Here is a 112471-nt window from a genome sequence, read left to right as displayed (position 1 = left end):
CGTACTTCGCCCTGGGGCACTGTCAGGCGCGGGGCATTGTCGCGGTCGACCACGGCCAGGGGTTGGGCGATGGTCTTGAGGCCGTCCTGCACGATGCCGATATTTTCGAAAATACCGTTGACCACCCACATGATCCAGCCGGACATGTTGACGATGCGAATCACCAGGCCGGTCGCCAAGGCGATGGCGCCTACGGAAATCAGCGACTGCGTCCACAGCCACAAGGCGAGGCCGGTGGTGGTGACGATCAGCAGGCCGTTGAGGACGGTGATGACCGCATCCATGCTGGTCAGTACGCGGGCCGCCAGCTGGGTTTTTTCGGTTTGCTCAATGATCGCTTCCTTGGCGTATTCCTGCTCATTCTGCGTATGGGCGAACAGCTTCAAGGTGGTGATGTTGGTGTAGCCGTCGACGATGCGCCCCATGAGTTTGGAACGTGCTTCGGAAGAAATGACCGAACGCTCCTTGACCCGCGGCACGAAGTAACGCAATGCCAGGCAGTAACAGATGATCCAGGTGATCAACGGAATCATCAGTCGCCAATCGGCCTCGGCAAACAGCACCAGGGAGGTGATGGCGTAGATCGATACATGCCAGATCGCCTCCGCCGTTGCCACCGCAGAGTCACGCAAGGAGTTGCCGGTTTGCATGATGCGCTGGGCAATGCGCCCGGCGAAATCGTTCTGGAAGAAATTCAGGCTCTGCTTGAGCACGTAGCTGTGGTTCTGCCAGCGAATCAGGCTGGTCATGCCGGGGTTGATGGTCTGGTGCACCAGCAAGTCATGCAGGCCATTGAAAATCGGGCGCAGCAGCAAGGCGACCACGGCCATCCAGATCAGCTCGGTGCTGTGGATCTGGAAGAAGTCAGCGGGCGGTGTGCCCTGGGCCAGGTCGATGATACGGCTCAGGTAGCTGAACAGCGCGACTTCGATCAGCGCACCGACCAGGCCCACCACCAGCAGTGCGGCAAAACAGGGCCACACCTGGCGCAGGTAGTAGAGGTAGAAGGGCAGGACTTTGTCGGGAGGGGCGGCGCTGGGTGCGTCGCGGAAAATATCGATCAGTTGTTCAAAACGACGATAGAGCATTAGGGTTGACGCCCGCCTGGCGGGCTCTCCTTTCAAATGCGCGCGCAGCCTTGTGGGCCGCGCGCGGAGTTTCCTGCAGACCTCAGTCGATGCGCTTGGCCGACTTGATCAGGACAGGATCGATTGGCACGTTCTGCATGCCTTGTTTGGTGGTGGTCTGGGAGTTGACGATGATGTCGACCACATCCATGCCTTTGACCACTTTGGCGAACACGGCATAACCGGCATCGCGACCCGGGTCGAGGAAGGCGTTGTCAGCCACGTTGATGAAGAACTGGCTGGTGGCCGAGTTCGGGTCATTAGTGCGTGCCATGGACAGCGTGCCACGTACGTTATGCAGGCCGTTGCTGGCTTCGTTCTTGATCGGCGCTTCGGTCGGCTTTTGCGACATCTGCTGGGTGAACCCGCCACCCTGGACCATGAAGCCCGGGATCACGCGGTGGAAAATCGTGTTGGTGTAGAAGCCTTTGTCGACATAGGCCAGGAAGTTCTTGGTACTGATCGGCGCCTTGACCGGGTCCAGTTCGATTTCAATGTCGCCGTTGGTGGTGGAGATCAATACGTGTGGCGCCTTGGCAGGCTCGGCGGCCATCAGGTTGGCAGCGAACAGAACGGAACCGGCAAAGAAGGCGATTTTTTTCAGCATGGGTCAGTGATCCTGGGTAGTGGTTTCGACTGTCTTTAGAAAATCGAGCAGGGTGGTATTAAAGACTTCGGGTTGGTCCAAGGGCGTGGCATGGCGGGAATCTTCAATCACCACCAGTCGCGCATCGGGCAGCAGTTTTACATAGTTTTCTTTCTGGGCCACGGGGGTGTAGTCGTGGTCGGCGCTGATGACCAGGGTTGGACAGGTAATCCTTGAAAGTCGTTCCTGTACGCCCCAGCCCACAATCGCATCGAAGCTGGCGAGATAAGCACGTTTGTCGTTTTTTGCCCAGCGTTCGGCCATCTTGCGGCGCAGGTCGGCCTGATCCGGCTTGGGGAAGAGGCGGTCACCGAGTGCCTTGCCGATGGTGTTCAGGCTGAGCACACGGGCGAGCGTCCAGCGCTTGGCCCACCACCAATACTCCTGGGCACTGCGTACCTTGACCTGCGGCACGCTGTTGACGATGCACAGGCTCTTGACCCGGCCAGGTTCGTCAACCGCCAGTTGGAAGGCGATCATGCCGCCCATGGACAGGCCCACCACATGGGCAGGCGGCAGGTCCAGGTGTTCGATCAGCGCAATCAGGTCGTAGGTGAACCCTTCGATGCTGTAGCGCTCCCTGGGTTTGTCGGAGCGCCCATGGCCGCGCACATCCACCACGATCAGGCGGTAGTGGCGAGCCAGTACCGGCACCTGCAGCTCCCAATCCTGGCTGCTGGAGCCCAGGCCGTGGATCAGGATCAGCGGCGTGCCGTGGCCATATTCCTCGTAGTGCAGGCTGCAGCCTTCATGGTCGAACCAGGCCATGCATGAACTCCGTTTCAGGCTTGCTGGGGGGCGGCGAAAGGCGCGTCCAGGGGGGCGGTGTCAAAGGTGCGCAGCAGCTCCACGAGGATCTGCGTTGCCGGCCCCAAGGGTTTGTCCTTGTTTGAATACAGGTAGAACGTGGGGTGGCGGCTGCCGCCCTGTTCCAAGGGTAGCTGCTTGAGCACACCTTCGGCGAGTTCACGCTCGATCATGTGCCGTGGCAGCCAGGCAAAGCCCAGGCCGCTGCCGACAAAGGCGGCGGCGGTGGCGAGACTGCCGACGGTCCAGCGTTGCTCAGCGCCGAGCCAGCCCACATCCCGGGGTTGCTGGCGGCCGGAGTCGCGGATCACCACCTGCATCTGGCTTTCCAGGTCCTGGAAGCTCAGCTCGCGGTTCATGCGGTGCAAGGCGTGCTCGGGGTGGGCCACGGCGACGAACTCCACGTCGCTCATTTCGGTGCCCAGGTAGCCGGGGATGCTGAAGCCGCAAATCGCCAGGTCGGCCACGCCTTCCATCAACAGCTCTTCGACGCCGGACAGCACTTCTTCACGCAAACGCACCCGGCAACCACGGCTCTGCGGCATGAACGCGGTGAGTGCGCGCACCAGGCGCGCGTTGGGGTAGGCCGCATCGACGACCAACCGCACTTCGGCTTCCCAGCCCTGTTCCATATGGTGGGCGAGGTCTTCCAGCTGGCTGGCGTTTTTCACCAGTTGCCGGGAGCGGCGCAGCAGCACTTCACCGGCGTCGGTGAGTACCGCCTTGCGCCCGTCGATGCGCAGCAGCGGCACACCGAGTTGGTCTTGCATACGGGCCACGGTGTAGCTCACCGAGGACTGCGAACGGTGCAGCGCTTCCGCTGCCTGGGCGAAGCCGCCGTGGTCGACGACGGCTTGCAGCGTGCGCCATTGATCGAGGGTAACGCGGGGCGCTTTCAAGATGTGTTCCTCTTGTCCTAAGCTGGCGGTCCCTATTGGAGACTGCCGAATGAGAAAATTCTGTTGTGTGTTGCTGACGCTGCTGCCGATGAGCGCGTTTGCCTACCCCATCGACGTGACGAAAAAGATCGACGGTGTGAGCATCGATTACACCGCCTCCGACGTGGACGGCGATATCAGCTCGATCCAGCTGAATAACTACGGCGCCCAGGACGCCGTGTGTTCGGTAACGTTCACCAACGGCCCGGAATCTCCACGTCGCCGCACGGTTTCGGTGCCGGCGGGAAAAAGCACCAACACCACGGTCAAGTTCAACCGCGCCATTATCAAGATGCGTATCGCGTTGGCCTGCACGCCAAAATAAAGCGGCAGCGGAGCATGTCCACAGGAATACTCCGCTTATAAACAAATTTATAGATGGGTTATAGCAGTTTTTTGCGCTTTTTTATCGAATTGGCTCTGTCTAATCTCCACTCCATCGACTTACAGCAATTACAGATGGAGCCTACGAAGCCATGTCCAATGTCCTGATCATCGAAAGCAGCGCCCGCCAGCAGGATTCGATCTCCCGTCAGCTGACCCAGCAGTTCATCAGCCAATGGCGGACCGCCCACCCGACGGACCGGATCACTGTGCGTGACGTGGCGCTCAACCCGGTTCCGCACCTGGACGCCAACCTGCTCGGCGGCTGGATGAAACCGGCGGATCAGCGCAACGGTAACGAACAGGCCTCCCTTGACCGCTCCAACGAATTGACCGACGAACTGCTGGCCGCCGACGTGCTGGTGATGGCTGCGCCGATGTACAACTTCGCCATCCCCAGCACCCTCAAGGCCTGGTTGGATCACGTGCTGCGGGCGGGTGTGACCTTCAAGTACACCCCCACCGGACCGCAAGGTTTGTTGACCGGCAAGCGTGCCATTGTGTTGACCGCTCGCGGCGGTATTCACACCGGCGCCACTTCCGATCACCAGGAACCCTACCTGCGCCAGGTCATGGCTTTTATCGGCATCCACGACGTCACGTTCATTCACGCCGAAGGGGTGAACCTGAGTGGCGACTTTCAGGAAAAGGGCATCAACCACGCCAAGGCGCTGTTGGCCCAGGTCGCTTGATCCTTTAATCGTCAGATAATCGCACGGTGTTTATCTAGTGCCACGCAAACCCTTCAAGTACGCGTAACGAACCTCCCTTTGCACTTGTTGCTCCTGAGTGCTCCTGCCCGACTGCCGCTTTAGCGAGGTCGGGTTTTTTTTGCCTCGAGTTTCTTCAATCGCCGAAAACCTTTAATGTCCCGCCCATTCGATGCGAGGCGCACATGGGCTATCTACTGGTTGTCACCCTGATTCAGGCATTTTCCTTCAGCTTGATCGGCGAATACCTCGCCGGTCACGTCGACAGCTACTTCGCGGTGCTGGTGCGTGTAGTGCTGGCCGGGTTGGTATTTATCCCGCTGACCCGCTGGCGCTCGGTCGAACCTGCCTTTATGCGCGGCCTGCTGGTGATCGGCGCGCTGCAGTTTGGCGTGACCTATGTGTGCCTGTACCTGAGCTTTCGTGTGCTCACGGTGCCGGAGGTGCTGCTGTTCACCATCCTCACGCCGTTGCACGTGACCCTGATCGAAGACGCACTCAACCGGCGCTTCAACCCGTGGGCACTGGTTGCTGCTCTGGTGGCAGTAGCGGGGGCGGCGGTGATTCGTTTCGACCAGATCACCCCGCACTTCCTGATGGGGTTCTTGCTGCTGCAACTGGCTAACTTCACCTACGCCGCGGGGCAAGTGATGTACAAGCACCTGGTGGCACGCTACCCGAGCAACCTGCCGCACTACCGGCGCTTCGGTTACTTCTACCTCGGCGCGTTACTGGTGGTGCTGCCAGCATTCCTGTTGTTCGGCAAGGCCGATTTCCTGCCGCAAGCGCCGCTGCAATGGGGTGTCTTGCTGTTCCTCGGGCTGGTCAGCACTGCCCTGGGCATTTACTGGTGGAACAAGGGCGCCTGCCTGGTGCATGGCGGAACCCTGGCGGTGATGAACAACCTGCATGTGCCGGTAGGATTGTTGCTGAACCTGCTGATCTGGAACCAGCATGAGCCGCTGGGCCGCCTGGCCTTGGGTGGTTTGGTGATTCTGGGGGCGGTGTGGATAAGTCGATTGGGCGTAAAGCCCGCGCCTGGCGTACAGTCGGCGACGTAATGGGCCAAGGGCATGCGTGAGCGGCAATGAAAGTCTGCTATCGAAAAGAACGGTGTGGGGGCGGCAGAGTGGACAAGATTGATGAACTGATCATTGCAGCCTTGAAGGATGACTCCCGAGTCAGCCTGGCGCAATTGGCGCGGCAAGTTCACAAGTCTCGAACCGCCGTGGAGTCGCGCGTTCAAAAGCTGATTGAAAAAGGCATCATCCTGGGTTTCACCATCAACGTCGCGGAGGGCGATGAGACCCTGCAAGCGGCGTTCTTGATGCTGACGCTCAATGGCAGCAATTGCCATCTGGTGTTTCCGAAGATCCAGCAGTTCAGCCAGGTGGTGCATGCCTATTCACTGTTTGGCGACGTGGACATGATGCTCGACGTTCGGTACAGGAGCTTTGAAGAACTGATGGTCTTCAAGGACAGCCTGCTGAAGATCGAGCATGTGAAAGAAGTCGTGGTCAACCCTGTGCTGAAGGCCTGGCGTTAGGCGCCGGCCACCACTTCATGTCCTGGCTTCAGGCGCATGGGTATCCACACAACTTTCAGATACTGATAAATCTCTCTGTGACGAGCGGGCTTGTCCCGCGTTGGGCTGCGCAGCAGCCCCAGTAAAGAAGAATTCGGTGTATCAGACACGCTGTAGAGGCTGGTTTTGGGGCTGCTTCGCAGCCCAACGCGGGACAAGCCCGCTCGCCACAATAGCCCTATCTGCTGGACCTATGCTTCAGGCGTGATCGCGAACGGTTTCAAGAAAATGATGGCTCAGGTTCGGCATTTTCTGACGCAGGGTGTCCACGAGTTCTTCGATGACCGCCTGGTTGAATTGGAACGATGTGTCGTCATGCCCCAGGATCACCACCAACAACCTCGACGAGTCTTTCGTCAGCCGGAAGTCATGGGCATCGGCATCCACCTTGCCGATGCTCGCCAACGGCACATCACCGCAGGTATAGACGATATCGCCAACGGGAATCGTGATGGCCTTCTTGGCGAACAGTGGGCGTAGCACCCTCGGCTTATCCGAGCGCATCACGTAGATGTCGTCCTTCTGATGATAGGTGTGCACGCCAATGCTGACCCCATGCCGGATCGCGACCGCGTTATAGGCGTCGACGATGTTGTTGATGGGATACACGCCTTTGGCGATGAAGCGTCGCAGCAGCTTTTCGTTGGCACTGACGGTATTTTCGTAGCCGAGTTTTTTGAGCTGCCTGGCAAACCCTTCGTACACGACGTTCGAGTCCAGCTCGTTAAGGCGCGAGGCTACGTGGTTCAGGTTACTTTGCAGTACCCCGACGAAGCTCTGGTCATCCGAGACGGTGATGTCTTCGATAACGGCGGCGCACGCATTATTGATGCCCAGCTCACAGGCTGACTTTCTGATGATCAAACGACTTTTCATAACCTTAGCCCCACAGTGTTTTTCGCAGGTTGGCGGTACTGACGTCCAGTTGCTGCGCCGAAGGACTTTGCAGCCAGAACAGCCCCGGACAGGTGGCGAAGTCGATCGTGACCGGCGTGGTATCGCCGGCGCTGATGAAATAACGGTGCCCGCAATAGGCCTCGTCTGCCTGGGCGCTTTGTATGGCCTGGGGTGAGGGAAGATCGAAGGCATGGCGTTCATCGGAGCAGAAGAAACCGATCCGGCCATGGCTGATCTGGCTGACCGCATCGGCCTGGGGGCGTGGGTGGCCGAGGTAGCTGTCGATCGACAGTGACAGCAAGTCGGGGTGATACACCTGCTGGAACAGCAGGGGCGCGATGCCCCCGTGCAAGCGACCGCCGGCCTCGATCATCACCGGCCCGGCCTCAGACCAGATGATTTCCATGTGAATCGGCCCGACCCGCACGCCCAGGGCCGCTGCCGCCTGGCGGGCGTAATCGGTCAGCGGTTGCAGTTCTGCAGCCCGAGGGTCGAGGGTGTCGAGGCTTTCGTAGACAAACATGCTGCCGTTCTTCTGGATCTTGGTGTACTTGCAGACGCTGGCAACGATGTAGGTGCCGTCAAAGGCGACCATATCCACCACGTACTCCGGTCCCGCGATGAACGACTGCACGATAAAACCGAGGTTGACTTCGCCCAGGTCGTTTTTCTGCTGCCAGGCCGCGTTTTTCAAGGCGGTCTCCACTTCGCGCTTGCCCCGGGCAAACACCACCCCTTCGGTGGCGGCCGAGTTCAGCGGCTTGACCACATAGGTGGCCGCCTCGTCGAGTTTGGCCAGCACTTCACCGATGCGGCTCGGTGAGCTCAGCAGGTGCGAATCGATGTGAGCCAGCTGGTATTTTTTCAGCGCCTGCTGCATGGAGAACTTGTTGCGCCGCAGGTCGCTGGTGATACGGCTGTTGCCTGGGATGTCGAGCAGCTCCGTCAGGTAGTCCGTGAGGTAGATCGCGGTTTCGCAACCGGCGATCACGGCGCTCGGTGACAAGGTTTCCAGGGTGATCAACAGGCTCTCTTCCCAGGCATACACCTCATGGAAGTTTTCTGTGATCAGGTCGTTGGTGAAGTGTTCAGGCAAGGCGCGTGTGGAGATCACGGCGATGCACCGTATGCCCTGCGCATTGAGCAAGGGAGCGTAGAGTTTGCCCGTGGAGAACGGGTCAACGATCAGTACGGTTTTCACGTCGTGCATTCCTTATTCCGTGGTGGCGGTGGGCGCGGCGGCCGGGGTCAGGTTCCACGCCAGTACGGCGGTGGCCAACAGGCCGGCGGAGACGACCATCAACAGGCGGGCGCCTTCGAGTCCGAGAAATCCGGAGGTGGTGAAGAACGTCAGGATCATAGGTGCCGAGCCACTGACCAGCAGGTAGTAGAGCGAACTTTTGGCCGCGATCACGTCAGCTACCCGGGCGTTGGGCGCCGACTCGATCAGGGTTTTACGCAACTGGATCCGCAGGCTGTTGATGCAAAAACCCAGCAGGAAGGCCGCGGCCATCATCACGTAGAGGTTCTGGAAGTAGACGATTGCCACGTCCGCCAGTATCACCAGCGCGATGGCCCCGTAGCTGTTGAGCTTGATGCGCGGCAACACGGCGGCGCTGAAAGCGCCCAGGCCTGCCAGGCCACTGGCGACGCCAAACAGGGTGGCATTCCACTCATTGAGCTTTTGAAAAACGATGGGCACCAGGCTGTTGAACGCGCCGATATGGAAACCGATCATGCTCAACACGATGATCAGGATGTAGAGGTTGCGCGGCAGGTCCAGCGGACGCGCAGTGGAGGGCCCTGTGGCCTGTTCGGCGGCGTGCTCGTTGGGGTTGTCGGCCACCAGGAGGATGGCCGCGAGCGAGAGAATCGCCGCCAGGCTGATGATCTGCAGCGTCTGGTTGACCGAAAACACATCCACGATCAACCCGCCCAGGAGCGCACCGCCGAAGGCACCGATCTGTATGGAGGTTTGCATCAACCGCGCGCAGGTATCGCTGTCGGTGAGGCCGGCCAGCACCAGCTTGGTATTTTTCGATTCCAGGGTGCTGATGGTGAAGTAGTCGGTGACGCCCACCACGAACGCGATGGCCAGGAAGCCGATCGGTAGCAGGGCAGCCTCGGTAAACGACAGCCCCAGTACCGCGGCGAAGGCCGCCAGGCGAATGTACAGCAGCCGTTTCAGGCTGAGTTCAATGGTAAAGAACCGGCCGATGTACTGCTCGCATAAATACGGCACTACAGTCGCCACGCACAAGGTGGCGCCGACCAGGAATGTTGAGCCGGTGGTCTCCAGGCCGAACCAGACCATCGCGATGACAATCGCCATGTCGAGGCCGGTGAAGAGGGTCACGATTGAATAGAACGCGGTCAGTGTCGATTTAGTATTCATGGGCTTCATCAGTCGTAACGGGAGATTTTAAGCAGCGGCACACAGCGCTCGGTGTCGCCGACGACGGTGCTTATCTGGTTTCTGACGCGCACAGTGGGCAGCGCCTTCTTTTCCAGGTTGCAGACCTTGTAGGCGTTGTCGTGCCAGGGACAGATCACACTTTGGCCGTCGCCTGTCACTTCGCCCATATGCAGCGGGCCGCCACGATGGGGGCACGCGGTGGGCAGCAATTGCGTCGAATACGCATGACGCTTGAGAAAGTAGGTTCTTTCCTCCACGGCCACATAGTTGGCGTGGTTGAGATTCAGGCTGATGGCTTTCATTGGGTTGCCCACTCAGATGGCGGTGACGGTGTACGTGCAGGACGGGCTGGTGATGCGGGTGCCATGCAGCATTCCCTTGGGAATCACCACGCCTTCGCCGGCCTTGAGGCGCACCGTCAGTTCGGGGCTGGCGACAAACTCCAGCTCGCCTGATTCGACCCAGAACAGTTCGTCATTCGGGTGGGTATGCAGCACCGACAACTCGTGTTCAGGCTCGGTAATCCTCAGGTCCACGGGTTTGTGGCCCTGGAGCGCCGCTGCCTGTGCCCGATGCTCATCGAACGCGTCATGCCATTTGATATGGGCATACAACTCTTCGTCGGCGATGTCCTGAAGCAGCCTGAACTCTTCAAAGCCGCGAATAAGGTCGGGGATGATCTTGGTGCCGAACTGCTTGATCATGGGAATGATCAGGCGCTGGAGGGCCATTCTTCCGTGGTGCACATCGATGTGGGCATGCTCATCGAAATAGTCCGTGGAGACGCTGCCGTTGAAGATGGTCTTGATCGCGCGTGACTGGTGCTTGGTCGTCAGGGCCAATGTGGCTTCGGTGTAGTACATGGCGCCGATATAGCGGAACAGCTCGCCATGGTTGGCCGATACGTAGTGGAAGTAGTTGGTCAGCGACAGCGACGCCGGGGTATAGAACTGCCAGTAATGGTGCACGTGATGGGACATGCCCATGTCCTGGAGCATGTCTTCAAAAATAGTGCTGTGTTTCTTTTTGTCGACGCCGTAGCCGTACTCGTCGATCAGGATCTTGAACAATTCGCTGGTGTACACGCCGCTGTTACCCAGCACGTTGCGGGCCATGGCCGACGCTTCACTGAGGAAGTCTCCTGCGCATTGCGTCATGAAAAACCTGGCGGCACGTTCGGGGTGGCGGCTGGTGGTCAGCACTTCATGGAGTTTGGATTCGGACTGGGCGACGTCATCCAATACTTTATCGGTGTGGGCGATAAAAGAGTCCAGGCACCAAGGGCCGTTGATATGCACTTCTTCCTTGAGCCAGTTGTACAGGTAGTGTTCCAGCAACGGGCGGATCTTTTTGCCACTGGCCGCATGCTGCGGATCATAGAAGCGCTTGAACGCCTTGAAGTCCAGTTCCAATGGCGGCTTGGGCAAGAAGACCAGGTCTTGCTCGTAGATATTCAATAACAACCGTTGCGCCAATAGATGCTGACTGTTTGAAAGCTGGTCGCTGGTCAAGCAGGTGGTGATGATTGAATCGGTTACGTCCTGCGGCCGCGAAGGTCGCTGGTAGGGGCTTTGGGTATAAAAGTCGCAGGGTTGAGCAAAGGCGCCAGCACCACAATATTGGGTCAATGCTTCGGCATTCGAGCTTAATACAAAGTCTGCTGCATTATCGGAAAGCTGAGTTGTCCATAACATGAGGTTGGCCTTCTGCTGGCGTTGTTTGATGGCCAGATGCTAAGGCGTTGGTTTTTTTTAAAACAGATTAGAAATAGTGCGCGCAAGTAGTGAAATTCACTAAAGGTATAGGAAGAATTTTCTTTATGGGGTAAGTCGGTTGAATAATCGGCAGCAGCGGCTACACATAGTTGCCAGCTTTTATTGTGGGGGGGGCGTCAGCGGTGGCTCAAGTTGCACGTGAACTTGCCGCCTTATCAGTGGTGTATTGGATCAATACCGTTCCAACGCTTCTAGCACCTTCCGGCGAGGCGCTTGCCAGCCCCTCGCCGGTATTGTTGTCAGTACTCCGGGGTTTCCGCGGTTCGGGTATTGTGTGCCAGCGCCAGTATCCCGGTGCGCAGATCGGTGCCGCTGGGTTGCTGGTACAGGTTCAGTCCGAACTCCGGCAATACGGCCAGCAGGTAGTCGAAGATATCCCCCTGGATCCGCTCGTAATCGGCCCACACGGTGGTGCGCGTGAAGCAGTAGATCTCGAGCGGCACGCCCTCGGCGGTGGTTTGCATCTGGCGCACCATGCAGGTCATGTTCGGCTGGATGTCCGGATGGCTTTTGAGGTAGGCCAGGGCATACGCGCGGAAGGTGCCGAGGTTGGTCATGCGCCGGCGGTTGGCCGACAGTTGCGCGCTGTGGCCCTGGGCTTCGTTCCAGGCCTTGAGTTCGGCCTGCTTGCGCCCGATGTAGTCGGTGAGCAGGTGCACTTGGGTCATGCGCACTTCTTCATCGTCACGCAGGAAGCGCACGCCGCTGGCATCGATAAACAGGCTGCGCTTGATGCGTCGCCCACCGGAGGCCTGCATGCCGCGCCAGTTCTTGAACGACTCGGACATCAGGCGCCAGGTCGGGATGGAGACGATGGTCTTGTCGAAGTTCTGCACCTTGACCGTGTGCAGGGTGATGTCCACCACATCGCCGTCAGCGCCGACCTGGGGCATTTCGATCCAGTCGCCGACGCGCAGCATGTCGTTGCTGGTGAGCTGCACGCTGGCGACGAACGACAGCAGGGTGTCCTTGTAGACTAACAGGATCACTGCCGACATGGCGCCCAGGCCTGACAGCAGCAACAGTGGTGAACGGTCAATCAATGTGGCGACGATGATGATCGCGCCAAACACGAACAGCACCATTTTCGCCAACTGCACATAACCTTTGATCGAGCGGGTACGCGCGTGTTCGGTGCGGGCGTAGATGTCCAGCAGGGCGTTGAGCAGCGCGCTCAGGGCCAGCACCAGGAACAAGATGGTCAATGCCAGGGCCACGTTGCCGATAAACAGGATCGCGGTCTTGCTCAGGGCGGGCACCAGGTACAGGCCGAACTGGATCACCAGCGAGGGCGTCATCTGCGCCAGGCGATGGAAGACTTTGTTGTGCCGCAGGTCGTTGAGCCAGTGCAGCGCCGGTTGCCGGCCGAGCAATTTGACGGCGTGGAGGATCAGGTAACGGGCCACGCGCCCGAGCAGCAGGGCCACCACCAGCAACACCAGGAAACCGAGGCTGGCATGCAGCAGCGGGTGTTCGTCGAGGGTGCCCCAAAGGTCTTGGACGTTGAGCCAGAGCTGTTTGATATCCATGGATGAAACCGATTCTTCTGTAAGACAAGACGGCGCGATTAGAGCATTTAAGTGCAACAAAGTTGATGCCGTGGACAAATACTCTGACAAAAAAGCAACTGATTAGCGCCGTTCGCGTAAAGACACTCGGTTTGGACGCCCGAAACCGGTACCCTATGCAGCTGATTTTTTGTATTTCTTCGAGGTAGCACCCGTGTTTTCCCAATTCGCCCTGCACGAACGCCTGCTCAAAGCCGTGGCCGAGCTGAAATTTGTCGAGCCTACGCCTGTGCAAGCAGCGGCCATCCCGCTCGCGCTCGAAGGGCGTGACCTGCGGGTGACGGCTCAAACCGGGAGTGGCAAGACCGCCGCTTTCGTCCTGCCGATTCTCAATCGCCTGATCGGCCCGGCCAAAGTCCGCGTCAGCATCAAGACCCTGATCCTGCTGCCAACCCGCGAGCTGGCCCAGCAGACCTTGAAGGAAGTCGAGCGCTTTTCGCAGTTCACCTTCATCAAGTCCGGCCTGATCACCGGTGGCGAAGACTTCAAGGTCCAGGCCGCCATGCTGCGCAAGGTGCCGGACATTCTGATCGGTACGCCGGGTCGCATGATCGAGCAACTCAACGCTGGCAACCTTGACCTCAAGGAAGTCGAAGTGCTGGTACTCGACGAAGCCGACCGCATGCTCGACATGGGCTTTGCCGACGACGTGCAGCGCCTGGTGGCTGAATGCGTGAATCGCCAGCAGACCATGCTGTTCTCCGCTACCACCGGCGGTTCGACCCTGCGTGACATGGTCGCCAAGGTCCTGAACAATCCTGAGCACCTGCAGGTCAACAACGTCAGCGACCTGAACGCCACCACGCGCCAGCAGATCGTCACCGCTGACCACAACGTGCACAAGGAACAGATCCTCAACTGGCTGCTGGCCAACGAGACCTATCAGAAGGCCATCGTGTTCACCAACACCCGCGCTGCCGCAGACCGCATATACGGTCGTCTGGTGGCCCAGGACTACAAGGCGTTCGTGCTGCACGGCGAGAAAGACCAGAAGGACCGTAAACTGGCCATCGACCGCCTCAAGGCCGGCGGCGTGAAGATCCTGGTCGCCACCGACGTTGCCGCGCGCGGCCTGGACGTGGACGGCCTGGACATGGTCATCAACTTCGACATGCCACGCAGCGGCGACGAGTACGTGCACCGTATCGGCCGTACCGGGCGTGCCGGCAACGATGGCCTGGCGATTTCGCTGATCTGCCACGGCGACTGGAACCTGATGTCGAGCATCGAGCGCTACCTCAAGCAGTCGTTCGAGCGCCGCACCATCAAGGAGGTCAAAGGCACCTACACCGGGCCGAAAAAGGTCAAGGCGTCGGGCAAGGCGGTTGGCGTGAAGAAGAAAAAGACCGACGCCAAGGGCGACAAGAAAAAGGCCGGTGCCAAGTCGCCGACCAAGCGCAAGATCGCCAACCGGCCGAAGACCGACAACCTCTCGCTCGTCAGCAAGGACGGCATGGCGCCGCTCAAGCGTCGCAAGCCAGAAGCACCCGCTGCCGAGTAAGGCTTGAGGATGTGAAAAAACCGGACGTTGTCCGGTTTTTTTATAACCTCAGTTTTTCGCTTTGGCGGCTGCTTCTTTCAATTCCTTGAGCCGGGCGTCGATCAACTGGCACTTGTCGGGGAACTCTGCGCTTTCAGTATCCAGGTCCATCTTCTGCAGCTCGTCGTTCATCTCCTTGGCCTTGGTCGGGTTCTGCTCAGTGAGTTTGGCCACTTCCTGGGCCAGTTGCTCGCGCTTGGCGGTGGCCTCTTCCGGGGTGCAGGCCCAGGCGGGCAGGGCGGTGAGCAGCGTGGCGGCGATGGCCAGGTTTTTCAGGGTTTTCATGATCGGACCTCCTTGGCGGTGATGCTCAGTTGAGGTGGCGAACGTCTGGAAAGTTCAGAGAAATGACGTCCGTCGGTTGGTCTGAACGGCCACAGGCGCGCAGGGTCACTCCTACAGGCAGGCTACTTTCCTTAGGCCTGCAGGAGGAATCAGGATGACGACTTACAATTGGGATTTGATCGAACGTCTGCTGCACGAAGTGCAGAACGGCGAAGGCAGTTTTGCCCCGCGTAAATACGCCGAGCAGGAAGCGGCCGAGAAGGCCACGGCGGGCGAATCCACGGGCAATCTGGATGCGTTGAAAAAGACGGCTGCCGATTACGAGGCGCTGTTGTTCAAGCGTGGGTTTATCGAGTCGCGGCCTGAGGAAGAAGGCGGCAATGGTGAGAATTTCATTCTGACCGCACTGGGTGCGCAGCTATTGGCGCTGATCGACAGCTCCATCCCGGGCAATGATCACCCGCGTCAGGTGCTGGATGAGCAGGCGGATGCGTTGGACCCGGTGACCTTTGCAGAAGTGGCCTCCAAAGCGCAGATCGCCTGACCTCTCCATGCCCCGGCACCCTGGCGGTGCCGGGCACGCCGAAACTGTCAGATCGGTAATCTGCCGCTAAGGTTGCTGACAGCCGGCGAACCCTAATCTGCTGCCATTCAACTGACGGACTTGAATCGGCATGCACTCTACTACCTCCAGACGAACCTTCGTCAAAGGCTTGATCGCCGGCGGCCTGCTGGGCGGGCTCGGGCTATGGCGCACGCCGGTATGGGCGCTGACAAGTGCGGGCGAGCCTACGGTGCTGGCGGGCACCGAATTCGATCTGTTTATCGACCAGACGCCGGTCAATTTCACTGGTCAACAGCGTACCGCGTTGACCATCAATGGCAGCCTGCCCGGCCCCATGCTGCGCTGGCGCGAAGGCGACACCGTGACCCTGCGCGTGAAAAACCGTCTCGGCGAGCCGACGTCGATCCACTGGCACGGCATCTTGTTGCCGTCGACCATGGACGGCGTGCCCGGTCTGAGTTTCAAGGGTATCGAGCCGGGTGGCGTGTTCGTCTATCAGTTCAAGGTCAGACAGCATGGCACTTACTGGTACCACAGCCATTCCGGGTTCCAGGAGCAGCAGGGGGTGTACGGCCCGTTGGTCATCGATCCATTGGAGCCCGAGCCCTTCAGCTGCCAGCGTGACTACGTGGTGATGCTCTCGGACTGGACCGACGAAGACCCCGTCGCCCTGATGAAGACCCTCAAGAAGCAGTCCGATTACTACAACCTGCATAAGCCCACCGTGGGCGATTTCGTACGGGATGTGGGCAAGCAGGGGTGGCCGGCCACCGTCTCTGACCGGCTGATGTGGGCGCAGATGAAGATGAACCCTACCGACCTCGCGGACGTCAGCGGCGAGACCTACACTTACCTGCTCAACGGGCAGCCGCCCGGACTCAACTGGACCGGGGTATTTGAGGCCGGGGAGAAAATTCGCCTGCGCTTTATCAACGGTTCGGCGATGACCTATTTCGATGTACGCATCCCGGGGCTGAAGATGACCGTCATCGCCGCCGATGGCCAGCCGGTCAAGCCGGTCAGCGTCGATGAGTTCCGCATTGCCGTCGCCGAAACCTTCGATGTGCTGGTGGAGCCCACGGCAGCGGCCTACACGCTGTTTGCCCAGTCTATGGATCGCACAGGCTATGCCCGTGGCACGCTTGCCCGCCAGGCGGGGGCGACGGCACCCGTACCGGCGCTTGAGCCGCGCCCCTGGATCAGCATGGACGACATGGGCATGGGTGGGATGGATCACGGCGCCATGGCGGACATGCCGGATATGGCGGGCATGGATCACAGCGCGATGGGCGCGATGTCGATGCAGAGTCACCCGGCCAGCGAGCAGAACAACCCTTTGGTGGACATGCAGGCGATGCGCCCGGTGCCCAAGCTCGACGATCCCGGTATCGGCCTGCGCAACAACGGTCGGCGGGTGCTGAGCTACGCCGACCTGCACAGTACCTTTGAGGACCCCGATGGCCGCGATCCCGCGCGCACCCTTGAATTGCACCTCACCGGGCATATGGAGAAGTTCGCCTGGTCATTCAATGGCGTGAAGTTCTCCGATGCCGAGCCCTTGCAACTGACCTATGGCGAGCGCGTCCGGCTGGTGCTGGTCAACGACACGATGATGAGCCACCCGATTCACCTGCACGGCCTGTGGAGCGACCTTGAGGATGAAAACGGCCAGTTCCAGGTCCGCAAGCACACCATCGACATGCCGCCAGGCTCGCGCCGCAGTTACCGCGTGACCGCCGATGCCCTGGGCCGTTGGGCCTATCACTGCCACCTGCTGTACCACATGGAAATGGGCATGTTCCGTGAAGTGCGCGTGCATGAATGAGGAAGTGAGCATGAGCCGTCGGGTTTTATCTGTGTGTATCGCGTTGGCCTCATTGGCGTTCGGCTCGCTGGCGCAGGCCGACGAGTTTCAGGGCATGAGCCCGGCGGTTCCGGCGCTGACCGAAAGCCGTACGCCGATCCCGCGGCTGACCGACGCGGATCGCGCCGCCGTATACAACGCGCCGGGCGGGCATGTGGTGCATGACAGCGGCATCAACTCGATGCTGCTGATCAACCAGTTGGAATGGCAAGGCGGCGGTGATGGTCGTGCGCTGAACTGGGACATCGAGGGCTGGGTCGGTGGTGACATCGACCGCCTGTGGCTGCGCAGCGAAGGCGAGCGCAGCGCCGGTCGTACCGACAGCGCCGAAGCCCAGGCCTTGTGGGGGCACGCCATCAGTCCCTGGTGGGATCTGGTTGGCGGTGTACGCCAGGACTTCAAGCCCGCAGACAGCCAGACCTGGGCGGCGTTCGGCGTACAGGGCATGGCGCTCTACAACGTCGAGGCCGAGGCGACGCTGTTTGTTGGCGAGTCGGGCCACACAGCGGCACGCCTGGAAGGTGACTACGACATTCTGCTGAGCAATCGCCTGATCCTTCAGCCGACGGCCGAACTCAATTTTTATGCGCAGAACGATCCGCAGCGCCGGGTGGGCGCAGGCCTGTCGGAAAGCGAGCTGGGCCTGCGGTTGCGCTACGAGGTGCGCCGGGAGTTTGCGCCCTACGTGGGTGTGAGTTGGAACCGCAGCTATGGCCGGACGGCGCAATACGCTCGCGACGAAGACGACGACATCAGCCAACTGCGCTGGGTGGTCGGTGTGCGCCTTTGGTTTTAACCGGTTTCTTATTCCTATAACTCGCCGCCTTGAGCGGCCTGGAGCCTTGCATGTCGATGTTGAAAACTGCGTTAACAGGTGGTGCGCTGTGGGTCGGAGTAATGATCAACCTGCCGGCCTCGGCCCATCCGAAACTGCTGCAATCCCTCCCACCCGCCGGGGCACAAGGTGCCGCGCCGGCAGTTATTGAACTGCGCTTTTCGGAGAACCTGCTGACGCAGTTTTCCGGGGCCAAGCTGACCATGACCGATATGCCCGGCATGCCCAATTCGCCGATGCCCATCAAGGCCAGTGTCGCGGCGAGCACCGACCCCAAGGTGATGCTGATCAAGCCGGCTTCTGCACTGACTACCGGCACCTACCGAGTCGATTGGCGCGCAGTGTCATCCGACACTCACCCGATTACCGGTAACGTGGTGTTCAGTGTCCAGCCATGAGCGAACTGACCCAAGTCACACTGCGCTTTGCGCTCTATCTTGACCTGATGGTGTTGTTTGGCCTGGGGCTCTTTGGTCTGTATGGGGTCAAAGCGCCGGAGCGCGTGCTGCTGAATTTAAGGGGCCTGCTGCGGCTGACGGCTGGCCTTGGAATAGTGCTGTCGATGGCGTCGCTGTTGACGCTGACCCAGGCCATGAGTGGCGCAACGGATTGGCAGACGCTGTGGCCGCATCTGCACATGATGCTCTGGCAGACCGACCTGGGGTTGACGTGGTGGCTACGGATGGGCGCGCTGGTCGTGGCTGCGCTTGGCACCCGCCTGCCACTGGCCACGTTGGCGGGTGGCGCCGCGTTGGTGACGCTGGCGTGGACCGGGCACGGCGTGATGCATGAAGGCACGCTGGGGGTGTGGCACCTCCTCAGCGACGGCGCGCATCTGTTGGTGGCGGGAGGTTGGGTCGGGGCGTTGGCGGCGTTCGGGTTGTTGTTGAGGCGTGCGTCTTTGCACGATCCTTATCACGTTAGGGTGCTGGCAAGGGCGCTGGCGGGGTTCGAGCATGTGGGCGCGGGATTTGTCGCGGTGCTGATCGGCACCGGTGTGGCGAATTATCTGTTGGTGGTCGGACCGAATCTGGACGGTCTTACCAGCGGTGTCTACGCGATCCTGTTGTGCCTGAAACTGGGACTGTTTGGCTTGATGCTGGGGCTGGCGGCGCTCAATCGTTTCCACCTGACGCCGCTTCTGCAACGGTCCGTGGCGACAGGTGATTATGTCGTTGCCATTGCTGCGCTACGGCGCAGCATGGTGCTGGAGATGGGGAGCGGGGCGCTGATCCTCGCGCTTGTGGCCTGGTTGGGCACCCTGGCGCCCAATTAGGGCTGCGCGCTTTTCAGGCATTTGAGCGCCTGGAAGTCACTGCGTACCTTGTCGATTTTCTGCGTTAATTTCAGGCGCTGCTGTACGGTACTTTCGGCCATCAAGTCGACGATCAGACTGCGCGCAGCGGCTTCGGTCTGTGCATAAGCGGCGCGGTACTCCGGTGTCCACAGGCTTTCGCGGTCTACCAGCAATTGCTGCATCTTCTGCGGGAAGTCGGTGTCGTGGCGCTGCTGCACGGCGTCGATGAATTGTGCCTGCCAGTGGGCACGGTTGCCGATCCACTGCTCGTTCTGCTCGCCCAGGCTGATGGACCAGGCCATCACACGGTTCTTCTGGCTATCGCTCAGCGGCCCCATCCACGCATTCAGGCGCTTGTTCATGCGCTCGGCGCGGTCCTGGATCTGCTTGGCCAGCGGCGGCTTGAGATAGTCGTCCTGGCGTTTGCGCAGGTCCTTGGCCAGGGCATCGTTCATGTCGTTGACCTGTTGGTCATCCAGCCCTTGTAACAATTCGATCGCCGACGGTGTGATTTCCCGCGCCACTTCGGCAATTGCCTGCTTGGCCTCAACCGTGCGGGTTTGCAGCGCTGCATCGGTGACCTGGTTGCTCTCGACCATTGCTTGCAGTCGGTCGAGCCAGTCGAGGTAACCCGGCAATTGCGTGGTGCAGTGCCAGGCCAGGTGTTCCTTGAGCTTGTCGTTGAACCAGCTCTTCTGCCCGGCGTTCATGTCCAGGTAGTCGTTGAGGGTCCAGGGGATGATCACGTCCAGGTTGCGATAGGCCAGGCCCACGCGGTTGCAGCCGGCTAGCACCAGGCTCAGGGTCAGGAATACCACCAGCAGTTTGAGCCGATGCAGCATGGGCGTGTCCTTGCGCAGAGGGAGTTAATGCATGTGAACCCGCGGCGCACGCGACAGTTCAGCCCATCAATAAAACGATCGCACCGCCTTCAAGGTCAACAGGCCATCGCATTGCGAATTGTGTCCGGAATAGGCCGAGCAATCGCCGCCGCTGAGGCTGGAATCGCTGTAGATCAGGTCCAGGTCGATGCCCTTCCAGGCGCGGGAGAACTGTATCGACCAGTCGCTGAAGCTGCTGATGGATCCCCCCTCCACTGAGGTAGGGGTGCCCAGTTGATGGGTGGTGTATTTCATACTGACGCCGATGCCGAAGGGCTGGGTGCCGCTGAGGTCGGCGAACAGGGTGCTGTCCTGGCGGTCCGGGTCGTTGCTGAAGGAAGCGCCGAAGCGATTGCCCAGCAGGTTGAGGCCGCCGTAGAGCTCCTGGCTGTCGAGGGGGCTGAGCTTGGGGTAGCTGTAGTGGATCAGGCCGACTTCGTAGCCCAGGGTCTGGTCGAAAGGGTGCTTGAACCCCATATACGAATCGACTTCGAGAGTGCTGGCCGACGACAGGCCCATGTTCGGAGAAAACTGGCCAAAGTACAGGCCGCTGTCATGACTCAAGTCCAGCCCGCCATGAAATGAGTCACTGCCCGGCGAGGTCGGCTTGACCAGGCCCTGGGCCATGCTGCGGCTGGGGGTGGTGCCCAATTTCAGGTCGAAGTCGCCCAGTTCACGCTGGAAAATCTGCGCTTCGGCGAGAGGGCTGGCCGCCAGGATACTGGCCACGAAAATGCAGCGTTTAAGCATGCTTCACTCCATGAAAAGCGAGGAGCAGTAACGAAGAAATAGGGCAGATGCCCGTGCTAGACGTGTGCAAGCATACCGGCGAATGCCAGGAGGTGAGGCCCGTTCGTCGATTTGCACGTTCTGAAGGTGACGCGAGAGGGTATTTCGGGCTCTAGTCCTAGCGCCTTGAAGGCAAGACGCTTAGGGACCAGATGTGCTGCGCGGTATTACTTTTTACCCAGGCTGATCTGCTTGGACGGGCCGAAAGTCTGGCCGCTCACGCCCTTGGCAATTTGCTGGATTTCGCCACCGGACTTGAGGAATGCAGCAATCTGGCTGTTGATCGATTCGCTGGTTTCAACGGCGGGAGCTGGCTTTGCTTTGCTGTTGGATGCTTTTACACGCATGGCGGCCACTAACCTGTAGAAAATTAACTTGGCCAGGCATCGTACAGGAAATACTTGACAATTGCTTGGTAAATATCCCCCGGGAATAAAAGCAGCAGCTGGAAACAGCCAAAGTTTATCTTTGAAATTAGCCCCTAACTTCCTGTTTTAACTCGAAACCACGGGCTGGGTCGGCACGGGTGGCGTGGCAAAATTCAGCCGAATGATCGGACGAGCGGGGCGGTGCCACTGGAACGCCAGGTAAACCCGCGATTTTTCAGGCGCGCGCGCGTGGCAGGCGCAACTCGGGTAGAATGCCGCCCACGCAATGAGGGTATTGGAAATGGCTTTAGTCGGGCGCTACAACAGCTTGCAAGTGGTTAAACACACTAACTTTGGTTTGTACCTCGATGGTGCGCAAGATGGCGAAATCCTCTTGCCTAATCGGTATATCCCCAAGGATATTCCCAGTGAAGATGAAGACTGGCTTAACGTTTTCATTTATCTGGACAGCGATGACAAACTTATCGCCACTACCGAAAAACCGAAAGTTCAAGTTGGCGAATTTGCCAGTTTGAAAGTCGTGGAAGTCAACAGCATTGGCGTGTTCCTCGACTGGGGTTTGCCAAAGGATCTGTTGCTCCCGTACTCGGAAGAAAAACGTCAGATGACCGCCGGTGAATACTGCGTGGTGCATGTCTATCTCGACAAACACACCAAGCGTATTACCGCCACCGCGCGCCTTGACCGCTACCTGGACAAGACGCCGGCCAACTACGTCGTGGGCCAGGAAGTCGACCTGCTGGTCGCCGAAGCCACCGACATGGGCTTCAAGGCGATCATCAACAACAAGCACTGGGGCCTGATCCACAAGAACGAAGTGTTCAAGTTCCTGCGCCCTGGCAAGGAAGAGAAAGGCTTTATTAAAGAGATCCGCGCCGATGGCAACATCAGCCTGAGCCTGCAACCGGTTGGCCAGGAAGCGGCCTCCAGCCTCAACTCGAAGATCCTCGCCAAGTTGCGTGAAAACAACGGGAGCCTGCCGGTCAGCGACAAGAGTGACCCGGCGGTGATCAGCAACTTATTTGGCGTGAGCAAGGGCAACTTCAAGAAGGCCATTGGTGCGCTCTACAAGCAGGGCCAGATCGTGATTCACGCGGATCGCATTGAACTAAGCTGAGTGCGCTTTGCTCTCCTGTAGGAGCGAGCTTGCTCGCGAAAAAGGTACATCCGACACCGTGATGCGCCTGGAATATTTTCGCGAGCAAGCTCGCTCCTACAGAGGCTGCATCAATGCCCAAGAAGTCTGTCTTCGCCTACCTCGGCACCTTGCTTGCCTTCCTGATCCTCGACGGCCTCTGGCTCGGTGTCCTCATGGGCCCGACCTACAAATCCCTGCTGGGTCCGCTGATGCTGGATCAGCCTCGCCTGTTGCCCGCCGTGCTGTTCTATCTCTTGTATGTCCTCGGTTGCGTGGTGTTCGTGGTCTTGCCCAGCGCCAGCTGGCAACGCGCGGCCCGACTGGGTGCGTTGCTGGGCCTGGTGGCCTACGGCACCTACGACCTGAGCAACTGGGCCACGCTGCAAGGCTGGTCTGGCGGGTTGGCGATGATGGACATGGCCTGGGGCACCTTCCTCACAGCGGCGTGCTGTACGGTCGGGTACTTGTGTGCACATCGGGTGCACCGATGATTGTGTACAGGATTGATCTGCACCGTTGCTGAGCGCAATCCTCGTTACTCACCTTCGTATACCCCTTTGGAACGCCGTTGCAGAGGGATTGTGTTCTATTGGCACGTATTCTGCTGACTATCTCGTATACAAACCAGGCCGCCTCCCGTATGCACCCCGTGACGGAAGCGCAGGCCGGTATTACGAGGAGCCCAGCGATGATCGAACAATTGCCCAAAGGCTATAGCCCACGCCTGTACAACCAGGACCTGGGCCCACTGCCGCAGAAGTGGACCTGGTACAACATCTTTGCCTTCTGGATGAGTGACGTGCACAGCGTGGGTGGCTATGTGTTCGCCGCCAGTCTGTTCGCCCTGGGGCTGGCCAGTTGGCAGGTGTTGATTGCCTTGCTGGCAGGCATTTGCATCGTGCAATTGATTGCCAACCTGGTGGCCAAGCCCAGCCAGCAGGCCGCCGTACCCTATCCAGTGATCTGCCGGTTGGCGTTTGGTGTGTTCGGCGCGAATATTCCCGCGGTGATTCGCGGCCTGATTGCGGTGGCTTGGTACGGAATTCAGACCTACCTGGCGTCGAGTGCCTTGATCATTGTGGTACTGCGCTTTTTCCCACAGATGGCGGTGTATGCAGAGCCGCATTTTGCTGGCCTGTCTTACCTGGGTTGGTTTGGTTTCCTCAGTTTATGGGTGTTGCAGGCGGCCGTGTTCTGGGCCGGCATGGAGTCCATTCGCCGCTTTATCGATTGGGCGGGGCCGGTGGTCTACGCGGTGATGTTTGCCCTGGCCGGCTGGATCGTGTGGAAGGCAGGGTGGGCGAATATCAGTTTTACCCTGTCGGAAAAATCCCTGTCGGGTTGGCAGGCGGTCGGTCAGGTGATCGTGGCGACGGCGCTGGTTGTGTCGTACTTTTCCGGGCCAACCCTGAATTTCGGTGATTTCAGCCGTTACTGCCGCAGTATGCAGGATGTGCGGCGCGGTAACTTCTGGGGCCTGCCGGTGAACTTCCTGGCGTTTTCCCTGGTGACCGTGGTCATCGTCTCGGGCACTTTGCCGGTGTTTGGTGAAATGCTCCATGACCCGATCGCGACCGTCTCGCGTATTGATAACAGCATGGCGGTGCTGCTCGGCGCTTTTGCCTTTGTCACGGCCACCATTGGCATCAACATTGTCGCCAACTTCGTTTCCCCGGCGTTCGACTTCGCCAACGTCGCACCGAGCAAGATCAGCTGGCGCGCCGGCGGCATGATCGCCGCCGTGGCTTCGATCTTCATCACCCCGTGGAACCTGTTCAATAACCCGCTGATGATCCACTACACCTTGGATATTCTCGCGGCCTTTATCGGCCCGTTGTTCGGGATTTTGCTGGTGGACTTCTACCTGATCAAAAAGCAGAAGATCGACGTGGACGCGCTGTTCGATGACAGCCCGAGCGGGCGCTACTACTTCGATGGCGGTGTGAACTGGACGGCGGTCAAGGCATTGGTGCCCGCGACACTGGTGGGTGTCGCGATCACCTTCACGCCGGCGTTGCAGGGCATGGCTAACTTTGCCTGGTTTACCGGTTGCTTCCTGGGTGGGCTGTTTTTCCTGGTGTTGGCGCGGCGAGAGCAGGTTCGCGCGCCGGCACCGTTGGTTGCGGGCTGACCAACACCCCTCCGGCCACTAACAGGCCTGCACCGGCGATCACCAGCGCGGGTTGCAGGCCACCGCTCAGGTGGCTGCTCACCGACGCCAGCAACGGTCCACTCAATTGGCCGATGGCAAAGCTGGCGGTCAGCAGCCCGGTGTTGCGCTGATAGCCGTGGGGCGCAATCTCCCGCAGGCGCGCCATCACCAACTGCATGCAGGCCAGGAAGGGCGCGCCGCACAGCAACACCCCCAGCGCCAGCCCCCAACCGTTACCCAGCAGGCAGGCGAATACGCCGGCCGCTTGCAGCCACAACGTAGTCATCAGCCAGCGACGGGTGGTGTCCGGGTCCTTGGGACGCAGGCTTGCGACCACCACGCCAATCGCCGCGGCCAAACCAAAGCAGGGCCAGAACAGATCGGCCTGCCAGGCGCCCTTGAATTGCGCGCTGGCCATTTGTGACAGGAACGTCGCCGGAATGATGTAGCCCAGGCCGAACAACACATAGATCCAGCACAGGTGGGTAGTGCTGCCGTTGCTGGCCGTGTCGGCGTGGCTTGCAACAGGCGCAGTAACGGCGGACGGCTGGGGCAGGAAGGGCAAGATTGCCAGTAGCATCACCAGCGCCACCCCACCATAGATCAGCCACAACGTTGCAGAGCTTTGCCCCAACAGGTTTGAGCCCAACGCGAGTAATCCGGTCAGCACAATCCCCAGCCCCGGCCCGGCAAACACCAGGGCACCCAGGCGTGCACGCCCGGCGGCAATCGCCAGCGGCTGGCTCATGCTGGTGATCATCACCAGTGCCCAGGCACTCGCAACGCCGGTTCCGAAACGCAGCAGCAAGTGTGGCCAGAAACCATGCGCCCAGTACGACGCCAGGGTCAGCAGCACACACAACCATAGCCCGCCATACAGGCGACCCCGCACATGGTGATGGCTGCGCGCAAAAATCGAATCCACCGCACCCACGAAGTAGCCCAGGTAATTGGCCGCCGCGATCAGTCCGGCGCCGGTCAGGTCGATCTGTCCCTCACTGAGCAAGTGGGGCATTTGCGGGGTAAGGGCGAAGCGGCCGATGCCCATGGCCATCATCAGGGCGATAAAGCTGGCGAGTAAGCGGATCAGGGGTGACATGGTCAGGTGTCCTGCAGGTAAGCGAATGCCGTCAGGCTAAAGCGGATTGACTTTCTGTAAAAATGAATAATAGTGAGCAACTTGTTCAGTTTTGGAGAAAGGTGTGGAATTCAGTCAACTGCGGATTTTCCAGGCCGTCGCGGAAGAGGGCTCCATAACCCGCGCTGCCGAGCGCCTGCATCGAGTACCGTCGAACTTGTCGACCCGGCTCAAGCAGATGGAAGAACAGCTGGGCGTGGAGTTATTTGTGCGCGAACGCCAGCGCTTGCAGCTTTCCCCGGCAGGCAAGGTGTTGCTGGACTACAGCACCCGTCTGCTGGCGCTGCACGATGAAGCCCATGGCGCCGTGCAAGGCGGGCAACCGGCCGGCGATTTTGTACTGGGCAGCATGTACAGCACGGCGGCGGTGCATTTACCGAAGTTGTTGGCGCGGTATCACAAGGCGTACCCGATGGTTAACTTGCAGGTGCAATCGGCGCCCAGCGGTGAATTGCTCGAAGGGTTGATTACCGGGCGCCTGGATGCTGCTTTTGTGGACGGGCCCATCACTATCGCCTCGTTGGACGGTGTAGCCCTGTGCGAAGAACGCCTGGTGCTCATTTGCGAAGCCGACCATCCGCCGGTGCGCGGGCCACAGGACGTTGCGGGCCGTTCGGTGTTCACTTTCCGCCGCAGCTGCGCCTATCGCACGCGCCTGGAAACCTGGTTTTCCCACGAGCACGTCGCCATGGGGCGAGCGATTGAGATCGAGTCTTATCAAGGCATGCTTGCCTGTGTCATCGCCGGTTCTGGCGTGGCGCTGATGGCCGAATCCATGCTCGACAGCTTGCCGGGTAAGGACAGCGTGTCCGTTCATCCGCTGACAGGGCATTTTGCCACTGCGACCACCTGGCTGATGTGGCGAAAGGGTATGCTCGGCGCTAACCTCAATGCATGGATCGACCTGCAGCAAGAGGGCAGGGCCGAGGTCCTGCAAGACGCACGTGCGATTGCTTGAACGATCCGTCAGGATTTGGACCAATTCAGTAATAGTTCGTTGTGGTTTCGTTCAAGCAATACGTAGGACTTAGGGCTACTATCAGTGTAGGAAAAGGCGACAGAACTTGCGCCTACCAGCATTACCCTCAAAGGGGGCAAACCATGAAAGAGAAAATTCAAAACTGGCTCCACGACCTCGGCGTTGCGCTGGGCCTGATCGAGCCACCGCTGCAACCGGTGCCCATTCGTACCGATGACGAGCAGCGTCGTCCTCGCCGCAGATAATCTCCGGTCGAAGCAGGATTAAAGGTGGGAGCGGGCTTGCTCGCGAATGCGGTGTGTCAGTTAACGGAATGATTGACTGATCCAGCGCTTTCGCGGGAGAGCCCGCTCTCACAGTTTGTTTTGCACCAGTCCTATCTCCCGCCGCCCGAGTCACCCCTCGCGATAACCCCCTCACTCCACAACACTCACTCGCCCCAGGTGATCTGAACAATCGTTCCGATGGAAGCGTCTGCTTCCAGGAGATGTCTGTTGTTCCTCTGTGACACAGGGAGTAGTCCGAATCTATGCAGGTCCGTCAGGCTTTTGACTTTCAAGTGTCGGAATCAGGCTACTTGTTCATCAGAAACGGCTGGCTTATTCAATTCAAACGATGAGCGTAGGTTGAGTTCCTCAAGGGCATTTTAATAACGCCCACCCTTCATTGAATGGCTCTCTGCGAGGCATTAGTCAGTCAGAATTGCTGGAGACACAGCTATGAGGCTCTCTTCCATTCCGCCAGTCGCCGCGTCACTCATCGCCATAACCGGAAATATCCTGCATCTCGCACCGGTGTCGAGAGCCTGGAAGGCTCACGCACCCAGCAACGTAGTGTTCTTTCCCCCGACATTGACCAAACACGATCTGCTCATACAGATCGGTCTCCTGAGCCCATCGGCGATCATTGTCGGGGACCAGGCGGTCGATGCCGACGTCATCGCCCAATGGCGCATATCCCACCCGTTTGGCGAGCTCCATTTGATCCGCAGAGGTACGAGCCTGGATAAGGTGCGAATGGACCTTTGCGGTTCCAACGACATCCGCGTGGTCAATACGCCGGGGGTCAACGCGCCGCATGTTGCCGCCTATATGGCGCGCTGGCTGACACTCGCTGATGGCTCCCTGCCCCGTGACATCTGTGTACTGGGATACGGCAACGTGGGCAGAGAGCTGGTCAAGGTGTTGCTTGATCGGGATCCTGAGGTTCGGATCAAGGTATTGGATCGACAGGGTCAGAGGCCGGACACTCTCGGCAAAGCCTGTTCCGACAGTCGAGTGTCCTTTGGTCTGGACTGGCACGAGGTGCTGGTGGGGGCTCGTGCTGTCGCTATCTGTTTATCCCTGAATGATGAGTCCACCCATCGCATTGATCAGGCCCTCATTCAGTGCCTGCACACGCAAGCTCGCCTGGTCTGCGTCGCCAAGCCGGATGTCTTCAGCGACGACGCGTTGCGGGCCCTGGCAACGGCTGAAGGTATCCAGCTTGTATTAGACTACGGGCCTGGGACACTGGATGCATTTCGGGGGCGCGCGCAGGCACTCGGCTGCAGTGTCTCCAAGTGGCGTAAACCGGCGACCCTTACAACCCAGGCGGCAATGACTGAAGCCTGCCATGGCGACCTTGACTATGCCGTCTCAATTCAACTGAGTCTGACCGCCTTGCGCTGCCTGGTCAGGCGCAAACTTGCCCACTCATTGACGATCCCCGCGCAACAGGCAGATGCCGGCGCGCCGCGCGTATCGATCATCGGTCGAGGTATCAACGGCCTGCTCCAAGCCGTGATGTTGCGCCTGGCCAACTATCAGGTCTCGGTCTACGGAGGACATCAGCAGAGCGATGGAGCCGGTCTGTCAGCCGCCGAGACGACTGCAAAGCCGCTGAGTAACGATTATCTAACGCCTGGAAATCAGTACTTGGCCGTAGAGTGCAATCGCGCAGGCATTGAGCTGTTTGAAAAGTTTCTGGCTGACAATCCATCGATTGACGCATCGGGCGACGACCTGGGGTTTGCGCACTTGATGGATGAGATAGTCACGCTTTTGCAGCGTTCTGGGGTTCAGTTCATGCCCCAGTATCTGAGCCCAACCCAAATTGCTGATATGAGCAGAGAGCACTTCGTCGTCACGCCCATGGGAGCAGAGGAAACGGATGGACTGTCGATAGTCTATTGCTCCGCCTACAACCGCATTGCCGCCGGAGGCACATATTCCGGGGGGACGACGCAGGGATCGGTGTGGGCTTCTTTGGTCCAGGAGATCATCCAGGCAAAGGCGTCTGCAGGTTCGGCACGGTATTAATGAAAAAACGGGTGCGACATCCGACGTCGCACCCGCTGAAAAAACCGCTCTAAATCTTCTTACACCGTCCGAGCCACCTGCGCCTGTGGCCGGCGCGACAACACACTCACCAGCACAAAACTCACCAGCGCCACCGCCAGGCTGTAGTAAATCGGCGTGTTCGCATCCAACCCATCCTTGAACATGAACACCAGCGCCGTCACGAAGCCCAGGGTCATGGACGTGATTGCTCCCGACGTGGTCGCCCGCTTCCAGAATATCGCGCCGATCAGCGGGATCAGCATGCCACCCACCAGCAGGTTGTAGGCCAGGGTCAGGGCGCTGATCACGTCATTGACCACCAGTGCGATGCCCAGCACGACAATGCCGGTCAACATCGTGAACAGACGGTTGATTGCCAGGCTCGATTGTTTACCGCCGCGCAAACGTGGCAGCAGGTCTTCAGTCAATACGGTGGAGGCGGCGAGCAAGCCGGCGCTGGCGGTGGACATCATCGCCGCCAATGCCGCAGCGATCACCAGGCCACGAATCCCGTCTGGCAACGACACTTTGACGATGGCTGCGAACGCGTTGTTGACGTTATCCAGGTCCGGAATCAGTACATGGGCCGCCATGCCGATCAGTGCACAGGCCAGGCCGTAGAGGATGCAGTAGAAACCGGCGAAAGTGCCTGCGTACTTGGCGACCTTTTCGTCACGGGCGGTGAACACCCGCTGCCAGATATCCTGGCCGATCAGGATGCCGAAGAAGTAGATCATGAAGTAGGTAATGATCGTGTCCCAGCCGATCGCGGTGAAGCTGAAGCTCGATGCCGGCAGCTTGGCCACCAGCTCATCCCAGCCGCCGACGCGGTACAGGCAGATCGGCAGCAGGATAAACATCAGGCCGACGGTCTTGATCACGAACTGCACGATGTCGGTGAGGGTCAACGACCACATGCCGCCGATGGTCGAGTAGACCACCACCACACCACCGCCCAGCAACACCGAAATCCAGAACGGCAGGCCGAACAGCACTTGCAGCACGGTGCCGATGGCCAGGATCGAGGTCACGCCGATCATCAGCGCGTAGGCCAGCATGATCACCGCACTCGCTTGGCGGGCCATGGGGTTGTAGCGCTTTTCCAGCACCTGGGTGACGGTGAAGATTTTCAGCTTGAGCAGCGGCTTTGCCAGGAACAGGTTCAGCGCGATGATCCCCATGCCCAGCGCGGCACACAGCCAGAAGCCGGAGATGCCATGCACGTAACCCAGGCGCACAGTACCGACGGTGGATGCACCGCCCAGTACCGTGGCGGCCATAGTGCCCATGTACAGCGACGGGCCCAGATTGCGACCGGCCACCAGGTAGTCTTCGTGGGTCTTGGCGCGGCGCATGCCGTAATAGCCGAGCACGAGCATGCCGGCGGCGTAGATGAGTACGACGAATAAATCCAAAGCCATGACGGCGGGTCTCCGATTATTGTTTTAGGTAACAGGCGAACTTGTTGTGGGAGCGGAGCTTGCTCCCGCAGGGCTGCGAAGCGGACTATTGGGGCCATACACCGAAGCCGGCTCTGGAAACACACGCAGCAACGTCAGGTAAACCACTGACGCCAACCCCAGCGTCACCGGCAGGCTGATATCGATGCCGTTCGCCAGGTTGCCCAGCGGCCCGACAAACTGACCCGGCAAGTTGACAAAGCACAGGCCCACCAGCGCGCTCGGGATCCAGGCCCCCACCCCGCGCCAGTTCCAGCCATGGCTGAACCAGTAGCGGCCGCCGGTTTCACCACGGGTGAAGACCTGCAGGTCATCCGGGCAGTAGAAGCCGCGACGTACGATCAGGCCGATGATCATCATCACCATCCACGGCGTGGTGCAGGTGATGATCAGCACGGCGAAGGTCGATACGCTCTGCACCAGGTTGGCGGCGAAACGTCCGATAAAGATGAAGGCAATCGACATCACCCCGATCAGCAGCGTGGCCTTGACCCGCGACAGCACGCGCGGGAACACGCTGGACATGTCCAAGCCGGTGCCATACAGCGAGGTGGTGCCGGTGGACATGCCGCCAATCACTGCGATCAGGCACACCGGCAGGAAGAACCAGGTGGGTGCCACCGCCAGCAAGCCGCCGACGTAGTTGTTGGCCGCGATGTAGTCCGGCGCCTTGATCGCCACGATGGTCGCGGTGGCCAGGCCGAACAGGAACGGGATCAAGGTGGCGATTTGTGCCAGGACCACCGCCAGCATGATGCGCATTTTCGGCGTCTCACGTGGGATATAGCGTGACCAGTCACCTAGGAACGCCCCGAAGGAAATCGGGTTGCTCATGGCCACCAGCGCCGCGCCGATAAAGGCCGCCCAGAAGCCGGTCTGGCCCAGGGCTACGGTGCCGGCGAAGTGGCTGTCGAAGGTCGGCGCGAACGCGAAGATGCCCAACAGAAACAGCAGGCTTGCCGCCCAGACCGCAATGCGGTTGACCCACAGCATGAAGCGAAAGCCGTAGATGCATACCGTCAGGACAAGCATGGCGAATACGCCGTAGGCCAGGCCCAGGGTCAGGTCGGTTTCCGGCAGGCCGATCAGCCGTTTCGCACCGCCGACCAGCGCATCGCCTGAACTCCACACCGACAGTGAGAAGAAGGCAATCGCCGTCAGCAGTGACAGAAACGAACCGACAATCCGCCCGTGCACGCCGAAGTGCGCACCGGAAGACACGGCATTGTTGGTGCCATTGATCGGCCCGAACAGGCCCATCGGCGCCAGGATCAGCGCACCCACCAGCACGCCCAGCACAATCGCCCAGACCCCGGCCTGGAACGACAGGCCGAACAACACCGGAAAGGAACCGAGCACGGCGGTGGCAAAGGTATTGGCGCCGCCGAAGATCAGGCGGAACAGATCCTTGGGGGTGGCCGTACGTTCGTTGTCCGGGATCTGTTCGACCCCGTTGGTTTCTATTTTGCGAATACTATTTTCGTTGTTTTTATTATTCATGATCAGCTCCGATCACAGTGGCTAAGGGGGCGGCAGCCCTTCCGGCATAGCGGACAAATGTTCGTGACAGGCCAGCCACAGGCCTTCTTGTTGTTCTGTGCGAGATCCTTGCCGTTTGAAGACAATGGTCTCGCGTTCCTGGCTAAAGAATTGCTCCCCATTCATGCGCAGCTCGGTGGCCACGTCATGAATAAATATCGCCACGTCACCCTGCAGGCTGACCACGGCGTTGCTCGAGGTGCAGGACAGCACCTCGAACCCTTCATCCCGACGCCAGCTGTCCCACAACGCCTGGTAGGCATCGCGACTGAGCAGCGGCTGGGGGAGGGTGTAGAACACAAAGCTGGCATCGGCCGTGAACGCGCCGAAGTAGGCGGCGCGGTCGTTGCGCGCAAACGCCGACACCAGGTCGGCGGCGGCTTTCAATACCTGCGGCACGCTCATCAACGGTGCGCCACGCCGGGCAGTACGCAAAGCATTTCGTACAGCAGGTTGGCGCCCAGCAGCGAGGTGTTGCCGGTGGTGTCGTAGGGCGGCGAAACTTCTACCAGATCGCAACCAACCAGGTCGAGGCCCTGGCAGCCACGGATGATTTCGATCGCCTGGATGGTGGTCAGCCCGCCGATCTCCGGCGTGCCGGTGCCGGGCGCCCAGGCCGGGTCGATGCCGTCGATATCGAAGCTCAGGTACACCGGGCCGCCGCCGACTTTTTCCCGCACCTCGGCCATCAGTGGCGCGAGGGAGTGGTGCCAGCATTCTTCGGCCTGCACTACACGGAAGCCCTGTTTGCGGCTCCAGTTAAAGTCCTCGGCGGTGTAGCCCTGGGCGCGCAGGCCGATCTGCACCACGCGGTCGCAATCAAGCAGGCCTTCCTCCACGGCGCGGCGGAAGGTGGTGCCGTGGGCGATTTTCTCGCCGAACATATGGTCGTTGACGTCGGCGTGGGCATCGATGTGCACCAGCCCGACCTTGCCGTGTTTCTTGTGGATCGCCCGCAGGATCGGCAAGGTAATGGTGTGGTCACCGCCCAATGTCATCGGGATCACATTGTGCTCGAGAATCTCATCGTAGGCCTCTTCGATGATGCGCACGGCGTCCAGCAGGTTGAAGGTGTTGATCGCAACGTCGCCAATATCCGCTACTGACAGCGAGTCGAACGGCGCGGCGCCGGTGGCCATGTTGTAAGGGCGGATCATCACCGACTCGGCGCGGATTTCACGCGGCCCGAAGCGGGTGCCGGCACGCAGCGAGGTGCCGATGTCCAGGGGCACGCCGATAAAGGCCGCATCCAGGCCCTTGGCCGATTGCAGGTGGGGAAGACGCATCATGGTGGCGATGCCGGCGAAGCGCGGCATTTCGTTGCCGCCCAGTGGTTGGTGGAAAATCTTGTCCACGGGATTGCCTCATCGTTGTTGTGTTTATCAGGGGCCGATTCTGCGAAATGCGCAGGAAGGGAAGAATCGGCAGGGGCAAATACTTAGTTCAGATTTTTCTAAACTAAAGCGCGCAGGTAGACTGCTGAGATCTATACCCGGAGCCAACCATGGCCAACGCCTTGCCCGACCTGAAACTCCTGCGCATCTTCGTCAGCGTCGTGCGCCACCAGGGCTTTGCCAACGCCCAGCACGAACTCAACCTGTCCACGTCGGCCATCAGCACCTATATGAGCCAGTTGGAAAGCGCGTTGGGCCTGGTGCTGTGCCATCGCGGGCGGGGTGGGTTCAGCCTGACCAGCAAGGGCGAGCTGTTTCATCAGGAAACCCTGCGCCTGCTGGGCGAACTGGAAGGCTTCGAGCAATACGCCGCTGCGCTCAAGGGTGAGTTGCGCGGCACGCTCAAGCTCGGCGTGCTCGACTCCACCGTAAGCGACAACGCCTTGCCGTTCGCCGAGGTTATCGGCGCCTACAGCCTGGAGCACCCGGCGGTGCACCTGAATTTATCGGTGATGAGCCCTTACGAACTGCAACTCGGTGTGCAGGACAACCGCCTGGACCTGGCCATCGGCGCCTTTTCCAATCGCATGAGCGGGCTGATCTACATGCCGCTGTACCGCGAGCAACACTGGTTGTATTGCAGCACCCGCCATCCGTTGTTCAACGAGCGTCGCATCCCTGAACAAGTGATCACCCAGCAACGCATGGTCGGGCGCGGTTACTGGAGCCAGGCCGAACTGGCGCGCCACGGCTTCAAGCACAGCGCCGCTACCGTGGAAAGTATGGAGGCACAGTTGATCCTGGTGCTCTCCGGTGCCTACATCGGCTACCTGCCCGAACACTACGCCCAGGCCTGGGCCGACAAGGGCGACCTGCGCGTATTGCTGCCCGCCACCTTCGGCTACCAGGCGCCGTTCTCGATGATCATGCGCCGGGGCCGTAGTCGCGAGCCGTTGATCCAGACCTTCCGCGATTTACTCAAAGCCCAGCTCAATCAGGCCTGAACAACCATGTCCCGACCCCAATGCTCCCGCTGCCTCAGGCCTGTTGCCCATTGCCTGTGCGCGCTGATTCCCAGCCTCGACAGCCGCACCCGCGTGCTTGTTTTGCAGCACCCGAGCGAGGTCAACCATGCGCTCAACACCGCGCGGCTGGCGGCGCTGGGGTTGAACAATGCGCAGTTGATCGTGGGTGAGCTCTTTGATGACCTGCCGACCCTGCTGAACCCGCCCGGCTATCAGGCGCGGCTGTTGTTTCCGGCTGACGATGCACAGCCGTTGCAAGCCTATGCACCCGGCGATCAGCCGCTGTTGCTGGTGGTGCCCGACGGCACCTGGCGCAAGGCGCGCAAACTGCTGCACCTCAATCCGTTGTTGGCGGCGCTGCCTCGAGTGACGCTGGTCGAGGGCGCCGTGTCTCGCTACCGATTACGCAAGGCGCCCGGGCCAGGGGCGTTGTCGACGGTGGAGGCGATTGTGCAGGCGTTGCAGGTGCTGGAGGCGCCGGTGTCGTTTGAACCGTTGCTCAAGCCGTTTGATGCATTGATCGAAGGGCAGATTGCGGCGATGGGGGAGGAGGTCTTTCAGAAAAATCATGGCGATGGGCATTTGGGCTAGGCGGGGTATCGACGCGCGGCCATCGGAAGCAAGCCCCCTCCCACATTCGACCGAGTTCCGCATGAGGATGCGGTCGAATGTGGGAGGGGGCTTGCTCCCGATGGGGCCCTCAAGCTCACCCTCTTTTTCCGCTTATTCCTTTAAGCCATAAGCACCGCACTTTGCGTGATATGGCCCGCCGACCTTTCCCGGTATGATGTTTGCCCCCGCAGTCTGGATTGCGAATACGCCATGACCTTGCAGTACCCTACAATCGCCGATTGCGTCGGCAACACGCCCCTGGTCCGCTTGCAACGCATGGCGGGTGAAACCAGCAATACCCTGTTGCTCAAGCTCGAAGGGAACAACCCGGCCGGCTCGGTAAAAGACCGCCCGGCGCTGTCGATGATCACCCGCGCCGAGCTGCGTGGGCAGATCAAGCCCGGTGACACCCTGATCGAAGCCACCTCCGGTAACACCGGGATCGCCCTGGCCATGGCCGCCGCGATCAAGGGTTACAAGATGGTGCTGATCATGCCCGACAACGGCAGCGCCGAGCGCAAGGCGGCGATGACCGCTTATGGCGCCGAGTTGGTGCTGGTCACCCAGGAAGAAGGCATGGAAGGCGCCCGCGACCTCGCTGAGCGCATGGCCGCCGAAGGCCGTGGCCAGGTGCTGGACCAGTTCGCCAATGGGGACAACCCCGAAGCGCACTACACCACCACCGGTCCGGAAATCTGGCGCCAGACCCAGGGCACCATCACCCATTTCGTCAGCTCCATGGGCACCACCGGCACCATCATGGGCAACTCGCGCTACCTCAAGGAGCAGAACCCGGCGATCCAGATCGTCGGCCTGCAACCGATGGAAGGTGCGGCCATCCCAGGCATTCGTCGCTGGCCCGAAGAGTATTTGCCGAAGATCTACAACGCGACGCGCGTGGACCGCATCATCGACATGGCCCAGCGTGAAGCCGAAGACACCACCCGCCGCCTGGCGCGTGAAGAAGGCATCTTCTGCGGCGTGTCGTCCGGCGGTGCCGTGGCGGGTATGTTGCGCTTGTCCAAGGAAGTGGAAAACGCGGTGATCGTCGCGATCATCTGTGACCGAGGCGACCGTTACCTGTCGACCGGCATTTTCGACGAACCCAACTGATGGCCAAGCACGAGAGAGGCCTGCGCTTCCAACCGACGGGCGGCAGCCGAGCCCCACAGATTCCCGTGGGCAAGAAGCAACGCCTGACCATCGAGCGCCTGGCCAACGACGGCCGCGGCATCGTGTTCTTTGAAGGCCGCACCTGGTTTGTGAACGGTGCGCTGGCCGGCGAAGAGGTTGAAGCGCGGGTGTTGGGCACCCACGGCAAAGTGGTCGAAGCCCGCACCGAACGCGTGTTCAAGGCCAGTGAGCTGCGTCGTCCGGCACCGTGCGCGCACTTCGGCCGCTGTGGTGGTTGCAGCGTGCAGCACTTGCCCCATGACGAACAACTTGCCCTGAAACAGCGCATGGTCGCCGAGCAACTGTCCCGCGTGGCCGGTGTCGAACCGCAGGAGTGGGCTGCACCGCTGAGCGGGCCGGAATTCGCTTACCGACGCCGCGCCCGCGTGGCCGTGCGCTGGGATGCCAAGGCGAAAAAACTCGAGGTGGGTTTCCGCGCCGTGGCCAGCCAGGACATCGTCGCCATCGATGATTGCCCGGTGCTGGTACAGGCCTTGCAACCGATCATGCAGCGCCTGCCGAACATGCTGCGTCGCTTGAGCAAACCTCAGGCCCTGGGGCATGTGGAGTTGTTCAGTGGCTCGTCCGTCGCCGTGCTGCTGCGGCATATGGCGCCGTTGTCGGACGCGGACATGCTGATCCTGAAAGAATTTTGCAGCTTCCATGAAGCCCAGTTGTGGCTGCATGGGGAAGGTCAGCCGGAACCGATTGAGCCCGATCAATCACTAGGTTTCCGATTGGACGCGTGGAATTTGGAGTTGGCGTACCGACCAGGGGATTTTGTCCAGGTCAACGCCGGAGTCAACGAGGCGATGGTTGCCCAGGCCCTGGACTGGCTGGCGCCGCAGCCTGATGAGCGGGTGCTGGACCTGTTTTGCGGCCTGGGCAACTTTGCCCTGCCACTGGCTCGCCACGTACGCGAAGTGGTGGCGGTGGAGGGAGTGCAGACCATGGTGGATCGGGCGGCACAGAATGCCGTCAGCAACAATTTGCATAATGTGCAGTTTTTTCAGGCCGATTTGTCCCAGCCTTTGACTGACGCGGAATGGGCCAAACAGGGCTTTTCTGCGGTACTCTTGGACCCACCCCGCGATGGTGCCCAAGAGGTTGTGCGCAAGCTCGCCACCCTGGGGGCCAAGCGCCTGGTGTATGTGTCCTGCAACCCGGCGACGCTGGCGCGGGACACGGTTGAGCTGGTCAAGCAAGGCTACCGGCTAAAACGTGCCGGGATCCTCGACATGTTTCCGCAGACAGCGCATGTCGAGGCCATGGCGTTATTTGAAGCGGGCTAGGATGCCCGTTTAATCCGACTGGCCTGCGTTCTCCAAGGCCTATGATCTGCCACGGAGTTCGCAGTAAAAAGGTCGGCGATGATTTTGGCGCATCCAAGGTGCGTCGTAGGGAAGGTAAGCAAGATGGTACAGGTGAGAGCACACCAGCCGATCAACACCGACGGCAGTATCAATCTCGAGGCATGGCTGGATCATGCCATCAGTGTCGACCCGGCACTGGACCGTGAAGCCTTGAAAGCAGCCTGCGAGTTCGCTCGCGAGTCTGAGCAACAAGACAATGCAGCCAAGAACCTGTGGGCCGAAGGCACTTCCAGCTTTCGCACCGGGTTGGAAATCGCCGAGATCCTCGCCGATCTCAAGCTGGACCAGGATTCACTGATCGCCGCCGTGCTCTATCGCGGCGTGCGTGAAGGGCACATCCAGTTGCCGACCGTCAGCCAGCGTTTTGGCGCGGTTGTGGCCAAGCTGATCGACGGCGTGCTGCGCATGGCCGCCATCAGCGCCAGCCTCAGCCCTCGCCAGTCCATGGTGCTGGGCACCCAGGGCCAGGTGGAAAACCTGCGCAAGATGCTGGTGGCGATGGTCGACGACGTGCGTGTCGCCCTGATCAAGCTGGCCGAGCGCACCTGCGCGATCCGTGCGGTGAAGACCGCCGACGACGAAAAGCGCAACCGCGTCGCCCGCGAAGTCTTCGACATCTACGCGCCGCTGGCCCACCGCCTGGGTATCGGGCATATCAAGTGGGAGCTGGAGGACTTGTCCTTCCGCTACCTCGAACCGGATCAATACAAACAGATCGCCACGTTGCTGCATGAGCGGCGGCTCGACCGCGAGCGCTTTATCAGCGACGTGATGGGCCAGTTGCGCGCCGAGTTGCAGGCCACCGGGGTCGATGCCGACATCAGCGGTCGTGCCAAACACATTTATTCGATCTGGCGCAAAATGCAGCGCAAGGGCCTGGCCTTCAGCCAGATCTACGATGTGCGCGCCGTGCGCGTGCTGGTACCGGAAATGCGCGACTGCTACACCGCGCTGGGTATCGTCCATACACTGTGGCGGCACATTCCCAAGGAGTTCGACGACTACATCGCCAACCCCAAGGAAAACGGCTACCGCTCGCTGCACACCGCCGTGATCGGCCCCGAGGGCAAGGTGCTGGAAGTGCAGATTCGCACCCACGCCATGCACGAAGAGGCAGAGCTGGGCGTGTGTGCGCACTGGCGCTACAAGGGCACCGACGTCAAGGCCGGGTCCAACCAGTACGAAGAGAAAATCTCCTGGCTGCGCCAAGTGCTGGAGTGGCACGAAGAACTCGGCGACATCGGCGGCCTGGCCGAACAGTTGCGGGTGGATATCGAGCCGGATCGGGTCTACATCTTTACGCCCGACGGCCATGCCATCGACTTGCCCAAGGGCGCCACGCCGCTGGACTTCGCCTACCGCGTGCACACCGAGATCGGCCATAACTGCCGGGGCGCGAAGATCAACGGGCGCATCGTACCGCTCAACTACAGCCTGCAAACCGGCGAGCAGGTCGAGATCATCACCAGCAAGCACGGCACGCCGAGCCGCGACTGGCTGAACCCGAACCTGGGCTACATCACCACATCGCGGGCGCGGGCGAAGATCGTGCATTGGTTCAAGTTGCAGGCACGCGACCAGAACGTCGCCGCCGGCAAGACCCTGCTCGAACGCGAGCTGGGCCGCTTGGGCCTGCCGCAGGTGGACTTCGACAAGCTGGCCGAAAAAGCCAACATGAAGATTGCCGAAGACATGTTCGCCGCCCTCGGTGCCGGTGACCTGCGCCTGGCGCAACTGGTTAACCTGGCCCAGCAACTGGTCGAGCCGGAGCGCGGCAACGAACAACTGGAGCTGATCCCACGCAAAGCCACCGGCTATAAGCCCGGCAAGCGTGGCGATATCCAGATCCAGGGCGTCGGTAACCTGTTGACGCAAATCGCCGGCTGCTGCCAGCCGTTGCCGGGGGATGCCATCGTCGGCTACATCACCCAGGGCCGTGGCGTGAGCATTCACCGCCAGGACTGCGCCTCGGTGCTGCAACTGGGCGGGCGCGAGCCGGAGCGGATTATCCAGGTCAGCTGGGGCCCGGTGCCGGTGCTCACCTACCCGGTGGACATCATCATCCGTGCCTACGACCGGTCCGGCCTGCTGCGTGACGTCTCGCAAGTGCTGCTCAATGAGCGCATCAACGTGCTGGCGGTCAACACCCGCTCGAATAAAGAGGACAACACGGCGTTGATGTCCCTGACCATCGAGATTCCGGGGCTGGACGCACTGGGGCGGTTGCTGGGGCGGATTTCCCAGTTGCCGAACATCATTGAGACGCGGCGCAACCGTACCCCATGATTCGCGGAATGAATGCAGGCTAAATGTGGGAGGGGGCTTGCTCCCGATAGCAGGCTGTCAGTTGATACATCGGGTGGCTGACGCACCGCTATCGGGAGCAAGCCCCCTCCCACACTGATCGGACACAGAAAGATGTATTCACTTGAAGATCTGCTGCACCTGATGAGCCGCCTGCGAGACCCGCAATACGGGTGCCCGTGGGACATCAAGCAAACCTACGCCACCATTGTCCCGCACACCCTGGAAGAGGCCTACGAAGTGGCCGACGCCATCGAGCGCGGCGACTTCGATCATCTGCAGGGTGAGTTGGGCGACTTGTTGTTCCAGGTGGTGTATTACAGCCAGCTGGCACGGGAAGAAGGGCGTTTCGAATTTGCCGGCGTGATCGACAGCATCACCCGCAAGCTGATTCGCCGTCATCCCCATGTGTTCCCGACCGGCGATCTGTATGCGCCGCTGGATATACCTCAGCTCAGCGAAGAACAGGTCAAGGAGCGCTGGGAGCAGATCAAGGCCGAGGAGCGTGCGGAAAAATCCGACGCGCCGGAGCAACTGTCCCTGCTGGACGATGTGCCGACTGCGTTGCCGTCCTTGTCCCGGGCCGCCAAGTTGCAGAAGCGCGCCAGCCAGGTCGGCTTCGACTGGCCATCGGCGTTGCCGGTGGTGGATAACGTGCGCGAAGAGCTGGATGAAGTGCTCGAAGCCATGGCTGACAACGATCCGGAGGCCATCGCCGATGAAGTCGGTGACCTGCTGTTCGCGGCGGTCAACCTGGCCCGTCACCTCAAGGTCGATCCGGAAACAGCACTGCGTGGCGCCAATGCAAAGTTCGAACGACGTTTCCGATTTATCGAACAGGCATTGCGCGATATGCACCAACCCATAGAAGATTGCACCCTCGAAGAGTTGGACGCCCTGTGGGGCGAAGCCAAACGTCAGGAAAAGAACGTGTCCAGCTGCGGTTGAGCAGTTGCCTAAGTGAGTAAGCACCATGAGCCTTTCCCTTCGCGACCAGTTGCTCAAAGCAGGTCTGGTCAACCAAAAGCAGGCCAAGCAGGTCGGCAAAGAAAAACAGAAGCAGCAGCGGCTGGTCCACAAGGGCCAGATCGAGGCCGATGACACCCAGGCTCGCCTGGCCGCCGAGGCGCACGCCGAGAAGGTCAAGCGTGACCAGGAACTCAACCGCCAGCAGCAGGAAAAAGCCGAGGCCAAGGCCCGTACGGCCCAGGTCAAGCAACTGATCGAGACCTCGCGCCTGCCTAAGCTGACTACCGAGGACTACTACAACTTCGTGGATGACAAGAAGGTCAAGCGCCTGTCGGTCAACACGTTGATGCGCAACAAGTTGAGCAACGGCTCCCTGGCCATCGTGCATCACGGCGGTGGCTACGAGGTGATCCCGCGTGAAGCCGCGCTGAAGATCCAGGAGCGTGCACCGGAGCGTATCGTGCAGCTCAACATCCTCACCGAAAGCCAGGTGCCGGATGAGGACGATCCGTACGCCGCTTACCAGATCCCGGATGATCTGATGTGGTAAGGCTGTAGCAACGAATTGTGGCGAGCAGGCTTGCCCTGCGTTGGGCTGCGGAGCAGCCCCAGAACACACAAACCCCGCTCAAAAGGCGGGGTTTGTGTTTGATAGGCACCCCAGCTGCGTGGGGCTGGGGGGCCGACAGGATTTCGAAGTTTCAGGAGCTTTGTGCCTGGCGTTTCAACTCAAGCGATTCAAGCTCGTTTTTATAATTATGAGCATCGCTCTCGTTGTGAAACATGCCGACCAGCAGGTCTTGTTGGTGGACATCCCAGATATGAATCCCATGGCCCAGCGCTTCGTGGGACATATGTTCGTCGTCGCGTTCAGTTACTTTTACAGTCATCTGCTTGCTCCAATTTCTGGTGGGTATGCGGCAAGTCGTCGCAGGTCTTTTTATACGGTTTGTTAGCTTGCTAAGTAAACCGCTTTAGAGGTTTATGACAGAAGTTTCATGTTGGGCGCCATCGGAGCAAGCCCCCTCCCACAGGGGAAAGTGCTCGCAGTTCAAATGTGGGAGGGGGCTTGCTCCCGATGACGGAAGACACTTGAACCCAAAACCCCCAGACGAAAAAAAGCCCCGCATTCAGCGAGGCTCTTTTCAGCTCATCAAGCCAATCAGCTGCCCTTGATGGCTTTGCCGTCAACGGTGCCGTCCTGCAGCATGATGTTGTATTCCTTGCCGTCGGTTTCCACCTGGCGCAGGGCTACCAAAATGCCGCCGAGGTCCTTGGCAAACCACATCTGGGTGATGCGCTTGCTTTGAGTCGGGTCGCGTACGCGCTCAACCTTGATCGCGTCAATGCTGCCGACCTTGGTCTGGACTTTTTCCGGGCCGATCACGCGGAAGTCGTAGGTGTCGACGTCGGTGCCTTCAACCACGTTGTAGCTCATGCTTTTCTTGCCCGCTGCGACGTCGCGTTGCAGGGCCAGCTGGTACGTCGATTTGTCGAGCATGCCGCTTTGCAGAGGGACGTTGACCGGGTCTTTGTTTTCAAAACCCGTTACTTTTTTGGTCGACGGATCGAAGTCCAGGTTGATCTTTTTGGCCTTGCCCAAACCGCCGCGTTCGAAGGTGTAGCTCTTGGGTTGCAGAGTGTCCTTATCAAACAGGATCACGCTGGTTTCGGTCAGGCTGGCGATCATCATGGAAGCCTTGAAGTTCAAGGTCCAGGTGCCGTCACCGTTCTTGGTCAGGCTGCGTTCTGCCGAACCACTCATGGGCAACTGTTTCCAGTCGGCGGTGTAGCTGGCGGAGAACGGGTGTAGATCTGCCGCTTGCACGGCAGGCAAGGCGAACAGCGCAAAAGCGAAGAGCAAGGCGCGACGCATAAAATCTCCTAGGTTCGAATCAAGTGGCCGCTGGCCGCAAGTAACTGACCGTCCAATAATGCACCCTGGTCACCAAGAATCAACCGCCCCTCGGCAAACCAGCGCACAGCCAGCGGGTAAATCCTGTGTTCCTGGGTATGAACCCGCTGCGCAAGTGTCTGCGCGGAGTCGTCAGACTCTACCGGAACCACTGCCTGTACGACCAGAGGCCCGCCATCGAGTTCCTCGGTGACAAAGTGCACGCTGCAGCCATGCTCGCTGTCACCGGCATCCAGCGCGCGCTGGTGCGTGTGCATGCCTTTGTATTTGGGCAGCAGGGACGGGTGGATATTCAGCAGGCGCCCTTCATAGTGGCGCACGAAATCAGCGCTGAGGATGCGCATGAAACCGGCCAGTACCACGAGTTTGGGGTTGAAGGCGTCGATCAGGTCGACCAGGGCGCTGTCGAAGGCCTCGCGGCCTTCGAAAGCCTTGTGATCCAGCGAGCGGGTTTCGATACCCGCGTCCCTGGCGCGTTGCAGGCCGTAGGCGTCGCTGCGGTTGGAGATCACCGCAGCGATGCGCACCGGGCTGTCGCCGGCGCGCGTGCTGTCGATCAGGGCCTGCAAGTTACTGCCGGTGCCGGAGAGCAGCACCACGACATCACAGGTCTGAGGCATCAGTGAGCCTTGAGGTTCTTCAGTTCAACCTGAGCCGCGCCTTCGGCGGCGGTGGCGATCTGGCCGATGACCCAAGGCTGCTCGCCGGCTTCACGCAGAACGTTCAGCGCGGTTTCAACGTGTTCTTGCGCCACGCAGATGACCATGCCCACGCCGCAGTTCAGCACGCGGTGCATTTCGGTTTCGTTGACGTTGCCTTTCTCTTGCAGCCAGTCGAATACCGCAGGACGCTGCCAGCTGGCCACGTCGACGATCGCCTGGGCGCCTTTTGGCAGTACGCGCGGGATGTTGTCCAGCAGGCCGCCACCGGTGATGTGGGCCATGGCCTTGACGGCGCCGGTGTCCTTGATCAGCTTGAGCAGCGGCTTGACGTAGATGCGGGTCGGGGCCATCAGCAGGTCGGTCAGCGGTTTGCCGTCGAGTTGGATGTTCTCGATGTCGGCGCCGGACACTTCGATGATCTTGCGGATCAGCGAGTAGCCGTTGGAGTGCGGGCCGGACGATGGCAGGGCGAGCAGGGCGTCACCGGCAGCCACTTTGGAGCCGTCGATGATTTCAGCTTTTTCTACCACGCCGACGCAGAAGCCGGCCAGGTCGTAGTCTTCGCCTTCGTACATACCTGGCATTTCAGCGGTTTCGCCGCCGACCAGGGAGCAACCCGACAGTTCGCAGCCGGCGCCGATGCCGGTCACCACCTGGGTGGCGGTCTCGACGTTCAGCTTGCCGGTGGCATAGTAGTCGAGGAAGAACAACGGCTCGGCACCGCATACCACCAGGTCGTTGACGCACATGGCCACCAGGTCGATGCCGATGCTGTCGTGCTTGTTCAGGTTCAGTGCCAGGCGCAGCTTGGTGCCCACACCGTCGGTGCCGGAAACCAATACAGGCTGCTTATAGCCGGCCGGGATCTCGCAGAGGGCGCCAAAACCGCCCAGGCCGCCCATGACTTCGGGGCGCGCAGTGCGCTTGGCGACGCTCTTGATGCGTTCGACCAATGCTTCACCGGCGTCGATGTCTACACCGGCGTCCTTGTAGCTCAGGGAGGGTTGCTTGCTCATGATCCAGGCCTTTAGGGGGGATTCAGGGGTAACGACCGAGCGGGCAGGCGCTTTTGGTAAAAGGCCCAGCCGTTGACGGTCTGCGAAGGCGCGCGATTTTATCAGGCTTGAGGGGCAGCGGCCATCCTCGGGCCGACGGGCAGGGCACATAGATTTAAAAAAGCAGGTTAAAAAAATGCTAATCGGGTCTGTTCAGGCACGTATTAAGGTATAGCCTTTAAACCGCTGTCGTTAATGACATGGCGAAAACTTACCGGGACCCCGTGAATGTTTTAGTTGTCGCTGTGGTCACAGCCTGGCTATGCCGATTTCACGCGGTCTGTTCCAGCCGCTAAATTTGTCGTTCGGGAATCTTCCATGCGTCTGTGTAATGTCTTTTTTGTAGGCTGCTTGTCGTTGATCAGCCTGGCGAGTCATGCCGAAACCCTCAATGGCCTTTATCAAGTACTTGAACCGGTCAACAGCCAGTCCCCGCAGGAGCGCGACCAGGCCACTCAGCGTGCGTTGCAGACCCTGGTCATCCGCCTCACCGGCGATGCCAAGGCCGCCGAAGGCCCGGGCCTGGCGGCGATTCGCAAGGATCCTCAGCAAATCATCACTCAATACGGTTACGACGCCGGCCCGCCCGAGAGCCTGCAAGTGGACTTCGATCCGGTCAGCACTGATCGCGCCTTGCGTGACGCCGGGCTGTCGATCTGGGGCAGCAACCGGCCATCGATCCTCGGCTGGTGGCTGAACGACTCCACCGAAGGCAGCAGTCTGGTCGGCGATGGCCAGGCTGCTGCCCAGGCGCTGCGCCGTGCGGCACAACACCGTGGCTTGCCGTTGCGCCTGCCGCTGGGGGATCTGGATGAGCAGGTCGTCGCCACGGCGCCGAATCTGGAAAGTGCCGACGCCACACCGTTGCGCGCCGCGTCCGAGCGCTACGGTGCCGACGCCTTGCTTGCCGTGCATGCACGCCAGGAAGGCAATCAATGGCAGGCCAAATGGCGACTATGGCTGGGCGACAAGAGCGAGCAGGGCACCGCGCAAGGCGCCGACACTGGCGCGCTGGCCGATGCCGTCATGCTGGCGGTCAGCCAAAAACTGGCGCCGCGCTTTGCGGTCAAGCCCGGTGTGAGTACCGAACAATTGCTGGAAGTGCAGGGCATGAACCTGGAGCGGTACGCGGCCCTGGGACACCTGCTCGAGCCGTTTGGCGGTCAGCCGCAATGGGTGGATGGCAATCGTATTGTGTACCGGGTCAACGGCAGCGCCGATCAGTTGCGTACCCAGTTGAGCCTGGCCAAATTGCAGGAGGTGCCTGCGGGTGAGGCCCCAACTCAGCAACCGGTCATCGAAGGCACGCAACCGCCTGCCGCCCCGGAGCCCCAGGCGCAACTGCGTTTTCGCTGGTAAAAAGTTCTTCCTATATAGATAGAAGCAAGTAATGGAGTGGTTTATGGCGGATACGCGTCGTTGGGTGTGGCTTGGCGGGATCGTCCTGCTGTGCGTTTTTGTGTTCTTGCTGCATTCGATCCTGACGCCGTTCCTGGTTGCGTTGCTGCTCGCCTATCTGTTCGATCCCGTGGTGGATCGCCTGGAAAAAGCCGGTCTGTCGCGGACCTTGGGTGTGGTTGCAGTGTTTGCGTTGTTCACGTTGATCATCACCGCGCTGGTGCTGGTGCTGGTGCCAATGCTGGCCAAGCAACTGTTTCGGCTCTATGAGCTGGCGCCGCAGATGCTCGACTGGCTGCAGCACACGGCGATGCCGTGGGCCCAGACCAAGCTCGGGCTGGCGGACGGTTTCTGGAAGTTCGACAAGGTCAAGGCGGCGATCAGCGAGCACATGGGCCAGACCACCGATATTGTGGGGGTGATCCTCAGCCAGGCGACCGCCTCCAGTCTGGCGCTGATCGGCTGGCTGACCAACCTGGTGCTGATTCCGGTGGTGGCGTTCTACCTGCTGCGCGATTGGGACATCATGATGGCCAAGATCCGCAGCCTGCTGCCACGCAACCGCGAAGAGCGCATCGTGGCCCTGGCCGGCGAGTGCCATGAGGTGCTTGGCGCCTTTGTGCGCGGGCAGTTGCTGGTGATGCTGGCACTGGGGATCATCTACGCGGCAGGCTTGATGGCCATCGGCCTGGAGCTGGGCCTGTTGATCGGCCTGATTGCCGGCCTTGCCGCTATCGTGCCGTATATGGGCTTTGTGATCGGTATCGGCGCGGCGTTGGTAGCCGGGCTGTTCCAGTTTGGCGGCGACCTGTACCCGATGCTGGGGATTGTCGCGGTGTTCATGGTCGGCCAGGCCTTGGAAGGCATGGTGCTCACGCCGTTGCTGGTGGGGGACCGGATTGGCCTGCACCCGGTGGCGGTGATCTTTGCGATCCTGGCCGGCGGCGAGCTGTTCGGCTTTACCGGCATCCTGCTGGCCCTGCCGGTGGCGGCGGTGATCATGGTGCTGGTGCGCCACATGCACGATTTGTACAAGGATTCCGACGCCTATACGGGGGTCGAAGACCCCGAGCTGTAACCGCTGCGTCATAAACCCGGCTTCGGCCGGGTTTGTTGTTTATGGGGCTACGGCGTCAAACAATCCGCTTAAAACCGGCAAGTTAACGCAAACCTTTGATTTTGCTTGCGGTCTGCTGCATTGTGCGCCCGGCGTCACGGGTATAAACTTTGCAAACTTTACACAGAGGCCACTAACGGTTCGATGGGAGCCGTTCAGTCAGCATGAAACCGATTCAGCTGCCCTTAGGTGTGCGTCTGCGTGATGACGCTACCTTTATCAATTACTACCCAGGCGCCAATGCCGCTGCACTCGGCTATGTCGAGCGGCTCTGCGAAGCCGACGCCGGGTGGACCGAAAGCCTGATCTATCTGTGGGGCAAGCACGGCGTGGGGCGTACCCACCTGTTGCAGGCTGCGTGCCTGCGTTTCGAGCAGATGGGCGAGCCGGCGGTCTACCTGCCCCTGGCCGAGTTGATGGATCGGGGCATCGGGATCTTCGACAACCTTGAGCAATACGAACTGGTGTGCCTGGACGATCTGCAGGCGGTGGCCGGCAAGGCGGATTGGGAAGAGGCGCTGTTCCATCTGTTCAACCGCTTGCGTGACAGCGGCCGGCGCTTGTTGATTGCTGCCTCTACCTCGCCACGCGAGTTGCCGGTGAAGCTGGCCGACCTCAAGTCGCGCCTGACCCTGGCGCTGATCTTCCAGATGCGCCCGCTGTCCGACGAAGACAAATTGCGCGCCCTCCAATTGCGTGCATCCCGTCGCGGCCTGCACCTCACCGATGAAGTCGGGCACTTTATCCTCACCCGGGGCACCCGCAGCATGAGCGCGTTGTTCGATTTGCTCGAACAGCTCGATCAGGCCTCTTTGCAGGCTCAACGAAAATTGACGATCCCTTTTCTCAAAGAAACTTTGGGCTGGTAACTGGTTGAATCTACGGGCTTCGGCAATTTACAGGCGCCAGAAATCCTGCGTTTAAGCCACGTTGGCTACGCATTTGAACCGATAAATGGAATTACGGCTTAGATGTCATAGTCCAATCGCGAAGTCACATAGATCACGATTGAATTTGCAAATCGATGTGATAGAAGGCATAGTCTCGACTTCTTTACATACCAGCCACGGTCGTGCCCATGCTAAATCGCTTCGCACCCCTCGTGCCCCTCGCACTCGTTACCCTGTTGTTTGGTTGCGCCTCCCACCCTCAACAGGTGGTTGAGCAGCAAAAAACTCAACAACAGTCCCAGGCAAAATTCGTTGCTGCACAATCTGCTTCTGTTTATGAAGAAACGCTTTATAAAGAAGAGCAAGCAACCGAAAAGGAACTGGCCGATTTTTCCGGCAACAAGCCTTACCAGCTTCCAGTTCTGGCCGACAGCATCCTCGAACGCGGCATGTCCCTGATCGGTACCCGTTACCGTTTCGGCGGTACCTCTGAGGCCGGTTTCGACTGCAGCGGTTTTATCGGCTACCTGTTTCGTGAAGAAGCTGGCATGAACCTGCCACGCTCCACTCGCGAAATGATCAACGTGAAAGCACCGTTGGTCGCGCGCAACAACCTCAAGCCCGGTGATCTGCTTTTCTTCAGTACTGCAGGCCGTGGTCGCGTAAGCCATGCCGGTATCTACCTGGGCGATAACCAGTTTATCCACTCCAGCAGCCGTCGCAGTGGCGGTGTTCGAGTCGACAGCCTGGGCGACAGTTACTGGAGCAAAACCTTCATCGAAGCCAAGCGCGCACTCGCCATGGCCCCGACTACGGTTACCGCCAGTAAGTAAACTTAAAGTGATACTTGAAGTTTGACGTGTAAGGGCTAGAATCCCTGGACATTGTTGTAATCCGTTCGCGCGAGCTTTGCTTGCGCGTTCTGGTTTTCAGCGTTCGGCAGCGATAGCCGCATCCAGACCAGGATTGTTCTGCACATGTCGACCACAGCCCGCCTGCTCCTTATTCTCTGCGCCGCGCTGATCAGCGCCTGCGCCAGCCGGCCGCCGCCTGCTCCCGTTGCGGTCAAGCCCAAGCCGGTATTCAACTATTCCACCCAGAATTTCTCGCCTGCGGCCGAAGACGTGCTCTTTCGTGCGCTGGGCCTGGTCGGCACGCCTTACCGTTGGGGCGGCAACACGCCGGACTCGGGTTTTGATTGCAGCGGCCTGATCGGCTTTGTCTTCCGCGACGCCGCCGGCATCTCCCTGCCGCGCACCACCCGCGAACTGATCGTGATGCGCGCCCAGGATGTCAGTGAGCAGAACCTGCAAACCGGCGATTTGCTGTTCTTCGCCACCGGTGGCGGTTCCCAGGTCAGCCACGCCGGGATCTACGTGGGCGAAGGCCGCTTTGTCCATGCACCGCAAACCGGCGGTACGGTGAAGCTGGATACCTTGTCCAAGGCGTATTGGCAGAATGCTTATCTGAGCGCCAAGCGTGTGTTGCCAGCAAACCTGGCACGTAATCCCTGAACCAAACACCGAACTAAATGTGGGAGGGGGCTTGCCCCCTCCCACATTGGTTTTATGTTGCTTCTGGAGGCGTTTATTGAGCCGCCGACACCCGCCACACCTTATTCCCCACATCATCCGCCACCAGCAGATCCCCCTGCTGATCAATCACCACGCCCACCGGCCGACCCATGGCTTTCTCATCTTTGTCGAGGAACCCGGTCAGCACATCCACCGGCTGACCTTTAGGCTGGCCACCCTCGAATGGTACGAAGATCACCTTGTAGCCACTGTGTGGCTTGCGATTCCACGAGCCATGCTGGCCGATGAACGCGCCGTTACTGAAAGGCGCCGGGAGTTTGCTGCCCTCGGCGAACGTCAGGCCCAAAGACGCCGTGTGCGGCCCCACCGCATAGTCCGGCGCAATTGCCTTGGCCACCAGGTCCAGGTTCTGCGGTGTGACGCGCACATCCACATGCTGGCCGTAATAGCTGAAGGGCCAGCCATAGAACCCGCCATCCTTGACCGAGGTGATGTAGTCCGGCACCAGGTCGCTGCCGATCTCATCGCGCTCGTTTACCGCTGTCCATAGCTTGCCGCTCTGGGGTTCCCAGGCCATGCCGTTAGGGTTGCGCAGGCCGGAAGCGAAAATGCGGTGCTGGCCGCTGGCGCGATCCACTTCCCAGATAGCCGCCCGGCCCTGTTCCGCTTCAAGACCGTTTTCGCCGACGTTACTGTTGGAGCCGACGCTCACATACAGTTTGCTGCCGTCCTTGCTGGCGACCACGTTCTTGGTCCAGTGGTGATTGATGCTGCCGCCCGGCAGGTCGACCACCTTGGTGCCAGGCGCCTTGATCGCGGTTTCACCCGCTTGATAGGGGAAGCGCAACAGCTTGTCCGAATCGGCCACGTACAGGTCATTGCCGACCAGTGTCATGCCGAAGGGCGAGTTGAGGTTTTCCAGGAACACCGTGCGGGTCTCGGCGACGCCATCGTGATCGGCATCGCGCAACAGGGTGATGCGGTTCGGGCTTGGCACCCCGGCACCGGCGCGGCCCATGACCTTCTCCATGACCCAGCCGCGAATGCCCGTGGAATCATCCGGTTTGGGCGGCGCATTGGTTTCCGCCACCAGCACATCGCCGTTGGGCAGCACATATAGCCAGCGCGGGTGGTCCAGGCCTTCAGCGAACGCCGCTACTTGGGTGCCGGCCGCTGCGGTTGGCTTCACGCCCTCTGGCCAGCCGATTGCCGGGGCAATGTTCACGGTGGGGATCAGGGTTTTGTTCGGTTCCGGTAGCTGGGGCGATGGCCCGGTGCCGTCGGACACCTGCAGGGTGGAGCTTTCACCGCAGGCGGCGAGGGTGCCGGCGAGCATGATGAGTAGGGCGAGTCTGGTTTTATGCATGGTGTTCTCCTTGATACCTGTAAGGGTAGAGGAGGGCGCTGGTGCGATGGTTCAAGTGCAAGGCCAGCTTTAATTGACGCTCCACCCCCAACCCACTAACCTTCGCGGCTTGTTCCAGGTGCTCTGTGACCCATGGGTCGACCGAGTGAAACAGGGAAGCCGGTGAGCGAGCGCACTTGTACACAGTGCTGCCGCGATTCCGGCGCTGCCCCCGCAACGGTAAATGAGTCAAGACGGTGCCTTTTGCCACTGTATCGCCCGCGATATGGGAAGGCGCGCCGTCGGCGTGTTCGCTCTGTAGATGAGCAAGCGCGCCACTCATGAGCCCGGAGACCGGCCTGGATCATCCAACAGCATCACGGTGGGCGATGCTTGGCTGTCTGTTTTTTCCTGCCTGCCGTTTTTGTCCAGCCCCAACGGAGAGCTGCCATGACCGATACCCCCGACCGCGACGAACGCCACCTGGCGCGCATGCTGCGCAAAAAAGCCGTGATCGACGAGCGCATCGCCAATTCCCCCAATGAGTGCGGCTTGCTGCTGGTGCTGACCGGCAACGGCAAAGGCAAGAGCAGTTCCGCATTCGGCATGCTCGCGCGCGCCATGGGCCACGGCATGCAGTGTGGTGTGGTGCAGTTCATCAAAGGGCGCAACAGCACCGGTGAGGAGTTGTTCTTCCGTCGCTTCCCCGAACAGGTGCGTTTCCACGTGATGGGCGAAGGCTTCACCTGGGAGACCCAGGACCGCCAACGCGATATCGCCGCCGCCGAAGCCGCCTGGGCCGTCTCCCGTGAACTGCTGCAAGACCCCACCATCGGCCTGGTGGTGCTGGATGAGCTGAACATCGCCCTCAAGCATGGCTACCTGGACCTAGATCAGGTTCTCAGCGACCTGCAAGCCCGTCCGCCGATGCAACACGTGGTGGTCACCGGCCGTGGCGCCAAGCCTGAACTGATCGAAATGGGCGACACCGTCACCGAAATGGGCATGCTCAAGCACGCGTTCCAGGCCGGTATCAAGGCACAGAAGGGCGTCGAACTTTGAATCAGCCCCGTCATTGCCCGGCCGTCCTGATCGCCGCACCGGCGTCCGGCCAGGGCAAAACCACCGTCACCGCCGCGCTGGCCCGTTTGCACCGCAACCTGGGGCGCAAGGTGCGCGTGTTCAAATGCGGCCCGGACTTCTTGGACCCGATGATCCACGAGCGCGCCAGCGGTGCGCCGGTGTATCAATTGGACATGTGGATGGTGGGCGAGCAGGAAAGTCGTCGCCTGCTGTGGGAAGCGGCGGGCGAGGCCGACCTGATCCTGATCGAAGGTGTGATGGGCCTGTTCGATGGCACACCGTCCAGCGCCGATCTGGCGCGGCACTTCGGCGTGCCGGTGCTCGCAGTAATCGACGGCACCGCCATGGCCCAGACCTTTGGCGCCCTGGCGCTGGGCCTGGCGCGCTATCAGCCGGACCTGCCATTCGCCGGGGTGCTGGCCAACCGCGTCGGTACCCTGCGCCATGCGCAACTGCTGGAAGGCAGCCTGACCGAAGGCCTGCGCTGGTATGGCGCACTGTCCCGCGAAACCGGGATCGAACTGCCCAGCCGCCATTTGGGCCTGGTGCAAGCCAGCGAGCTGAACGATCTCGACGTGCGCCTGGACGCCGCCGCCCAGGCATTGGGCAGCAGCTGTGAAGTCGCATTGCCGCCACCGGTGACCTTCGCCGCGCCGGAAGTGATCGCGGCCGAGCCGTTGCTGGCCGGTGTACGCATTGCGGTGGCCCGTGACGAAGCCTTCGCCTTCACCTATGGCGCCAGCCTTGACCTGCTGCGAGCGATGGGGGCCGAACTGACGTTTTTCTCGCCGATCCATGATCGCCAGCTGCCCGAGGCTGACAGTCTCTATTTGCCCGGCGGTTACCCGGAACTTCATCACCAGGCGTTGTCGGAAAACACCCCGATGCTTGAAGCTATTCGTAACCACCATGCCGCCGGCAAGCCCTTGCTCGCCGAGTGCGGCGGCATGCTCTACCTGCTGGATTCGCTCACCGATGTCGACGGCATCCGCGCCGAACTGGTCGGCCTGCTGCAAGGCGATGCGGTGATGCAAAAGAAACTGGCCGCCCTGGCCCTGCAAAGCGTCGAACTGCCGGAAGGCGTGCTGCGCGGGCACACGTATCATCATTCCCTGACCAGCACCGAGTGCCAGCCGATTGCCCGTGGCCTCAGCCCGAACGGCGGGCGCGGTGCCGAAGCGGTCTTCCGACAGGGGCGGATGACCGCCTCTTACGTGCACTTCTATTTCCCGTCGAATCCGACGGCGGTAGCCGCCTTGTTTGCGCCGGACCGAGCTGAAACCCTATCCACTGTGGGAGGGGGCTTGCCCCCAATAGGGCTATGACCGACAACGCTTTCCCCCAGGCCGACCGCGACGCCGTCTACCGCGCCATCGCCGAACGCCGTGACATGCGCCACTTCAGCGGCGGCATGGTCGCCCCCGAATTGCTGCATCGCCTGCTCCAGGCCGCGCACCAGGCGCCCAGCGTCGGCCTGATGCAGCCTTGGCGGTTTATCCGCATCAGCGACCGCGCGTTACGAAGCCAGATTCAACAGTTGGTGGAAGAAGAGCGCATGCGCACCGCCGAGGCGTTGGGCGAGCGCTCCGACGCGTTCATGAAGCTCAAGGTCGAAGGTATCCACGACTGCGCCGAAGTGCTGGTGGCGGCGTTGATGGATGATCGCGAGCGCCACATCTTCGGGCGGCGCACCTTGCCGGAGATGGACCTGGCGTCGCTGTCCTGTGCGATCCAGAACCTGTGGCTGGCCGCGCGGGTCGAGGGGCTGGGCATGGGCTGGGTCTCGCTGTTCGAACCCCAGGCCCTGGCCGACCTGCTGGGCCTGCCGCCCGGTGCGAAACCCCTGGCGGTCTTGTGCCTGGGGCCGGTGACGGAATTTTACCCGGCACCGATGTTGCAGCTCGAAGGCTGGACCGAGCCTCGGCCGTTGAGTGACATGTTGTATGAGAATGTGTGGGGAGTGAGTCAATGAGTGTGGCTTTGCTGTGTGTCGCTGCGGTGGCGCTGGATGCGCTGCTGGGCGAGCCCAGGCGCTGGCATCCGCTGGTGGCGTTCGGCAATTTTGCCGGGCGCATCGAGCAGCGTTTCAACAGCGGTGGCCGTGGCTGGCGCAGCCATGGCGTGACCGCGTGGTTTATCGCCGTGGTGCCGTTGACCCTGCTGGCCACCGCGTTGTCGTGGGCGCCGTATATCGGCTGGGTTCTGGAGATCCTCGCGTTGTACTGCGCCCTCGGCATGCGCAGCCTCGGCGAGCATGTGATCCCGGTGGCCCAGGCCCTGCGCAGCGATGACCTCGACGCGGCCCGCACACGGGTGAGCTACCTGGTCAGCCGCCAGACCAGTGAGCTGGACCGCACCGAAGTCGCCCGCGCCGCCACCGAATCGGTGCTGGAAAACGGCAGCGATGCGGTGTTTGCCGCGCTGTTCTGGTTTGTCGTCGCCGGTGTGCCAGGCGTAGTGCTCTACCGCCTGAGCAACACCCTCGACGCCATGTGGGGCTATCGCAATGAACGCTTCGAGCGCTTCGGGTGGGCCGCGGCCAAGATCGACGATGTACTCAACTATATTCCTGCACGCCTGGTGGCTTTGACCTACGCCGTGCTGGGCAAAACCCGCCTGGCCCTCAAATGCTGGCGCACCCAGGGGCCGACCTGGGACAGCCCCAATGCCGGGCCGGTGATGGCATCCGGCGCTGGCGCGTTGGGCGTTGAGCTGGGCGGCGCCGCGATTTACCACGGCGAGGTGCACCATCGTCCGCAACTGGGCGAAGGCCCGGCGGCGGATGCCGACTCCATCGACCGTGGCTGGCAACTGGTGCAGCGCGGCGTATGGTTGTGGTTGCTGATTCTATGCGTGGGAGGGCAATTTTATGCTTGAGCACGGTGGCCGGCTGCGCAAGGCAGCGATTCAGTACGGGATTGCCGAGGCCGATTGGCTCGACCTTTCCAGCGGCCTCGCGCCCTGGCCGTGGCCGATCCCCGAGATTCCGCTGCGGGCCTGGGCGCGCTTGCCGGAATCGGACGACGGCCTGGAACAGGCGGCCAGCGAGTATTACGGCGCCGCGCATGTTCTGCCGGTGCCCGGCTCCCAGGCGGCGATTCAATTGCTGCCACGCCTGCGCCGTGCCGGCAAGGTCGGCGTGCTGTCGCCGTGCTACGCCGAACACGCCGAGGCCTGGCGTCGCGCCGGTTACGTGGTGCGTGAAGTGCAGGAGCAGGAAGTCGACTTCTTCCTTGACGGTCTCGACGTGCTGGTGGTGGTCAATCCCAATAACCCCACCGGACTTAGCCTGACCCCGCAGCGCCTGCTTGACTGGCACACAAGGCTGGCCCAGCGCGGCGGCTGGCTGGTGGTGGACGAAGCGTTCATGGATGTCACCCCGCAGTTGAGCCTGGCGAACCAGGCCCATCAGGTCGGCCTGATTGTGCTGCGTTCGTTCGGCAAGTTTTTCGGCCTGGCCGGAGTGCGCCTGGGCTTTGTGCTGGCCGAACGCAGGCTGCTCAAATTGCTGGCCGAACAGGTCGGGCCGTGGGCCGTCAGCGGGCCGACGCGGGTGCTGGGTCAAATGTGCCTGCGCGATACCGCTGGCCATGCGCGGCAGCGAGCGCGCTGCATTGAGGCCGGCCAGCGCCTGTTTGAAATGCTTGAGCGCCATGGCTTTCAACCCCAGGGCGGCTGCGCGTTGTTCCAATGGCTAATCACCCCACACGCTGAGCGCATGCACGAATTCATGGCGCAACGCGGCATCTTGCTGCGCCTGTTTGTGCACAACAGCAGCGTGCGGTTTGGCCTGCCCGACACCGAGGCCGATTGGCTGCGCCTCGACGAAGCGCTGGCTGCCTACAAGGACGCCTCATGAGTACGCTGATGGTGCAAGGCACCACCTCCGATGCCGGCAAAAGTACCCTGGTGACCGCGTTGTGCCGTTGGCTGGTACGCCAGGGCATTGCCGTGGTGCCGTTCAAACCACAGAACATGGCGCTCAACAGTGCGGTGACGGCCGAGGGCGGCGAGATCGGCCGGGCCCAGGCGGTGCAGGCCCAGGCGGCCAACCTGGCGCCCCATACCGATATGAACCCGGTGCTGCTCAAGCCCAACAGCGACACCGGCTCCCAGGTGATCATCCATGGCCGCGCCGTGACCAGCATGAACGCGGTGGCCTATCACGACTACAAAGCCATCGCGATGCAGGCAGTGCTGGCTTCCCACGCGCGGTTGAGCGAAGCCTACCCGGTGGTGATGGTGGAAGGTGCAGGCTCCCCGGCCGAGATCAACCTGCGCGCCAACGACATCGCCAACATGGGTTTCGCCGAAGCGGTGGATTGCCCGGTGCTGCTGATTGCCGACATCAATCGCGGCGGGGTGTTCGCCCATCTTGTCGGCACCCTGGAATTGCTCTCGCCCAGCGAACAGGCGCGGGTCAAAGGTTTCATCATCAACCGTTTTCGCGGCGACATTGCACTGCTGCAACCCGGCCTGGATTGGTTGCAAGCACGCACCGGCAAACCGGTGGTGGGCGTATTGCCCTACGTGATGGACCTGCACCTGGAAGCCGAGGACGGCATCGACCGGCGCCAAACCGACAAGGCGGCGCAGGTGCTCAAGGTGGTCGTGCCGGTGTTGCCGCGCATCAGCAACCATACGGATTTTGATCCGCTGCGCCTGCATCCCCAAGTGGACTTGCAGTTCATCGGGCCGGGCCAGCCGATTCCGGCCGCCGACCTGATCATCCTGCCCGGCTCGAAAAGCGTGCGCAGCGACCTCGCCTACCTGCGTGCCAATGGCTGGGACATCGCCGTGGCGCGGCACTTGCGCTACGGCGGCAAGGTGCTGGGGATTTGCGGGGGCTTGCAGATGCTCGGTGAGCAGGTGCACGACCCGTTGGGCCTGGAAGGGCCAGCGGGTTCCAGCGACGGCCTGGGGCTGCTGGCGTTCAGCACCACCCTGGAAAAAGAGAAGCAACTGCGTAATGTTCGCGGGCGTTTGTTGCTGGAGAATGCCGAGGTCAGCGGGTATGAGATCCATGCGGGCGTGACCTGTGGCGCTGCCCTGTCGAACGCCGCCGTGCTGCTGGAGGACGGTCGCAGTGACGGCGCGCAAAGCGCTGACGGGCAGATTCTCGGCACGTATCTGCACGGCTTGTTCGAGACCCCGGCGGCCTGCAGTGCGTTACTGCGTTGGGCTGGGTTGCAGGCTGTACAGGAGGTGGACTACCACGCCCTGCGCGAGCGCGATATCGAACGGTTGGCGGATCTGGTGGAGAACCATTTGGACACCGATTTGTTGCGCAATCTGTGTGGGGTTTAAGGGTGTACACACGGTTCAAATGTGGGAGGGGGCTTTCGGTGTACATATCCATTCCTGCGGTAACGGCCGCTTATGGTGGGTGGGTAGGGGGTGTCTCATGCTTCAACTGATTTTAGGCGGCGCTCGTTCCGGTAAAAGCCGCCTGGCCGAAAAGCTCGCCAGCGACAGCGCCTTGCCCGTCATCTATATCGCCACCAGCCAGCCGCTTGACGGCGAGATGAATGCCCGCGTCGCCTTGCATCGTGAGCGTCGTCCTGATCACTGGGGTTTGATCGAAGAACCTGTCGAGCTGGCACGGGTGCTACGCGAAAACGCTGCGCCCGGTCGTTGCCTGTTGGTGGATTGCCTGACCCTGTGGCTGACCAATCTGCTGATGCTGGAAGACGCGCAGCGCCTGGCGTTTGAGCGCGATCAATTGCTGGAAACCCTGGCCGTGCTGCCGGGTGAAATTATTTTTGTCAGCAACGAGACCGGTCTGGGTGTCGTGCCGCTGGGCGAATTGACTCGCCGCTATGTGGATGAAGCCGGTTGGCTGCATCAAGCCTTGGCCGAGCGGTGTCAGCGTGTTGTCCTGACGGTTGCCGGCCTGCCCCTGACGTTGAAAGGTACTGCGTTATGACTGACACCTGGTGGCTCAACCCTTGTAAGGCCATTGACGCCTCGGCGTACGAACAAGCCCTGGCGCGCCAGCAGCAATTGACCAAACCGGCCGGTTCCCTGGGCCAGCTGGAAGCGCTGGCGGTGCAATTGGCCGGCTTGCAGGGCCAGGTCAAACCGTCGGTGGATCAGCTGTGGATTGCCATCTTTGCCGGTGACCATGGTGTGGTTGCCGAGGGTGTATCGGCGTTTCCCCAGGAAGTGACCGGGCAGATGCTGCATAACTTTGTCACCGGTGGCGCGGCCATCAGCGTATTGGCGCGGCAACTGGATGCGCAGTTGGAAGTGGTCGATCTCGGCACGGTGAGCCCTTCGCTGAGCCTGCCTGGCGTCCGTCACCTGAATCTCGGCGCGGGCACCGCCAATTTCGTCAAGGGCCCGGCAATGACCGGCGCCCAGGGCCGATTGGCATTGCAGGCGGGTCGCGACAGTGTGCTGCGCGCCCGTGAAAGCGGTGCGCAGTTGTTTGTCGGCGGCGAGATGGGCATCGGCAACACCACCGCCGCCAGTGCGCTCGCCTGCGCTTTGCTCGATTGCCGGGTGACCGACCTGACAGGCCCGGGCACCGGGTTGAATGCCCAAGGCGTCAGTCACAAGGTGGCGGTGATCGAGCGCGCGCTGGCCTTGCATGCCGCGCAGCGTGGGGATGCGCTGCAAACCCTGTGCAATCTCGGTGGCTTTGAAATCGCTGCCTTGGTGGGCGCTTATCTGGCCTGCGCCCAGGAAGGCATTGTGGTGCTGGTAGATGGGTTTATCTGCACCGTCGCTGCGCTTGTCGCCACGCGCTTGAATCCGGCGTGCCGCGACTGGCTGCTGTTCGGTCATCGCGGCGCCGAGCCTGGCCATCGCCATGTCTTGCAGAGCCTCGACGCACAGCCGTTGCTGGAACTGGGCCTGCGCCTGGGCGAGGGCAGTGGCGCGGCGTTGGCGGTGCCGTTGCTGCGCCTGGCCTGTGCGCTGCACGGGCAGATGGCGACGTTTGCCGAAGCGGCCGTGGCAGACCGTCCGGCATGACCTTGCACCTGGACCTGCTGCGCCATGGCGAAACCGAACTGGGGGGTGGCCTGCGCGGCAGCCTGGACGATGCATTGACCGCCAAGGGCTGGGAACAGATGCGCGCCGCCGTGTTGGCGCAGGGGCCTTGGGATCGGCTGATCAGCTCGCCGCTGCAGCGCTGCGCGCGGTTCGCGGATGAGCTGGGCGCGCGGCTGAATGTGCCGGTGAGCCTGGAAAAAGACCTGCAGGAACTGCACTTCGGTGCATGGGAAGGGCAGAGTGCGGCGGCGCTGATGGAGACCGACGCCGAAGGTTTGGGCCGGTTCTGGGCTGATCCGTATAGCTTCACGCCGCCCGAGGGCGAACCGGTCAGCGAGTTTTCCCAGCGGGTTTTGGGCGCGGTCCTACGCCTGCATAAGGCGTATGCCGGTGAGCGTGTGCTGTTGATCAGCCACGGAGGGGTGATGCGTTTGCTGTTGGCCCAGGCTCGGGGGTTGCCCCGTGAGCAGTTGTTGAATGTCGAAGTCGGTCATGGCGGGTTGTTCAACCTGCAAGTCGCCGCCGATGGCGTGTTGAAGGAAGGAATCTGAGCATGCTGCCGTTCTGGATCGCCGTGCAGTTCCTGAGCAGTTTGCCGATTCGCCTGCCGGGTATGCCGCAACCGCAGGAGCTGGGGCGCTCGTTGCTGTTTTATCCCGTGGTCGGGTTGCTGTTCGGCGTGCTGCTGTGGGGCCTGAACACACTATTGACCGGATCACCGCTGTTGTTGCACGCCGCGCTGCTGCTGACGGCCTGGGTGTTGCTCAGCGGCGGCCTGCACCTCGATGGCCTGGCGGACACTGCCGATGCCTGGCTGGGTGGCTTCGGCGACCGCGAGCGCACCCTTAGCATCATGAAAGACCCGCGCAGCGGGCCGATTGCCGTGGTCACCCTGGGCCTGGTGTTGCTGCTCAAGTTCACCGCGCTGGTGGCCTTGATCGAACAACGCAACGGTGTGGCGTTGATTCTCGCGCCGTTGATCGGGCGGGCGTCGATGCTGGGGTTGTTCCTGACCACGCGTTATGTGCGAGCGGGTGGGTTGGGCCAAGCGCTGTCGGATCATTTACCGCGCATCGTCGGTCAACAGGTGCTGATCCTCAGTGGCCTGGCCTGCATCCTGATTGGCGGTTTCAGCGGGGGGCTCGCCGTGCTGCTCGCGGCTGTGTGTTTCATGGGACTGCGTCAACTGATGGTCAATCGTCTCGGCGGCACCACCGGCGACACCGCTGGCGCGCTGCTGGAGCTGCTGGAAGTCGCTGTTCTGGTCGGTTTGGCGTTGTAACACTTTCTTGCATTTCCTTAATCGCGGGTATATACACGTTCCATGCTTGCCTCCCAATGTTTATGCACCAACCTGCGACGTGCCGCCCGGGGCGTCAGCAGGCATTACGACGGCGCCCTTGACGGCTTCGGGATCAACGTCGCCCAGTATTCCTTGCTGTGCAACCTGCAGCGCCTCGATCAACCGAGCATTTCCAGCCTGGCCGACGCCATGGGCCTGGATCGCAGCACCTTGGGGCGCAACCTGCGGGTGTTAGAGGGGGAGGGTCTGGTGCAGATGGTGGAGGGCGATGACCTGCGCAACCGCCTGGTGCTGTTGACCGCAGCCGGTGAAGAGCGCCTGGCCGCAGCGTTACCCGCCTGGGAAGCGGCGCAACAGAAATTGATCGATCAACTCGGCGCGGAAAAACGCGAAACCCTGTTGGCCTTGCTGGATGAACTCGCCTGAACGCGGGTTTGTTCGAACACAAGCGGGTATATACCCGCGAGCGGAGAATAAGAAATGACGTCGATGTGGCGCACCAGCGGTTGGATCCTTTTAGGGAGTGCGCTGATCCTGGCGTTGTCCTTGGGCGTGCGGCACGGTTTCGGCCTGTTCCTGGCGCCGATGAGCAGCGAATTCGGCTGGGGCCGTGAGACCTTTGCCTTTGCCATCGCCTTGCAGAACCTGATCTGGGGCCTGGCGCAGCCGTTTACCGGTGCCCTGGCCGACCGTTTCGGCGCCACCCGGGCGGTGTTTGTCGGCGGGGTGTTGTACGCCGCAGGGCTGGTGTTGATGGGCATGTCGGATTCGGCGTGGTCGTTGTCCTTGAGTGCGGGCCTGCTGATCGGTATCGGCCTGTCGGGTACATCGTTCTCGGTGATTCTGGGCGTGGTCGGCCGCGCCGTGGCACCGGAAAAGCGCAGCATGGCCATGGGCATTGCCAGCGCCGCCGGTTCGTTTGGCCAGTTCGCCATGGTGCCGGGCACCTTGGGCTTGATCAGTTGGCTGGGCTGGTCGGCCGCCCTGCTGGCGCTGGGCCTGATGGTGGCGCTGATCCTGCCTCTGGTAAGCATGCTCAAGGACCGCCCGCTGCCGGTGATGGCTGGCCAGCAAACCTTGCGTGAAGCCTTGAAGGAAGCGTGTTCCCACTCCGGGTTCTGGCTGCTGGCCTTCGGCTTTTTCGTCTGTGGCTTCCAGGTGGTGTTTATTGGTGTGCACCTGCCAGCTTACCTGGTGGACCAGCACTTGCCTGCCACGGTCGGCACCACGGTGTTGGCGTTGATCGGGCTGTTTAATATCTTCGGCACCTACACCGCCGGCTGGCTCGGCGGGCGCATGTCCAAGCCGCGCTTGTTGACCGGGTTGTACCTGCTGCGCGCGGTGGTGATCATACTGTTCCTGTGGGCGCCGGTGACCGAGGTCACGGCCTACCTGTTCGGCATGGCAATGGGCTTCCTGTGGCTGTCCACGGTACCGCTGACCAATGGCACGGTCGCTACGTTGTTTGGGGTGCGAAACCTGTCCATGCTGGGTGGGATTGTGTTCCTTTTCCACCAGCTCGGCTCGTTCCTTGGCGGTTGGTTGGGCGGGGTGGTCTATGATCGAACCGGTAACTACGATTTGATCTGGCAAGTGGCGATCCTCTTGAGCGTGCTCGCCGCAGCCTTGAATTGGCCGGTGCGTGAGCGGCCGGTGGCGCGATTGCAGGCGCAGATGGAGGCGGCATGAGTTCGACCTGGTATTGGTTCGGCGGGGCAGCAGCGATAGCGCTGTTGCTGGCCCTGGCCTGGTGGGGCTGGCAGCGCGGTGGCCTGGCGTTGATGCAACTGGGTATGTCGATCTGTTAAGTTCGATCCCTGAACTCTTTAAAGGACGTTTCGACATGCAGATGCGCTGGCTTGCTGTACCCGTGCTGATGGCTGCTTTTGGCAGTGTGGCGTTGGCTGCCGATTGCCCGCCGTTGCTGGAGGGCCAATTGCCCAAGCTGCGCGCCAAGGAATCCATCGACCTGTGCCAACGTTTTGCCGGTAAGCCCTTGGTTGTCGTCAACACGGCGAGCTTTTGCGGGTTCGCACCGCAATTCAAAGGTCTCGAAGCGCTGTATCAGCGCTACAAGGATGAAGGGTTGGAGGTGATCGGCGTGCCATCCGATGACTTCAAGCAGGAAGCCAAGACCGGCGAAGAAACCGCCAAGGTCTGCTACGTGAATTACGGCGTGACCTTCACCATGACCGAGCCGCAGAAGGTCAAGGGACCGGACGCGGTGCACCTGTTCAAGGTATTGGCGCAACAGACCAACGCGCCGAAGTGGAATTTCTACAAGTACGTGGTCGACCGACAGGGCAAGGTGATTGCCGATTTCTCCAGTTTGACCAAACCGGACAGTCCTGACCTGATCAAGGCTGTGGAGCAGGCTATAGCGTCTAAACCCTGATCATCGGGCACTAAAAAGCCCCGCCTCCCTTGCAGGAGTGCGGGGCTTTTTTACACCCGTCTGGATCAGAAGGTGTAGGTCATGCCCAGGCCGAAACCGTTGGCACTGTTTTCGTATTTGGCGCGGTAACTGGCTGTCGACGGGGCGTCAGCAGTCTGGTTGATCTTGACGTCTTCTTCTTTCAGGTACGAATACGCCAGGTCGACTGTCATGTTATCCATGACTTTGTAGCCCAGGCCCACGCTGAAGATCGTACGGTCGCCCGTCGGGATGCGCGGCGAACGATCGGTGTTGTTGGTCGGGGATTGGTCGAAGGTCAGGCCGGTACGCAGCACGACTTGCTTGGTCAACTGATACGAGGTACCCACGGCGTAGGCCCAGGTGTCGTGCCAATTTTGTTCTTCGGTGATGGAACCTAGTTGGGTTGGCGCCAGGAAGCCGCCAGCAGCCGTTACGCCTTCGTTGTTGACGGTGATCTCTTTCAGGCGACTCCAACGCGTCCAGGTTGCACCGCCATAGAGTTTCCAGGCGTCGGTCAGGTCTTGGGTGACGGACAGGTCGTAGGACTCTGGGGTGTCGATTTTCAGCGAGGCGTCGTAACGGTTGTTACGCAGGACCGGCTGAGTGGCCGCTGGGCCGCTGACGGTGGTGTGGCCTTCGAGCTTGTACTTGACCTTCGAGTGGTAGGTCAGGCCTACGCGTGTGGTGTCGGTGGCCTGGACCAATACGCCGATGTTGAAACCCAGGGCAGTATCGTCACCCTTGATTTTGACGTTGGTATCGGAAGCAAGCGGGCTGAGCGTCCTGTCCGACTCGAGCACACCGGAAATCCGGTTGATGGTCGGGCCAAAACCGATGGATACACGGTCGTTGAACGCGTAGCTGACAGTTGGCTGGAAGGTCATGACCTTCACTTCGCTCTTGCTGCCAAAGCCACGGCCCTGGAAGCCGTTTTCATAGTCGGTCACCAGGCCGAACGGTGCGTATACACCGAAGCCTATGGCCCACTGATCGTTGAGTTTGTTGGTGTAGAAACCGAATGGCACCGCGGTGAACGGAACCATGTCACCTTTGTTGGAACCGCGAGAGTTGCCACCGGTATTGCTGATGTCGGTGGATGCATCGATAGCCGCAACACCGCCGGTGATTTGCTGGCCATTCAAGCGCGACATACCGGCAGGGTTACCGTAAACAGTGCTTGCATCATCGGCAGAAGAAGAGCGACCTGCGAAACCCGTACCCATCCCGCTGACGCTCTGTTCGTTCAGTGCGAAACCGCTTGCGAACAGTTGGGAGGATGCCATGGCAACGGCGAGGCTAAGTGTGGTCTTGAGCATTACTTTTTTCATTATTAGAACTCCGTGGTGATCACCGCAGCGGAAAGTATCAATAAAATTAACATCGCGCTATAGGCTGTAATGCAGGAGATAGAGCGGTTTTGTAGGACAATCCGACCAAAATTCTGCTTTTTTGGCGAATCTTGCAAATTGCCCGGTCAGCAGGCCACGTGATTCAAGGGGGAAACACAGGTTTGCCAGGCTTGGGTGAAATCCCGCAGCCTTCCTTGAGGATGAAATATTTCTTTCCAGATACGCGCCATGGCTAAAACATCACCGGGTAATGGCAGGGCGGGGCTGTGTTGTTCGACCAGCAGCCAAGCGATGGCCGTGGCATAACGCAGGTTTACGGTGAGTTCCAGCTGGGGCGCACTGAGGAAGGCGTGTTGGCTGGCGAGCCCGCGTACCAGGCTGGCGCGCTCGGGGTCGAGTGCCAGGTAGTTATCCCACAAGGCGCGATGGCGAGGTTCGGTGATGCTGTACAGGCCATGGCCGCGTCGATCGTGTAAGGCAGAACCCAATTCCGACTGGCTGGCCGCGATGCCCAGCAGCAGTGACTCAGCCGTTGGGCTCTGCTGGCCGAGGTACGTCAGCGTCGGCCGGATCACATAGCGACACAATTCACTGGCTGCGATACCCATACATGCCTCAATCCGTGAAAGGGGTCGACGAGTCCTGAGATGGGGGCTTGGCAGCAGTGGATCGGATCTCAGGCTCGTCGGAAGCGGATCATGCCGCTTGAGTTGAAGTGTAGTGTCATATTCATGATGTAAAAGACTGTTTTTAAAACATCTTCCTCATCCAGTTATAACGTTTATATCGATTTGAACTTAGTACAAAGGCTCAGGGTACGAATTTCGGGCAATAAAAAACCCTGTGTTTTAAACAGGGTTTTTTGTGTTTCAGCGACTCGGGTCGATCAGGCAACCAGTGCCTGACGGGTACGCTCGATCACGGCCTGCAGCGGTTCAGCGCTGGAGTATTGATCGGGGTACAGGCGTTCGCTGTGACGAGCGATGCCGTGTTCGTTGACCAGGGTGAAGCTGAAGCAGCCTTTGCGAGCGGCCATGATCAGGCAGTTCATTGGAGCAAAAGCGTTGGTGAGGGTGCGAATGGCATCCTGAGTGTGGATAGCGGACATATTATTGGTGTTCCTACAAATGACACGGATAAGAACCGTGCAACGTTAAAACGTTCCAGTAACGTTGATCACCATTGATCAAACGAAGAACCCGACTGGAACAAAGCAGCCAGTTTGAAGCGCTAATAAGTTAGGCGCGCTTGGGCTGGCAGGTAGGTACTTAGGAGGGCAGGCAACACAACAAGGGCAAAGGTTCTGGGCCCGGGGTGAAGATCCTGATCAATTTGCAGGTTGGTTCGGTCAGAGTATGGAAACTTCGCGGCACCCTTTGCTTGTTCAAAGGCAGTGTCGTCGCAAGTGATACCTGGAAACCATCGAGGTGGTCGATCCCGTGTTGTTCAGGGGAGTTGTTCGACCAGAATTGACTTTCAGCTTGGTACTAACGCTGCGGATAGTAACGGATTGAAACAGGTAATGGAAGCGCGTTAATCAAAAACTGCAATCAACCGCCCAGCAGGCCGCGATACACCAGCACCGTGACGGCCGCGGCCAGGGAACAACCCAGCCCATAGGCGGCCAGGGTCAGGCGCAAGGATTGGCCGGTCTCGACCATCTTCATCACATCGCCCATGTCATCGATACGCCCTTCACCCAGCTCGATGCACAGGCTCGTGGCGGTGAAAGCGGCCGATAGCAGGATGGCGATGGCAAACAACGCCCCATCCGGGGATGGCAGCGCGACATTGATCCCTAATGAAATGGCGCAGATGGCCAGTAACAACACGGCGAATAATAGAATTCCTTTCATCAGCCCACTCAGCGTTGCGTTGTCCGTCGGGCAGTGTGGCGAGCCGGAAAAGATTTGAAAAGTCCCTGGTTTGCCTCGGCGGTAACATTTTTGAAGGCTGTCGCTTCAAAAAAAGCCGGGGATATAACCATCGGATCGGTACTTGTGCACATTAGTTGCGGCGTGTGTAACCGGGCTGTCAATTGCTGGACAAGGCCGCCATTTGCCTGCAATGGAAATTTAAGTCAATGAAAAATCTGGCTTTTTTTTATTGGTGAAAAAATCGTCAGTTTGACTGCGGGCCCCGTTCCATGGGCCTTTGCGCGCGTTAAAGGCTGGTTGTCCACTGAGTTATCCACAGCTTCTGTGGATTGTCCCGAGCGCTTGCTCTAGAACGGGCGTGCAGGGTTTTTTCAGCTTTACCTGTACGAAAAAAAGAGTAGAGTGGCGCGCCTTCCGTTCTGTCCCACAGTGCTTTATGAAGTTTCGCTCAGTATCACCTTCTGTTACCGACACCCCCCAGACTGTTACCGCGCCCAAGCGTTTTTCTTTGAAGGTCGCCCTGTGGTTGCTCGACAGCCCACGCCTGGGGCACAGCACCAACGTCAAACACTTCGCCGGGCGCTTGCTCAAGCAGCCGGCCCGTGAGGGCGTAGTGGCTGCGCAAAGCCGCCTGGGCCAATTGATGTGCCGTGAGTGCGGCAACGCCCGCGACCGCCGCATCGGCCACGATCTGCTGCGCCTGGCCGCCCGTGCCGGTGACCGCCGTGCCCAACGAGAACTGGGTCAGGTCGAAGACTGAGCTGTCCTCACGCTCTACGCTTGGTTAACCTTGCTCCTTTTCGGTGATGGCAGAAATGGCTATGGTTTTTGACTGGACCAGTATTGCCCTGGGCCTGGCTGGCGCCGCAGTGCCTTTATTGGCGGTGTGCTGGCAGATTCAACGGCGGTTGACCGCGCGGACCACCGGCTGGGAACTGCTCGAAGAGCGCCTGGCCACTGCGCAACTGGCCCAGGAAGGCCTCACCGCTCAATTGGATGCCAGTCGCGATGAAATCAGCGATCTGAGCCAGGCCAATGCCGCCAAGCAAGCGGACCTCGCTGCCGTGCGTCGGGAGGTCGAGCTGTTGCAGATCGACCGCGATAATGCCCGCGACGCCGCCCACGCCTGGAACCTTGACCGCAGCGCCAAGGAAACCGAATTGCGCCGCCTTGATGCATTGTCGGCCGCCTTGCGCGCCGAACTGCGCGAGCAGCAGGAAAGCCATCAGCAGCGCCTCGCCGACCTGCAAGGGTCGCGTGACGAATTGCGTGCGCAGTTCGCTGAGCTGGCCGGCAAGATCTTTGATGAGCGTGAGCAGCGCTTTGCCGAGACCAGCCAGGAGCGCCTTGGCCAGTTGCTCGATCCCTTGAAGGAACGCATCCAGTCCTTCGAAAAACGCGTCGAAGAGAGCTATCAGAACGAGGCTCGCGAGCGCTTTTCCCTGGCCAAGGAGCTTGAGCGCTTGCAGCAACTGAACCTGCGTCTGTCAGACGAAGCCACCAACCTGACCCGCGCCCTCAAGGGCCAGAAAACCCAGGGCAACTGGGGTGAGCTGATTCTCGAGCGCGTGCTGGAGCATGCCGGCCTGGAGAAGGGCCGCGAGTACCAGACCCAGGTCAGCCTCAAGGGCCCGGACGGCGAGCGTTTCCAGCCGGATGTGCTGATCATGTTGCCTGGCGACAAGCAGGTCGTGGTGGACTCCAAAGTCAGCCTGACCGCGTACCAGCAGTATGTCGCAGCCGATGATGAGGTCATCGGCCAGACGGCCTTGAAACAGCACGTGCTGTCGCTGCGCAATCACGTCAAAGGTTTGGCCGGTAAGGATTACAAACGCCTGGAAGGCCTGCACAGCCTGGATTTCGTGTTGTTGTTCGTGCCGATCGAAGCCGCTTTTTCCGCGGCCTTGCAGGCCGAACCGAATCTGTTCCAAGAGGCTTTCGACCGTCATATCGTGATCGTCAGCCCAACGACGCTGCTCGCCACCCTGCGGGTAATCGACAGCCTGTGGAAACAGGAGCGCCAAAGCCAGAACGCCCGCGAAATTGCCGAACGCGCCGGGTGGCTGTACGACAAGTTCGTGCTGTTTATCCAGGATCTGGACGAAGTGGGCAATCGTCTACAGCAATTGGACAAGGCTTACAGCGCGGCGCGGAACAAGCTGACAGATGGGCGTGGAAACCTGGTCAGTCGCACCGAGCAATTAAAGTTGCTCGGTGCGCGTGCCAGCAAAAGCCTGCCGGCGGATTTGCTGGAGCGGGCGATGACCGACGCCGACGGTGTCGCGCATCTTCCCGAATAAACACATTCCGAGAGGTGGGAGGGGGCTTGCTCCCGATTGCAGTGGATCAGGCACAGATGGTGTGACTGATGCTCCGCTATCGGGGGCAAGCCCCCTTCCACATTTTGACTGGGTACATCCGGCTTATAGAGGTAAGTGTCGACTCAGCAACGCCCGTAACGCGGCTGGCTTCACCGGCTTGGCAAGGTAATCCAACCCCGCCGCATGCACCTCTGCCACCATCTCCGGGCGGCCGTCGGCACTGATGACCACGCCGGGGATCGGCTCCGCCATTTGTGTACGCAGCCAGCCCATCAACTCGGTACCGGTCTCACCGTGATCAAGGTGGTAATCCACCAGCGCCAGTTGCGGGCGTATGCCTTGCTCCAGCAGCGCCGCACATTGCGCCTGATCGGTGGCAGTCCACACCTCACAGCCCCAGCGTGTCAGCAGGCTGCGCATACCGATCAGAATGCTCTCTTCGTTATCCACGCAGAGCACTTGCGCGCCGCTCAAGGGCAGGCCGTTTTCATGTACTGCTTTGACTTGCGGGCTGGCCTGGTTGCGCGCCAGCGGCACGCGTACGCTGAACACGCTGCCCTTGCCGGGCCATGAGCGCACGCTCAGACGATGGTCCAGCACTCGGCACAGGCCGTCGGCAATCGCGAGGCCCAGGCCCAGGCCTTTCTCGGCGCGGGTCTGGTGGCTGTCCAGGCGCTTGAACTCTTCGAAGATCACCTTCTGTTTATCCTGCGGGATACCGGGGCCACGGTCCCAGACTTCCAGGCACAGCTCGCCCTTGCGTCGGCGTACGCCGAGCAGCACCGAGCCATCGGAATACCGGAAAGCGTTGGTCAGGAAATTCTGCAAAATCCGCCGTAGCAGCTTGATGTCGCTGTCGACGCGCAAGCGGCTGCCCCGCAGGCGGAAGCGCAAGCCCTGCTCTTGGGCCAGGGCCTTGAATTCGGCGCCGAGGGTATCGAACAACTCATTGAGTACGAAAGGCTGGCGCTGCGGATTGATCTTGCCGTTTTCCAGGCGGGAGATATCCAGCAGGTCGCTGATCAGGTCTTCGGCAGAGCGCAGCGAGCTGTCCAGATGCTGCACCAGTTGCCGTGCCTCGCTGGACAGGCCGTCGTTCTGGTGGGAGAGGGCGGCGGAGAACAGGCGTGCGGCGTTCAACGGCTGCATCAGGTCATGGCTGACCGCCGCGAGGAAGCGGGTCTTCGACTGGCTGGCGGACTCGGCGACGCCTTTGGCATCGGTGAGCGCCACATTGAGCTGCGACAGTTCGTGGGTGCGCTCGGTCACCCGTTGTTCGAGGCCTTCGTTGGCCTCGGTGAGTGCCTGCTCGGCCTCGCGGAACGCGGTAATGTCGGTGAAACTCATGACGAAGCCGCCGCCGGGCATCGGGTTGCCGATCAGCTCGATTACCCGTCCATTCGGGAACAGGCGCTCTGACGTATGCGCGCGGCCCTGGCGCATCCAGTGCAGGCGGCGCGCCACGTGCACCTCGGCTTCGCCCGGCCCGCACAGGCCGCGCTCGGCGTTGTAGCGAATGATGTCGGCAATCGGCCGGCCTACGCTGATCAGCCCGTCCGGGTAATTGAACAATTCCAGATAGCGCCGGTTCCAGGCCACCAGCTTGAGGGACTGGTCCACCACACTGATACCCTGGGTGATGTTCTCGATGGCGCCTTGCAGCAATGCGCGATTGAATTGCAACACTTCGGACGCTTCGTCGGCGATGCGTACGACATCCTCCAGTTGCATTTCCCGCCCTTCGATCGCCGCTTTCACCACGGCCCGAGTCGAAGATGCACCGAGGACACCGGCCAGCAAGCGTTCGGTGTGGGCGATCCAGTCGTTGTCGGCATTCTGGTTGGGGTTAAAGCCTTTGCCCTGGCGATAGGCGAAGCGGATAAAACTCTGTTGGGCCCGTTCTTCACCGACAAAACGCGCGGCCAGGCTGAGCAGGTCGCTGATCTGTACCGACAGCATCGAGCGGGCACTCGCGCGCTGGCTGATTTCCTGGCCGATAAAACGCCCGGCTTGCCAGTGTTCCGACACGCGCGTGCGCGACAGCATCGACACCCACACGAACAGCGTGAAGTTACCTGCGAGGGAGAACACCGTGCCCAAGGTCAGTGAGGTGACGGACAAACCGAGCGGGTGCGAATGCATCCACGTCAGCCCCGGGAAAAGGGTGAGGGACCAACCCAGGCTTTTCGCTGTAACCGGTAGGACCAAGGTGTAGAACCACAGGAACGTACCTGCTGCCAGCCCCGCAAACACGCCACGGCGGTTGGCCTGTTTCCAGTACAGCGCGCCGAGCATGGCCGGGGCCAGTTGGGTCACGGCGGCAAAGGCGATCTGGCCGATGGTCGCCAGGCTCGCGGTAGAGCCCAGCAGGCGGTAGCTGACATACGCCAGCAGCAGGATGATCACGATGCTGACCCGGCGCACCGACAGCATCCAGTGGCGGAACACTTCGAACGGTCGCTCGGCGCTGGAACGGCGCAGCAGCCAGGGCAGCAGCATGTCGTTGGAGACCATGGTCGACAACGCGATGCTCGCCACGATCACCATGCCGGTGGCCGCCGACGCACCGCCGATAAACGCCAGTACGGCAAGGGCCGGGTGAGCCTCGGCCATGGGCAGGCTGATCACATAGGAGTCCGGCAGTACCGAACCAGGCAGCATCATTTTGCCGCCCAGGGCGATCGGCACTACGAAAAGTGCGGCGAGGATCAGGTAGGCCGGGAATACCCACTTGGCCAGGCGCAAATCCTGGGGGTCGATGTTTTCCACGACCGTCACATGAAACTGCCGAGGCAAGCAGATGATCGCCATCATGGCGACGCCGGTTTGCACCACCATCGACGGCCAGTTGATGGTTTCCTTCCAGTATTCCTCCAGGCGTGGTGCGAGCATCGCCTGGCTGAACAGGTCGCCGAAACCGTCGTACAGGCCGTAGGTCACAAACGCGCCGACTGCGAGAAACGCGAACAGCTTGACCAGGGATTCAAATGCAATCGCCAACACCATGCCACGGTGGTGCTCCGTGGCGTCCAGGTTGCGTGTACCGAACACAATGGTGAACAACGCCAGCACCAGGGACACGATCAACGCGGTGTCCTGGGCGCGGGTGCCGGTGGTGTCCGCGCCAGCGCCAATCAGCAGGTTGACCCCCAGCACGATGCCTTTGAGTTGCAGGGCGATATAAGGCAGCACGCCCACCAGGCAGATCAGCGCGACCACCACCGCCAGGGACTGGGATTTGCCATAGCGTGCAGCGATAAAGTCGGCGATGGAGGTGATGTTTTCCTGCTTGCTGATCAGGATCATCTTCTGCAGCACCCAGGGTGCCAACACCAGTAGCAGCACCGGTCCCAGGTAGATCGGTAAAAACGCCCACAGTTGTTCGGCGGCCTGGCCTACGGCGCCGAAGAAGGTCCAACTGGTGCAGTAGACGGCCAGCGACAGGCTATAGACCCAGGCACGCATGCGCGGCGGCAGCGGCGCGCGGCGACGGTCACCGTAGAAGGCGATGGCAAACATAATGGCCATATAGGCCAGGGCAACGGCGGCGATCAGCCCGCTGGACAACGTCATGGTAACTCCGAGCATGAGAACACCCAGGCATTCCAGGCCCGGTTGGACAGTCTCGCATGATGCCTGGGGTTAGTCAGTGTCGACCAAGGTCGTGTGGGATCTAATGTCGCAGTGGGCGCTTAGCGCGGTGGCAGGGTTTTCTGGCGCAGGATGTAGATTGTCACCAGCACGGCGCTGGTCAGCATGAACCCGCGGGCCCATGGCAGCGGTACCAGGTAGCAGGAAAAACCGATACTCAGCCACATCAGGCCAATGGCGTAGACCTTGCCCTTGAGTGGAATGCCGTTGCCGTCCAGGTAATCACGAATCCAAGGGCCCAGGCGCGGGTGTTCCACCAGCCACTGGTAGAAACGCGGGGAGCTTCGAGCGAAGCAGGCGGCAGCGAGAAGAAGGAAGGGTGTGGTCGGCAAGACCGGCAGGAAAATACCGATCACTCCCAACGCTACGCTCAGCCAGCCGATGGCCAGCAGCACGTAACGCAGGAGCAGCGAGCGATTGCCCATGGGTGTCACGGGCAGGCGACTCAGTGGTGACGTGGCTTGAGGATCGCCGGTTTTTCGTCAGGAGCGTTGCACAGCAGGTACAGGGCGGTCAGCGCTTCCGGGATCTGTACGATCATGTCGTCCATCAGGTTGGCGTCGGCGGCGATGTCGGAAAATTCAGCTTCCTCCTCAAACAGCCCCGAGCCGACCATGATCGGCAGCAGCATTTCGCTGACTTCTTCCTCGGCGGATTCGAACCAGGCAGCTTCGCGCAGGAACACGCCTTCCATGAAGCCGATGCACCAGCCGCGCAGGTCGGAGTCGTCCGGCTCTTCGCCGAGGTCCAGGTCGCACGGCAGCTCGAATTCCTCATCGGAAGCCAGTTGGCGGCCGATGTGGGCCTTGAGGGCCAGCAGGGTGGATTCGATTTCTTCGCGCTGTGCGGCGTCGGCGTAGTGCGGTTCTTCGGCGAACAGCGCGTCGATCCATTCACGGTCGGGAACGACCTCGGAGCAGATCGACAGGGCGGTCAGGTAGCCGTGGGCGGCCACGTAGTCCAGCGCCTCGTCATGCAGCTCATCGGCGTCGAGGAAGGCTTGCAGGCGGGTTAGTTGCTCAGCGAAGGACATTGAAGGACTACCTTGGGAATAAACGATGCTGAATTCTAGGCTTTCTTGCGCGCCCAAGCCAGTCGGCATGCATATTTGCCAGGTTTTTGAGACAGGCTGCAATTCGTCAGCGGCGCCCTTTGCCGGATGACGCTCGGGTATACTGCCGCGTTTTGTGATGCCCCTGCAGGCCAAGCGCCAGGCCGAGAAAACTTCGCTTACGGATTATTTTCCGTGAAGCCGAAGTTTTTCGGCCAGCCTGTACAGAGGGATTTCGGCACTATTTTGTTGGAGTTATACATGCTCGATCAGGCTCAACGCGTCCTCAAGGACATCTTCGGCTACGACAGTTTTCGTGGCCGCCAGGGTGCGATCATTGAGCGCGTGGCCAAGGGTGGTGATGCGCTGGTCCTGATGCCTACCGGCGGCGGCAAGTCGTTGTGCTTCCAGGTACCGGCGTTGTTGCGCAACGGGCTGGCGGTGGTGGTGTCGCCGCTGATCGCGTTGATGGATGACCAGGTCGCGACCCTGGAAGAGCTCGGCGTCGCTGCCGCTGCGTTGAACTCCACCCTCAGTGCCGAGCAGCAACGCGACCTGGCCGCGCGGATCAAGCGCGGTGAAGTGAAGATGCTCTACCTTGCACCTGAGCGCCTGGTGCAACCGCGCATGCTGGCGTTTTTGCAGAGCCTGGAAATTGCCCTGTTCGCCATCGACGAAGCCCACTGCGTATCGCAATGGGGGCATGATTTTCGTCGCGAATATTTGCAGCTCGGTCAACTGGCGGAGCTGTTCCCGGACGTTCCCCGCATCGCCCTGACCGCCACCGCCGACAAGCGCACGCGTGAAGAAATCGTCGAGCGTCTGCACCTGCAGAACGCCGAGCGCTTCCTGTCGAGCTTCGACCGGCCGAATATTTTCTACCGCATCGTGCCCAAGGAGCAGCCTCGCAAGCAGCTGCTGGCGTTCCTTTCGGAGCGACGCAGCGATGCGGGCATTGTCTATTGCCTGTCGCGCAAGAAGGTCGATGAAGTGGCTGCATTCCTCTGCGAGCAGGGCTACCCGGCGCTGCCGTACCACGCCGGCCTGCCCAACGAAACGCGCTCTGCCCACCAGAAACGCTTCCTTAACGAGGAAGGCCTGATCATGGTGGCTACCATCGCGTTCGGCATGGGCATCGACAAATCCAACGTGCGCTTCGTGGCCCATATGGACCTGCCCAAGTCCCTTGAGGCCTATTACCAGGAGACTGGGCGTGCCGGTCGTGATGGCCTGCCGGCCGATGCCTGGATGGTCTACGGCCTTCAGGACGTGGTGATGCTCAAGCAGATGCTGCAGAACTCCGAAGGCGATGAGCGCCATAAACGCCTGGAGCAGCACAAGCTCGACGCGATGCTCTCGTTGTGTGAAGAGACCCGCTGCCGCCGCCAGACCTTGCTGGCGTACTTCGACGAGGACATGCCGCAGCCGTGCGGCCACTGCGATAACTGCATTGATGGTGTACAGACCTGGGACGCCACCGAGCCGGCCCGCCAGGCACTGTCGACGATCTACCGCACCGGCCAGCGTTATGGCGTAGGCCACCTGGTGGATGTGTTGCTGGGCAAGGACAACGAAAAAGTGCGCAGCTTCGGCCACGAAAAACTCTCGGTCTACGGCGTCGGCAAGGCCCGTGCCGAAGGCGAGTGGCGCTCGTTGTTCCGGCAGATGGTTGCGCGTGGCCTGGTGGACATCGATATCGAAGGGTATGGCGGCCTGCGCCTGAACGACAGTTGCCGGCCGCTGCTCAAGGGCGAGGTGAGCCTGGAGCTGCGCCGCGACCTCAAGCCGCAGACTACCGCCAAGACCAGCACCAGCCAGGCCAGCCAGCTTGTCCGGGGTGAAGAACGTGAGCAGTGGGAAGCACTGCGTACCCTGCGACGCAAACTGGCCCAGGAACACAGCGTGCCGCCGTACGTTATTTTCCCCGACTCCACTTTGCTGGAAATGCTGCGCGAGCAGCCCACCACCATGGCCGAAATGGCCCGGGTCAGTGGCGTCGGTGCGCGTAAGCTGGAGCGCTACGGCCAGGCGTTCCTCGAAGTGCTCGGTGGTCAGGTCGAAGCACCGAAGGAAATCGCCGATATTCGCCATGAACTGATCAGTTTGGCACGCGCCGGCATGACCCCGGTCCAGATCGCCGGCCAGCTGCAATGCTCGGAGAAAAACGTCTATACCTTGCTGGCCGAATCCATCGGAAAGCAGCAGTTGTCCCTGGAGCAGGCTCTTGATTTGCCGGAAGATTTGCTCGGCGAAATCCAGGACGCATTCCTCGACGGAGAAGGCGAATTGCCACCGGTTGCGGAGATTGCACCGCTGTTTGCCGGGCGTGTGCCTGAAGGGGTTTTGTACTGCGTGCGGGCCGCTTTGCAGTCTGAATTCGAAATTTAGTGTGCCAATTACGTCAATGTAACGAATCAGTACATAGCAAGTCTTGCCTAGTGACATGGCTCATGCTTAGCTGACTAATAATTAGCCATACTTTATTTTCAGTCTAACCCATGAGTTTTTTATGCCGTTAACCGATCAACACCGTTTTGGCATGCAGCTGGCGCAAATGTCCCGAGGTTGGCGCGCTGAGCTCGACCGCCGTTTGGCCGGGCTGGGCCTGTCCCAGGCGCGCTGGCTGGTGCTGCTGCACCTGGCTCGTTTCGAAGAAGCGCCCACCCAGCGTGAGCTGGCGCAAAGCGTCGGCGTAGAAGGGCCGACACTGGCCCGGTTGCTCGACAGCCTAGAAGGCCAGGGCCTGGTGCAACGCCAGGCCGTGGTGGAAGACCGTCGCGCCAAACGCATCCTGCTGTGTGACACCGCCAAGCCGTTGATCGAGCAGATCGAGACTATTGCCACGGCTTTGCGCCAGGAACTGTTTATGGGCATTGACGAAGAAGATATGCGTGTATGCATGCGGGTGCATGGGCACATCCTGGCGAATCTGGAAAAGTCCTGATTCGACCTCCGCAGCCTCGCTCGCGCTCGACAGCTGCGACACGAGCGTGAACGGGGGTGGTTAGAAGGTTTGCCCGAGGTTCAGGTACACCGCCTTCTGATTATCATCGTTGAACCCATAGCTGAAATTCAGCGGCCCCAGCGGCGTATCAAACCCGAGGAAAATACTCGCGGCGTTGATATAGCCGCTGTCGAATTCATTGTCGTTGTTCCACGCGCGGCCGCGTTCCAGAGAGGCGCCCAGGTACAGCGGGAAATCCAGCGGCAGGTAGGAGCGCGGTGTCAGCCGGCGGTAGTACACCGCGCGCATCAAGCTGATGTTCTGCCCGGAAATCGCATCCTGGCGGAAGCCCGACAACTGCCGCGCACCGCCCAGCAGGAAGCTGGAAATCACCACGTCCGAATCATCCAGGGTGCGCCCGTAGCGACCGCCCAGTACCAGGGTGTCCGGGCCATGGCTCATGGCCTTGTCCAGCTTGAACTCCCATTGTCGATAGCGCTGGTCCGAGCCCAACCCCGGTTCGAATTCGCGAAAGGCCAGGCCAATGTCCTCGCCGCTGTGGGGGAAGTACACGTTATCCAGGGAGTCGAAGGAATACTTCAGTTCATAGAAGCCTTCGCTGAAGCTCACACTTGGCAGGTCGCGGTCGCCGATGCGCACATCCGCCTTGCCCCAGGCCTCGCCGACACCGAAGCGGATCTCGCCGCTGTTGCCGATCTGGCGTCCCACGTTCAGGCCGAAGCCGTAGCGTTCCAGGCGGTATTCGGAGATGGGGTCGTTGTCCAGGATCAGCTCGATGTTCTGTGCCTGGGCGCTGATATACGGTGCGACGAAATAGCGCGAACCCGTGTCCATCGGCTGGTAGAACTCGCTGTAAAGCTCCTGCCGATCACCGATCTGTACCCGCGTCAGCCACTCGGCACCCAGGCGATTGATGCCGTTCATGCGGTAGCTGGCGCCGAGGTTGAAGGCGCTGTCGCCGCGCATGTCATCCGACAGGTTCAGCCCCAGGCGCAGGTAGTCGGTGCCGCTGCGTTTGCCGCGCGCGCTGATCACCAGGGTGTTGTCCTGGCCCTTTTTCACCACGCGGTATTGCACCTGCTCGAAGTAATCCAGGCCATACAGAGTGCCCATGTCGGTCTGCAGGCGGCCAAGTTCCAGCGGTTGGCCCAACGGTTGGCGGATGTAGTAGCGGATCACGTCGTCGCTGACTTTCGAGTCGTTCTCCACCTTGATCGCGGTAATCACCGGGGTGCGTTCGCCCGGGGTACGCGCGGCTACCAGTTGTGGGTCGATCGGCTCGGCGGGGCGCAAATGTGCCAGGCGAACGTCGAGGGCGCGGGTGGCACGGTAGCCGGCATCGATCATGTCCTTGGCGCGGCCGAAATCCGTCACGCCATAGGCGGCCAGCGGCGGCTGGATCAGTACGTCCTTGGGATGCAGGGCCTTGAGTTGTTCTTCGGAGTTGCGCCGGGTCATCAGGGTGATGGACTGGTTGAGCACGTCCACCACCGTCGCCAGTTGCTTGCGTGAACGCAACGGGGTGCCGATGTCGACCACGATGGCGATGTCCACGCCCATCTCACGCGCCACATCCAGTGGGATGTTATCGGTCATGCCGCCATCCACCAGCAGCCGGCCATCCAGCTCCACCGGGGCGAACACGGCCGGAATCGACATACTGGCGCGGATCACCTGGGGCAGGTGGCCCTTGCTGAACACCACTTTCTCGCCAGTGGTGATGTCGGTGGCCACGGCGCGAAAAGGGATTGGCAATTTGTCGAAATTTCGCGTGTTGCTGGTGTGGGCAAACATGCTTTCCAGCAACAGCGCCAGGTTCTGTCCCTGGATCACGCCAAGGGGCAGGCCGAGGCTGCCGTCATCGCGGAAGCTGAGCTTCTGCTTGACCAGGAAATCCCGGTCATCCTGCTTGCGTCGAAACGGCACGTCTTCCCGTGGCGGTGCGTCGGACAGCGCCTGTTGCCAGTCGATGCCCAGCGCCAGTTTTTCCAGTTCATCGATCTTGTAGCCCGACGCATACAGCCCGCCAATCACCGCGCCCATGCTGGTGCCGGCGATCGCGTCGATATGAATACCCTGTTCCTCGAGGGCCTTGAGCACGCCAATATGCGCCAGGCCCCGGGCGGCACCGCCGGACAGTACCAGGCCGATTTTGGGGCGAGGCGTCTCAACGGCATCGGCGAGAAGAGGGAGCAGGCACAGAAACAGGCAGGACAACAGGCGGCGCATCATGAATCTCGAGGCTGGGCGATAAAGGCCGGTATTATAGCCATCCGATCCGCTGAGCCCGTTACGCCAGGAGCCTGTCAAATTATGTCGTTGACCAAACCCGAGATCGTTATCACCTATTGCACCCAGTGCCAGTGGCTGTTGCGCGCCGCATGGTTGGCGCAGGAGCTGCTGAGTACGTTTGCCGAGGACCTGGGTAAAGTGGCGCTGGAGCCGGCGACCGGCGGGGCGTTTCGCATCACCTGCGATGGCGTGCAAATCTGGGAGCGCAAGGCGGATGGTGGCTTCCCTGAAGCCAAGGTGCTCAAGCAACGGGTGCGCGACCAGATCGATCCACTGCGCGACCTGGGCCACAACGACCGTACGCAATGAAGGTCACCGCCACACCAGGACGGTGACCCCTCAGTTCGCCGCTATTTAGCGGCCATCTTGCTTTTGATGAAGCCCACGACCCAGGTCAGCACCAGGCCACCCACGCCGCCGCCGACGATATTGCTGCCGACTGCCGCCACATCCAGCGCCTCGCCGCCCGATGTGCCGGTCAGCGCGGCGACGACCTGGCCCAGCACGAGCCCGCCGACACCACCCAGCATGGTATTGAGCCCGGTCCCCAGGCTCTGTTTGGTCATGCCGGCCAAATTGCCACCGACGGCACCGCTGATGATCTGAACCAACAAGCTGATGAACATTTCCATGATGAAACCCCTGCATCGCGTTTATGGAGTGACCACTCACGTGCAGCAACTTCAGAAAACACCATGGCTGTCGTCGAGGAGTCTTTATCCGTTGAACGACGGCTGACTGTTGCGGATGTTTAAAGTATAGATCAGGCCGTTGCAGCGGGCTGTTTGGCCTGGCTGGCGCTGCCCATCAGCCCGGAAAGCACGATGGCGACGATGATCAACGCGCCGCCCGACAGCATGCGCAGGGTCGGCGTCTCGGCAAACAGCAGCCAGGCTACCGTGATGCCGTAGACCGGCTCCATGGCGAACACCACCGAGGCGGTGCGCGCCTTGATCACTGCGAGGCTGGCGACAAACAGGCTGTGGGCCAGGCCCGTGCAGAACACCCCAAGCAGACCGATCCACAACCAATCCAGCGCGCGAACGTCCGCCAGCCCCGGCGCGGCCACGGGCAGCAGGCACACGGCGACCACCACGTTCTGGCACAGCGCTGCCTGCACGGCGGGAATCCGTCCGGAGCTGGCGCGGTTGTTCAGCGACAACAATGAGAACAGCAAGCCCGAGACAATCCCCCAAAGCAGGCCGCCCGTGGCTTCGCTGGCGAGGTTGAAGTCCGGCGTCACCAGCACCAGGCCAACGGTGACCAAGGCCACCAGCACGATTTCATTGGCGCGAATACGTTCGCGAAAGATCAGCCCTTCGAGGATCACGGTAAAGGCCGGGAATGCGGTGAACCCCAGCGTGGCGACGGCCACGCCGGCGACCTTGACGGCAATGAAGAACGTCACCCAATGCGCCGCCAGCAACACACCGCTGACCAGCAGGCGGCGCCAGTCCTGCAGCGCCAGGGTTTTCCAGGGGGCGTTGCTGGCGAAGCGTGCAAACACTGCCAGGGCAATCACGGCAAACGCGGCGCGACCGAAGACGATGATGGCCGGGGACGCGGCCGCCAACTTGCCGAAAACGCCGGTAAGGCCAAACATCAGTGCGCCGATATGCAGGGCGCCGAGGGCTGAGCGGGGAGTCATTGCGATCCTTGAACCAACGGGAGTGACAGGTTCGCAGTCTAGAGGGTGCAGGTGTGTGCGTCTGTCGTGGGACTCGCGATTTTTAGCGCAAGGCTCGCCCTATGTGGCGCGCCGCAACGCGCCGGGAGAGGCGCCAAATTCGCGCAGCATGGCGGCGGCAAAGGCACTTTGTGAGGTGTAGCCAACCCGCACGGCGATTTCACCGACGGGCAGCGGTGTCTCGCGCAGCAGGTTCAAGGCCAGTTGCAGGCGACGGCTGCGGATGTAATCCATGGGCGTCTGCCCGCACTCGGCGATAAAGCGCGCATGCAGGCGGGCCACCGACAGGCCGGCGATACGCGCCAGATCGGCGACCTGCAACGGATGCGCGACGTGTCGCTGGATATGCGCATTGAATGCCGCATACGGCAGGCGACGGCCCGTTAGCGGCGGCGCCTGCGAATGATTGAGGCTGGCCAGCAACAGCACTGCACCCTGTTGGACGATCAGTGGGTCATCCACGGGGCTGTGTGCCAGCCATTGCACCAGTTGGTGTTGCCGGGAATCCAAGGCCAGGCGTGCCGGTTGATCGAGCAGGCGGCGGCTGGCGTCGGCGTGTTCGCCCAGGGAGTGCAGCAGCCAATGCTCCGTGGGCACATCCAGCACCAGGCAGCGGCTGCCATCGCGACTGCCACAGGCGTGGTGGGCGGAGAAGGGCAGCACCATCACGCTGCTTTCGCGCACCTGGCTGCCAAGGCCGTCGACTTCCAGGTCCAGGTGCCCGGACAGGCCGAACACCAACTGCGCATGGTCATGGCTGTGGGCGATGGGCGCTTCAAGGTAGTGGCGTAGCGTAAGCGACGGTCTCATCGCGGTCTCCTGGGCAGCAAGGCGCCAGTCTACAACGCTTCGCGGTCGGCGAGCGTTGTCATCAGACTGACGCACGACTGTCATGGGCTATTAATCGCCAAGGCGCAAGCTCGCGAAAACAGCGTCGAGGGATGCCCATGACCAGTGCCGAGTTCACCAAACCCAGCCGCAAGCAGCGGGTTCGTACCCTGTGGATTTCCGACGTGCACCTGGGCACCCGGGATTGCCAGGCCGAACATTTATCGCAGTTCCTCAAGGGCTACCACGCCGACAAGGTGTACCTGGTGGGGGATATCATCGACGGCTGGAAAATGCGCGGCAGCATGTATTGGCCCCAGGCCCATACCAACGTGATCCGCCGCCTGCTGACCATGGCCAAGCGCGGTACCGAAGTGATCTACGTCACCGGCAACCACGACGAGTTCCTGCGCCGCTACTCCAAGCTGATCCTGGGCAATATCCAGCTGGTGGATGAGGCGGTGCACGTGACGGCCGACGGTCGCCATCTGCTGGTGATCCACGGCGACCAATTCGATGTAATTACCCGTTACCACCGCTGGCTGGCGTTCCTGGGCGACTCGGCCTATGAGTTCACCCTCACCTTGAACCGCTGGTTAAATCACTGGCGCGCCCGTTACGGCTATGGCTACTGGTCTCTGTCGGCGTATCTGAAACACAAGGTCAAAACCGCCGTGAGCTTTATCAGCGATTTTGAAGAGGCCATCGCCCACGAAGTGACCAGGCGCGAATTGCATGGCGTGGTGTGCGGGCATATCCACCATGCGGAGATTCGCAAGGTGGGCGAGGTGGATTACCTCAATTGCGGGGATTGGGTGGAGTCGTGCACGGCGTTGATCGAGCACTGGGACGGGAGTATCGAGTTGTATCGCTTGGCGGATGCGCAGGCGAAAGAGGCGCAGCTCAAGGCCGAGATGGTCGCCAGCTGAGGGGGGTGCTCGGTCAAAATGTGGGAGGGGGCTTGCTCGCGATGCGGGAGTGTCAGCCAATACACCTGTCACTGACCCACTGCCATCGGGAGCAAGCCCCCTCCCACATTTTCAGTCCCGGTTTCGTCAGTGGGATACGTCGGCGATGGCTTCGGCCAGGAGTGTCAGGCGTGTCGCATCAATACCCGCCACGTTAGCCCGCCCCGAACTGACCATATACACGCTGTGCTTCTCGCGCAGTTGCTTCACCTGCTCGGCACTCAAACCGGTGTAGGAAAACATCCCACGTTGCGCTCCGATGTGCGCAAACCGCTCCGATAAACCATGGGGCGCCAACGCCTCCACCAGTCCGGAACGCAACTGCGCGATTCGCGCACGCATGGCTTCGACTTCCTCACTCCACTGCTTTTTCAGCTCGGCATCACCCAGGATCGTCGCGACCACCGCTGCACCGTGGTCCGGCGGCGTCGACCACAGGTTGCGCGCGGTATTTGCCAACTGGCTGCGTACATCCGTCAGCTTCTCGGCGTCCGCCGCGCACACGATCAACGCGCCGACACGGTCGCGGTAGAGGCCGAAGTTCTTCGAGCAGGAGCTGGTGATCAGTACTTCCGGCAGTTCCGCCGCGAACAAACGCACCGCCCAGGCGTCCTGCTCCAGGCCGTCGCCAAAGCCCTGGTAGGCGAAGTCGATCAGCGGCAGCAACTGGCGCTCGCGCACGATCTGCAGCACCTGGCGCCAGTCATCCTGGGACAGGTCGAACCCGGTCGGGTTATGGCAGCAGGCGTGCAACAGCACCACGTCGCCCCTGGGCACGGTGGCCAGCGTCGCCAGCATCGCGGCCACATCCAGGCGGTTATCCGCGCCCACGTACGGGTAGTGGCTGACCTTGATTCCCGCCTTGGCAAAGATGGTTTCGTGGATCGGCCAGGTCGGATCGCTCAGCCACACGCCACGGCCGGGCAGGTTGTGGGCGATAAAGTCGGCGCTCAGGCGCAGGGCGCCGGTGCCGCCTGGGGTTTGGGTCGCGCCGGCACGGTGTTCGCGCAGCAGGGCGGAGTCGGCGCCCAGCACCAGTTCGCTGATCAGTGTGCCGAAGGCTGCATCACCGTGGCCGCCGATATAGGTCTTGGTCGCCTGGGTATCGACCAGGCGCTGTTCGGCGCGCTTCACCGAAGCTGGAATCGGCGTCAGGCCCTGGTCGTCTTTATACACACCTACGCCGAGGTCGAACTTGTTCGGGTTGGCGTCCTGGGCATACAGGTCCATCAACCCGAGGATCGGGTCGCCGGGTACACGGGTTATGGCATCGAAATGCATTACTTGCGGCCCTCGGCGTCCTTGGCCACTTGGTCGGTGCGCGCGGCCATGATGAAGTCGTTGCGGTGCAGGCCCTTGATGGAGTGGCTCCACCAGGTCACGGTGACCTTGCCCCATTCGGTGAGCAGGCCCGGGTGATGGCCTTCGGCTTCGGAGATTTCACCCATGGCGTTGGTAAAGGCCAGGGCGAATTTGAAGTTCTTGAACAGGAAAACCTTTTCCAGCTGCATCACGCCGTCGCGTACCTCGATGTTCCAGTCGGGGATCTGCTTGAGCAGCACCGGCAGTTCTTCATCGCTGACTTGCGGGGCATCGGCGCGGCAGGCTTCGCAGTGGGCTTGGTTCAAGGTGGTCATGGTCGGTGTCCTGAATTCGAATAGGTGAAGGTCAGTGGCGTCACCCTAAAGCAACGCGGGGCCAGGGAACAGACTCACCTGGCCTTAAACGCCACAGTTCACGCGGCTTTGGGTTTGGGGGGCCGCCTTTGGGGTAAAGAGCGGGGCGTGCAAGCCAAGCTGCATACCGCGCTCGACCATGCCCATGATGTCTTCCTGCGCCACTTCGAACAGGCGCTTGAGGTGGGGCAGCACGAAATACAGCGGTTGCAGGATGTCGATGCGGTATGGGGTGCGCATCGCTTCCAGCGGGTCGAAGGCCTGGTGCGCGGGCTCGTCCGACAGGCAGTACACGCTTTCCTTGGGTGACGACAAAATCCCGCCACCGTAGATACGCCGACCTTCGGGGGTATCCACCAGGCCGAACTCGATGGTCATCCAGTACAGGCGCGCCAGGTACACCCGTTGCTCCTTGCTGGCCGCCAGGCCGAGCTTGCCGTAGGTGTGGGTGAATTCGGCGAACCACGGGTTGGTCAGCAGCGGGCAGTGGCCAAAGATCTCGTGGAAAATATCCGGCTCTTGCAGGTAGTCCAGTTCTTCACGGGTACGAATAAAGGTCGCCACCGGAAACTGCTTGTTGGCGAGCAATTCGAAGAACGTCTGGAAGGGGATCAGCGCGGGGACGCGGGCGACCTGCCAACCGGTGGTCGCGGCCAGCACCTGGTTGATCTCGCCCAATTGCGGAATGCGATCCAGAGGCAGGCCGAGCTTGTCGATGCCGTCCAGGTATTCCTGGCACGCGCGGCCCTCGATCACTTTCAACTGGCGGGTGATCAGGGTGTTCCACACCGCGTGTTCTTCCGGCGGGTAGTGGATAAAACCTTGCGCATCGGGCTCGCGGGCCACGTAGTGCGTCTGCTTCATACGGCTCTCCTGCTAGGCATTCGTTCTTGTTATGTCCTGGGATGAGCCTATTGATACGCCGTGCGGAGCAAGATTCCATCGGCTTCAACATCGGTGATGTAGGAAAAATTACCGATTTTCGTAAAGTATTCGTTACGGTTACGCGGCTGGTTGGCGTATTGGGCTGGGAAAAGCCCCCGAGCTGTCACATAATCTTGACGACTATCTGCGCCCAGCGACAAAAAGACGCGGCGCCTACCCACTTTTCGAGCCTTTTCATGCGTATCAAAGTGCACTGCCAGAACCGCATCGGCATCCTGCGGGACATCCTTAACCTGCTGGTGGAGTACGGCGTCAACGTTGCCAAGGGTGAGGTGGGCGGCGAGCATGGCAACGCCATTTACCTGTTCTGCCCGAACCTGGTGAACATGCAATTCCAGGCGCTGCGCCCGCAGTTTGAGGCGATTGCCGGGGTGTTTGGCGTCAAAAGGGTAGGGCTGATGCCCAGTGAACGTCGGCATATGGAACTCAATGCGCTACTCGGTGCGCTCGAGTTTCCGGTGCTGTCCATCGACATGGGCGGCTCCATCGTAGCCGCCAACCGCGCGGCCGCGCAGTTGCTCGGGGTGCGGGTGGATGAGGTGCCGGGCATTCCACTGTCGCGCTACGCCGAGGATTTCGATTTGCCGGAACTGGTGCGTGCGAGTAAATCGCGGATCAATGGCCTGCGGGTCAAGGTCAAGGGTGACGTGTTCCTGGCGGATATCGCGCCGCTGCAATCCTCCGAGCACGATGATAGCGAAGCCATGGCCGGTGCCGTGTTGACCCTGCACCGTGCCGACCGCGTGGGCGAGCGCATCTACAACGTGCGCAAACAGGAGCTGCGCGGTTTTGACAGCATCTTCCAAAGCTCCAGGGTCATGGCCGCCGTGGTGCGCGAAGCCCGGCGCATGGCGCCGTTGGATGCGCCTCTATTAATAGAAGGCGAAACCGGCACCGGCAAAGAATTGTTGGCGCGCGCCTGCCACCTGGCCAGCCCGCGCGGGCAATCGCCGTTGATGGCGCTGAACTGTGCCGGGCTGCCCGAGTCGATGGCCGAGACCGAATTGTTCGGCTACGGCCCCGGCGCGTTTGAAGGCGCGCGGGCCGAAGGCAAGCTCGGGCTGCTGGAACTGACGGCGGGCGGTACGTTGTTTCTCGATGGTGTCGGGGAAATGAGTTCGCGTTTGCAGGTGAAATTGCTGCGCTTCCTGCAGGACGGCTGCTTTCGGCGCGTGGGCAGTGACGAAGAGGTGTACCTGGATGTGCGGGTGATCTGCGCCACCCAGGTGGACCTGTCCGAACTCTGTGCCCGTGGCGAATTCCGCCAGGACCTCTATCACCGCCTCAACGTGCTGTCCTTGCATATCCCGCCCCTGCGCGAATGCCTCGACGGCCTGGCTCCCCTGGTAGAGCACTTTCTCGACCAGGCCAGCCGGCAGATCGGCTGCCCGCTGCCCAGGCTGGCACCCGCCGCGATGGATCGCCTCAGCCACTACCACTGGCCGGGGAATGTGCGGCAGTTGGAAAACGTGCTGTTCCAGGCGGTGTCGCTGTGTGAGGGCGGGACGGTCAAGGTCGAGCACATTCGCCTGCCGGACTACGGCGTGCGCCAACCCCTTGGCGATTTTTCCCTGGAGGGCGGCTTGGAGGCGATCGTCGGGCGCTTCGAGAAGGCGGTGCTGGAGAGCCTGTATGCCGAGCACCCCAGCAGCCGGCAGTTGGGCAAGCGCCTGGGGGTGTCACACACCACCATCGCCAATAAGTTGCGTGATTACGAAATCCTCAAGGCTGACAAATAACCAACGGCCCCTCCCGCATTGGTTCTCTGTCACCCGTAAGACGGGTACTTGCCGTAAGCGGCATAAGTCCGCCGTTTTTTCGACTATCCCCAGTCCTTAAAATCCTGCTGCCTGCCCGCAAAACCCCGCCCCGCCTGGGCTTTCCCCTGTTTTTAAAAGTTGGTTCGCAAATTGCTTAAGCCTCATCAGTACAGCGGTGGGCGGCAAGCCTGCGTCAGAAAGAGGAAAGAGCGTGGACAAGTACCTTTATGTGGCAATGACCGGCGCCAGCCAGAATGCACTGGCGCAGAAGGCCCATGCCAACAACTTGGCGAACATTTCCACCAACGGTTTTCAGCGCGACCTGGAACAGGCGCGTTCGATGCCGGTGTTCGGTGACAGCTTTCCGGCGCGTGCGTTTGCCATGACCGAACGTCCCGCTACCGACTTCAGCCCCGGCGCCATGATCGAGACCGGTCGTGACCTGGATGTGGCGGTAAACGGCAATGGCTGGATGGCGGTGCAAACCCCCGATGGCGGTGAAGCCTACGTGCGCAGTGCCAGCATGAACGTCGATGCGCTGGGTGTACTGCGCGCCGGCAACGGCATGCCGATCATGGGCAACGGTGGCCCGATCGCCGTACCGCCGCAGCAAAAAATCGAAGTGGGCGCCGATGGCACCATCAGCATCCGCGCCATGGGCGAAGGCCCGCGGGTGATGGCTGAGGTGGACCGCATCAAGCTGGTCCAGCCCGATCTCAAGAATATGAATAAAGGCCTGGATGGCACCATCCATACCAAGGATGGCCAGCCGGCCGTGGCCGATGCGAACGTCACGCTGACCTCGGGTTTCCTGCAGGCGAGCAACGTCAACGCCGTGGAAGAAATGACCGCGGTCCTGGCGCTTTCCAAGCAGTTTGAATTGCACATCAAGATGATGAACAGCGCCAAGGAAGACGACCAGGCCATGACTCGCGTCATGCAGATGAGCTGATAGTCGCGTCACTGGCTGAATACTAATTTTGCAGCGCAGCGCCAACAAACAGGCGCACGAAGGAGAACAGCATGCTTCCGGCTCTATGGGTTGCCAAAACAGGTCTGTCCGCCCAGGACACCAACCTGACCACCATTTCCAACAACTTGGCCAACGTGTCGACCACGGGTTTCAAACGTGACCGCGCCGAGTTCCAGGACTTGCTCTATCAGATCAAGCGCCAGCCAGGCGCCCAGTCGACCCAGGACAGCGAATTGCCGTCGGGTCTGCAACTGGGTACCGGTGTGAAGATCGTCGGCACCCAGAAGAACTTCAACGCCGGTAACCTGCAGCAGACCGGGCAGCCGCTGGACATGGCCATCAATGGCAAAGGGTTTTTCCAGATCCTACAGCCGGACGGAACCACTTCCTACACCCGTGACGGTACCTTCCACTTGGACTCCAATGGCCAGATCGTGACGGCCAACGGTTTCGCCCTGGAACCGGCTATCGTCGTGCCGAACAACGCCCAGACCTTCACCGTCGGCAACGACGGCACCGTGTCCATCACCGTGGCCGGTAACCCGGCGTCGCAAGTGATCGGTAACCTGCAAACCGCCGACTTCATCAACCCGGCCGGCCTGCAGGCGATGGGTAACAACCTGTTCCTGGAAACCGCTTCCAGCGGCGCGCCGCAAATCGGCACCCCAGGCCTGAACGGTTTCGGCACCACGCTGCAAAGCACCCTGGAAACCTCCAACGTCAGCACCGTTGAAGAGATGGTCAACATGATCACTACTCAGCGCGCCTACGAGATGAACTCCAAGGTGATTTCCACCGCCGACCAGATGCTTTCGTTCGTAACGCAGAATCTGTAATCAAGTCCATGGGGCGCTCCTGAGAGCTCCTGCAACACCGTGAGGTAAGGGTCATGAATCGCTATGTTTCCGTTCTGGCATTGAGTGGGATTGCCGTGCTCGCGGGCTGTGTCGCCCCGACGCCAAAACCCAATGACCCGTACTACGCGCCGGTGTTGCCGCGCACGCCATTGCCGGCGGCGGCCAACAATGGCTCGATCTACCAGGCCGGTTTCGAACAGAACCTGTACAGCGACCGCAAGGCATTCCGCGTGGGTGACATCATCACCATCACCCTGAACGAGCGAACCCAGGCCAGCAAGAACGCCAACTCCCAGATCGACAAGACCAGTACGGCCAGCATTGGTTTGAGCTCGCTGTTTGGTGCCGTGCCCAACACCAATAATCCCCTGGGCAGTGGTGACCTGAGTCTGAATGCCGGCTACAGCGGTGATCGCGCCACCAACGGCAAGAGCGCGGCAGCGCAGGGCAACAGCTTGAGCGGTTCGGTCACTGTGACGGTGGCCGACGTATTGCCCAACGGCATCATCGCCGTGCGCGGTGAGAAGTGGATGACGCTTAATACCGGCGACGAGCTGGTGCGTATTGCCGGCATGGTCCGTGCCGATGATATTTCCACCGACAACACGGTGTCGTCGACGCGCATTGCCGATGCACGCATTACCTACTCGGGTACGGGTTCGTTCGCTGATGCGAGTCAGCCGGGCTGGTTCGACCGTTTCTTCCTTAGCCCGCTGTTCCCTTTCTAGGTGGCCACTTTGAAACTCAAGCAGCTGATGGCGGCGGCACTCTTGCTGAGTCTGAGCGCAGTCGCCCAGGCCGAACGCCTGAAAGACATCGCCAGCATCTCTGGCGTGCGTTCCAACCAGTTGATCGGCTACGGCCTGGTGGTGGGGCTCAATGGCACGGGTGACCAGACCACCCAGACTCCGTTCACCCTGCAGACCTTCAACAACATGCTCTCGCAGTTCGGCATCAAGGTTCCGGCGGGTTCGGGCAACGTGCAGTTGAAGAACGTCGCGGCGGTGTCGATCAGTGCCGACTTGCCGGCGTTTTCCAAGCCGGGCCAGGTGGTCGACATCACCGTGTCGTCCATCGGCAACTCCAAAAGCCTGCGTGGCGGCACCCTGCTGATGACGCCACTGAAAGGTATCGACGGCAACGTCTACGCCATCGCCCAGGGCAACCTGGTGGTGGGCGGGTTTGACGCCGAGGGGCGTGACGGTTCGAAGATCACCGTCAACGTGCCGTCGGCCGGTCGTATCCCGGGTGGCGCCACCGTTGAGCGCACGGTGCCGAGCGGTTTCAACCAGGGCAACAGCCTGACCTTGAACCTAAACCGTTCGGACTTCACCACCGCCAAGCGTGTGGTCGACAAGATCAACGACATGCTCGGCCCTGGCGTGGCCCAGGCCATCGACGGTGGCTCGATCCGTGTGACTGCGCCGCTGGACCCCAGCCAGCGCGTGGACTACCTGTCGATCCTGGAAAACCTGGAAGTCGATCCGGGCCAGGCGGTGGCCAAGGTCATCATCAATTCGCGTACCGGTACCATCGTGATCGGTCAGAACGTCAAGGTTTCGCCGGCGGCGGTGACCCACGGCAGCTTGACCGTGACCATCACCGAAGACCCGATCGTCAGCCAGCCTGGGCCGTTGTCCAATGGCCAGACGGCGGTGGTGCCACGCTCGCGGGTCAACGCCCAGCAAGAGGCCAAGCCGATGTTCAAGTTCGGCCCCGGCACGACCCTGGATGAGATTGTGCGTGCGGTGAACCAGGTGGGCGCAGCGCCAGGCGACTTGATGGCGATCCTCGAAGCTTTGAAGCAGGCCGGCGCGTTGCAAGCCGACCTGATCGTGATTTAAGGCCATGGCCATGGACATGCGTAACAGCGGCCTGACCAGTACGGCGGATTCGGGTTCGTATTCCGACTTGAATCGCCTGAACCAACTGAAAGTCGGCGACAAGAACAGCGAAGGCAACATGCGCAAGGTGGCGCAGGAATTCGAGTCGCTGTTCTTGAGCGAGATGCTTAAATCCATGCGCTCGGCCACCGAGGCCCTGGGCAAGGACAACCCGATGAACACCCCGGCGGCCAAGCAGTACCAGGAAATGTACGACCAGCAACTGGCGGTGTCGATGTCCCGCGAAGGCGGCGGTATCGGCCTGGCCGATGTGCTGATGCGCCAGATGCAGAAGAACAAGCCGGTGGACGCCCAGGCGGCCACCTTGCAGGGCCCGGCGGCGGCCGAGGCCGTCAAGAAAGTCGATGTGCCGACGCAAATTGCCGCCGGTACCCAGGCCGAGGGCCCGCTGGGGCGTTCCAATGGCCAGCGTCCACTGTGGGCCTATCGCGTGGCGGAGCCCCAGGCGGGCGCCGCTGCGACCCACAGCAACGACATCGCACTGATGAACCAGCGCCGTATCGCCTTGCCGAGCAAGCTTACCGATCGCCTGCTCGCCGGTATCGTGCCGAGCACCGACACCACGACCGTTGCCCAGGCGGCGCCGCTGCGTAACAGCGCGGCCGCCGACAATGTGGTCAACAGCACTGCGCGCACATTTGCCGTACCGAGCGGGCGCATGCAGGTCTACGGCCGCGCGGTGGCCCAGCCGCCATTGGCGCCGGTGAAGAAGGCGTTCAGCTCCCAGGACGAATTTGTCGCGACCATGTTGCCGATGGCTAAGGCGGCGGCCGCGCGTATCGGTGTCGATCCGAAGTACCTGGTGGCCCAGGCCGCCCTGGAAACCGGTTGGGGCAAGTCGGTGATGCGCGCCGAGGATGGCAGCAGCAGCCATAACCTGTTCGGCATCAAGGCCGGCCAGAGTTGGCAGGGCGGCCAGGCCCGCGCGATCACCAGCGAGTTTCGTGATGGGGCGATGGTCAAGGAAACGGCGCAGTTCCGTTCCTACGACTCCTACCAGGACAGCTTCCATGACCTCGTGACATTGCTGCAAAGCAATGATCGCTATAAAGAAGTTGTGAAATCGGCCGACAACCCGGAACAGTTTGTACGCGAGTTGCAAAAAGCCGGGTACGCCACCGACCCGGCCTATGCCAGCAAGATTTCGCAGATCGCAAAAACCATGAACAGTTACCAGAATTACGCTGCCGCTGGCGCGACCACTCATTTATAAGGTCTGAACCATGAGTTTGCTCAACATCGGGATGTCAGGGCTTAACGCCGCTCAAGGATCGTTGTCGGTCTTGAGTAATAACATTGCCAACGTCAATACTCCGGGTTACTCCCGCCAGCAGAGCGCTCAGACCGCCAATGCGTCGAACCAGTTCGGCGGTGTGTTCATCGGTAGCGGCACGACCCTGGCGGATGTGCGTCGGGTGTACAACGAGTATCTGGATACTGCCTACCAAAACAGCACATCGTTGAGTGCGGACGCCAATGCGTACCAGGGCCAGATCGGCAGTGTGGACAAGTTGTTGTCGGACCGCACCACTGGCATGTCGTCGGTACTCAGTTCGTTTTTTGCAACGTTGCAGACGGCTTCGTCGAACCCTAATGACCTTTCGGCCCGGCAACTGCTGGTTGCCAATGCCCAGACCCTGACCAATCGCTTCAACTCGCTGTCGACGCAACTGACCCAGCAAAAAGAAACCATCAACAGCCAGTTGAGCACCATGAGTGACCAGGTCAACCAACTGACCGCCTCGATTGCCTCGCTGAACAAGCAGATCTTCCAGGCCCAAGGTTCGGCCAGCAGCGCGCCAGCCAACCTGCTGGACTCGCGTAATGAGGCCGTGCGCTCGCTCAACGAGCTGATCGGTGTGACTGCGACGGAAAAGAACGGCCAATTCAGTATTACCACCGGCACTGGCCAGTCGCTGGTGGAAGGTGGGATTGTCAACACGATTTCTGCGGTGCCGAGCAAATCGGATAACAGTCAGTACACCATTCAACTGAATGTCAGCGGCACCGCCCTGGACCTCGGTTCGGTGGTCAGTGGCGGCAGCATTGGTGGCCTGTTGCGTTATCGCAGCGACGCCCTGATGCCGGCTATCAATGAGCTGGGCCGCCTGGCCATTGCCACCGCCGATACCATCAATAACCAGTTGGGCCAGGGCCTGGACTTGAATGGTGATTTCGGTACCTCGCTGTTCAAGGACATCAACAGCGCTGCCGCCATTGCTTCACGCAGCCAGGGCGCGGCGGGCAACAGTGCCACCGCCAGCAACCTGAACGTGACGATCACTGACAGCAGCAAGCTCACCACGTTCGACTACCAGGTCACCTTCAGCGACAATACCAACCCGAACATGGTCACGGTGCTGCGCTCCGACGGCAAGGCCATGGGCACCTTCGACATCACCGCCGCCAACCAGGTGCCGATGGACGGCTTCACCCTGGCACTCGATGGCAAGGGCAGCATGAGCTTTCCCGACAGCTTCAAGGTCAGCCCTACCGCCACCGGGGCCAGTGCTATCGGCGTGGAGATGGCCGATGCCAACAAGCTCGCATTTGCCGGCCCGCTGATCGGCGAAAGCGGCAAGACCAATGCCGGCACGGGCACGTTTACCCAGCCGTCGTTGAGCGTTCCGTTGGATATCCACGGCGGGGCGGCTACCGCGCAGTTACGTACGGATATTAAAGGCCTGATGCCGGTCAAAATGGTGTTCGGCAAGCCGGCTGCGGACGGCACTCAGTCGTATACGATCAGTAATGCCCAGGGCAAGGCGATCGGTACCGGCACCATCATTCCGGGGCAGGGCAACAAGATCAGCGTCAATGTGCCCGAGCTGGATGCCACCGGCGCCGTGATCCCAGGTTCCGGCTTCAAATTCGACACCACCATCAACGGTTCGCCGGCCGATGGTGACAGCACGACCTTTTCGTTCAACAGCGGCGGCAAGTCCGATGGCCGCAACGCCCAGCAGTTGCTTGATCTGCAGACCAAGGCCACTGTGGGGCTGGGCGGTGGTAACGTCGGCGTGAGCCTGACCGGTGCCAACAGCCGCCTGGTCTCCCAGGTAGGCGCCAAGGCCAACCAGTCCGGTGTTGACGTTTCTGCGACCGGCGCCTTATTGGCGGCCAACAAGGCTGCGCGCAACTCGGTGTCCGGGGTCAACCTGGATGACGAGGCGGGCGACATGATCAAGTTCCAGCAGTACTACACCGCGTCGTCGCAGATCATCAAGGCTGCGCAGGAAACCTTCACCACATTGATCAATAGCCTTTAAGGGAGTCTGGGACGATGCGTATTTCTACACAGCAGTATTTCGAAACCAGCTCCGCCAATTACCAGCAGAACTACTCCAGCGTGGTGAAGGCCCAGGATCAGGCAAGCAGCGGTGTGCGCGTGCAAACGGCGGCGGATGATCCGGTGGCGGCGGCGCGGTTGCTGATGCTGCAACAGCAGAAAGACATGCTGGGGCAATTCAACGGCAATATCGACACGCTGAAAAATTCGCTGAGCACCGAAGACAGCGTGCTGGAAAACATCAACATCGCTGTGCAAAGGGCCAGTGAGTTGGCCCTGAAGGCGGGTAACCTCGGCATCAGTGATGCCGACCGCAAGTCGACGGCCGCTGAAATCGGTTCCCTGGAAGACCAGATCATGGGCCTGCTCAATACCAAGGATTCCACCGGCAATTACCTGTTTTCCGGGAGCAAGACCGACACGCCGCCTTATTCGCGCAACAACGACGGCACCTACACCTATCAGGGCGATGACACTCCGCTGACCCTGAAAGTCGCCGAAAACCTGTCGATCTCGATGGGGGATACCGCCAAGAGCATGCTTGAAACCGCGGCCAATACCGGGCGTACGCAAGCCACGCGCGTGCTGCCGAACCCGGCTGTGGATGTGGATGACGGTAAAGTCACCGTATCGGCAGGCCTGATTGCTTCGGGCACCAGCAGCGACAAATTTGCCGACGGCCAGCCGTACAAGCTGACCTTTACCAGCAGTACCCAGTACACCGTCAGCGACAAGGCCGGCAAGGACATCACTTCCGAGATCCCGGGCAACGGCACCTTCGATTCCACCAAGGAAGGCGCCTCCATCCTCAACCTGCGTGGGGTCAAGTTCGACATCGGCTTGAACCTGGGCAAAGACGTCTTGCCGGGCGCGCCGTCGGATCTGGTGGTGGCGGGCCGCGAGTTCAGCCTGTCGATCAAGCCTGACTCGTTCAGTGTGTCGCGTACGCCGAGCAATCCGAGCACGGCGCAGTTGACGGGCGGCGCAGTGACCGATCAGGCCGCCTATTCCAGCACGTTCCCCAACTCCGGCCTGGTGATCAAGTTCGGCGCGGCGGGTGCCTACAGCGTCTACGCGCAGCCTTACAGCGCAGACAGCAAAGCCATCGCCAGCGATACGCTGGCCGCCGGTGCCACCTCGATCACGGTGGCGGGCGTTACCCTGGGCGTCAGTGCGGATCCTGCAGACGGCGATCAGTTCCTGGTCGGTGCCACCAGTAACAAGAACGAGAACGTGCTCGATACCCTCAGTCGCCTGCGTCGGACCCTCGAGACACCGTCGGATGGCAACCCGGCGTTGCAGAAGGAGCTCAAGGATGTGGTGGCCAGATCCATCGGCAACCTGACCAATGCCTACAGCCAGATCGACCAGATTCGTGGTGGCATCGGTGCGCGCCTCAACACCCTGGATATCCAGGTGCAGGAAAACACCAGCATTGGCCTGGCCAATACCACAACCATGAACTCGCTGGGCAATGTCGACTTCGCCGAAGCGGCCATCAACCTCAGCCTGCAACAAACCATGCTGCAGGCGTCACAACTGGCTTTTGTGAAAATCTCGCAGTTGAGCCTGTTCAACAAGATGTAAGTGGCGTCAGGTCAAGCGGCCCGCTCTGGAAACAGGGCGGGCCGCTGTCGTTTCTGCGGCTAAATTGTTGAAACGTTTTGCACAATCCACACAAAATTGAGTGACCTGTGAGTCATAAAGCGCATCTTCACTGTATCGTGTGAAAAGGATAAGTCGTCACAAGGTCCTTGCGGGACGGCTTTCAGCGAGATTTTTTATGGGGTTATCCCCTTTATTGTCAGCACTCCAGGCCAGGCCTGGGGTGTTCTCCAGCTATTTAGTATTGGGAAGCCACAATGATTGGCATAAAAAGCATCGCCAGTTACGTGCCGGCAGACGGGATCGATAACTACGCCCAGGGTGCCAAATTCGCCAAGGATGAAGAATTCATCATTGGCAAGATCGGCTCGGCGTTCCTGCCGCGCAAGGAAGCTGCGCAGGAAACCTCCGATCTGTGTGTCGAGGCGGTCAACGCTTTGTTTGCCAACAACCCGGATTTGAAGCGCGAGTCGATTGACGCGCTGATCGTCGTCACCCAGAACGGCGATGAAGAAGGCTTGCCCCACACTGCTGCCATCGTCCAGGACAAACTCGGCCTGCCGACCCACGTCGCGGCCTTTGATATCTCCCTGGGATGCTCCGGCTACGTCTACGGCATCTACGCGATGAAAGGCTTCATGGAAGCCACCGGCCTGAAGAACGGCCTGCTGATCACCGCCGACCCGTACTCCAAGATCGTTGACCCGGAAGACCGCAACACCACCATGCTGTTCGGCGACGCTGCCACCGCCACCTGGATGGGTGAAGATGCGCCGTGGCTACTGGGCAAGGCCAAGTTCGGCACCGACGGTTCCGGCGCACCGCACCTGAAGGTCAGCGATGGCGTGTTCTTTATGAATGGCCGCCAGGTGTTCAACTTCGCCTTGCTCAAGGTGCCGGCGCATTTGCACGAGCTGCTCAATGAGTCGGACCTCAAGGCCGATGACATCGATGCGTTCTGCATTCACCAGGGCAGTGCGGCGATTGTCGACGCCGTGGCGCGTCGCTTTGAAGATGCACCGGTGGACAAGTTCATAAAGGACATGGTCGAGACCGGCAACACCGTGTCGTCGAGTATTCCGTTGCTGCTGGAAAAGCATGTGATCGACGCCACCTGGAAGCGCGTGGCTATCAGTGGTTTTGGTGTGGGGTTGTCGTGGGGGTCGGCGATTCTCTATCGTTCGTGAGGTTTTAACCGGCTTCAAAAGAAACGCCGATGATCGAGAGATCATCGGCGTTTTTTTATTGGCGCCAGAAAAGCCAATGAAATCGGGGTTTTTCGCGGGCCTAAGCCCTTGAATTGCAAGGGGTGGCACGGTGCTAGTAAAAAATTTCAAAAAAACCCTCAAGCAACTGGCTACCACGACGATAACTATTACGTAGGTTCTCTAGGCCACACCCGGCGGTTGCCAGGGCCGGAAGCCGCAGCATCCAATCAACGAGGATTTCGTCATGGCATTATCAGTAAACACCAACATCACTTCCCTGGGTGTCCAGAAGAACCTGAACAAAGCTTCCGACGCTCTGAGCCAGTCGATGAACCGTCTGTCCTCCGGCCTGAAAATCAACAGCGCCAAAGACGACGCCGCCGGCATGCAGATCGCCAACCGTCTGAACAACCAGGTCAAAGGCCTGAACGTTGCCATCGCTAACGCCAACAACGGCGTGTCGATTGCCCAGACCGCTGAAGGCGCGATGCAAGAATCCACCAACACCCTGCAGCGTCTGCGTGAACTCGCCCTGCAAGCGGCGAACGGTGATAAAAGCGACGCTGACCGTGTTTCCCTGCAGCAAGAATTCACCGCTAAAGTGGGCGAGCTGAACCGTATCGCCAGCACCACCACCTTCGGTGGTCGTAACCTGCTGGACGGCTCGTTCAACAACGTAGCATTCCAGATCGGCGCCAACGCCAACGAGACTATCTCGTTCGGTATGACCGACATCAGCTCGACTGCGCTGAAAGGCAACTACAGTGAAGCCGCCGTGAACGGCGAAGCGATGAAAGGCCTGAGCGCAACCTCCACCGGTTCGGTGTTGGGTACTCCTGCTGGTGCAAAAGTTTCCGGTACCGCTGTAGCAGATGCTGCGGTCCTGGCTGGCACTGAAACGCTGACCATTAACGGCACAACAATCACCTTCGCTGCTGCAGCCGCCGCTACTGACGGTACTCTCGTCACTGCCGAAGCCGTAAGCAAAATCAACGCTGCTACTTCGACTACTGGTGTAACTGCTTCGGTAGATGCGACCGGCGTGATGTCCCTGAAGTCCGATAAGGCCTTCACCATTGCGAACGGCACCGGCACTCCTCTCGCCACCCTGGGCCTTACCGCCGCTACTACCGCGGTTACCCCGGCAGCAGTGAATACCGGCGCTACGGTTCTTGGTGCAGTTGGCGGCATCTCTGTAAATGGGACTACTGTAGCTTGGACCGCAACCGACGATATCGCTTCGGTCCTGACTGATATCGCTGCTGTAGCCGGTATCAAATCCGCTACCATCAGCAGCGAAGGCCGTATCCAAGTCGTTTCTGAAGACGGTAATGACGTCAAACTGAGCAACACTGTCAGCGGTTCGCTGTCGACTCTGGGCCTTTCTGCTGGTACTTCCCAGGCGAAGCTGACCGAAGATACTTCGATCAACCTCAACGGCGTTGAAGTTAAATTCAAAAAAGGTGACACCAGCGACGCGATCGTTGCTTCGATCAACAGCGCGAGCACTGGTGTTCAAGCCAGCAAAAACGCTGATGGCACCCTGAACCTGTTCGCTGACAAAGACATCACCATCAAAGACGGCAGCGCCGGTACTGGCTTGGCCGCTCTGGGTCTGGCAACGGCTTCCGCTGCAGGCACCAAAACCGCCGTCACCATGGAAACCAGCGTTTCCGATCTGAACATTCTGTCTGCCGCTTCTTCGCAGCAGGCCATTCAGGCTCTGGACGATGCCATGCAGCAGATCGACAGCCAGCGTTCGCAGCTGGGTGCCGTACAAAACCGCTTCGCCAGCACCGTGGCCAACCTGCAGAGCATTTCGCAGAACTCCTCCGCTGCCAAAGGCCGCGTAGAAGACGCTGACTTCGCTTCTGAAGCTGCTGAACTGACCAAGCAACAAACCCTGCAACAGGCTTCCACTGCGATCCTGTCCCAGGCTAACCAACTGCCATCCTCTGTTCTGAAGCTGCTTCAGTAATAGGCGACAGCGGTTAAATAACGGGAGGGTGCGTTTAACGTGCCCTTCCGTTTTTTCAGTTTGGAGGTGGTGACATGGACATGAGCATCAAGCTAAGTACTCCCTACGCCTCTGGTACAGCCCAGCCCAGCGCCGCACCGGTGCCCCAGGCAAAGACTGCAGCCAGCAGTGAACCGGTCAAGGGCGAGGAGCCGCAGCGCGTCGCGCTGGAAAAAGCGGTAACCGATATTCGCGAGTTTGTGCAGGCTTCACAGCGCAACCTGGATTTTTCCATCGATGACTCCACCGGCAAGGTGGTCGTCAAGGTGATCGCCACGGACAGTGGTGAAGTGATTCGACAGATACCCTCGGAGACTGCGCTGAAGCTGGCGCAGAACCTTAGCGATGCCAGCAGCTTGCTGTTTGATAGCAAGGCCTGAGTTGGCACGAAACATGTCTCTGATTGCGGTCAGAACGCATAAGCGCCAAAAAAACGGCCGCTGCAGGACAAGGAGAATGGCAAATGGCTAGTTCAACGATTTCCGGCCCAGGTTCGGGCTACGACACGCAAGCTATCGTCAAGGCGCTGGTGGGGGCTGAACAAGCGCCCAAGCAAGCGCAGATCACCAACGAGCAGAAAAAGGCCACCGTGCAGTTGTCGGCGGTTGGTTCGGTCAAGACGGCGTTGGAAGCCTACCAGGCGGCGATCACCAAGTTGAACAATGCCTCGGCGTTCAATGGGCTGGCGGCCACTTCTTCGGAAGAGAAAAATGCCAAGGTGACCTTGGCTGACGGCGCGTCCAGCGGCAAGTACGTGTTGGAAGTCACGAACCTGGCGACCGCGTCGAAAGTCACCACCGCAGTGAATGTGGACGGCGCGACGGGCAAGGCCAATAGCACCGACGAAGACCAGACGCTGACGATCAACCAGTCGGGCAAAAGCTATGACGTGGTGATTTCTGGCGGCGCAACCTTGCAACAGGTGCGCGAGTCCATCAATACCCAGCTTTCGTCCCAGGGCATCAGCGCCAACGTACTGAGTGACTCCAACGGCGCACGTCTGGTACTGACGTCGACCAACATGGGCGAAGGCACCGACATCACCCTCAGTGGCGACTCGCAACTGGCCACCGGGTATGACAAGGGCGCGGCCCCAAAAAATGCCAAGTACTTCATCGATGACGTTGAAATGTCATCCAACAGCAACAAGATCACGTCTGCGATCAGTGGCGTGACCCTGGATCTGCTTGACACGATTGACTTGACCAAGCCAACGACCATCACCGTGGCCAGCAACACCGACACGTTGAAAACCTCGGTACAGTCGTTCGTCACCGCGTACAACGCGCTGATGACAGCCGTCAATACCCAGACCAAAGTCACCGCCACTGGCGATGCCTCGACCACCACCGCAGGGGCGTTGACCGGTGATGCTTCGATGCGTCAACTGGTGAACAGCCTGCGTTCGGAGTTGGTCAGCGGTTCTGGGGCAGGCAGTATTTCCAGTTTGGCACAGATGGGTGTAACCACTGACCAGAAAACCGGGCTGTTGAGCCTGGATGACAAAACCTGGAACGCGGCAGTAGTTAAAGGCGCCGGCGATATCGCCAAGCTGTTCACGGGCGACACGGGCTTGATCACGCGGATGAACAAGGCGACCAACAGTTATGTCGGCACCACCGGCACGCTGGCAACCCGTGCCACCGATCTCAACAACAAGTTGACCGACTTGACCAAAGAGACGGATGACCTGACGCGGCGCATGGATGCCTTGCAGAAGTCCCTGACGGCCAAGTACACCGCCATGGACACCATGATCGCCCAGATCAACTCCAGCAGCTCCAGCATCATGACCACCCTCAACTCGCTGAACAATCCGAAGTCGAGCTGATGGACGGCGCGCCTTGGGCCCTGATTCAGGGCCCTGGCCCATGGTTCTGGATTAAAGTTTTTGTCGCCTCAGTCGAAAAACTGGTTAAGCAAACCTATTCGATTGTCGCCAGTAACGAGGTAGCAACATGAACCCGATGAGAGCCCTTCGCCAGTACCAGAAGGTCAATTCCCATGCTCAGGTCTCCGAGGCCAGCCCGCATCGTCTGGTGCAGATGCTGATGGAAGGTGGCCTGGACCGTATGGCGCAGGCCAAGGGGGCGTTGAGTCGCGGTGATATCGCCCAGAAAGGGCTGTTGCTGGGCAAGGCGATCGAAATTATCTCCGGCCTGCGCGATGGTCTGGAGCCGGAGAAAGCCGAAGATCCGGAAGCGATACAGCGTTTGGACGCCCTGTACAACTACATGGGCAATCGTCTGGTCGAGGCGAATCAAGTCAATGACGCCGAGATGATCGACGAAGTCGCCCGCCTGCTGATTACAGTCAAAACCGGCTGGGATGCCATCGCTCCACAATAAGGCGGATCGCCTTGAGGTACAGATCATGAGCCAAGCACTGCAACGCATCGACGAAACCCGCGAAGCCCTGATCGGCGCGCTGGCCGAGCGCAATTGGGAGGCCGTTGGCGAGTTGGACCTGGGTTGCCGCGCGGTGATCGATGAGGTGCTCAGCGAAGCGCCAGTGGATGAAGATGCGCTGCGCGAGAAGCTTGAGAGCCTGTTGGTGGTATATCAGCAGTTGCTTGAGGTGACGACCGGCGAGCGCCAGGCGATTTTTGAAGAGATGTCGCAGATCAACCAAGCGAAAAATGCGTCAAAGGTTTACCATCTGTTCGGTTGAACAGTCGCAGTTAATCCTACCGGCGCGTCATAAATTTGACCGTGCCAGCTTTTTTGACTTAACTAGTGCTGTTTTCAGATTTCAGACGTCTAGTAAGGTAAGAAGTCTTACAGGCGCCTCGATTGCCCACAATCTCGGGGCAGGAAGTTTTACTAGGGAAGTTGCTATTGCATGTGGCGTGAAACCAAAATTCTGCTGATCGATGACGATAGCGTCCGCCGCCGCGACTTGGCGGTGATTTTGAATTTTCTTGGCGAAGAAAATCTGCCCTGCGGCAGCCATGATTGGCAGCAGGTGTCCAGCTCGTTGTCGTCGAGCCGTGAAGTCATTTGTGTGCTGATCGGGACGGTAAACGCTCCAGGTGGTGTTTTGGGCTTGTTAAAGACACTGTCTACCTGGGATGAGTTCCTTCCGGTGTTGCTAATCGGTGATATTTCTTCTGTCGAGCTGCCGGAAGACCAGCGCCGCCGCGTGCTTTCCAGTCTGGAAATGCCCCCCAGCTACAGCAAATTGCTTGATTCCCTGCACCGTGCCCAGGTCTATCGCGAGATGTACGACCAGGCCCGCGAGCGCGGTCGCCACCGCGAGCCCAACCTGTTCCGCAGCCTGGTCGGCACCAGCCGTGCCATCCAGCACGTGCGCCAGATGATGCAGCAGGTGGCCGATACCGACGCCAGCGTGCTGATCCTCGGCGAGTCGGGCACCGGCAAGGAAGTGGTCGCGCGCAACCTGCACTACCACTCTAAGCGCCGCGACGGGCCTTTTGTGCCGGTCAACTGCGGAGCGATCCCGGCAGAGCTGCTCGAAAGCGAACTGTTCGGCCACGAGAAGGGCGCCTTTACCGGGGCGATCACCAGCCGTGCCGGGCGTTTCGAGCTGGCCAACGGCGGCACCCTGTTCCTCGACGAAATCGGCGACATGCCGCTGCCGATGCAGGTCAAGCTGCTGCGCGTATTGCAGGAGCGCACCTTCGAGCGCGTGGGCAGCAACAAGACCCAGAGCGTCGACGTGCGCATCATTGCCGCAACCCACAAGAACCTCGAAAGCATGATCGAGGTCGGCAGCTTCCGCGAAGACCTGTACTACCGCCTCAACGTATTCCCGATCGAGATGGCCCCGCTGCGTGAGCGCGTGGAAGATATCCCGTTGCTGATGAACGAACTGATCTCGCGCATGGAACACGAAAAGCGCGGTTCGATCCGCTTCAACTCGGCCGCAATCATGTCCCTGTGCCGCCACGGCTGGCCGGGCAACGTCCGTGAGCTGGCCAACCTGGTGGAACGCATGGCGATCATGCATCCCTACGGTGTGATCGGCGTGGTCGAGCTGCCGAAGAAATTCCGCTACGTCGACGACGAAGACGAGCATCTGGTCGACAGCCTGCGCAGCGATATGGAAGAACGGGTCGCCATCAACGGCCACACCCCGGACTTCGGCTCCACCGCCATGTTGCCGCCTGAAGGCCTGGACTTGAAGGACTACCTCGGCAACCTGGAGCAGGGGTTGATCCAGCAGGCCCTGGACGACGCCAACGGCATCGTCGCCCGTGCCGCCGAGCGCCTGCGCATCCGTCGAACCACCCTGGTGGAGAAGATGCGCAAGTACGGAATGAGCCGCAAAGACGGTGATGAACAGGCAGATGATTGACGCCTGTTTTCCAAACCGCTGATATTTCAGCGGTTTTTTTTCGGCACAACTATTGCTACAGCTCTCGCAACGTTCCGTTTAACTGACGGTCAGCCAAGCGAGAGAGCATGATGCCCCACGCCGCCCAACTATCTTCGGCCCCCGCCATCCAGGGGCTGGTTCCGCCTGTCGAGCCGCCGACCCGCCAGGGTCTTGAGCAGGCGTTCTCGCAGTTCAGCCAGATGTCGAGCCAACTGACCGACTCCTACAGCCTGCTGGAAGCCCGGGTCTCCGAGCTGAAAGGCGAACTGGCGGTGGTCAGCGCCCAGCGCATGGAAGAGCTGGCCGAGAAAGAGCGCCTGGCCAACCGCCTGCAAAACCTGCTGTCGCTGTTACCCGGTGGCGTGATTGTCATCGATGAAGACGGCCGCGTGCGTGAAGCCAATCCGGCGGCCTGCGACATGCTTGGCCTGCCGCTGGAAGGCGAGCTGTGGCGACACGTCATCACCCGCTGCTTTGCGCCGCGTGAGGACGATGGCCACGAAATCTCCCTGAAAGATGGCCGTCGCCTGTCCATCGCCACCCGTTCCCTGGATGCGGAGCCGGGCCAGTTGGTGCTGCTTAACGACCTGACTGAAACCCGTCACCTGCAGGACCAGCTGGCGCGCCATGAGCGTTTATCGTCCCTGGGCAGGATGGTCGCTTCGTTGGCGCATCAGATCCGCACGCCGTTGTCGGCCGCGTTGATCTACGCCAGTCATTTGACTGATGAACAATTGCCTGCCGCCACCCACCAGCGCTTCGCCGGACGCCTGAAGGAGCGCCTGCATGAATTGGAGCACCAGGTACGCGACATGCTGGTGTTTGCCCGCGGCGAATTGCCGCTGACCGACCGCGTGACGCCGGCCCAGCTGATGCAGGCCCTGCAAGCTGCTGCGGCTGCCCATATCCAAGACGTGCAAGTGCGCTGGCAGTGCGACAGCCACCTCGGCGAGCTGCTCTGCAACCGCGACACCCTGGTGGGCTCGCTGCTCAACCTGATCGAAAACGCCACCCAGGCCAGCGGCCCCGGCGCGCGGCTCAAGGTGCACCTGTACAACCGCGAACAAACCCTGCGCCTGTGCATCAGCGACAGCGGCAGCGGTATCGATCCGGTGGTGCTGAAGCGCCTGGGTGAACCGTTTTTTACCACCAAGACCAACGGCACCGGCCTGGGCCTGACCGTGGTCAAGGCCGTGGCACGTGCCCATCAGGGAGAATTGCAGCTGCATTCCCGCGTTGGGCGTGGCACCTGTGCATTGATGACCTTGCCGCTATTTTCATGCGCGGCAAGCGCGGAGTAAGGATATGGCTATCAAGGTTCTGTTGGTGGAAGACGATCGCGCCCTGCGTGAAGCATTGGCTGACACGTTGTTGTTGGCGGGCCATGACTACCGGGCGGTCGGGTCTGCCGAGGACGCCTTGGAGGCGGTGGAGCAGGAAACCTTCAGCCTGGTGGTCAGCGACGTGAACATGCCCGGCATGGACGGCCACCAGTTGCTCGGCCTGCTGCGTGCGCGTCAGCCGCAACTGCCGGTGCTGCTGATGACCGCCCACGGTGCCGTTGAGCGTGCCGTGGACGCGATGCGCCAGGGCGCGGCGGATTACCTGGTCAAACCCTTTGAGCCTAAAGCCCTGATCGAGCTGGTCGCGCGCCATGCCCTGGGCGTGATCCCAGCCAGCGAAGGCGAGGGGCCCATTGCCTTCGAGCCCGCCAGTGCCCAATTGCTCGAATTGGCCGCCCGCGTGGCGCGTAGTGATTCCACCGTGCTGATCTCCGGTGAGTCCGGCACTGGTAAAGAGGTGCTGGCGCGTTATATCCACCAGCAGTCGACCCGTGCCAAGCAACCGTTTATCGCCATCAACTGCGCGGCGATCCCCGACAACATGCTCGAAGCCACGCTGTTCGGCCACGAAAAGGGCTCGTTCACCGGCGCCATCGCGGCCCAGGCGGGCAAGTTCGAACAGGCCGATGGCGGCACCATCCTGCTGGATGAGATTTCGGAAATGCCCCTGGGCCTGCAAGCCAAACTGTTGCGGGTGCTGCAGGAGCGCGAAGTGGAGCGAGTCGGCGCGCGCAAGCCGATCCAGCTGGATATCCGCGTGGTCGCCACCACCAACCGCGACCTCGCTGGCGAAGTGGCGGCGGGGCGCTTCCGGGAAGACCTGTTCTACCGCCTCTCGGTGTTCCCCCTGGCCTGGCGGCCGCTGCGTGAGCGCCCGGCAGACATCATTCCGCTGGCCGAGCGCCTGCTGAACAACCACGTCAAAAAAATGAAGCACGCCCAGGCGCGGCTGTCCGCCGAAGCCCAGGCCTGCCTGATCAGCTATCCATGGCCCGGCAATGTGCGGGAATTGGACAACGCCATCCAACGCGCGCTGATTCTGCAGCAGGGCGGCCTGATCCAGCCCCAGGATTTCTGCCTGGCCATGGGCAGTGGCGCGGCGCCATTGCCCACGTTGGCGCCCGCGCCGGTGGTTGCAGAGGCTGAGCCTGCCGGAGGGCTGGGTGACGACCTGCGTCGCCGCGAATTCCAGATGATCATCGACACCCTGCGCGCCGAGCGCGGTCGCCGCAAAGAGGCCGCCGAGCGCCTGGGTATCAGCCCGCGCACCCTGCGCTACAAGCTGGCGCAGATGCGCGACGCCGGGATGGACGTGGAAGCGTATTTGTTCGCCACATAACCGGTAACAAGGTTGACAAGGTTTGTCGCCTTTTCTTACGAGTTGATACAGAGCTGGCACCCTTGTTGCTACTTCCCCTAGTAATCGCTGCGTAGTGTCAAAAATTTGCGGGTTGGAGAGAGAAGGTCATGAGCCAGGGTATTGAGTTCAATCGGTTGATGTTGGATATGCGCGCCATGCAGATGGATGCCATGGCTCAACCGAAATCCGTCGCGCCAGCGCCGGAACTGGGCCAAAGCAGCTTCGCCGACATGCTCGGCCAGGCCATCAACAAAGTCAGTGACACCCAGCAAGCCTCCAGTCAGTTGGCCAATGCGTTCGAGATCGGCAAAAGCGGTGTGGACCTCACCGATGTGATGGTCGCCTCGCAAAAGGCCAGCGTCTCCTTCCAGGCCCTGACCCAAGTGCGTAACAAGCTGGTCCAGGCCTATCAAGACATCATGCAGATGCCGGTTTAAGGGCGAGATCTAAGTCATGGCAGAAGCAGTCTCCGACAACGTACCCGCCAAGGCAGACGGCAAGCCGCCGCTGTTTGGCCTGTCGTTCCTGGAAAACCTCTCGGAAATGACCATGCTGCGTCAGGTGGGCCTGATGGTTGGCCTGGCTGCCAGCGTGGCGATTGGTTTTGCCGTGGTGTTGTGGTCGCAGCAACCTGATTACCGGCCGCTGTACGGCAGCCTGGCGGGCATGGATTCCAAGCAGATCATGGAAACCCTCGCCGCCGCCGACATCGCCTACACCGTGGAGCCCAACTCCGGCGCCTTGCTGGTCAAGGCCGACGATGTGGCCCGTGCGCGCATGAAGCTGGCCGCCGCTGGCGTGACTCCGTCCGACAGCAATATCGGTTTCGAGATCCTCGACAAGGACCAGGGCCTGGGGACCAGCCAGTTCATGGAAGCCACCCGCTACCGCCGTGGCCTTGAAGGCGAGCTGGCGCGCACCATTTCCAGCCTCAACAACGTCAAGGGTGCCCGCGTGCACTTGGCGATCCCGAAAAGCTCGGTGTTTGTGCGCGACGAGCGCAAGCCAAGTGCTTCGGTACTGGTCGAACTGTTTTCCGGCCGCTCCCTGGAGCCTGGCCAGGTCCTGGCGATCATCAACCTGGTGGCCACCAGCGTTCCCGAACTGAGCAAGTCGCAAATCACCGTGGTCGACCAGAAGGGCAACCTGCTGTCCGACATGGCCGAAAACTCCGCGCTGACCCAGGCCGGCAAGCAGTTCGACTACAGCCGCCGCATGGAAAGCATGCTCACCCAGCGTGTGCACAACATCCTGCAACCGGTGCTGGGCAATGACCGCTACAAGGCTGAAGTGTCTGCCGACGTTGACTTCAGCGCCGTCGAGTCGACCTCCGAGCAGTTCAACCCGGACCAGCCGGCCCTGCGCAGTGAGCAATCGACCAGCGAACAACGTACCGCCAGCAATGGCCCGCAAGGTGTGCCGGGTGCCCTGAGCAACCAGCCGCCAGCCCCGGCCTCGGCGCCGCAAACCACCGGTGGTGCCGCTGCTACTGCTGGCGCGATCCAGCCTGGCCAACCGTTGCTGGACGCCAACGGCCAGCAGATCATGGACCCGGCCACCGGCCAGCCGATGCTCGCGCCTTATCCGGCGGACAAGCGTAACCAGTCCACCAAGAACTTCGAGCTCGACCGTTCCATCAGCCACACCAAGCAGCAGCAGGGTCGCGTCAATCGCCTGTCGGTGTCGGTGGTGGTCGATGACCAGGTCAAGGTCAACGCCGCTGACGGTGCCGTAACACGCGCGCCGTGGAGCGCCGACGAATTGGCGCGTTTCACGCGCCTGGTGCAGGACGCCGTTGGTTTTGACGCCAGTCGTGGTGACAGCGTCAGCGTGATCAACATGCCGTTCTCCGCCGAGCGTGGTGAAGTGATCGCCGAAGCAGCGTTCTACACCCAGCCGTGGTTCTGGGACATCGTCAAGCAAGTGCTGGGTGTGTTGTTCATCCTGGTGCTGGTGTTCGGTGTGCTGCGCCCGGTGCTCAACAACATCACCGGCAACGGCAAGAAACAACTGGCGGCCTTCGGCGGCAGCGATGTCGAGTTGGGTGGCATGGGCGGCCTGGATGGCGAACTGGCCAACGACCGCGTCAGCCTTGGTGGCCCGCAAAGCATCCTGTTGCCAAGCCCGAGCGAAGGTTACGACGCTCAGTTGAACGCAATCAAAAGTCTGGTAGCAGAAGACCCGGGCCGTGTGGCCCAGGTCGTGAAAGAGTGGATTAACGCAGATGAGTGATAGTCGAGCCGCTGTTGCCAAACTCACCAAGGTCGATAAAGCCGCAGTCCTGCTGCTGTCCCTCGGTGAAACCGACGCTGCCCAAGTGTTGCGTCACATGGGACCCAAAGAGGTCCAGCGTGTGGGCGTGGCCATGGCGCAGATGCGCAATGTGCACCGTGAGCAGGTCGAGCAGGTGATGAGCGAGTTCGTCGAGATCGTCGGCGACCAGACCAGCCTGGGCGTCGGCTCCGACAGCTACATCCGCAAGATGCTCACCTCGGCCCTGGGCGAAGACAAAGCCAACGGCCTGATCGACCGCATCCTGCTGGGCGGCAACACCAGCGGCCTGGACAGCCTCAAGTGGATGGAGCCGCGCGCGGTCGCCGATGTGATCCGCTACGAGCACCCGCAGATCCAGGCGATCGTGGTGGCCTACCTCGACCCGGACCAGGCCGGTGAAGTACTCGGCCACTTCGACCATAAAGTGCGCCTGGACATCATCCTGCGCGTGTCGTCGCTGAACACCGTGCAGCCCGCGGCCCTGAAAGAACTCAACACGATTCTCGAGAAACAGTTCTCGGGTAACTCGAACGCCTCGCGGACCACCCTGGGTGGCATCAAGCGTGCGGCCGACATCATGAACTTCCTCGACAGCTCGGTCGAAGGCCAGTTGATGGACTCGATCCGCGAGATCGACGACACCCTGTCCGGCCAGATCGAAGACCTCATGTTCGTGTTCAACAACCTCTCCGATGTCGACGACCGTGGCATCCAGGCGCTGCTGCGCGAGGTGTCCTCCGACGTGCTGGTGCTGGCCCTCAAGGGCTCGGACGAAGGCGTCAAGGAGAAGATCTTCAAGAACATGTCCAAACGTGCCTCCGAGCTGTTGCGCGACGACCTGGAAGCCAAAGGCCCGGTACGCGTCAGCGACGTGGAAACCGCGCAGAAAGAAATCCTCACCATTGCCCGCCGTATGGCCGAAGCCGGAGAAATCGTTCTCGGCGGGAAGGGCGGCGAAGAAATGATCTAAGGCGCTACCCATGTCGAACAAAGATGAGGCGCCCAGCGATCTGATTCGCGCACGGGACGTCGGTGGGTTCGACATCTGGTCGTTGCCCAGCTTCGATCCGCATGTGCCCGAGCCTGAGCCGGAACCGGTGGAAGAACCTCCAGTGGAAATGGAAGAAGTGCCGCTGGAGGAAGTCCAGCCACTGACCCTGGAAGAGTTGGAAAGCATCCGTCAGGAGGCCTACAACGAAGGCTTCGCCGCGGGCGAGAAAGATGGTTTTCGCAGCACCACCCTCAAGGTGCGCCAGGAAGCCGAGGCGGCGCTGAGCGTCAAGCTGTCGAGCCTCGAGCGGCTGATGGGCAACCTGTTCGCCCCTATCGCCGAGCAGGATTCGCAGATCGAAAAATCCATGGTCGGCCTGGTACAGCACATCACCCGCCAGGTGATCCAGCGCGAGCTGGTGCTGGATTCCAGCCAGATCGAAAGCGTGATGCGCGAAGCCCTTAAGCTGCTGCCCTTGGGCGTCGGCAATGTGCGGCTGTACATCAACCCGCAGGATTTCGAACAGGTCAAAGCGATGCGCGAGCGCCACGAAGAAACCTGGCGCATCGTCGAAGATGCGGCGCTGCAGCCCGGCGGTTGCCGGGTCGAGACCGAGCACAGTCGCATCGATGCCACGGTGGAAACCCGCATCAGCCAGATCATGGCCAAGCTGCTTGATCAACAACACGAGCAGGCGCTGAACCCGGCCGAGCCGGACCTGAGCGTAGACCTGGACGCCCCCGATGCGCCTTGATCGCACCAGCTTCGCCAAGCGCCTGGGCGGCTATGCCGAGGCCACCGAATTGCCCGGCCAGCCGATCCTCGAAGGGCGTTTGTTGCGCATGGTCGGCCTGACCCTCGAAGCCGAAGGCCTGCGCGCCGCCATGGGCAGCCGCTGCATGGTGATCAACGACGACAGCTACCACCCGGTACAGGTCGAAGCCGAAGTGATGGGCTTTTCCGGCAACAAGATTTTCCTCATGCCCGTCGGCAGCCTGGCCGGTATCGCCCCCGGCGCCCGCGTGGTCCCGTTGGCCGACACCGGTCGCCTGCCCATGGGCATGAGCATGCTCGGCCGGGTGCTGGACGGCGCCGGTCGCGCGCTGGACGGCAAGGGCGGCATGAAAGCCGAAGACTGGGTGCCGATGGACGGCCCCACGATCAACCCGCTCAACCGCAACCCCATCAGCGTGCCGCTGGACGTGGGCATTCGCAGCATCAACGGTTTATTGACGGTCGGCCGTGGCCAGCGTCTGGGCCTGTTCGCGGGTACGGGGGTGGGTAAGTCGGTGCTGCTGGGCATGATGACGCGCTTTACCGAGGCCGACATTATCGTGGTGGGCCTGATCGGCGAGCGGGGCCGCGAGGTGAAGGAGTTCATCGAGCACAGCCTCGGCGAAGAAGGCCTCAAGCGTTCGGTCGTCGTTGCGTCGCCAGCGGATGACGCACCGCTGATGCGTTTGCGCGCGGCCATGTACTGCACGCGCATCGCCGAATATTTTCGCGACAAGGGCAAGAACGTCCTGTTGCTGATGGACTCGCTCACCCGGTTCGCCCAGGCCCAGCGGGAAATCGCCCTGGCCATCGGCGAGCCGCCAGCCACCAAGGGCTACCCGCCGTCAGTGTTCGCCAAGCTGCCCAAGCTGGTGGAGCGCGCCGGGAATGCCGAGGCTGGCGGTGGCTCGATCACCGCCTTCTACACCGTGTTGTCCGAGGGCGATGACCAGCAGGATCCCATCGCCGACTCGGCGCGGGGTGTGCTCGACGGCCACATCGTGCTGTCACGGCGTCTGGCGGAGGAGGGGCACTACCCGGCCATCGACATTGAAGCGTCCATCAGCCGGGTCATGCCGGCGGTGGTCACGCCGGAGCATATGGCCCGCGCGCAGCAGTTCAAGCAGCTGTGGTCGCGTTATCAACAGAGCCGCGATTTGATCAGCGTTGGCGCCTACGTGGCCGGCGGTGACCGCGACACGGACCTGGCGATCGCGCTGCAACCGCAGTTGGTGACCTATTTGCGCCAGGGCCTCAACGACAAGATCAGCATGGGTGAAAGCGAAGCGCATTTGCAGTCCATCTTTGCCCCTGCGCCAGGCGGTTAAGCCATGGCCAACAGCCGCGCAGCGCGCCTGGCCCCGGTGGTGGACATGGCCGAAAAGGCCGAAAAAACCGCCGTCCAGCGCCTGGGTTACTTCCAGGGCCAGGTGCGCTTGGCGGAAAGCAAGCTGGGCGACCTGGAGCGCTTTCGCGGCGAGTACCAGCAGCAATGGATCGAGCGCGGCACCCAGGGGGTGTCGGGCCAGTGGTTGATGGGTTACCAGGGCTTTCTCAATCAGCTGGAAACTGCCGTCGGCCAGCAGCGCCAAAGCCTGGCCTGGCACCAGAACAACCTCGACAAGGCCCGCGAGAGCTGGCAGCAAGCCTTCGCTCGCGTCGAAGGCCTGCGTAAATTGGTGCAGCGCTACATCGACGAAGCGCGAGCGCTGGAAGACAAGCGCGAGCAGAAATTGCTCGACGAACTGTCCCAGCGCCTCCCGCGCCAATCACAATACTGACGGTTGCCCGCCTCCCCATTTGATCTGCTGTGTTGCTGGTATCCCATTCGCCTGCTACACCTTGTGTCTATGTCTATGACAAGGAAGCAGTCGCATGTCAATCGAGTCAGAAGTATCCCTGGACGGGAGGAAGTTGACGATCGTAATCAAGGGGCGGTTCGATTTCAGCAGTCACCAGACATTTCGTGACGCTTACGAGCGTTTCTACAAGGTGCCTGAGTTGTATGTGGTCGACCTGAAAGAAACCACTTATATGGACAGTTCGGCCCTGGGCATGCTCCTGCTGTTGAGGGACCATGCCGGCGGCGATGAGGCGGAGGTCCAGGTGATCAACACCAACTCCGATGTGCGCAAAATCCTCGCCATCTCCAACTTCGACAAATTGTTCGACATCAATTGAGCGCCCAGGCCCCCGCTGTTGAGCCGCTGACTATCCTGATTGCCGAAGACAGCGCCGCCGACCTGCTGTTGCTGTCGACCATTGTGCGGCGCCAGGGGCATCAGGTGCTCACAGCGACCAATGGCGAGGAGGCCGTTGAACTGTTCGCGCGCGAGCGTCCGCAACTGGTGTTGATGGACGCGATCATGCCCGTGATGGATGGCTTGGCCGCCGCGCGGTGGATCAAGCAGTTGGCGGGGGAAGAGCTGGTGCCGATCATCTTCCTCACGTCTCTGCGCGAAAGTGCCGCCCTGGCCGAGTGCCTGGATGCCGGCGGCGATGATTTCCTGCCCAAACCCTACAACCCACTGATCCTGGCGGCCAAGATCAACGCCATGGACCGCCTGCGTCGGCTGCAAGCCACGATGCTGCAGCAGCGCGACCAGATCGCCAGGCACCATGACTACCTGCTGCGTGAGCAGCGGGCGGCCAAGGCGGTGTTCGATAAAGTCGCCCACTCGGGCTGCATCAACGCGGCGCCGAATATCCGCTACCTGCAATCGCCCTATGCGCTGTTCAATGGTGACCTGCTGCTGGCGGCGTACACGCCGTCGGGTGACATGCACGTGCTGCTCGGCGATTTCACCGGCCATGGCCTGCCGGCGGCGGTGGGCGCCATGCCCCTGGCGGAAGTGTTCTACGGCATGACCGCCAAGGGCTACGGCCTGGCGCAGGTCCTGCAGGAGATGAATGCCAAGCTCAAGCGCATCCTGCCGGTGGACATGTTCTGCTGCGCCACCTTGTTGTGCCTGAGCACGCAGCGGCGGGTGGTGGAGGTGTGGAACGGCGGCATGCCCGAAGGCTATGTGCATGAAGTCGCCAGCGGCAAGCGCACGCCGCTGCAGTCGCGGCATTTGCCGTTGGGGGTGCTGTCGGTGCAAGCCTTTGATGATCGCACCGAAGTCTGGCCGATGGCCCTGGGTGACCGGGTGTTCCTGTTGTCCGATGGTGTGCTGGATACCGCCGACGCCAATGACCAGCTGTTTGGCGTTGAGCGCTTGCAGCAGGTCTTTGCCGCCAACCGTGAGCCCGACCGGCTGTTCGACGACATCGAGCAGGCCCTGGTGGCCTTTCGCGGTGTGACGCGGGATGACGTGAGCATGGTGGAGATCACACTGAGTCCCGGGCAGCCGCTGCGGGCCACCGGGCCGTTGTATGCCGACAGCGGCCAGTCGTGCCCGCTGGATTGGTCGGTGAGTTTCGAATTTCGTGCCGAAACCCTCAAGCGTTACAACCCCTTGCCCTACCTGCTGCAACTGCTGCTGGAGATCCAGGGGCTGCGCGAGCAGAGCGGGGCGCTCTACAGCGTAATGGCCGAGTTGTATTCCAATGCGCTGGAGCATGGTGTGCTGGGC

Annotated in this window: 111 protein-coding genes and 1 riboswitch (2 of these 112 only partly in view); of the genes, 73 read left to right on the top strand and 38 right to left on the bottom strand. The window is 60.8% G+C overall.

Annotated elements, in window-relative coordinates:
* From ACHPFG_RS23445 to ACHPFG_RS23430, 4 genes are all read right to left on the bottom strand, one after another.
* Nucleotides 1–1088, bottom strand: the 5' portion of a protein-coding gene (locus ACHPFG_RS23445) for an ABC transporter ATP-binding protein (protein ID WP_431700552.1). 745 nt of this gene lie to the left of the window's left edge; 1088 of the gene's 1833 nt are visible here — the first part of the coding sequence; the start codon lies at nt 1086–1088; the stop codon falls past the left edge of the window.
* Nucleotides 1089–1170: 82 nt separating this feature from the next.
* Nucleotides 1171–1734, bottom strand: a complete 564-nt coding sequence (locus ACHPFG_RS23440; RefSeq protein WP_032879982.1) for a peptidylprolyl isomerase — start codon at nt 1732–1734, stop codon at nt 1171–1173.
* Between the two features lie 3 nt (nt 1735–1737).
* Nucleotides 1738–2541: an alpha/beta fold hydrolase gene (locus tag ACHPFG_RS23435; RefSeq protein WP_431700551.1), complete on the bottom strand. Its 804-nt coding sequence runs from the start codon at nt 2539–2541 to the stop codon at nt 1738–1740.
* A 14-nt stretch (nt 2542–2555) separates the two neighbouring features.
* Nucleotides 2556–3479 (bottom strand): LysR family transcriptional regulator, encoded by a 924-nt coding sequence (locus tag ACHPFG_RS23430; protein WP_065946860.1) that lies wholly within the window; start codon nt 3477–3479, stop codon nt 2556–2558.
* Between the two features lie 49 nt (nt 3480–3528).
* Between ACHPFG_RS23430 and ACHPFG_RS23425 the strand changes: the two genes are divergently transcribed.
* The 4 genes from ACHPFG_RS23425 to ACHPFG_RS23410 all read left to right on the top strand — a co-directional run bounded on the left by ACHPFG_RS23425 (nt 3529) and on the right by ACHPFG_RS23410 (nt 6158).
* Entirely contained in the window at nt 3529–3843 is a 315-nt protein-coding gene (locus tag ACHPFG_RS23425) for a 3-phosphoglycerate kinase (protein ID WP_431700550.1), read from the top strand.
* A 151-nt stretch (nt 3844–3994) separates the two neighbouring features.
* The gene (locus ACHPFG_RS23420) at nt 3995–4594 is read left to right on the top strand and encodes an FMN-dependent NADH-azoreductase (RefSeq protein WP_431700549.1); all 600 of its coding nucleotides are present in this window, start codon (nt 3995–3997) and stop codon (nt 4592–4594) included.
* 203 nt (nt 4595–4797) lie between these two features.
* A complete protein-coding gene (locus ACHPFG_RS23415) occupies nt 4798–5673 on the top strand; it encodes a carboxylate/amino acid/amine transporter (RefSeq protein ID WP_431700548.1) in 876 nt (291 codons plus the stop codon).
* Nucleotides 5674–5741: 68 nt separating this feature from the next.
* Nucleotides 5742–6158: an Lrp/AsnC family transcriptional regulator gene (locus ACHPFG_RS23410; protein ID WP_027603763.1), complete on the top strand. Its 417-nt coding sequence runs from the start codon at nt 5742–5744 to the stop codon at nt 6156–6158.
* A 237-nt stretch (nt 6159–6395) separates the two neighbouring features.
* On the opposite strand, the gene ACHPFG_RS23405 is transcribed toward ACHPFG_RS23410, so the two are convergent.
* From ACHPFG_RS23405 to ACHPFG_RS23380, 6 genes are all read right to left on the bottom strand, one after another.
* Complete coding sequence (locus ACHPFG_RS23405) at nt 6396–7073, bottom strand: phenylalanine--tRNA ligase beta subunit-related protein (protein ID WP_131698640.1); 678 nt, start codon at nt 7071–7073, stop codon at nt 6396–6398.
* A gap of 4 nt (nt 7074–7077) precedes the next feature.
* Entirely contained in the window at nt 7078–8304 is a 1227-nt protein-coding gene (locus ACHPFG_RS23400) for an ATP-grasp domain-containing protein (protein WP_431700547.1), read from the bottom strand.
* Nucleotides 8305–8307: 3 nt separating this feature from the next.
* Nucleotides 8308–9489, bottom strand: a complete 1182-nt coding sequence (locus ACHPFG_RS23395) for an MFS transporter (RefSeq protein WP_431700546.1) — start codon at nt 9487–9489, stop codon at nt 8308–8310.
* A gap of 8 nt (nt 9490–9497) precedes the next feature.
* The gene (locus ACHPFG_RS23390; protein WP_131698638.1) at nt 9498–9812 is read right to left on the bottom strand and encodes a Rieske 2Fe-2S domain-containing protein; all 315 of its coding nucleotides are present in this window, start codon (nt 9810–9812) and stop codon (nt 9498–9500) included.
* A 12-nt stretch (nt 9813–9824) separates the two neighbouring features.
* Nucleotides 9825–10973 (bottom strand): iron-containing redox enzyme family protein, encoded by a 1149-nt coding sequence (locus ACHPFG_RS23385; protein WP_237683204.1) that lies wholly within the window; start codon nt 10971–10973, stop codon nt 9825–9827.
* Between the two features lie 551 nt (nt 10974–11524).
* The gene (locus ACHPFG_RS23380; protein WP_131698637.1) at nt 11525–12814 is read right to left on the bottom strand and encodes a mechanosensitive ion channel family protein; all 1290 of its coding nucleotides are present in this window, start codon (nt 12812–12814) and stop codon (nt 11525–11527) included.
* Between the two features lie 193 nt (nt 12815–13007).
* Between ACHPFG_RS23380 and ACHPFG_RS23375 the strand changes: the two genes are divergently transcribed.
* The gene (locus ACHPFG_RS23375; protein ID WP_090400172.1) at nt 13008–14354 is read left to right on the top strand and encodes a DEAD/DEAH box helicase; all 1347 of its coding nucleotides are present in this window, start codon (nt 13008–13010) and stop codon (nt 14352–14354) included.
* A gap of 48 nt (nt 14355–14402) precedes the next feature.
* On the opposite strand, the gene ACHPFG_RS23370 is transcribed toward ACHPFG_RS23375, so the two are convergent.
* Nucleotides 14403–14678 carry a hypothetical protein gene (locus ACHPFG_RS23370; RefSeq protein ID WP_131698636.1) on the bottom strand — a complete coding sequence of 92 codons (276 nt, stop codon included), beginning with the start codon at nt 14676–14678 and terminating at the stop codon, nt 14403–14405.
* Nucleotides 14679–14832: 154 nt separating this feature from the next.
* Between ACHPFG_RS23370 and ACHPFG_RS23365 the strand changes: the two genes are divergently transcribed.
* The 5 genes from ACHPFG_RS23365 to copD all read left to right on the top strand — a co-directional run bounded on the left by ACHPFG_RS23365 (nt 14833) and on the right by copD (nt 19218).
* Complete coding sequence (locus ACHPFG_RS23365) at nt 14833–15222, top strand: transcriptional regulator (protein ID WP_200431904.1); 390 nt, start codon at nt 14833–14835, stop codon at nt 15220–15222.
* A gap of 130 nt (nt 15223–15352) precedes the next feature.
* Complete coding sequence (locus ACHPFG_RS23360) at nt 15353–17068, top strand: copper resistance system multicopper oxidase (RefSeq protein WP_431700545.1); 1716 nt, start codon at nt 15353–15355, stop codon at nt 17066–17068.
* A 10-nt stretch (nt 17069–17078) separates the two neighbouring features.
* Entirely contained in the window at nt 17079–17903 is an 825-nt protein-coding gene (locus ACHPFG_RS23355) for a copper resistance protein B (protein WP_431700544.1), read from the top strand.
* Between the two features lie 50 nt (nt 17904–17953).
* A complete protein-coding gene (gene copC, locus ACHPFG_RS23350) occupies nt 17954–18340 on the top strand; it encodes a copper homeostasis periplasmic binding protein CopC (RefSeq protein WP_431700543.1) in 387 nt (128 codons plus the stop codon).
* Complete coding sequence (gene copD / locus ACHPFG_RS23345; protein WP_431700542.1) at nt 18337–19218, top strand: copper homeostasis membrane protein CopD; 882 nt, start codon at nt 18337–18339, stop codon at nt 19216–19218. The genes copC and copD overlap by 4 nt, the downstream gene beginning before the upstream one ends.
* Here the strand turns inward: copD and ACHPFG_RS23340 are convergent.
* The 3 genes from ACHPFG_RS23340 to ACHPFG_RS23330 all read right to left on the bottom strand — a co-directional run bounded on the left by ACHPFG_RS23340 (nt 19215) and on the right by ACHPFG_RS23330 (nt 21256).
* Nucleotides 19215–20081, bottom strand: a complete 867-nt coding sequence (locus ACHPFG_RS23340) for a DUF6279 family lipoprotein (RefSeq protein WP_431700541.1) — start codon at nt 20079–20081, stop codon at nt 19215–19217. The genes copD and ACHPFG_RS23340 overlap by 4 nt on opposite strands.
* A gap of 66 nt (nt 20082–20147) precedes the next feature.
* Nucleotides 20148–20870, bottom strand: a complete 723-nt coding sequence (locus ACHPFG_RS23335) for a TorF family putative porin (RefSeq protein ID WP_431700540.1) — start codon at nt 20868–20870, stop codon at nt 20148–20150.
* 206 nt (nt 20871–21076) lie between these two features.
* Nucleotides 21077–21256, bottom strand: a complete 180-nt coding sequence (locus ACHPFG_RS23330; RefSeq protein ID WP_003193095.1) for a hypothetical protein — start codon at nt 21254–21256, stop codon at nt 21077–21079.
* Between the two features lie 322 nt (nt 21257–21578).
* Here ACHPFG_RS23330 and ACHPFG_RS23325 point away from each other — a divergent pair, with 322 nt between their 5' ends.
* From ACHPFG_RS23325 to ACHPFG_RS23315, 3 genes are all read left to right on the top strand, one after another.
* The gene (locus ACHPFG_RS23325; protein WP_053133042.1) at nt 21579–22415 is read left to right on the top strand and encodes a CvfB family protein; all 837 of its coding nucleotides are present in this window, start codon (nt 21579–21581) and stop codon (nt 22413–22415) included.
* 113 nt (nt 22416–22528) lie between these two features.
* The gene (locus ACHPFG_RS23320; protein WP_167656970.1) at nt 22529–22927 is read left to right on the top strand and encodes a DUF2177 family protein; all 399 of its coding nucleotides are present in this window, start codon (nt 22529–22531) and stop codon (nt 22925–22927) included.
* Nucleotides 22928–23124: 197 nt separating this feature from the next.
* Complete coding sequence (locus ACHPFG_RS23315; protein WP_131698630.1) at nt 23125–24567, top strand: NCS1 family nucleobase:cation symporter-1; 1443 nt, start codon at nt 23125–23127, stop codon at nt 24565–24567.
* On the opposite strand, the gene ACHPFG_RS23310 is transcribed toward ACHPFG_RS23315, so the two are convergent.
* Complete coding sequence (locus ACHPFG_RS23310; RefSeq protein ID WP_431700539.1) at nt 24479–25687, bottom strand: MFS transporter; 1209 nt, start codon at nt 25685–25687, stop codon at nt 24479–24481. The two genes, ACHPFG_RS23315 and ACHPFG_RS23310, sit on opposite strands and share 89 nt — an antisense overlap.
* Nucleotides 25688–25790: 103 nt before the next feature.
* On the opposite strand from ACHPFG_RS23310, the gene ptrR reads away from it, so the two are divergent.
* From ptrR to ACHPFG_RS23295, 3 genes are all read left to right on the top strand, one after another.
* Nucleotides 25791–26684 carry a putrescine utilization regulator PtrR gene (ptrR, locus tag ACHPFG_RS23305; protein ID WP_131698628.1) on the top strand — a complete coding sequence of 298 codons (894 nt, stop codon included), beginning with the start codon at nt 25791–25793 and terminating at the stop codon, nt 26682–26684.
* Nucleotides 26685–26827: 143 nt separating this feature from the next.
* On the top strand, nt 26828–26950 hold the full coding sequence (locus tag ACHPFG_RS23300; protein WP_003193089.1) for a PA1414 family protein: 123 nt from the start codon (nt 26828–26830) through the stop codon (nt 26948–26950).
* 474 nt (nt 26951–27424) lie between these two features.
* A complete protein-coding gene (locus tag ACHPFG_RS23295; protein WP_431700538.1) occupies nt 27425–29005 on the top strand; it encodes an NAD(P)-dependent oxidoreductase in 1581 nt (526 codons plus the stop codon).
* 59 nt (nt 29006–29064) lie between these two features.
* On the opposite strand, the gene ACHPFG_RS23290 is transcribed toward ACHPFG_RS23295, so the two are convergent.
* The 4 genes from ACHPFG_RS23290 to speB are packed head-to-tail and all read right to left on the bottom strand — an operon-like array spanning nt 29065 to nt 33380.
* Nucleotides 29065–30447, bottom strand: coding sequence for a sodium:solute symporter (locus ACHPFG_RS23290; RefSeq protein ID WP_431700537.1), 1383 nt, complete (start codon nt 30445–30447; stop codon nt 29065–29067).
* A gap of 24 nt (nt 30448–30471) precedes the next feature.
* Nucleotides 30472–31986 (bottom strand): purine-cytosine permease family protein, encoded by a 1515-nt coding sequence (locus ACHPFG_RS23285; protein ID WP_431700536.1) that lies wholly within the window; start codon nt 31984–31986, stop codon nt 30472–30474.
* 21 nt (nt 31987–32007) lie between these two features.
* Nucleotides 32008–32430: a YybH family protein gene (locus ACHPFG_RS23280; RefSeq protein ID WP_145336990.1), complete on the bottom strand. Its 423-nt coding sequence runs from the start codon at nt 32428–32430 to the stop codon at nt 32008–32010.
* The gene (speB, locus tag ACHPFG_RS23275) at nt 32430–33380 is read right to left on the bottom strand and encodes an agmatinase (RefSeq protein WP_027603787.1); all 951 of its coding nucleotides are present in this window, start codon (nt 33378–33380) and stop codon (nt 32430–32432) included. Before speB ends, ACHPFG_RS23280 begins: the two co-directional genes overlap by 1 nt.
* 149 nt (nt 33381–33529) lie before the next feature.
* Here speB and ACHPFG_RS23270 point away from each other — a divergent pair, with 149 nt between their 5' ends.
* From ACHPFG_RS23270 to ACHPFG_RS23240, 7 genes are all read left to right on the top strand, one after another.
* Nucleotides 33530–34423: a LysR family transcriptional regulator gene (locus tag ACHPFG_RS23270; protein WP_131698623.1), complete on the top strand. Its 894-nt coding sequence runs from the start codon at nt 33530–33532 to the stop codon at nt 34421–34423.
* A gap of 6 nt (nt 34424–34429) precedes the next feature.
* Entirely contained in the window at nt 34430–35035 is a 606-nt protein-coding gene (locus ACHPFG_RS23265) for a tRNA-uridine aminocarboxypropyltransferase (protein WP_431700535.1), read from the top strand.
* A 231-nt stretch (nt 35036–35266) separates the two neighbouring features.
* The gene (cysM, locus tag ACHPFG_RS23260) at nt 35267–36169 is read left to right on the top strand and encodes a cysteine synthase CysM (RefSeq protein ID WP_015885254.1); all 903 of its coding nucleotides are present in this window, start codon (nt 35267–35269) and stop codon (nt 36167–36169) included.
* Nucleotides 36169–37521 (top strand): 23S rRNA (uracil(1939)-C(5))-methyltransferase RlmD, encoded by a 1353-nt coding sequence (gene rlmD, locus ACHPFG_RS23255; RefSeq protein WP_431700534.1) that lies wholly within the window; start codon nt 36169–36171, stop codon nt 37519–37521. The genes cysM and rlmD overlap by 1 nt, the downstream gene beginning before the upstream one ends.
* 123 nt (nt 37522–37644) lie before the next feature.
* The gene (gene relA, locus ACHPFG_RS23250) at nt 37645–39888 is read left to right on the top strand and encodes a GTP diphosphokinase (RefSeq protein ID WP_027603791.1); all 2244 of its coding nucleotides are present in this window, start codon (nt 37645–37647) and stop codon (nt 39886–39888) included.
* A 132-nt stretch (nt 39889–40020) separates the two neighbouring features.
* Nucleotides 40021–40854, top strand: coding sequence for a nucleoside triphosphate pyrophosphohydrolase (mazG, locus tag ACHPFG_RS23245; RefSeq protein ID WP_431700533.1), 834 nt, complete (start codon nt 40021–40023; stop codon nt 40852–40854).
* 25 nt (nt 40855–40879) lie between these two features.
* Nucleotides 40880–41425: a DUF2058 domain-containing protein gene (locus tag ACHPFG_RS23240; protein ID WP_028617375.1), complete on the top strand. Its 546-nt coding sequence runs from the start codon at nt 40880–40882 to the stop codon at nt 41423–41425.
* A 151-nt stretch (nt 41426–41576) separates the two neighbouring features.
* Here the strand turns inward: ACHPFG_RS23240 and ACHPFG_RS23235 are convergent, their stop codons facing one another.
* The 4 genes from ACHPFG_RS23235 to purM form a co-directional block, all read right to left on the bottom strand.
* A complete protein-coding gene (locus tag ACHPFG_RS23235; RefSeq protein WP_131698619.1) occupies nt 41577–41765 on the bottom strand; it encodes a hypothetical protein in 189 nt (62 codons plus the stop codon).
* Nucleotides 41766–42037: 272 nt separating this feature from the next.
* Nucleotides 42038–42751: a DUF3108 domain-containing protein gene (locus tag ACHPFG_RS23230; RefSeq protein ID WP_131698618.1), complete on the bottom strand. Its 714-nt coding sequence runs from the start codon at nt 42749–42751 to the stop codon at nt 42038–42040.
* Between the two features lie 8 nt (nt 42752–42759).
* Complete coding sequence (gene purN, locus ACHPFG_RS23225) at nt 42760–43410, bottom strand: phosphoribosylglycinamide formyltransferase (RefSeq protein ID WP_431700532.1); 651 nt, start codon at nt 43408–43410, stop codon at nt 42760–42762.
* Complete coding sequence (gene purM, locus ACHPFG_RS23220; protein ID WP_014719398.1) at nt 43410–44468, bottom strand: phosphoribosylformylglycinamidine cyclo-ligase; 1059 nt, start codon at nt 44466–44468, stop codon at nt 43410–43412. The genes purN and purM overlap by 1 nt, the downstream gene beginning before the upstream one ends.
* Nucleotides 44469–44825: 357 nt before the next feature.
* Here purM and ACHPFG_RS23215 point away from each other — a divergent pair, with 357 nt between their 5' ends.
* From ACHPFG_RS23215 to ACHPFG_RS23195, 5 genes are all read left to right on the top strand, one after another.
* The gene (locus ACHPFG_RS23215; protein ID WP_431700531.1) at nt 44826–45866 is read left to right on the top strand and encodes a DUF2066 domain-containing protein; all 1041 of its coding nucleotides are present in this window, start codon (nt 44826–44828) and stop codon (nt 45864–45866) included.
* Between the two features lie 43 nt (nt 45867–45909).
* On the top strand, nt 45910–46983 hold the full coding sequence (locus ACHPFG_RS23210; protein ID WP_431700530.1) for an AI-2E family transporter: 1074 nt from the start codon (nt 45910–45912) through the stop codon (nt 46981–46983).
* A gap of 203 nt (nt 46984–47186) precedes the next feature.
* Nucleotides 47187–47891 carry a DnaA regulatory inactivator Hda gene (gene hda, locus ACHPFG_RS23205; RefSeq protein ID WP_027603798.1) on the top strand — a complete coding sequence of 235 codons (705 nt, stop codon included), beginning with the start codon at nt 47187–47189 and terminating at the stop codon, nt 47889–47891.
* Nucleotides 47892–48100: 209 nt separating this feature from the next.
* Nucleotides 48101–48745 carry a C40 family peptidase gene (locus tag ACHPFG_RS23200; RefSeq protein ID WP_053133099.1) on the top strand — a complete coding sequence of 215 codons (645 nt, stop codon included), beginning with the start codon at nt 48101–48103 and terminating at the stop codon, nt 48743–48745.
* Between the two features lie 144 nt (nt 48746–48889).
* On the top strand, nt 48890–49426 hold the full coding sequence (locus ACHPFG_RS23195) for a C40 family peptidase (protein WP_131698615.1): 537 nt from the start codon (nt 48890–48892) through the stop codon (nt 49424–49426).
* Nucleotides 49427–49499: 73 nt separating this feature from the next.
* Here the strand turns inward: ACHPFG_RS23195 and ACHPFG_RS23190 are convergent, their stop codons facing one another.
* The gene (locus ACHPFG_RS23190) at nt 49500–50813 is read right to left on the bottom strand and encodes a PQQ-dependent sugar dehydrogenase (protein ID WP_431700529.1); all 1314 of its coding nucleotides are present in this window, start codon (nt 50811–50813) and stop codon (nt 49500–49502) included.
* Nucleotides 50814–50912: 99 nt separating this feature from the next.
* Nucleotides 50913–51169, top strand: a riboswitch (cobalamin riboswitch).
* A gap of 73 nt (nt 51170–51242) precedes the next feature.
* Between ACHPFG_RS23190 and cobO the strand changes: the two genes are divergently transcribed.
* The 14 genes from cobO (at nt 51243) to ACHPFG_RS23120 (ending at nt 62572) form a co-directional block, all read left to right on the top strand.
* Nucleotides 51243–51854 (top strand): cob(I)yrinic acid a,c-diamide adenosyltransferase, encoded by a 612-nt coding sequence (gene cobO, locus ACHPFG_RS23185; RefSeq protein ID WP_027603802.1) that lies wholly within the window; start codon nt 51243–51245, stop codon nt 51852–51854.
* Nucleotides 51851–53200, top strand: coding sequence for a cobyrinate a,c-diamide synthase (locus tag ACHPFG_RS23180; RefSeq protein WP_145336985.1), 1350 nt, complete (start codon nt 51851–51853; stop codon nt 53198–53200). Before cobO ends, ACHPFG_RS23180 begins: the two co-directional genes overlap by 4 nt.
* The gene (gene bluB, locus ACHPFG_RS23175; protein ID WP_431700528.1) at nt 53197–53847 is read left to right on the top strand and encodes a 5,6-dimethylbenzimidazole synthase; all 651 of its coding nucleotides are present in this window, start codon (nt 53197–53199) and stop codon (nt 53845–53847) included. The genes ACHPFG_RS23180 and bluB overlap by 4 nt, the downstream gene beginning before the upstream one ends.
* Nucleotides 53844–54752 carry an adenosylcobinamide-phosphate synthase CbiB gene (gene cbiB / locus ACHPFG_RS23170; RefSeq protein WP_131698611.1) on the top strand — a complete coding sequence of 303 codons (909 nt, stop codon included), beginning with the start codon at nt 53844–53846 and terminating at the stop codon, nt 54750–54752. The genes bluB and cbiB overlap by 4 nt, the downstream gene beginning before the upstream one ends.
* Complete coding sequence (gene cobD, locus ACHPFG_RS23165; RefSeq protein WP_431700527.1) at nt 54745–55734, top strand: threonine-phosphate decarboxylase CobD; 990 nt, start codon at nt 54745–54747, stop codon at nt 55732–55734. The genes cbiB and cobD overlap by 8 nt, the downstream gene beginning before the upstream one ends.
* Nucleotides 55731–57182: a cobyric acid synthase gene (locus ACHPFG_RS23160; RefSeq protein WP_431700526.1), complete on the top strand. Its 1452-nt coding sequence runs from the start codon at nt 55731–55733 to the stop codon at nt 57180–57182. The genes cobD and ACHPFG_RS23160 overlap by 4 nt, the downstream gene beginning before the upstream one ends.
* A 97-nt stretch (nt 57183–57279) precedes the next feature.
* A complete protein-coding gene (cobU, locus tag ACHPFG_RS23155) occupies nt 57280–57801 on the top strand; it encodes a bifunctional adenosylcobinamide kinase/adenosylcobinamide-phosphate guanylyltransferase (protein ID WP_131698608.1) in 522 nt (173 codons plus the stop codon).
* Nucleotides 57798–58853, top strand: coding sequence for a nicotinate-nucleotide--dimethylbenzimidazole phosphoribosyltransferase (gene cobT / locus ACHPFG_RS23150; RefSeq protein ID WP_431700525.1), 1056 nt, complete (start codon nt 57798–57800; stop codon nt 58851–58853). The genes cobU and cobT overlap by 4 nt, the downstream gene beginning before the upstream one ends.
* Nucleotides 58850–59425 carry an alpha-ribazole phosphatase family protein gene (gene cobC / locus ACHPFG_RS23145; protein ID WP_431700524.1) on the top strand — a complete coding sequence of 192 codons (576 nt, stop codon included), beginning with the start codon at nt 58850–58852 and terminating at the stop codon, nt 59423–59425. The genes cobT and cobC overlap by 4 nt, the downstream gene beginning before the upstream one ends.
* A 2-nt stretch (nt 59426–59427) precedes the next feature.
* Nucleotides 59428–60156, top strand: a complete 729-nt coding sequence (locus tag ACHPFG_RS23140; protein WP_131698605.1) for an adenosylcobinamide-GDP ribazoletransferase — start codon at nt 59428–59430, stop codon at nt 60154–60156.
* Between the two features lie 42 nt (nt 60157–60198).
* Nucleotides 60199–60603: a MarR family winged helix-turn-helix transcriptional regulator gene (locus ACHPFG_RS23135; RefSeq protein WP_090400092.1), complete on the top strand. Its 405-nt coding sequence runs from the start codon at nt 60199–60201 to the stop codon at nt 60601–60603.
* A 63-nt stretch (nt 60604–60666) separates the two neighbouring features.
* Nucleotides 60667–61866, top strand: coding sequence for an MFS transporter (locus ACHPFG_RS23130; protein ID WP_178116758.1), 1200 nt, complete (start codon nt 60667–60669; stop codon nt 61864–61866).
* Nucleotides 61863–61985 (top strand): hypothetical protein, encoded by a 123-nt coding sequence (locus ACHPFG_RS23125; protein ID WP_431700523.1) that lies wholly within the window; start codon nt 61863–61865, stop codon nt 61983–61985. Before ACHPFG_RS23130 ends, ACHPFG_RS23125 begins: the two co-directional genes overlap by 4 nt.
* Before the next feature lie 35 nt (nt 61986–62020).
* Nucleotides 62021–62572: a glutathione peroxidase gene (locus ACHPFG_RS23120; RefSeq protein ID WP_431700522.1), complete on the top strand. Its 552-nt coding sequence runs from the start codon at nt 62021–62023 to the stop codon at nt 62570–62572.
* Between the two features lie 65 nt (nt 62573–62637).
* Here the strand turns inward: ACHPFG_RS23120 and ACHPFG_RS23115 are convergent, their stop codons facing one another.
* The 4 genes from ACHPFG_RS23115 to ACHPFG_RS23100 form a co-directional block, all read right to left on the bottom strand.
* Nucleotides 62638–63921, bottom strand: coding sequence for an OmpP1/FadL family transporter (locus ACHPFG_RS23115; protein ID WP_431700521.1), 1284 nt, complete (start codon nt 63919–63921; stop codon nt 62638–62640).
* A gap of 146 nt (nt 63922–64067) precedes the next feature.
* Nucleotides 64068–64550 (bottom strand): hypothetical protein, encoded by a 483-nt coding sequence (locus ACHPFG_RS23110; protein ID WP_431700520.1) that lies wholly within the window; start codon nt 64548–64550, stop codon nt 64068–64070.
* A 278-nt stretch (nt 64551–64828) separates the two neighbouring features.
* On the bottom strand, nt 64829–65050 hold the full coding sequence (locus tag ACHPFG_RS23105; RefSeq protein ID WP_010563939.1) for a hypothetical protein: 222 nt from the start codon (nt 65048–65050) through the stop codon (nt 64829–64831).
* 442 nt (nt 65051–65492) lie between these two features.
* On the bottom strand, nt 65493–65798 hold the full coding sequence (locus tag ACHPFG_RS23100) for a hypothetical protein (protein ID WP_431700519.1): 306 nt from the start codon (nt 65796–65798) through the stop codon (nt 65493–65495).
* Between the two features lie 457 nt (nt 65799–66255).
* Between ACHPFG_RS23100 and ACHPFG_RS23095 the strand changes: the two genes are divergently transcribed.
* Complete coding sequence (locus ACHPFG_RS23095; protein ID WP_043293316.1) at nt 66256–66579, top strand: hypothetical protein; 324 nt, start codon at nt 66256–66258, stop codon at nt 66577–66579.
* Nucleotides 66580–66754: 175 nt separating this feature from the next.
* On the top strand, nt 66755–68119 hold the full coding sequence (rmuC, locus tag ACHPFG_RS23090; RefSeq protein WP_178116757.1) for a DNA recombination protein RmuC: 1365 nt from the start codon (nt 66755–66757) through the stop codon (nt 68117–68119).
* A gap of 123 nt (nt 68120–68242) precedes the next feature.
* Here the strand turns inward: rmuC and ACHPFG_RS23085 are convergent, their stop codons facing one another.
* The 3 genes from ACHPFG_RS23085 to ACHPFG_RS23075 form a co-directional block, all read right to left on the bottom strand.
* Entirely contained in the window at nt 68243–71713 is a 3471-nt protein-coding gene (locus ACHPFG_RS23085; protein WP_131698599.1) for a hybrid sensor histidine kinase/response regulator, read from the bottom strand.
* A gap of 119 nt (nt 71714–71832) precedes the next feature.
* Nucleotides 71833–72216 (bottom strand): YbaN family protein, encoded by a 384-nt coding sequence (locus ACHPFG_RS23080; protein WP_027603821.1) that lies wholly within the window; start codon nt 72214–72216, stop codon nt 71833–71835.
* 20 nt (nt 72217–72236) lie between these two features.
* On the bottom strand, nt 72237–72824 hold the full coding sequence (locus tag ACHPFG_RS23075; protein ID WP_131698598.1) for a YecA family protein: 588 nt from the start codon (nt 72822–72824) through the stop codon (nt 72237–72239).
* Between the two features lie 279 nt (nt 72825–73103).
* On the opposite strand from ACHPFG_RS23075, the gene recQ reads away from it, so the two are divergent.
* Both recQ and ACHPFG_RS23065 read left to right on the top strand, forming a co-directional pair.
* Entirely contained in the window at nt 73104–75230 is a 2127-nt protein-coding gene (gene recQ, locus ACHPFG_RS23070) for a DNA helicase RecQ (protein WP_184743580.1), read from the top strand.
* Between the two features lie 121 nt (nt 75231–75351).
* The gene (locus ACHPFG_RS23065) at nt 75352–75786 is read left to right on the top strand and encodes a MarR family transcriptional regulator (protein WP_131698596.1); all 435 of its coding nucleotides are present in this window, start codon (nt 75352–75354) and stop codon (nt 75784–75786) included.
* A 60-nt stretch (nt 75787–75846) separates the two neighbouring features.
* Here ACHPFG_RS23065 and ACHPFG_RS23060 read toward each other — a convergent pair whose 3' ends face one another.
* Nucleotides 75847–78036 carry a patatin-like phospholipase family protein gene (locus ACHPFG_RS23060; protein WP_431700518.1) on the bottom strand — a complete coding sequence of 730 codons (2190 nt, stop codon included), beginning with the start codon at nt 78034–78036 and terminating at the stop codon, nt 75847–75849.
* Nucleotides 78037–78120: 84 nt separating this feature from the next.
* Here ACHPFG_RS23060 and ACHPFG_RS23055 point away from each other — a divergent pair, with 84 nt between their 5' ends.
* Nucleotides 78121–78408 (top strand): SelT/SelW/SelH family protein, encoded by a 288-nt coding sequence (locus ACHPFG_RS23055; RefSeq protein ID WP_431700517.1) that lies wholly within the window; start codon nt 78121–78123, stop codon nt 78406–78408.
* Nucleotides 78409–78449: 41 nt separating this feature from the next.
* Here the strand turns inward: ACHPFG_RS23055 and ACHPFG_RS23050 are convergent, their stop codons facing one another.
* The 3 genes from ACHPFG_RS23050 to ACHPFG_RS23040 form a co-directional block, all read right to left on the bottom strand.
* Entirely contained in the window at nt 78450–78731 is a 282-nt protein-coding gene (locus ACHPFG_RS23050; protein ID WP_027603827.1) for a hypothetical protein, read from the bottom strand.
* Nucleotides 78732–78862: 131 nt separating this feature from the next.
* Nucleotides 78863–79747 carry a DMT family transporter gene (locus ACHPFG_RS23045; protein WP_431700516.1) on the bottom strand — a complete coding sequence of 295 codons (885 nt, stop codon included), beginning with the start codon at nt 79745–79747 and terminating at the stop codon, nt 78863–78865.
* 99 nt (nt 79748–79846) lie between these two features.
* Nucleotides 79847–80596 (bottom strand): helix-turn-helix transcriptional regulator, encoded by a 750-nt coding sequence (locus tag ACHPFG_RS23040; RefSeq protein WP_131698592.1) that lies wholly within the window; start codon nt 80594–80596, stop codon nt 79847–79849.
* A 137-nt stretch (nt 80597–80733) separates the two neighbouring features.
* On the opposite strand from ACHPFG_RS23040, the gene ACHPFG_RS23035 reads away from it, so the two are divergent.
* The gene (locus tag ACHPFG_RS23035; RefSeq protein ID WP_431700515.1) at nt 80734–81543 is read left to right on the top strand and encodes a UDP-2,3-diacylglucosamine diphosphatase; all 810 of its coding nucleotides are present in this window, start codon (nt 80734–80736) and stop codon (nt 81541–81543) included.
* Between the two features lie 126 nt (nt 81544–81669).
* On the opposite strand, the gene ACHPFG_RS23030 is transcribed toward ACHPFG_RS23035, so the two are convergent.
* The 3 genes from ACHPFG_RS23030 to phhA all read right to left on the bottom strand — a co-directional run bounded on the left by ACHPFG_RS23030 (nt 81670) and on the right by phhA (nt 84122).
* Nucleotides 81670–82863 (bottom strand): amino acid aminotransferase, encoded by a 1194-nt coding sequence (locus ACHPFG_RS23030; protein ID WP_431700514.1) that lies wholly within the window; start codon nt 82861–82863, stop codon nt 81670–81672.
* Nucleotides 82863–83219 (bottom strand): 4a-hydroxytetrahydrobiopterin dehydratase, encoded by a 357-nt coding sequence (locus tag ACHPFG_RS23025; protein ID WP_431700513.1) that lies wholly within the window; start codon nt 83217–83219, stop codon nt 82863–82865. The genes ACHPFG_RS23030 and ACHPFG_RS23025 overlap by 1 nt, the downstream gene beginning before the upstream one ends.
* An 84-nt stretch (nt 83220–83303) precedes the next feature.
* Entirely contained in the window at nt 83304–84122 is an 819-nt protein-coding gene (gene phhA / locus ACHPFG_RS23020; RefSeq protein ID WP_431700512.1) for a phenylalanine 4-monooxygenase, read from the bottom strand.
* Nucleotides 84123–84379: 257 nt separating this feature from the next.
* Between phhA and ACHPFG_RS23015 the strand changes: the two genes are divergently transcribed.
* From ACHPFG_RS23015 to ACHPFG_RS22895, 25 genes are all read left to right on the top strand, one after another.
* Entirely contained in the window at nt 84380–85942 is a 1563-nt protein-coding gene (locus tag ACHPFG_RS23015; protein WP_431700511.1) for a sigma-54-dependent transcriptional regulator, read from the top strand.
* 232 nt (nt 85943–86174) lie between these two features.
* Nucleotides 86175–86915, top strand: coding sequence for a flagellar basal body rod protein FlgF (locus ACHPFG_RS23010; protein ID WP_431700510.1), 741 nt, complete (start codon nt 86175–86177; stop codon nt 86913–86915).
* A 71-nt stretch (nt 86916–86986) separates the two neighbouring features.
* On the top strand, nt 86987–87772 hold the full coding sequence (gene flgG, locus ACHPFG_RS23005; RefSeq protein WP_027603835.1) for a flagellar basal-body rod protein FlgG: 786 nt from the start codon (nt 86987–86989) through the stop codon (nt 87770–87772).
* Between the two features lie 53 nt (nt 87773–87825).
* A complete protein-coding gene (gene flgH / locus ACHPFG_RS23000) occupies nt 87826–88521 on the top strand; it encodes a flagellar basal body L-ring protein FlgH (protein WP_431700509.1) in 696 nt (231 codons plus the stop codon).
* Nucleotides 88522–88548: 27 nt separating this feature from the next.
* Nucleotides 88549–89637: a flagellar basal body P-ring protein FlgI gene (locus tag ACHPFG_RS22995; RefSeq protein ID WP_033901075.1), complete on the top strand. Its 1089-nt coding sequence runs from the start codon at nt 88549–88551 to the stop codon at nt 89635–89637.
* A gap of 4 nt (nt 89638–89641) precedes the next feature.
* Nucleotides 89642–90910, top strand: a complete 1269-nt coding sequence (flgJ, locus tag ACHPFG_RS22990; protein WP_431700508.1) for a flagellar assembly peptidoglycan hydrolase FlgJ — start codon at nt 89642–89644, stop codon at nt 90908–90910.
* Between the two features lie 10 nt (nt 90911–90920).
* On the top strand, nt 90921–92966 hold the full coding sequence (gene flgK / locus ACHPFG_RS22985) for a flagellar hook-associated protein FlgK (RefSeq protein WP_431700507.1): 2046 nt from the start codon (nt 90921–90923) through the stop codon (nt 92964–92966).
* Nucleotides 92967–92980: 14 nt separating this feature from the next.
* A complete protein-coding gene (locus tag ACHPFG_RS22980; protein WP_431700506.1) occupies nt 92981–94573 on the top strand; it encodes a flagellar hook-associated protein 3 in 1593 nt (530 codons plus the stop codon).
* Nucleotides 94574–94848: 275 nt separating this feature from the next.
* Nucleotides 94849–95778: a ketoacyl-ACP synthase III gene (locus ACHPFG_RS22975; RefSeq protein WP_167656594.1), complete on the top strand. Its 930-nt coding sequence runs from the start codon at nt 94849–94851 to the stop codon at nt 95776–95778.
* Nucleotides 95779–96043: 265 nt separating this feature from the next.
* On the top strand, nt 96044–97777 hold the full coding sequence (locus tag ACHPFG_RS22970) for a flagellin (protein WP_431700505.1): 1734 nt from the start codon (nt 96044–96046) through the stop codon (nt 97775–97777).
* A 74-nt stretch (nt 97778–97851) separates the two neighbouring features.
* Nucleotides 97852–98196, top strand: coding sequence for a flagellar protein FlaG (locus ACHPFG_RS22965; protein WP_090400030.1), 345 nt, complete (start codon nt 97852–97854; stop codon nt 98194–98196).
* 83 nt (nt 98197–98279) lie between these two features.
* Nucleotides 98280–99647, top strand: a complete 1368-nt coding sequence (gene fliD, locus ACHPFG_RS22960) for a flagellar filament capping protein FliD (RefSeq protein WP_431700504.1) — start codon at nt 98280–98282, stop codon at nt 99645–99647.
* Nucleotides 99648–99774: 127 nt separating this feature from the next.
* Nucleotides 99775–100164 carry a flagellar export chaperone FliS gene (gene fliS / locus ACHPFG_RS22955; protein WP_034099507.1) on the top strand — a complete coding sequence of 130 codons (390 nt, stop codon included), beginning with the start codon at nt 99775–99777 and terminating at the stop codon, nt 100162–100164.
* 25 nt (nt 100165–100189) lie between these two features.
* Nucleotides 100190–100486 (top strand): flagellar protein FliT, encoded by a 297-nt coding sequence (locus ACHPFG_RS22950; RefSeq protein ID WP_167656598.1) that lies wholly within the window; start codon nt 100190–100192, stop codon nt 100484–100486.
* A 171-nt stretch (nt 100487–100657) separates the two neighbouring features.
* Nucleotides 100658–102133 (top strand): sigma-54 dependent transcriptional regulator, encoded by a 1476-nt coding sequence (locus tag ACHPFG_RS22945; RefSeq protein ID WP_431700503.1) that lies wholly within the window; start codon nt 100658–100660, stop codon nt 102131–102133.
* 110 nt (nt 102134–102243) lie between these two features.
* Nucleotides 102244–103455, top strand: a complete 1212-nt coding sequence (locus ACHPFG_RS22940) for a sensor histidine kinase (RefSeq protein ID WP_131698735.1) — start codon at nt 102244–102246, stop codon at nt 103453–103455.
* 4 nt (nt 103456–103459) lie between these two features.
* Complete coding sequence (locus tag ACHPFG_RS22935; RefSeq protein ID WP_259243490.1) at nt 103460–104836, top strand: sigma-54-dependent transcriptional regulator; 1377 nt, start codon at nt 103460–103462, stop codon at nt 104834–104836.
* Nucleotides 104837–104964: 128 nt separating this feature from the next.
* On the top strand, nt 104965–105294 hold the full coding sequence (fliE, locus tag ACHPFG_RS22930) for a flagellar hook-basal body complex protein FliE (RefSeq protein WP_010208741.1): 330 nt from the start codon (nt 104965–104967) through the stop codon (nt 105292–105294).
* Between the two features lie 16 nt (nt 105295–105310).
* Nucleotides 105311–107089 (top strand): flagellar basal-body MS-ring/collar protein FliF, encoded by a 1779-nt coding sequence (fliF, locus tag ACHPFG_RS22925; RefSeq protein ID WP_053133228.1) that lies wholly within the window; start codon nt 105311–105313, stop codon nt 107087–107089.
* Entirely contained in the window at nt 107082–108101 is a 1020-nt protein-coding gene (gene fliG / locus ACHPFG_RS22920) for a flagellar motor switch protein FliG (RefSeq protein WP_048720872.1), read from the top strand. Before fliF ends, fliG begins: the two co-directional genes overlap by 8 nt.
* 10 nt (nt 108102–108111) lie before the next feature.
* A complete protein-coding gene (fliH, locus tag ACHPFG_RS22915) occupies nt 108112–108876 on the top strand; it encodes a flagellar assembly protein FliH (RefSeq protein ID WP_431700502.1) in 765 nt (254 codons plus the stop codon).
* A complete protein-coding gene (gene fliI / locus ACHPFG_RS22910) occupies nt 108866–110224 on the top strand; it encodes a flagellar protein export ATPase FliI (protein ID WP_223015242.1) in 1359 nt (452 codons plus the stop codon). Before fliH ends, fliI begins: the two co-directional genes overlap by 11 nt.
* A gap of 3 nt (nt 110225–110227) precedes the next feature.
* Nucleotides 110228–110677: a flagellar export protein FliJ gene (gene fliJ, locus ACHPFG_RS22905; protein WP_027603853.1), complete on the top strand. Its 450-nt coding sequence runs from the start codon at nt 110228–110230 to the stop codon at nt 110675–110677.
* A 94-nt stretch (nt 110678–110771) separates the two neighbouring features.
* A complete protein-coding gene (locus tag ACHPFG_RS22900) occupies nt 110772–111077 on the top strand; it encodes an STAS domain-containing protein (RefSeq protein ID WP_431700501.1) in 306 nt (101 codons plus the stop codon).
* A protein-coding gene (locus ACHPFG_RS22895) for an ATP-binding SpoIIE family protein phosphatase (RefSeq protein WP_431700500.1) crosses the window boundary here: on the top strand, nt 111074–112471 show its 5' portion. It continues 321 nt past the right edge of the window; the window shows 1398 of its 1719 coding nt (coding positions 1–1398); it begins with the start codon at nt 111074–111076; its stop codon lies off the right edge, out of view. Before ACHPFG_RS22900 ends, ACHPFG_RS22895 begins: the two co-directional genes overlap by 4 nt.

The organism is Pseudomonas sp. BR20 (genome assembly GCF_050780135.1).
In the GTDB taxonomy this organism is placed as follows: Bacteria; Pseudomonadota; Gammaproteobacteria; order Pseudomonadales; family Pseudomonadaceae; genus Aquipseudomonas.
Note: the sequence above shows the minus strand (reverse complement) of the source record. Positions and strands in the feature narration are given on the sequence as shown.

Coding starts and splice junctions, on each gene's coding strand:
- ACHPFG_RS23440 (WP_032879982.1), bottom strand. CDS start 1,734: ATGCTGAAAAAAATCGCCTTCTTTGCCGGTTCCGTTCTGTTCGCTGCC.
- ACHPFG_RS23075 (WP_131698598.1), bottom strand. CDS start 72,824: ATGTCCTTCGCTGAGCAACTAACCCGCCTGCAAGCCTTCCTCGACGCC.
- cbiB (WP_131698611.1), top strand. CDS start 53,844: ATGAGTGTGGCTTTGCTGTGTGTCGCTGCGGTGGCGCTGGATGCGCTG.
- ACHPFG_RS23315 (WP_131698630.1), top strand. CDS start 23,125: ATGATCGAACAATTGCCCAAAGGCTATAGCCCACGCCTGTACAACCAG.
- ACHPFG_RS23015 (WP_431700511.1), top strand. CDS start 84,380: ATGCGTATCAAAGTGCACTGCCAGAACCGCATCGGCATCCTGCGGGAC.
- phhA (WP_431700512.1), bottom strand. CDS start 84,122: ATGAAGCAGACGCACTACGTGGCCCGCGAGCCCGATGCGCAAGGTTTT.
- ACHPFG_RS23335 (WP_431700540.1), bottom strand. CDS start 20,870: ATGCTTAAACGCTGCATTTTCGTGGCCAGTATCCTGGCGGCCAGCCCT.
- ACHPFG_RS23210 (WP_431700530.1), top strand. CDS start 45,910: ATGGCGGATACGCGTCGTTGGGTGTGGCTTGGCGGGATCGTCCTGCTG.
- ACHPFG_RS23360 (WP_431700545.1), top strand. CDS start 15,353: ATGCACTCTACTACCTCCAGACGAACCTTCGTCAAAGGCTTGATCGCC.
- ACHPFG_RS23060 (WP_431700518.1), bottom strand. CDS start 78,036: ATGCGCCGCCTGTTGTCCTGCCTGTTTCTGTGCCTGCTCCCTCTTCTC.
- relA (WP_027603791.1), top strand. CDS start 37,645: ATGGTACAGGTGAGAGCACACCAGCCGATCAACACCGACGGCAGTATC.
- ACHPFG_RS23160 (WP_431700526.1), top strand. CDS start 55,731: ATGAGTACGCTGATGGTGCAAGGCACCACCTCCGATGCCGGCAAAAGT.
- ACHPFG_RS23105 (WP_010563939.1), bottom strand. CDS start 65,050: ATGTCCGCTATCCACACTCAGGATGCCATTCGCACCCTCACCAACGCT.
- bluB (WP_431700528.1), top strand. CDS start 53,197: ATGACCGACAACGCTTTCCCCCAGGCCGACCGCGACGCCGTCTACCGC.
- ACHPFG_RS22935 (WP_259243490.1), top strand. CDS start 103,460: ATGGCTATCAAGGTTCTGTTGGTGGAAGACGATCGCGCCCTGCGTGAA.
- ACHPFG_RS23200 (WP_053133099.1), top strand. CDS start 48,101: ATGCTAAATCGCTTCGCACCCCTCGTGCCCCTCGCACTCGTTACCCTG.
- copC (WP_431700543.1), top strand. CDS start 17,954: ATGTCGATGTTGAAAACTGCGTTAACAGGTGGTGCGCTGTGGGTCGGA.
- cobD (WP_431700527.1), top strand. CDS start 54,745: ATGCTTGAGCACGGTGGCCGGCTGCGCAAGGCAGCGATTCAGTACGGG.
- ACHPFG_RS23095 (WP_043293316.1), top strand. CDS start 66,256: ATGAAGTTTCGCTCAGTATCACCTTCTGTTACCGACACCCCCCAGACT.
- ACHPFG_RS22995 (WP_033901075.1), top strand. CDS start 88,549: ATGGCGGCGGCACTCTTGCTGAGTCTGAGCGCAGTCGCCCAGGCCGAA.
- ACHPFG_RS22940 (WP_131698735.1), top strand. CDS start 102,244: ATGCCCCACGCCGCCCAACTATCTTCGGCCCCCGCCATCCAGGGGCTG.
- flgJ (WP_431700508.1), top strand. CDS start 89,642: ATGGCCATGGACATGCGTAACAGCGGCCTGACCAGTACGGCGGATTCG.
- cobU (WP_131698608.1), top strand. CDS start 57,280: ATGCTTCAACTGATTTTAGGCGGCGCTCGTTCCGGTAAAAGCCGCCTG.
- ACHPFG_RS23265 (WP_431700535.1), top strand. CDS start 34,430: ATGTCCCGACCCCAATGCTCCCGCTGCCTCAGGCCTGTTGCCCATTGC.
- ACHPFG_RS23230 (WP_131698618.1), bottom strand. CDS start 42,751: ATGCGTCGCGCCTTGCTCTTCGCTTTTGCGCTGTTCGCCTTGCCTGCC.
- fliD (WP_431700504.1), top strand. CDS start 98,280: ATGGCTAGTTCAACGATTTCCGGCCCAGGTTCGGGCTACGACACGCAA.
- ACHPFG_RS23130 (WP_178116758.1), top strand. CDS start 60,667: ATGTGGCGCACCAGCGGTTGGATCCTTTTAGGGAGTGCGCTGATCCTG.
- fliH (WP_431700502.1), top strand. CDS start 108,112: ATGTCGAACAAAGATGAGGCGCCCAGCGATCTGATTCGCGCACGGGAC.
- flgG (WP_027603835.1), top strand. CDS start 86,987: ATGCTTCCGGCTCTATGGGTTGCCAAAACAGGTCTGTCCGCCCAGGAC.
- ACHPFG_RS23405 (WP_131698640.1), bottom strand. CDS start 7,073: ATGAAAAGTCGTTTGATCATCAGAAAGTCAGCCTGTGAGCTGGGCATC.
- ACHPFG_RS23030 (WP_431700514.1), bottom strand. CDS start 82,863: ATGCATTTCGATGCCATAACCCGTGTACCCGGCGACCCGATCCTCGGG.
- copD (WP_431700542.1), top strand. CDS start 18,337: ATGAGCGAACTGACCCAAGTCACACTGCGCTTTGCGCTCTATCTTGAC.
- ACHPFG_RS23065 (WP_131698596.1), top strand. CDS start 75,352: ATGCCGTTAACCGATCAACACCGTTTTGGCATGCAGCTGGCGCAAATG.
- ACHPFG_RS23310 (WP_431700539.1), bottom strand. CDS start 25,687: ATGTCACCCCTGATCCGCTTACTCGCCAGCTTTATCGCCCTGATGATG.
- mazG (WP_431700533.1), top strand. CDS start 40,021: ATGTATTCACTTGAAGATCTGCTGCACCTGATGAGCCGCCTGCGAGAC.
- ACHPFG_RS23080 (WP_027603821.1), bottom strand. CDS start 72,216: ATGGGCAATCGCTCGCTGCTCCTGCGTTACGTGCTGCTGGCCATCGGC.
- rlmD (WP_431700534.1), top strand. CDS start 36,169: ATGGCCAAGCACGAGAGAGGCCTGCGCTTCCAACCGACGGGCGGCAGC.
- ACHPFG_RS23215 (WP_431700531.1), top strand. CDS start 44,826: ATGCGTCTGTGTAATGTCTTTTTTGTAGGCTGCTTGTCGTTGATCAGC.
- cobT (WP_431700525.1), top strand. CDS start 57,798: ATGACTGACACCTGGTGGCTCAACCCTTGTAAGGCCATTGACGCCTCG.
- ACHPFG_RS23300 (WP_003193089.1), top strand. CDS start 26,828: ATGAAAGAGAAAATTCAAAACTGGCTCCACGACCTCGGCGTTGCGCTG.
- cobO (WP_027603802.1), top strand. CDS start 51,243: ATGACCGATACCCCCGACCGCGACGAACGCCACCTGGCGCGCATGCTG.
- ACHPFG_RS23140 (WP_131698605.1), top strand. CDS start 59,428: ATGCTGCCGTTCTGGATCGCCGTGCAGTTCCTGAGCAGTTTGCCGATT.
- ACHPFG_RS23390 (WP_131698638.1), bottom strand. CDS start 9,812: ATGAAAGCCATCAGCCTGAATCTCAACCACGCCAACTATGTGGCCGTG.
- ACHPFG_RS23295 (WP_431700538.1), top strand. CDS start 27,425: ATGAGGCTCTCTTCCATTCCGCCAGTCGCCGCGTCACTCATCGCCATA.
- ACHPFG_RS23195 (WP_131698615.1), top strand. CDS start 48,890: ATGTCGACCACAGCCCGCCTGCTCCTTATTCTCTGCGCCGCGCTGATC.
- ACHPFG_RS22945 (WP_431700503.1), top strand. CDS start 100,658: ATGTGGCGTGAAACCAAAATTCTGCTGATCGATGACGATAGCGTCCGC.
- ACHPFG_RS22900 (WP_431700501.1), top strand. CDS start 110,772: ATGTCAATCGAGTCAGAAGTATCCCTGGACGGGAGGAAGTTGACGATC.
- ACHPFG_RS22965 (WP_090400030.1), top strand. CDS start 97,852: ATGGACATGAGCATCAAGCTAAGTACTCCCTACGCCTCTGGTACAGCC.
- fliI (WP_223015242.1), top strand. CDS start 108,866: ATGCGCCTTGATCGCACCAGCTTCGCCAAGCGCCTGGGCGGCTATGCC.
- ACHPFG_RS22980 (WP_431700506.1), top strand. CDS start 92,981: ATGCGTATTTCTACACAGCAGTATTTCGAAACCAGCTCCGCCAATTAC.
- fliE (WP_010208741.1), top strand. CDS start 104,965: ATGAGCCAGGGTATTGAGTTCAATCGGTTGATGTTGGATATGCGCGCC.
- ACHPFG_RS23115 (WP_431700521.1), bottom strand. CDS start 63,921: ATGAAAAAAGTAATGCTCAAGACCACACTTAGCCTCGCCGTTGCCATG.
- ACHPFG_RS23325 (WP_053133042.1), top strand. CDS start 21,579: ATGGCTTTAGTCGGGCGCTACAACAGCTTGCAAGTGGTTAAACACACT.
- ACHPFG_RS23120 (WP_431700522.1), top strand. CDS start 62,021: ATGCAGATGCGCTGGCTTGCTGTACCCGTGCTGATGGCTGCTTTTGGC.
- ACHPFG_RS23320 (WP_167656970.1), top strand. CDS start 22,529: ATGCCCAAGAAGTCTGTCTTCGCCTACCTCGGCACCTTGCTTGCCTTC.
- ACHPFG_RS22975 (WP_167656594.1), top strand. CDS start 94,849: ATGATTGGCATAAAAAGCATCGCCAGTTACGTGCCGGCAGACGGGATC.
- ACHPFG_RS23100 (WP_431700519.1), bottom strand. CDS start 65,798: ATGAAAGGAATTCTATTATTCGCCGTGTTGTTACTGGCCATCTGCGCC.
- ACHPFG_RS23025 (WP_431700513.1), bottom strand. CDS start 83,219: ATGACCACCTTGAACCAAGCCCACTGCGAAGCCTGCCGCGCCGATGCC.
- ACHPFG_RS23050 (WP_027603827.1), bottom strand. CDS start 78,731: ATGGAAATGTTCATCAGCTTGTTGGTTCAGATCATCAGCGGTGCCGTC.
- ACHPFG_RS23085 (WP_131698599.1), bottom strand. CDS start 71,713: ATGACGTTGTCCAGCGGGCTGATCGCCGCCGTTGCCCTGGCCTATATG.
- ACHPFG_RS23420 (WP_431700549.1), top strand. CDS start 3,995: ATGTCCAATGTCCTGATCATCGAAAGCAGCGCCCGCCAGCAGGATTCG.
- ACHPFG_RS23285 (WP_431700536.1), bottom strand. CDS start 31,986: ATGAATAATAAAAACAACGAAAATAGTATTCGCAAAATAGAAACCAAC.
- ACHPFG_RS23415 (WP_431700548.1), top strand. CDS start 4,798: ATGGGCTATCTACTGGTTGTCACCCTGATTCAGGCATTTTCCTTCAGC.
- ACHPFG_RS23045 (WP_431700516.1), bottom strand. CDS start 79,747: ATGACTCCCCGCTCAGCCCTCGGCGCCCTGCATATCGGCGCACTGATG.
- ACHPFG_RS23290 (WP_431700537.1), bottom strand. CDS start 30,447: ATGGCTTTGGATTTATTCGTCGTACTCATCTACGCCGCCGGCATGCTC.
- cysM (WP_015885254.1), top strand. CDS start 35,267: ATGACCTTGCAGTACCCTACAATCGCCGATTGCGTCGGCAACACGCCC.
- cobC (WP_431700524.1), top strand. CDS start 58,850: ATGACCTTGCACCTGGACCTGCTGCGCCATGGCGAAACCGAACTGGGG.
- ACHPFG_RS23340 (WP_431700541.1), bottom strand. CDS start 20,081: ATGCTGCATCGGCTCAAACTGCTGGTGGTATTCCTGACCCTGAGCCTG.
- ACHPFG_RS23135 (WP_090400092.1), top strand. CDS start 60,199: ATGCTTGCCTCCCAATGTTTATGCACCAACCTGCGACGTGCCGCCCGG.
- ACHPFG_RS23425 (WP_431700550.1), top strand. CDS start 3,529: ATGAGAAAATTCTGTTGTGTGTTGCTGACGCTGCTGCCGATGAGCGCG.
- hda (WP_027603798.1), top strand. CDS start 47,187: ATGAAACCGATTCAGCTGCCCTTAGGTGTGCGTCTGCGTGATGACGCT.
- ACHPFG_RS23190 (WP_431700529.1), bottom strand. CDS start 50,813: ATGCATAAAACCAGACTCGCCCTACTCATCATGCTCGCCGGCACCCTC.
- ACHPFG_RS23365 (WP_200431904.1), top strand. CDS start 14,833: ATGACGACTTACAATTGGGATTTGATCGAACGTCTGCTGCACGAAGTG.
- flgK (WP_431700507.1), top strand. CDS start 90,921: ATGAGTTTGCTCAACATCGGGATGTCAGGGCTTAACGCCGCTCAAGGA.
- ACHPFG_RS22970 (WP_431700505.1), top strand. CDS start 96,044: ATGGCATTATCAGTAAACACCAACATCACTTCCCTGGGTGTCCAGAAG.
- purN (WP_431700532.1), bottom strand. CDS start 43,410: ATGCCTCAGACCTGTGATGTCGTGGTGCTGCTCTCCGGCACCGGCAGT.
- ACHPFG_RS23235 (WP_131698619.1), bottom strand. CDS start 41,765: ATGACTGTAAAAGTAACTGAACGCGACGACGAACATATGTCCCACGAA.
- purM (WP_014719398.1), bottom strand. CDS start 44,468: ATGAGCAAGCAACCCTCCCTGAGCTACAAGGACGCCGGTGTAGACATC.
- ACHPFG_RS23240 (WP_028617375.1), top strand. CDS start 40,880: ATGAGCCTTTCCCTTCGCGACCAGTTGCTCAAAGCAGGTCTGGTCAAC.
- recQ (WP_184743580.1), top strand. CDS start 73,104: ATGCTCGATCAGGCTCAACGCGTCCTCAAGGACATCTTCGGCTACGAC.
- fliG (WP_048720872.1), top strand. CDS start 107,082: ATGAGTGATAGTCGAGCCGCTGTTGCCAAACTCACCAAGGTCGATAAA.
- ACHPFG_RS23055 (WP_431700517.1), top strand. CDS start 78,121: ATGTCGTTGACCAAACCCGAGATCGTTATCACCTATTGCACCCAGTGC.
- ACHPFG_RS23110 (WP_431700520.1), bottom strand. CDS start 64,550: ATGGGTATCGCAGCCAGTGAATTGTGTCGCTATGTGATCCGGCCGACG.
- fliJ (WP_027603853.1), top strand. CDS start 110,228: ATGGCCAACAGCCGCGCAGCGCGCCTGGCCCCGGTGGTGGACATGGCC.
- ACHPFG_RS23355 (WP_431700544.1), top strand. CDS start 17,079: ATGAGCCGTCGGGTTTTATCTGTGTGTATCGCGTTGGCCTCATTGGCG.
- ACHPFG_RS23395 (WP_431700546.1), bottom strand. CDS start 9,489: ATGAATACTAAATCGACACTGACCGCGTTCTATTCAATCGTGACCCTC.
- ACHPFG_RS23040 (WP_131698592.1), bottom strand. CDS start 80,596: ATGAGACCGTCGCTTACGCTACGCCACTACCTTGAAGCGCCCATCGCC.
- ACHPFG_RS23380 (WP_131698637.1), bottom strand. CDS start 12,814: ATGGATATCAAACAGCTCTGGCTCAACGTCCAAGACCTTTGGGGCACC.
- ACHPFG_RS23035 (WP_431700515.1), top strand. CDS start 80,734: ATGACCAGTGCCGAGTTCACCAAACCCAGCCGCAAGCAGCGGGTTCGT.
- fliS (WP_034099507.1), top strand. CDS start 99,775: ATGAACCCGATGAGAGCCCTTCGCCAGTACCAGAAGGTCAATTCCCAT.
- ACHPFG_RS23400 (WP_431700547.1), bottom strand. CDS start 8,304: ATGCACGACGTGAAAACCGTACTGATCGTTGACCCGTTCTCCACGGGC.
- ACHPFG_RS23270 (WP_131698623.1), top strand. CDS start 33,530: ATGGCCAACGCCTTGCCCGACCTGAAACTCCTGCGCATCTTCGTCAGC.
- ACHPFG_RS23280 (WP_145336990.1), bottom strand. CDS start 32,430: ATGAGCGTGCCGCAGGTATTGAAAGCCGCCGCCGACCTGGTGTCGGCG.
- fliF (WP_053133228.1), top strand. CDS start 105,311: ATGGCAGAAGCAGTCTCCGACAACGTACCCGCCAAGGCAGACGGCAAG.
- ACHPFG_RS23330 (WP_003193095.1), bottom strand. CDS start 21,256: ATGCGTGTAAAAGCATCCAACAGCAAAGCAAAGCCAGCTCCCGCCGTT.
- ACHPFG_RS23435 (WP_431700551.1), bottom strand. CDS start 2,541: ATGGCCTGGTTCGACCATGAAGGCTGCAGCCTGCACTACGAGGAATAT.
- ACHPFG_RS23125 (WP_431700523.1), top strand. CDS start 61,863: ATGAGTTCGACCTGGTATTGGTTCGGCGGGGCAGCAGCGATAGCGCTG.
- flgH (WP_431700509.1), top strand. CDS start 87,826: ATGAATCGCTATGTTTCCGTTCTGGCATTGAGTGGGATTGCCGTGCTC.
- ACHPFG_RS22950 (WP_167656598.1), top strand. CDS start 100,190: ATGAGCCAAGCACTGCAACGCATCGACGAAACCCGCGAAGCCCTGATC.
- ACHPFG_RS23370 (WP_131698636.1), bottom strand. CDS start 14,678: ATGAAAACCCTGAAAAACCTGGCCATCGCCGCCACGCTGCTCACCGCC.